The organism is Streptomyces sp. NPDC087901 (assembly GCF_044742205.1).
In the GTDB taxonomy this organism is placed as follows: domain Bacteria; phylum Actinomycetota; class Actinomycetes; order Streptomycetales; family Streptomycetaceae; genus Streptomyces.
In genome coordinates, this window is the sequence record NZ_JBIUUC010000013.1 from 57,672 (window position 1) to 170,379 (window position 112,708).

A 112,708-nucleotide genomic window follows, 5' to 3' on the forward strand; every position below is an offset into this window, starting at 1 on the left:
AGGTGCGCCCGCTGACCCACCCGGTCTCAGTCACGCGCCCGGGCCACCAGCAGGGCCACGTCGTCGTGGCCCTGGGGGTCGCGCAGCTCGCGCAGCAAGCGGTCGCAGGACTCCTCCAACGACGGATCCGGATCACGCAGCAGCCCGAGCAGAGTCTCCAGCCGGCTGTCGATGTCGTCGTCCCGGGTCTCCACCAGCCCGTCCGTGTACAGCACGAGCCGGTCGCCGGGCCCGAGAGGGAAGTCGACGTCGCTGAACGGCACACCGCCCACACCGAGCGGCGCGCCCGCCGGTAGATCGAGCAGTCTCGGCGCACCGCCCCTCGGGATCAGCACCGGCGGGAGATGACCGGCGGTACTCACCCGGCACCGGCCGGCGGCCGGGTCGTACACCGCGTACACACAGGTGGCGAACGGCGGGTCCAGATCGGCGGTGATCTCGTCGAGGTGCCCCAGCACCTCGGCGGGCTGAAGGCCGAGCCTGGACAGGGTCTGGGTGGCGGTACGCAGCCGCCCCATCGTGGTGGCCGCGTTGATGCCGCTTCCCATCACATCGCCCACCACCAGCGCGGTCCGCCCGTGCCGCAGCCCGATGACGTCGAACCAGTCCCCACCGACCTCGTACCGCGAAGCGGCCGGCTGGTAGCGGGACACGACCTCCAGACCCTCCGGATCGTGATGGTCGCGCGGCAGCATGCTGCGCTGCAGCGTGAGTGCGGTCTCCCGCTGCTGCCGGTACAGCCGAGCGTTGTCGATACCGATGGCCGCGCGGGCGGCCAGTTCGCACGCCAGCACCTCGTCGTCCTCGGTGAACGGCAGCGGATTGTCCGTCCGGATGAGGTCGATCGCGCCCAGGACCTCGCCTCGCGCGATCAGCGGCACCGCCAGGTAGGAGTGCGCACCCGCCTGAGCGAGCAGTGCCGCCGAACGGCTGTCACGGGCGATGCGCGCGAGTAGCGCCGCGTCGAGGTACGGCTCCCGGACCGGCCGTGCCGTCCGCACACAGCGGGTGATCAGCCGGTCGGCGCCGTACTGGGCGGCGTGGCCCGGCGGATCCGCCGCCTCCACGACGGGGTTCGGCCGCGCGGCGACGACGGCCAGGGCCTGGATGAGGAGTGGTCCCTCGGTCACGCCGGGGCGCCCCTGCAGAACACTGTCCAGGATGTCGACCGCGGCCACGTCGGCGAGCTCCGGGACGGTGACCTCGGCCAGCTCCAGGGCCGTCTGCTCCAGATCCAGCGTGGTCCCGATGCGTACCGATGCGTCGGCGATCAGTGCCAGTCGGTGCCGGGCGCGCTCCGCCTCGGCTGCCGCCCGGTAGCGGTCGGTCACCTCGATCAGCGAGACGGCGATCCCGAGCACCCGGCCGCCGGAGTCGTCCAGCCGGTACAGCGACACCCGCCAGGCACGGTCGGTGTCCGGTTCGGCCGGCGTGCGGCCCGCCACCTCGTGAGACACCTGCGGCACACCGCTCCCGAGAACCTCGCGCATCGCCGCCTCGATGGTGTCGGAGTCCAGGAACGGCAGGGCCTCTTCCACCCGGCGGCCCAGGTGCTCGGCGGCACTCAGCCCGTCCATCCGCTCCAGCGCGGGATTGGCGGCCAGATAGCGCAGATTGCCGTCCAGGACCGCCAGACCGATCGGCGACTGGTCGACCAGTCGCACGGAAAGGGCGAGGTCGCGTTCGACCTCTCGCAGTGTCGCCCCGTCCGCGGCCAGCCCCAGCGCGTAGAAGTCGCCGCGGTCGTCCTGCAGTCGCATGTTGCGGAACTCCAGCAGCCTGGAGGTGCCGTTCTTGTGCCGTACGGGAAAAACGCCCGCCCACACCTCTCCGCTGCTCATCACCTCGGTGAACAGCCTCAGCACCAGCTCGAAGTGCTGCTCGTCGACCAGCACCTGGGCGGCGAACCGGCCCAGCGCCTCGTCGGGCTTGTACCCGAGCAGCTGCTCCGCCTGGGGGCTCCACAGCACGATGCGTCCTTCGGTGTCCAGCACCATCGCGGCCACCCCGAGGACGTCCAGCAGGCCCCCCTCGGGGGAGCGGTGCACGCCCTCCCGGCGGGCATCGCCCCAGCCGGTCCGCATGTCATCAGTGCCGCCCACGGACGATCCTTCCCATGCCGTCATCGCGCCCGGACGCAGGCCCGCTGTCTCCCATGGTCGCCCCGGATCCACCACCCCCGCAGCTTCGAGGACTGCGGCGAGGGTGCCGCAGGGGGTTTCGGAAGCCCGAGGGCGGTCACCCGCAGCATAGGGAGCCGAACGGACCAACACGACCGTCAGGAGAGTGAGACCCATGGAGAACTGGCGCACACTCGCGGCCTGCCGCGACGAGGACCCCGATCTGTTCTTCCCCATCGGGAGCACCGGCCCCGCGGTGGTGCAGACCGAGGACGCCAAGGCGGTGTGCCGAGGCTGTCCCGTACGGGAGGAGTGCCTGCGTTGGGCCCTGGACAACGGCCAGGATGCCGGTGTGTGGGGTGGTCTGGACGAGGCGGAGCGACGCGCACTGAAGCGGCGCTCGCGCAGGCAGGCCAAGGACCTCGGGTAGCGACGAGGGCATCGTCACACCGCCGGCCACCGCCCTCGCCTGGTGTTTCCCGGCACAACGGGTACACGATGAGGTATGGACACCACGGCTTGGATCGTCATCGGCGCGGCTCTCGTGCTGCTCACCGTGGGCGTCGCCGGCGTCCTCCTGCTGCGGGTCCTGCGCGCCAGGAAGCTGCTGGCCGACGCAGGAATCCCGCTGCGCGACAAGGCACTGCTCTGGGCCGCGGTGATCTACACGGTGTCGCCCGTCGACCTGCTGCCGGACCCCGTCTACCTCGACGACATCGGCTTCCTGCTGCTGGCCCTGCGCTCGCTGCACGCCGCCGCGCGGGCAGCCGGAGCAGGCGGCCGCGCGGAGCGGCCGGTGGAGGCCGGGAGCCTCGCACCGTAGAGCGGTCCGTACCGCGGGTGGGGGAGCGGCGTCCGTATTCCGGCGTCCGCGGTGCTCGGTGGAACCGGACCCGTCACGCTCGTTGACAGCTGAGCGGGTACACGTCACTCTCCTGGGAGAGCGCTCTCCCATTCGGTAACGGGACACCGATCCCTCACTCTTCTGCCAGGAGAGAATGTGCACAGAGCTTGCGCAGCCCTGCCCGCGAGACCACGTCCGGGCACGCTGCTGATCACTCTTCTCGCCCTTTTGGCGTCGTCGCTCGTGATGCTGACAGCGCCCCCCGCCCGAGCCGCCGAGTCCCTTCTCTCGCAGGGCAGGAGCGCCACCGCCTCATCCCACGAGGGTGACGCCTACGCCGCCTCCGCCGCCCTGGACGGAAACCTGACCGGCACCCGCTGGGCCAGCGAATGGCGCGACCCGCAGTGGATCCAGGTGGACCTGGGAGCCACCGCCGACCTCAGCAGGGTCGTACTGACCTGGGAGTCGGCTTACGGCAAGGCCTACGAGATCCAGGCCTCCGACAACGGATCCGACTGGCGCACCCTCAAGACCGTCGCCGACGGCGACGGCGGCACGGACGAGCTGACCGTCTCCGGCGCCGGACGGTACGTCCGGATGTACGGCACCGCCCGCGCCGGCGGGTACGGCTACTCCCTGTGGGAGTTCCAGGTCTACGGCACCACCGGCCCGCCCCCGGCCACCGGCGGCGCCGTCCGGGTCACCGGTTCGCAGGGCGACTGGCAGCTGACCGTCGACGGCAAGCCGTACCAGGTCAAGGGCCTGACCTGGGGCCCGTCCGTCGCCGACGCGGCACGATACCTGCCCGACCTGAGGTCGATGGGCGTCAACACCATCCGCACCTGGGGGACCGACGGTTCCTCCAAGCCGCTGCTGGACGCCGCCGCGGCCAACGGTATCCGGGTCGTGAGCGGTTTCTGGCTCCAGCCGGGCGGCGGTCCGGGCAGCGGCGGCTGCGTCAACTACCTGACCGACGACGCGTACAAGTCGTCGTCGCTCACCGAGTTCGCCAAGTGGGTCGACACATACAGAAACCACCCGGGCGTCCTCATGTGGAACGTAGGCAACGAGTCGGTGCTCGGCCTCCAGAACTGCTACAGCGGTGACGAACTGGAGAGGCAGCGCAACGCGTACACCGCCTTCATCAACGATGTGGCGAAGAAGATCCACACCATCGACCCGAACCACCCGGTGACCTCGACCGACGCCTGGACGGGCGCCTGGCCCTACTACAAGCGCAACACCCCCGACCTCGACCTGTACTCGGTCAACTCCTACGGCGACATCTGCGGGGTCCGCGGCGCCTGGGAGGCCGGCGGCTACACCAAGCCCTACATCATCACCGAGGGCGGCCCGGCCGGTGAGTGGGAGGTGCCCGACGACGCCAACGGCGTCCCGGACGAGCCCACCGACGTACAGAAGGCCGAGGGCTACACCAAGGCCTGGAACTGCATCACCGCCCACCGGGGCGTCGCCCTGGGCGCCACGCTCTTCCACTACGGAACGGAGCACGACTTCGGCGGCGTCTGGTTCAACGTGGTGCCCGACGGCAAGAAGCGGCTCTCCTACTACGCGCTGAAGAAGGCGTACACGGGCTCGACCTCAGGCGACAACACTCCGCCGGTCATCGGCAACATGACCGTGCAGAACGCCAACGGCGCACCCGCCGGACAGGAGTTCACCGTCCGTGCCGACGTCCGCGACCCGGACAACGACCCGCTGACGTACAAGATCTATCTCAGCGGGAACTACGCCACCGGTGACAAGGCCCTGGTCGAGGCCGCCTGGCGGTCCACGGGCAACGGCTCCTTCGCGGTGAAGGCGCCGGAGCGGCTCGGGGTGTGGAAGGTCTACATCCAGGCCGAGGACGGACACGGCAACGCCGGCATCGAGACCAAGTCGGTGAAGGTCGTGGTGCCCCCGGTCACGGGCACCAACCTGGCCCTGGGCCGGCCCGCCACCGCCACCTCCGCGCAGACCGGCAGCACCGGCTGCCCCTGCACCGCGGCGATGGCGATCGACGGCCGGATGGACACCCGCTGGGCCAGCGACTGGAGCGACCCCCAGTCGATCCAGGTCGACCTCGGCGAGCGGAAGTCCTTCCGCCACCTCCAGCTGGTGTGGGACCCGGCCTACGCCAAGGCGTACGAGGTACTGGTCTCGGACGACGGCGGCAACTGGCGGTCCGTGTACTCCACGACCAGCGGCAACGGCGACGCCGACGACGTCGACCTCGCGCAGACCGCCCGCTATGTGAAGCTCAACCTCACTCAGCGGGGCACCGGTTGGGGCTACTCCCTCTGGGAGTTCGGAATCTACGCCTGACCGAGGGGCGGCGCCGGTGAGGGGCGGGTCGACGGCCCCCGCACCGGCGCCGCCTGCCGCGGGGCGTGTCGATGGCGGGACGCGGGCGGGGGAGCGGTCAAGGTGAGGGCATGAACGTCGCAGACATGCTGACCGATGGATACACCCGCATCAGGGAGACCGTGCACGCGGCCGTCGACGGCCTCGAACCCGAGGACCTCCACACCCGCCTGGACGACGGGGCAAACTCGATCGCCTGGCTGGTCTGGCACCTGACCCGCGTCCAGGACGACCACATCGCGGACGCTGCGGGCACCGAACAGGTGTGGTTCACCGAGGGCTGGGACGCGCGTTTCGATCTGCCTCTCGCCAAGGCCTCCACCGGCTACGGACACAGCGACAAGCAGGTCGGGGCCGTCCGGGTGGGCTCGGCGGAGCTGCTTCTCGGGTACTACGACGCCGTGCACGAACGGTCGGCGGACTTCATCAGGGGACTCGACGGCAAGGCGCTCGACCGAATCGTCGACGAGGCCTGGTCGCCACCCGTCACCCTGGGCGTCCGGCTGATCAGCGTCCTGTCGGACGACCTCCAGCACGCCGGTCAGGCGGCCTTCGTGCGCGGCTGCCTGGAGCGCCGCTGAAGGCTGTCCCGTGATCCCTGGCGGGACGACAGATCCTGCCTGTCAGTGCGAGCGCGGGCCCCGGCGCCGGAGCGGGTACGTCCGCCGGCCGAGCCGTCGACGCGGAGCCTCGGCCCTCCGACGGCCTCGGCCCTCCGAGGGCCGACGCCCCGGCGTGGCCGATCAGGCGGGTACCGCTTTCCCGGGGCGGGCCGGTGCCATGTCCCGTGCGATCTCGTGTGCCAGGCGACCGAAGAGCTCGATCGCCCGGTTGCCATCGTCGGACCGCCACATCAGGCTGTATCCGAGGGGGCTGTCTCCCTCCACCGGGATGTAGGAGATACCGGGGCGGCCGTGGTAGCGAGCGATGTGGGCTCCTGACAACAGGGCGCCCTTGCCGCCGGCGACGAGTGTCAGTGCCTCCTGGAAGTTGGTGACGGACGGCCCCGGCCCGATCGGCCTGCCACTGGGTGTGTGCGTCGGCAGTTGATGTTCCAGCCAGTACTCCGGGATGTGTCCCGCGATCGTCAGCAACGGCACACCGGCCAGGTCCTCAAGTGTCACCGTGCTCCGTCCGGCGAGCGGGTGCCCGGCCGCGACAGCCAGCACCCTGTCCTCGACGAGGAGTGTGGGGCCGCGGGTCAAGTCGTCCTCGTGCACGGGGAAGTCCGCCAGCTGAAGGTCGAAGTCGCCGTCCCTCAGCATCCCGTACGGGTCGGAGAGCGGCACCTCGCATACCTCGACGGCGAGTTCAGGGTTGCTGGTGCGCAGCTTCTCGATGGTCTTCATCACCATCTCTCCGGCCAACGACGTGGAGAAGCCGACGTGCAGGACTCCTTCGATTCCGCGTGCCGAGCCGACGGCACGCGCGAGGGCGTTCTCGATGCCGCGGTAGTGAGGTTCGAGGTCCTCACGGAAGCGGCTGCCCAGGCGGGTGAGGGCCACACGCCGGCTCGTGCGTGTGAACAGAGGCGCTCCCACGTGGCGCTCCAGCTTCTGGATGAGCTGGCTCACCCGGGCGCGGGAGAGATGCAGGCGGGTGGCGGTGCGGCCGAAGTGCAGTTCTTCGGCGAGTACGAGAAAGCATTCGAGTTCGTTCTGGTCCACGTACATCTCCGGGATCGCGTGGGACAGCTATCGGTAAGCCTGGCTGTCCGAACGTTGCGATCATCGCTGTTGTTCCCCTCCGGGGCGTGGCGAAGGCTTGAGGCACCACCAGAACTCACCACTCCGGAAGGAGTTCATCGTCATGAGTGCCTTGAGTACTTCGAGCGGACTGAGCGCACACAAGTGGGGCGTCCTGCTCGTGCTGTGCGGCGCGATCTTCCTCGAAGGCATCGATGTCGCCATGCTCAATGTGGCGCTACCGTCGATCCGCGCCGACCTCGGACTCTCCACCGGTGAACTGCAGTGGGTCATGAGCGCCTACGTCCTCGGTTACGGCGGCTTCATGCTCCTCGGCGGACGGGCGGCGGACCTGTTCGGGCGCCGTCAGATGTTCGTCCTCTGGCTCACCGTCTTCCTGCTGTTCTCCGGGCTCGGCGGATTCGCCACCGAGGGGTGGATGCTGATCGTCGCGCGGTTCATCACGGGTGTCGCCGCAGCCTTCATGACCCCGGCGGGGCTGTCCATCATCACCACGGGCTTCGCCGAGGGACCGGAGCGGAACAAAGCCCTGCTCATCTACTCGGGCACGGCCGCGGGAGGCTTCACGATCGGCCTGGTCGCCGGTGGACTGCTCACCGCCGTCGGCTGGCGGTGGGTCTTCTTCGCCCCGGTCGTGCTCTCCTCCCTCATCCTCGTCGCGGCCCTCGTGTTCGTCCCCAGGTCGGCACGCCCGGACAGATCCGGAAAGCCCGTCGACGCCGCCGGCGCGCTCACCGTCACCGCTGCCCTCGTGCTGATCGTGCTGGGCGTCGAGCGTGCGGCCCACGCCGGAATCGCCGCCAGCGCCGGAACGTTGCTGGCCGGGCTTGCGTTCTTCGCGGTCTTCCTCGTGATCGAACGGCGCTCCGCCGAGCCCCTGGTACGCATGGGTATCTTCCGCAACGGCTCCCTGGTGCGGGCGAACCTTTCGGCGATGCTGTTCGCCGCCGGGTTCTTCGGTTTCCAGTTCCTCGTCGTGCTGTATCTCCAGGAACTGCGCGACTGGTCGACGCTGCAGACAAGCCTCGCGATGCTGGTCATCGGGATCGACGCGATCCTCTCGCCGACCCTCACCCCACGGCTGGTCAACCGCTTCGGCACCGCCAAGGTGATCTTCGGCGGGCTTCTGCTCGCGGCGCTCTCCTACGGGCTGTTCCTCCCGCTGGGTGCGGACTGGAGCTACGCGTCGATGTTCCCGAGCCTGCTCGTCCTCGGCCTCGCGTTCTCCCTGGCGTACGGGCCGCTCACCATCGTGGCCACGGAAGGGATCGCGGAGGAGGAACAGGGGCTGGCAGGCGGACTTCTCTACACCGCCTTCCAGTTCGGTGCCGCCCTCGGGCTCTCCGCGGTCACCGCCGTCAGCGTGGCGGCGACGCGCTCGGGGACGCCTGCCGCACTGCTGGACGGATACCGGGCGGGTCTGCTCGTCCCGTTCGTGGCGGCGGTCGTCGCCGCTGCCATCAGCGCCTTCGGCCTGCGCTCCCGTCCGGGCGGCGATTCACCCCCAGCGGTGGCCGCTGCCGGCGAGCCGGCCGACGTCCCCGTCTCCCGCTGATCCCGGACTCGGCAGGACAGGCTCACCGCCGACGCCGTGTTGCGTACGACAACACCGACCGGCACGGGCAGGGACGGCCCGTGCCGGTCGGTGTTGTCGGTGTCTGATGCGAGTGCCCCGTGGGCTCACATCAACCGAGTCCCGCCTTCCGGGGGCGGGTCCGGACCAGGAGCGTAGTTCGGCTGTCGGAGCGGACCGTTTCCTGGATGGGCAGTGGGAATCCTCGCGAAATACACTGACTGGGTACTGCGGTTACCTCCGACCATGATGCCCAGTCCCGTACCCGCTTTGCTGCCCAGCGCGACGAGCATTGCACCCGAATCCCCCGGTGCGGCAGCCCCGCCAAAAGTAGGATCTACGCGTATGAGGTCCCTGAAGCAATAGAAGAATCGGCGATCGTCTCCCCATGTCTTTACGATCGAATGGACACTCCTGACGCGCCCTTCATGCAATCCGGTCATTACTCCTGCGAAAGCCACGTGGAGTCCATAGGCGGGCCCTCCGTGTGTTCCCAAATCTGTCGCCTGCGGTATGCTGTCAATGTTGGAAATTCTAATGCTTTGTTTTGGCTGAGGCCAGATAGGGGACAGTGATCCAGGTCCGATCGCGTAGCTTGTCGTGCCGGTTCGCGGAATTGCCCACGCGAGATCGTAGGTGTTGAAGTAGTAAGGTCCGAGTTGATTTGCCGGGTAGCGGAAGAGGGGGTAACCGTTCTCCATCACTCCGATCTGCATCTTCTGGCTTCTCCACTTGCCGGGTGGATCCAGCTGAAGACCTGCGGGGGGCTGGTATATGGGCGCCGCCGGATTCACCTTGTTTCTGTCAGGCATTCCAGCGGTCACGTATTTGGTATTAAAGACGTGGCCTGCGGAAAATATCCTGGCGACGCCGCCCCAATCTGCGACGGTCATCGTCCCCATCAGCATTTGTTTACCGTTGTCGGAGCGAATGCCTATTCCGAGTCCACCCCAGGCCGGACGGTCATACATGCCCTCAAAACCTTGATGCAGGAGTGGTGCTTCGACTTCTATCACATCTGTCGGTGTGAGCCCTCTTGCCGCTGAGGATCCCGGGCCGGCCGTCAAGGTCTCGACAGTGGGTGGGATGTGCAGCTCTCGCTCAGTAAGAGCGGATATCGGCTTCTTTTCCAATACCTGTACGCAGATGGCCCATTCGCGCGTTTCCCGACCGCCGACGACCTTGTATCTCATGTCGAGCCCGACGACATTCGGATCGTAAATCCAATGCGCTACGGACTCGTGCAAGCGCCATTTCGGGAATGCTTTCATGGCGTCCGTCCTTCCAGGCTGAGCCGAATGGCAATGGCGCCTTGGTCGAAATGGGGCCTTCATCGAATGGCAAGGGGGGCTTCTCGGTGAGGCGACTGCGGGAGACGGTGTGCCTGCCGCCATGCTGCGGCCCCGACCGGCTCTGCCGGCTGATCGGTCGACAAGGGTCCGGGCCCTCCATCCATCTACCCACCATGCCCGGTCTCCTGCATCTTGAGGCGGGAGTGCCGCCGTCGGGGCGTGCGTTCACCGCGGGCGCGTCAACTTCCCATGCTGAACGGCCAATCCGTCGGCCCTTCCACGTGCGACGGCTGCCTCAAGGGTGCAACGTGGAAGAGAGGGCAGCGATGGGTCACCGGACCGAACTCCGCTGGTTGGCGCAGGAATTAGGGAGTGGCCGGTGCATCGGGGGCCGCTGCCGTGGCCGTGCCCGACGGATGGAAGGAACGGGGGCGCGAGACGTATGGCCGAGAAGGTCTTCAGCATCATCGAGGTGGCGGAGCAGGACGGGAAGTGGGGGTATTCGGATATCAATTTCGCCGAGAGGCGGACATCTGATCCCCCGGACTCGGTCGGTGGGCCGGTGTGGCGGCAGGTCAGTCCGGTGGCGGTCGCGGGAAGCGGGTTGGCGGCCGTGGGATCGGTCGAGGACGATCGGCGGGTGTTCTACCAGGACCGCGGCAGAAGCGTGGTCGAGACGGTGTACGAGCCGTCGCTGCCGGACGGCGGGTGGACCGGGTACCGAGTGTTCACCACCGACATCGGTGCTCCCAGCGCCGATGTGGGAAGTGCGGTGGCGGTGACAGGAGAGATCAAGGGCCTGCGGGTCTACTACCTCGACGACGGCCGGTTCGACGGCGGCCGACGTCTGGTACGGCTTGAGGAGAGGTCGGGGGAGTGGACGTACACCGTGTGTGCCGATGCTCCGCGGGGTTCGCCGATCAGTCCGCTGGCCGCTGTCACCACCGGGCAGGGTGAGTACGTCTATTACCTGGATGTGCGGGGCCACATCATCGAGGCCTCGTGGCTCGGGGCGGAAGGCTGGCCGTTCGGCGACCTGACGTCCGGTATCGCGGGGTGCCCGACGCCTTCCCCGCTCAGCCTGCTGACCGCTGTCGGTCGCGGCGCCGATTCCCGGCTCGTGTACTTCCTGGACGAGAACGACAGACCCGTGCAGCTGGAACGCACGATCATCCCGGGTACGAAGAAGGACCCGGAGGGCAGCGTGGTGTGGCGGGTACAGAGCCTGTCCGCCTACGGTGCCCCGGCCGCGGCGGCCGGCAGCCGGCCGGCGGTCCTGCTCACCGCCGAGGGGCATCCGCGGCTCTACTACCTGGACGCCGACCGGATGGTGGTCGAGGTGGGGTTCAACGGTCATGGCTGGGACGTCAGCCATGCAGGCATGGACGCCGACGAAGGCGCGGGCGCCCCCGCAGCCGCTGACGGCAGTTCACTGGCCGCCGTGGCCCCTGCCGACCGCGCGGCGGCCCAGGTCTACTACCTGGGTGTCGCCGACGCGGGCGACGGACCGCGAGATGGTGACAGCAATCTGATCGAACTGCAGGGGTCCGGGGCCGACTGGACCTCCCGCAGTCTGGGTGCCGAGCTGGACCTGCCCGATGTCGCCACCGGCGTTCCCAGCCCGATCTCCGCCATCTACACCACCGGCCCGCGCGTCTACTACACGAGCGAGGAGTAGACGGCTCGGCCGGGCCGCCGTTACGCCCGGCCGATGGACGAAGGAGAGCACCCCGATGCGCATGAACGACACCTACCGGGACGCCGTGAGCGGAACTCTCAAGTCCGCGGACAACGGAAGCCGGACGAACATGACGGTCACCAATCGCACGCCGGTGCACCTGCTGGTCTACTGGGTGGGGCTCGACGGCCTGCTGTACGGCCGCAACAGGCGGACCCGCAAACTGGCCCCCGGTTACCCGGGCCAGGTCCTGGACCCCGGGGCGACCATCACCTGGAACAACATCGACCGCACCTACTACTTCGTTGCCAAGGTCGGGTACTCGGGTGCCTTCGCCGCGGTCTGGCGAGCCGACCGGGACAACGCCGCCGTGACCATCACCGGCCGTGACCTGCTCGACCCGGACGACATCGGAGAAGTCCCCGTACCCACCGGCTCCATGATCATTCCGGCGAACGGGCCGAGGATCCTGGTGGGGGCGGGAGTGCTGATGAAGGACCGGTTCGTCACCCGCGAGCAGTTCTGGCAGCGCCTGCCGAACTCCTACAGCCTCGCGGCGGGCGAGGAGAAGGTCGTCAACTACACGCAGACGCAGGGGATGCAGGACAGCTCCTCCGACGCCGAGACGGTGACAGGGTCGGTCAGCAGCAGTGCCAGCGCCGGCTGGGGCCCGTTCAGTGCCTCCGTCAACGCTTCTCTCAGCAAGTCCTCGACCAAGACCCAGCAGGTCACCGTCTCCACCCAGACGACGAGCTTCACGTCGAACACGTACTCCAACGAGACGGCCCACGGATGGTTGTGCCTGTACTGGCAACTGACCGACACACTCACCGTGTTCGACGAAACGGGCACTCCTTTGTCATCGGTCGTCTCCGGCGTGGGCCCCGCCGTCGTCTGGGGCCCCGTCAAGATCGACAACTTGGCGAAGGAGGATCAGGACCCGCCTGCTCTGCGTGCCGAGATCCGGGACGAGATGCCCGAGATCGTCTCCGTCCGTCCGGCATCCGAGCAGCTCCGGTCAGCCTGAGGGCTGTCCCCCTCGGCTCACCCCGAGACAGGCCGATCGAACGGCGGCACCCCGGGCAGGGTGCCCCCCGACAGCTGGAGGAGATCATGGTGACAGCGGGCGCCCGCCCCACAGGCGTGATGCCGGGCGGAGGCTACACGGCGGTCATCGAAGTGGCCCTGGAGCCGAATGGCTCGTTCCGATGGACCAACCTCAACATTGCCGCGGCGGGCGAAGTCAGAGGCGGCATCCAGAGACCCGCCCCCTTTCCGGCCCTGACAAGCGGCTTCGTCGCCACCGGATGGGGATCGGACAATCGGTGCGTCTACTACGCCGATACCGACGGTGCCATCATCGAACTGAGGACCGACGGAAGCACCTGGGCCTACAAGAACCTCACCAGTCGCATCGGCGTTCCCGTGGCCGCGTGGAACAGTCCGTTCGCCATTGCCGGGACACGATCCAAGACGATGATGCTGTACTACGTGGAAGAGGACCGTCAGCTCGTCGTCATGAAGGCCAGGGGCACCTGGTCGTTCATGATAAAACGCCGCATTCCCAAGGTCCCGGCGGAAAGCCCGCTGGCCGCACTGCAGAACGCCAGAGGCCGTTTCGTCTACTTCTTCAACAAGAACCACCACGTCATCGAGGTGGAGGGCTTCGGGCAGCCCGCAACCAGGATCACCGATCTCACCAACTTCGCGCGCCTCCCCCCGCCCTCCCCGCTCAGCGGGCTGGCCGCAGTGGGGTGGTACAACGACCACCGGCGCGTCTATTACGCGGACACCGACGACAGCCTCATCGAGCTGGGGGGCTTCGCGGACGAGCGGGACACATGGTGGGCGCAGAACCTCGCCGGTCAGGGTGTCAGGCAGCTCAAGGACGGAAGCCCTCTTGCGGTCGCACCGGCGGACCGCGGTCTGCAGGGGGTCGCCATGTGCGGCCAGGGATCCGAACCGCTCTGGGCGAGTTTCGAGTCCGGGTGGGATACCCAGGAGATCTACACGACCCGGAAGGGAACCCGCCCGGTGGCGGCCGCCAACAGCTCCGTGGCCTGCGCGGTGGGTGCCGACGGCCGCCCCTGGGTGTCCTACGTGGGCGAGGACAATCACCTCGCGCTGTGGACGGGATCGGAGTCGGACTGGAACTGGTGGGATCTGACCGCCGAACTGGACCTGCCGGCCGCTGCCGGGGAGGCCCCCCAGGGGCCGCTGGCCCTCGTCCACACCGAGCGCGGACCGCGCGTCTACTACCTCACCGACGAGCCCGAATTCTGAGTGGCTCTGCCTCGCGCGCGGATGCGCGGCAGGTGATCGGAGCTCACCATGCGAATGAACGACAACTATCTGGCGGCCCTGAACGGGACCCTCGCCTCACCTCCCAAGGAGGCCAGGGCCACGATCCTGGTCATCAACGACCTCTCGATCCCCCTCGACATCTTCTACGTCGACCAGTCGGGCGACCTGTGCGGGCCCGACGGCGACGGGAACTGGAGCGCGGGTCTGCCCGGACTCGTCATGCGGCCCAACGGCGACAACGCCGTGATCACCGGCGACTGCTGGGCCGAGAGCTACTGGCTGGCCAAGTCCCACTACTCGGGCGCCTTCGCCGCCGTCCTGCAGAACCTCGGGGGCAAGAGCACCCTCACCTTCTCGGGATTCGACCTCCTGGACCCCAACGACATCGGACCGATCCCCGAGCCCAGCGCGGACATGCTCATCCCGCAGGACGGACCGAGTGTCCTGCTGGCCACCGGTCTCGTCCAGCACGGCACCACGGTCCGCACCCCGGTGAGCATGTTCGCGGACGACCAGGCCGGGCTCGGCGTGGCCGTCACCCGTGAACAGTTCTGGCACTGCACGGGGGAGTCCTACAGCCTCGCGCCGGGCGAGACCCGGACGGTCAACTACACCGTCACCCAGGGCATGCAGGAAAGCAGTTCGGAGGCCGAGACGACCAACGCGTCCGTCGGCGTGAGTGCCGGCGCCGGATGGGGTCCGTTCAGCGCATCCGTTTCGGCCTCCCTGAGCGAGTCGTCCACCACCAGCCAACAACTCACCGTGTCCACACAGACGACGTCCTTCGTCTCCAGCACCTACCAGAACCTCGGCGAGCACTCCGAGCTCAACTTCTTCTGGCAGCTGACGGACGTCGCGACCGTCTACGACGAGGACGGCCGGCCACTGTCCTCCGTGATCTCCGGTGAGGTTCCATCGGTCGTCTCCGGCCCCTGGAACGTCAAGGAGATCGAAGGGGACAGGAAGGAACGTGAGGTGGAGAGGAAGGCCGGTCATGACCGGCCGGGCAAGGGCTGAGCGCGTCGGTCCTCGCTTCTGCCCCGCTGCCGAGGGGGTGCGCAAGGGCGCGGACCGGGCACCGACTGTCCGGAAAATGACCTTTGGTCGGTTCTATCCATGCCATTGGGCTGTGGGCCCCGGGCCTGACCGCATGTTCTGCCGGAGCGGCCGGCCGGACCCGCGAGCCCGGCGTGATCCAGCTAACGGGCTCCGGTCACCCGGCCGACAGAAACGGACGTGCCGCGCATACGGGCGTAGTGCCCCGGACCGGTCCCCACGACCCGCTTGAAGTGGCGCGTCAGATGGGACTGGTCGTAGAAGCCCACGGCGCCGGCCACCTCCGACGCCGGCAGACCCTGGAGCAGCAGCCGGCGGGCGAGATCGACGCGGCGCCCCGTCACGTACTGGTGCGGTGCCATTCCGAACTCCCGGCTGAAGGCCCGCACCAGGTGTGCGTGATGGGCGTGCAGCCGCAGCGCCGCCTCCTGGAGCGCGATGCCCTCCACGAACCGTTCGTCGAGCAGGTCCCGCAGCCGGTGCGCGATCCTGCGGTCGTGGATGTACCGCACGGGCTCCGGACGGCTGCGCAGATGCTGGTCGAGGCGATCGGCGACGAGAGCGAGACGGCTCGCCGCCTCCAGTTCGTCACCAGGGCCGGCGAGCGTCGCGTGGAGGCGGTCGATCCGGCGGCGCAGGCCCGGATCGTGCAGGACGGGCCGGTCCACGGCCATGCCCACGAGTGATTCGTCGACCTGCGCGACGTCGAGGTACAGGACGCGCTTGCGGAACCCCGCGGCGGTGGCGGCGCCGCCGTTGTGCGGAACGTGCGGGGGCAGCAGCGTCACCACATCGGTGAGGACGCCGTGCTCGTGGTGGTCGAGGTCGTAGCGGACCATTCCCTCGTCGACGATGAGCAGCGTCCAGGCGTCGTGCGTGTGCATCGGGTAGGTGTGGTCGGTGAAGTGGGCGTGGAAGACCTCTTCGATTCCCGCCACGGACGGACGCCACGCGGTGATGTCCGGTCGTGCAGCCATGATCCGATCGTACGCCCGGCGGCCGCGTCGCCGATCCGGCAGGGGCGCCCGGGAGGCCGCCGTGCAAAGTTCGTACAAGACGGGGCGGCGGACGGCCCGGCAGGCTCGGTCCCATGACAGATGAACTCGCCCCCGTCCGCTTCGACACCAAGATCGCCGTACTGCTCAGGAACGACCTGGAGACCTGGCAGCGGCTGAACGTGACTGCCTTCCTCGTCAGTGGGCTCGGCACGGCCGTGCCCGAGGTGATCGGCGAGCCGTACGCCGACGCCGACGACACCCCGTACCTGCCGATGTTCCGGCAGCCGGTCATGGTCTTCGAAGGCCCGAAGGAACTGCTGACGACGGCCCACACCAGGGCGGTCGGCCGCGGCGTCACCCTGTCGGTGTTCACCTCGGACCTCTTCGCGACGGGCAACGACCGGGACAACCGGGCCGCCGTCCGCGCGGTGCGGCGGGACGGGATGGACCTGGTCGGGCTGGCCGTGCACGGACCCCGCAACGCCGTGGACAAGATCCTCAAGGGCGCGTCCATGCACCCCTGAGCACGGCATCCGTGTGCGTGCGTGGAACACGTGGCGGCCGGCCGGCGGAGCCCTGGCCGGCCGCGCGGAGCGTTTCACACGGTGCGTTCGACGAAGTACGGCAGCAGGGAAAGCAGGTCCGCCAGGGGATCCGGGGACAGGGCCGCGCTCTCCAGGCAGGCGCGGGCGCTCTCCAGATGCCGGTCCGCCTCGGCGAGGGCCGCCGCGCGGCCGCCGGCCTCCTCGATCAGCTCGGCCGCCCGTTGGACAGTGCGGTCGTCCAACGCCTCGCCGGTGCGCAGCAGCGCGCCCAGACGCAGAGCGGCCGTGCCACCGGAGGCGAGGGCGGCGAGGACGGGGTACGTCTTCTTCCGGCGGCGCAGATCGCTGTGCACCGGCTTGCCGGTGACCGCCGGATCGCCCCAGATGCCGAGCACGTCGTCCACGGCCTGGAACGCCACACCGAGATGGCGCCCCGCCGTCGTGAGTGCATCGGTCTCCGAGCGTCCGGCGCCGCCGAGGACGGCGCCCAGGCCGGCCGCGCAGCCCAGCAGCGCGCCTGTCTTCTGCTCGCTCATCCGCCGGTACTCGTGCGGTTCCACCGCATCGGGCCCGCTCCAGGGCCGCGACTCGAAGAGCAGGTCGTCGGCCTGTCCCCGCACCAGGTCGTTGAGCGTCCCCGCCAGCAGCCGGACCGCCGGGACGCACGCGCCGCCGGGAGCCCCGGCCAGTGTCTGTACGGCCAGTGCGAAGAGTGCGTCCCCGGCGAGGACCGCGGGCCCGGTCCCGTAGGCCTTCCAGGCGGTGGCCCGCTGCCTGCGGGTCTCGTCGCCGTCCATGATGTCGTCGTGGAGCAGGGAGAACGTATGGATCAGTTCGACGGCGACCGCGCCGAGCACCGCGCTCTCCGCCTTCGCGCCGACGGCCTCCGCACCCAGGACGGCCAGGGCCTGCCGGACCCCCTTGCCCTGCGCACCGGGGGCGGCACGGCCGTCGGGCCCGTCCCAGCCGAGGGAGAACGCGGTGATCTCGGCATGCCACGGATGGAGCTGCCGGACCGCCCGGCCGAGCGCCGGACGGACGAGGTCGCGGCATCGGGCCAGTATCCGGGGCGCGTCGGTCTGCTGGGCCAGGGGCGGTGTCACCGGCGGCCGCCCGCCGCGGCCGCCGCACCCTCGGCCGGTGCCGCACCCTCGGCCGGTGTCACGCCCAGCTCCGCGTACGCCTTGTCGACCATGGCGCGGGCGTTGAGCAGCCCGATCCGGTCGAGCGTGCCACGCAGTACGTCCAGCTCCGCCGCGGTCTCGGCACGGTCGCGGCCGAGCCGGGCCAGCGACTTGACCAGCCCGAGCCGGGCCAGCGCCTCGCCCCGGGGCTCCGTCATCTCGCGGAACTCCGCCAGCGCCTCCTCGTAGACCACCCGGGCCTCCTCGTACCGCCGGGCACGGTAGAGCACGTTGGCGCGCATCTTGTGGTTGTAGGCGAGGGCGCTGGACAACTTCATCGCGCGGCAGGTCAGTTCGGCCTCGGCGAGGAGGCCGAGTGCGCGCTCCGGGTCGTTGTCCCGTACGGAGATGATGTCGGCCATCCCGCGCAGCGCCCAGGCCCGCCCACGGCGGTCGTCCGCGTCCCCGGCGAGTTGGGCCGCCTCCTCGAACATCTCCAGGGCGGTGTCGAAGGACCCGGTGTTGCGGTGGATCTGGGCGATGCCCTCCAGGGCCCAGACGGTGTGGCGCGCCTCGCCGCGGGCTCGTGCCTCGGCGAGGAGCTGCTCGTGCAGGGCGGCGACGGTCCGGTAGTCGCCCTGGATGCGTCCGGTCTCGGCGAGGCCGGCCAGTGAGTAGCCGCGTGCGACCACATCCCCGCCCGCCTTCCCCAGGTCTGCGGCCAGCCTCAACAGGCGGAAGGCGAGACGTAGTCCGCCGCGCTGCCGGGCGAGTGTCCCGCCGCTCCACAGCGCCCAGGCCATGGCTCCCGTGTCACCGGCCGACCGGGCGGCCCGGTAGCTGGCCTTCCAGGCCCGGTCGGCCTCCTGTACGTGGCCCAGCCTGCGGTGTGCTTCGGCCACTGCGAGCCCGGTGCGGGCCACTTCCTGCGGGGAGCCGGCGAGTTCGGCCTCCTTCAAGTGGCGTTCGCCCTCGGCCAGCACGTCCGTGAGGGATGCGTTCACGGACATCTTGGTGAGGGCGCCCTGGTACTCGGGCGCCAGTGCCTTGCTGTGCATGGGAGCCTTTCGCGCGCGAACGGGACGGCCCGGACACTTCTATGCACCCTGTGTATACATCATGCGTATAGGTGCGCGGTGCTCGGACCCCTGCGCTCGTGGGGGGTGGGAGGAAGTCGGTCCTGTGTGCGGCATGCCGCCTTGTTGTGGATCAAGACGGCAGATGCGCGCGGAGGGTTGCTTCGTGGTCGGGGAAACCCTGCGGAAGTGATTCCGACCGCCTGCGCCCTCGCCGTTGAGTGCCGAAGGGCGGCCGTTCGGTTCCGCGTCAGCCGGATCGGGCGACCAGGTGGCCGGTGAACCATTCCCGGGCCAGTTCGGCGACCTCGTCCAGCGCGCCCGGCTCCTCGAAGAGGTGCGTGGCACCGGCGACGACGTCGAGCCGGTTCTCGCAGCGCAGTTGGGCCTGTGCCTGCCGGTTCAGCTCCAGCACGCGGGTGTCGTCGCCGCCCACGATGAGCAGGGTCGGGGCCCGTACGTCGCCGAGGCCGTCGCCCGCGAGGTCGGGACGGCCGCCACGGGAGACGACGGCGCCGATCCCCTCGCCGGGCTGCGTGCCGATGGCCGCGGCGGCCCGCAGCGCCGCCGCGGCGCCGGTGCTGGCCCCGAACAGGCCGACGGGGACGGGGGTACGGCGCCGCACCCAGTCGGTGACGTCGACCAGCCGTCCGGCCAGAGTGGTGATGTCGAAGACGTTGGTGCGGTCGGCCTCCTCGGCGGGGGTGAGGAGGTCGAAGAGGAGAGTGCCGAGGCCTGCCTGGTTGAGGGCGGCCGCCACTGAACGGTTACGAGGGCTGTGCCGGCTGCTGCCGGAGCCGTGCGCGAACACGACGACCGCCCCGGCGTCCCCGGCCTCGGTGAGCTCGCCGGGCAGGATCACGCCACCCGCCTCCACCGCCACCTCGACGGGCGTCCGCGGGGCCTCCGCGGCCGCTGCCCGGGCAGCCAGCAGCGAGACGACTTCCTCGTCCGGGGTCTGACCGAAGTCCCGGTACCACTCACCCACGGCGGAGAATCCGTACGGTGTCGACAGGCACACCAGCTCGTCGACCTGGCCGCGCAACCGTTCGGCGGCGTCCGGCGACGCCACGGGAACGGCCAGCACCACACGTGCCGCTCCCTGGGCTCGAGCCACCGCGCACGCGGCCAGCGCGGTCGCACCGGTCGCGACCCCGTCGTCGACGACGATCACCGTGCGCCCCGCCAGCGGGATACGGGGCCGGTCGCCCCGGAACGTCCGTGCCCGCCGCAGCAGTTCGGCCTTCTCCGTGCGTTCGACCGCGGCGATGTCCGCCTCCGACACGTGGCCGCGCCGCACGATGTCCTCGCTGATGACCCGTACCCCGCCCTCACCGATGGCGCCGAAGCCCAGCTCCGGGTGGTACGGGACGCCGAGCTTGCGCACCACGATCACATCGAGCGAGGAGCCCAGTTCCCCGGCGACCCGGAAGGCCACCGGTACGCCGCCACGCGGCAGCCCCAGCACGACAGGATCACTTGCCGCCAGCGGGCGAAGGGCCTCGGCCAGCCGTTGTCCCGCGTCGGCGCGGTCGGCGAACAGCACAGGGGCTCACCCCCGGATCGGAGAAGCGGGCGGCCGCCCGGACACCTACTTCGAATCAACACCGTGCCCCGCCGGCACGCAACCGCCGGGAGCCGCCCCGCCGCCGTGAACCGAGCCGGGTCGACGCGCGGCGGGGATCCACACGTGCAATCTGCCCTTCTCGCGATTGGCCCAGGCGTATCGGCGGCACCTCGGTGTCCCGGACGAAGTCGTCCAGGACGCCGCCGTCCGGACCGGTCTGCTCCGGGCAGAAAACGAGCGGCCCGCGCTCGACGGCTACCGCACCATGCACCGCGTCGGCCCGGGGCGGCCGCGCGCTCCAGGTACGGATCGAGCACCCGCCGGCCGACCCACACAGATGGGAGGCGGCTCAGCTCGGACCCGAGCGTGCGACACGGAAGCCCGTGTCGTCGATCCGGAACGTCGGGTGGCTGCGGCGCCGCACCGAGGCCCGGCAGCTCCAGCGCTCGTCGAACCAGCCACCACCGCGCAGTACCCGGTAGGTGCCGTACACCTCGGCGTCGTAGACGTCCCAGCACCACTCCCACACATTGCCCAACGTGTCGTACAGACCCCAGGGGTTGGGCTGCCTGCTACCCACCTCGTGCGGCCGCTCCTGCGAGTTGCCGCGGTGCCAGGCGATGTCGTCGAGCCGCCCGTAGCGTGCCGCCGTCGTGCCGGCCCGGCACGCGTGCTCCCACTCGGCCTCGGCCGGAAGCCGGTACCCGCCGGAGGCCGTGTCCCACTCGACCTGCGCGGCATCGGTGTGGAGGCGGTAGGCGGGCGCCAGTCCCTCGCGCTGGGACAGGGTGTTGCAGAAACGGACGGCGTCCAGCCAGGAAACCCCCTCGACGGGCAGCAGTTCGCCCTGCGCGGTACTCGGCCGCTCGCCGGTGACCTGCGTGTACTGGGCCTGGGTGACGGGGAACGTCCCGAGCCGGTACGGCGCGAGATCGACCGTCCAGCTGTGCTGCGTGCGACGGTCGGACAGAGTCACCCGACCCGGTGGAACGTCGACCAATTGGATCTCGGTGCTGGTGTCCATAGGACGGTGACCCTATCAACGACGTTTGCAGCGGAAAGTACGCGAACCGGGTCAACCAGCCTCTCTGCCCGAGGGGTTGTGGAGCGTGGTCAGCCTGCCGAGGCCTCACGGCTGATCTGCTCGAACCGGGCACCCATGGCCGCGGCCAGTGCCTGCGCGGCCGAAAGGGGCCGGACCATGACCATCAGGTCGTCGATCTCGCCCGCCTCGTTCATGTGCAGGAAGTCGCACCCGTTGATCTCCCGGTCGCCGACCTTCGCCACGAACACGAGTGCGTGATCGCGGCCGTCGTCGCTCGCCATCTCCCGCACGTACCGGAACTCCGTGAAGACCTCGGTGACCGCCCGCAGGATCGCAGCGGTGAGGGGCCTCCCGGGGTAGGGCTTGAATGCCACCGGGCTGGTGAAGACGACGTCCTCGGCCAGCATCGCCTCGACCGCGCCGAGGTCGTGCGCCTCGACGGCTTTACGGAAGGGATGCATTCCACTCTCCATAGTCAATTTGTTGAATAGGTGTGAATGAGAATAATCGCATCGGTGTTAACCTGTCCAGATGTCTCTCAAGTACGCGGTCCTGGCGGCGCTGCTCGAAGGCGAGGCCTCCGGCTACGACCTGGCCAAGGTCTTCGACGTCTCGGTGGCGAACTTCTGGTCCGCCACCCCGCAGCAGCTCTACCGCGAGCTGGACCGTCTGGCGGAGAGCGGCCTGATCGAGGCCCGAGTGGTCGAACAGCAGCGCAGGCCGAACAAGCGGGTGTTCACCCTCACGGAGACCGGTCGCGGCGCGCTCGCCGGATTCACCGCGGAAGCGCCCCGTCCCACGGCCATCCGCGACGAACTCCTGGTCATGACCCAGGCCGTGGACGACGGCGACCGGGACGCCGTGCGCGCTTCGGTCGAGGAGCGCATGGAGTGGGCGCGCGCCAAGCTCGCCCGCTACGAGCGGCTGCGGAACCGGATGCTGGACGGCCGCGACGAGGACACTTTCGTCCGTGAGACGGAGCGCATCGGCCCGTACCTGACGCTGATGCGCGGACGGACCTTCGAGGAGGAGAACGTGCGCTGGGGGGAGCGGGTCCTGGAAATCCTGGAGTGCCGTGCCGATTCGCACGCCGCTCGCCACGAGGCTTCCTCCGGCGGGCGACAGGGCTGAGCCACGAGGGGCGTTGGTAAATGACGGCCGGATCGAGGCCGTTGTCATACCCCTCGAATACTATTTCCCGCAGGGCACGGAGCGCACGCGCTGACCTCGTCCGGCGTCGGCGACAAGCAGGACGGACCGGTCGGCAGGCAGGCCCATGTGGCCGACATCGTCGACGCGGTGGAACGCCTCGGTCTGCGCGACGTCGTTCTGGTCGGACACAGCTATGCGGGCATTCCCGTCGGCCAGGCGGCCGGGCGGATCGGCGACCTCCTGGCCCGCGTCGTCTTCGTGGACGCCTGCGTCCCGGCCGACGGTGAGTCGTTCGTCTCCGCCTGGTGGCAGGGCGCGGCCGCGCTGGAGGCCGAGATCGCGGGGAACGGCGGCTTCTGGGCCCCGCCGACGGCGGCCGACTTCGAGGGCCAGGGCCTCACCGACGCACAGACCGCTCGCATCGTGAGCAGCTCTACGCCGACCCCGGCGCCTTCCTGAGCGATACCGCGGTGCTGAGCGGCTCGCTCGGCGACGTACATCAAGTGCCTTCTCGACGGCGCCGAACCGGCCGATGACGTGGCCGCGTTGCTGACCGGTGAGAGGTGGGAGCTGGTGACGATGGACACGGGACACTGGCCGATGTTCTCCAGGCCGGACGAGCTGGTCGGCATTCTGAATGGGGTGGCAGCACCCTGACTCTGACCGGCCGTCGGCCCGCCCGGCATCAGCCCTTCCCTCTCCGGTGCAGACGGGCGGCCCGCGCGGTGAGATAGCGCTGCTCGGGGAGGCTGGTGGTGCCGGCCGCCGCGGCGCGGTACTGGACGAGGGCGGCGGGGATGTCGTCGGCCAGCTCCAGCAGATGAGCGCGTACGGCGAATACGCGGTGGTGTCCCGCCAGTGGACCGGTGCCGGGGCCTGGCCCGACGAGAGCGTCCAGGAGAGCGAGGCCGGCGGCCGGCCCCTCCGCCATCCCCACGGCGACCGCGCGGTTGAGTGAGACCACGGGATTGCCCGTCAGCTGGTCGAGCAGTCCGTACAGGGCCGAGATCTGCGGCCAGTCCGTGTCGTCGGCCCGGGCCGCGTCGTCATGGAGCGCGGCGATGGCAGCCTGCACCCGGTATTCCCCCGGGCCACCGCCCGCTGCCCCGCCATGAAGGGTGCCCGCAAGCAGCCTGACCCCCTCCCCGATCAGGTCACGGTCCCAGAGCGTGCGGTTCTGTTCGCCGAGCGGCACCAGCTCGCCGTCCGCGTCGGTACGGGCGGCGCGGCGGGCCTCGGTCAACAGCATCAGGGCCAGCAGCCCGCTCACCTCGGCCTCCTCGGGAAGGGCTCGGTGCACCTCCCTGGCCAGCCGGACGGCCTCGTCGGACAGGTCGGCCCGGCGCAGTGCGCTGCCCCGGGTTGCGGCGTACCCCTCGTTGAACATCAGGTACAGCACATGGAGCGCGGCGCGCAGCCTCGGCGCCCACTCCTTCGTACCGGGACCGGGCAGGTCGAACCCGCTGTCCGCTGCCTTCACCCGCTGTTTGGCCCGGCTGATGCGCTGCGCCATGGTCGCCTCCGGCACGAGGTAGGCACGCGCGATCTCGGCCGTGCTCAGTCCACCGACCGCACGCAGGGTCAGCGCGACGGCCGACGGAGGGGTGAGCACCGGATGGCAGCACATGAAGAGCAGCATGAGCGAGTCGTCGGACGAGGGCGTGGCGCCGGCGGCGGGTTCCCGGGCGACCTTCTCCTCGCGTCGCCGGCGGGCCTGCTCGCTGCGTATCAGATCGAGATACCGCCGCGTCGCGGTCTGCAACAGCCAGCCGCGCGGTTGCTCGGGCACCCCCTCGGCGGGCCAGTGCAGGGCTGCGGCGATCAGTGCCTCCTGGACCGCGTCCTCACAGGCGGCGAAGTCGCCCATGCGCCGCACGAGCACCCCGAGGACCTGCGGGGCCAGCGTGCGCAGCCGCTCCTCGATGGCGGGCGGGTCAGCAGCCGGGTGCCCGGCGGATGGCCCGTGACCGGCGGGCGTGGACATCGGCACTCCTTGGTCGTCGGTGTGCGCCAGTGTGACGCACCCACCCCGCGGGCGGGACGGGCGAGCCGATCTCCGCACCGGAGGCGGAGGAAACCTCCGCAACGATCCACCCCGCCCACGGGAGCGCCACCTTGCGTGCCCCTCGAACAGGGGAACAGGATGCGCGCCCCGCCCAGCTCAGGGCCGGCACCTCCTCCCTACTGTTCCCCCGTGCTGAAGAAGACGTACGGCATCGACATCACCGGCATCGACCCCAAGGACGGCGGGACTTCGTGCACACGTGAGGCGCAGTCCCGTGCGGGGCTCGGACTGTGTGACGTTCGAGCCCCGCACGGGACGGGAGCATCAGCGCTTCATGAGGGCGAAGACTCCCCAGCCGAGATACTCACGCGTGGAGCGCGCGTAGCGGGCGGGCTCGGTGGTGAGCTCCTCCCGTACCTCGGGGGCCAGTTCGTCGTCAGGGTTCCGGTCGAGCCAGCGGCGCATGCTGAGCCACTGGGCCGCGACGTACCGGTCCCAGCTGTCCTGGTCGGCCAGCATCATCTCCACGACGTCGTACCCAAGGTCCTGGAACTGCTCGATCAGGTCCGGGAGTCGCAGGAAATCTGCGATGCCCGTGGCGTGGCATGCCGTGGCGGTCTCCTCGTCCGGAGGGGTCCGCAGCCAGTACGGCTCTCCGACCAGCATCACGCCTCCGGGGCGGAGGCTGCGACCGAGCAGCTCGGTCGTTCCGGCGACGCCGTTCCCGATCCACGTGGCGCCGACACAGGCGGCCAGATCGACCGGCTGGTCCGCGACATGGCCGGAGGCGTCACCGTGGACGAACTCGACCCGGCCGGCGACGCCGAGTTCGACGGCGCGGGCTCGGGCGTGCTCGGTGAAGACCGTGCTGATGTCCACCCCGGTGCCCGTGATCCCGTGGTCACGCGCCCAGGTGCACAGCATCTCGCCCGAGCCGCTGGCCAGGTCGAGTACCCGTGTCCCTGGGGTGAGGCGGAGCGCTTCGCCCAGGGCGGCGAACTTGGCCGCGGTCAGCGGGTTGTGGATCCGGTGGCTGCTTTCGCGGATGGTGAAGATGCGGGGAAGGTCCATGACCACATTCCTTTCCGTCATGCCCCGTGGTGGGAGGAGCGGTTGATGGCGCATCGAAGGCGCGCGACGTGCATGCGTGGATTGTCGTTTGCGTGGCAGGTCCGGCGACAATCGACCCGGTGACTTCTCCGTCACAGAGCTGGGCACGTGCTGAGCGGCCCGACGCCGCCCGGACGGTCGACGCCCTTCACGCCCGGACCGGTGTCCGCCTGGCCCTGGACGGACCGTGCCCGGGCGGACAGGTCGGTGCCGCCTATGGGCGCCGGCCCGACCATCACCGCTCCGTCCTCAAGTGGCGACCACACAGCCTGGCGGCGGATATGGAAGCAGGCCCACTCGCCGTCACCGAAGTGCTGCGACTGGGCGGATATCCGGCGCCGGCAACTGAGTTGATCGCCCAGGTCGGTCACGGGGTGGTCCTTGTCCAGGAGCTCCTGCCGGGCACGAAGACCGACCGGCTTGACCACCGCAGCCCGGTCGGTCCGGGCGCTCGCAGGCCGCACGGGATCACCAGGTCAGCTGTGCGAGCCGGGCCTCGATCCGCTCGCGGTCCCATGCCCCGTCCGCGACCACCACCCGGTAGCGCCGGGTCAGCGTGGCCCCGGGCTCCAGCACGAGCTCCTCATGGAAGGCGAAGGACGGGGCGACCGCGGCGAAGGGGTCGTTGCGGACGAACCAGTGTGCGGGATGCTCACCGCCTGCCCCCGTGTGGTCGTTCTCCGGAGCGTGGGCGAAGACGAGCGTCGCATGCCCGTCCGCCCCGTCGTGCTCGCCGCTGTACGCCAGCCAGGGTGCCTGCCGCCCCATCACCTCGGGCCCCTCGCCGTCCGGGGTGAGGATCCGGCCGTCACGGAAGGCGCGAGGGCCGCGCCAGAACAGCCCCGTGTAGCCCGCGCCGTCGCGCCCGTGTGTGGTGGGACTGCCGAACCGCAGCGGTTCGTCCCGGCGGTTGGTGACGGCGGACGACCACGTCAGCACCCAGCTGCCGGACACCGGATCGACGTCGTGCACCTCGACCGTGCGCACCTCGTCGGCCCAGAGCTCGCCGCTGTACGGATGCCAGCTGAGCCGCTCGCTGACGGTGGCCCCGTCCTCCCGCACCGACACCTCGTCGAACCCGCGGTGCGCCATGGAACCCACCCGCTCGGGCAACGGCTGATAGCCCTCGCCCGGCACGTAGGTGTTGCCGCCCCACAGGTTCTGCCCCGACAGATGGGAGGCGGTCAGCTGCAGCCCCTTGTGCCAGCGGTGGTCGTTGGGACGGTAGCCCGTCACCACCCGGTCGAGAAGGGTGCGCAGCGGATGGATGTACGGCTTCGGCGCCTCCCAGGGCGCCTCGGGCCGGTACACGTACCGCAGCAGTTCGACCCCGCTGTCCGCCACCGAGACGGAGATGTGGTCGCCGTGCCGGTGCACCAGGTTCAGTCGGCCGGTCACGTGCCCGCCTCCGCCGGCTCGGGCGCCCAGCCGGGGGCATTGCCGTGCAGGGCGCTGTAGTACGGATCGCCGGGGCCGATCTCGCCGGCCCGGACGGTGTTCCCGGTGAAGGCCGCCTTGTACAGCGCGGCGACCAGTTCCAGGCTGGTACGGCCGTCGGCGCCGCTGCTGCGCGGACGGCGGCCGGCCCGCAGATCGCGGAGCAGACCGCGCAGCTGCGCCTCGTGGGAGCTCGGCACATCGGGGCCGAAGTCCCGCCAGCCGGCCACCTGTTCAGTGGTTACCCCGGGAGCGGGGGTGATCCGCCAGTCCGCGTTGCGATGGCCGTACAGATGCGTGAGCTCGACCGTGGCCCGCTCGCAGTCGATCCGGATCCGGCTGACCTCGTCCGGGCTGAGGACGCTGTTGACGATCGTGGCCATGGTGCCGTTCTCGAAGCGGACGAGCGCGGTGGAGACGTCCTCCGTCTCCACGTCGTGCACCAGCCGTCCGGCCATCGCGCGGATCTCCGACCACGGGCCCAGCAGATCGAGCAGCAGATCCATCTGATGGATGCCGTGGCCCATGGCGGGGCCTCCGCCCTCCGTGTTCCAACGCCCGCGCCAGGGCACGGAGTAGTAGGCCTCGTCCCGGTACCAGGTGGTCTGGCAGTGGGCGACCAGGGGCCGCCCCATCGCCTGTTCGGCCAGCAGCGCCCGGACATGGTCCGAGCCGGAACCGAATCGGTGCTGGAACACGATCGCGGCGTACGGGCCGCCCCTGTCCGGGCCCTCCGCCGCCTCGATGGCGTCGAAGTCCTCCAGTGACGGGCACGGAGGCTTCTCGCACCACACCCAGGCCCCGGACCGCAGCGCGGCGATGGTCTGATCGCGGTGGAAGCGGGGCGGGGTGCCCAGGGTGACAAGATCGGGACGCTCCTCGGCGAGCATCCGGTCGAGGTCCGTGTACGGGCGGCCGGCGCCCGCTTCGGCGCAGAACGCCTCCGCGGACGCGGCGTCGACGTCGACCGCCGCGACGATCTCCAGGGGCTGTTCGACGGCCAGCGCACGCAGGGCCGGCAGATGGCTGACGCGCGCGATCGCGCCGGTGCCGACGATCGCGACCCGGATCGGCCTGCTGGGGGAAGCCTGGCTGGGCGTGACAAACACCTCCACGGTGCGGAGGCGCCCACCGGATAGCAAGCGCTTTCTCCGAGCGGAAACCTAGGCTTTGTGCAGGGTGTGGGTCAAGAGAGACATCTCCTGGACCGCTGTTCGCCGGCGCCGACGAAAAAAGGAGTTGTCCAGCTGCCTGCGTAGGTTGCAGCATCTGCCCATGACCACGGACTTCGCCCACCTGCTGCCGATTCCCACCGACCGACCGGTGTCGAGCGGCCGACAGCAGCCGGGCCACCCGAGGAAGTCGCCACGCCGACGCGGATGACCGCCGTCCTGGTCGCCGGACTGCTCGCCGGGTACGGCATCGCCATGCCGGTCGGAGCCGTCGCGACCTACCTCGCCACCCTCACCACACGTACCTCGCTGAGGACCGGAGCCTTGGCCGCGCTCGGTGTGGCGACCGCGGACGGGCTCTACGCACTGATCGCCGTCGTCGGGGGCTCGACGCTCACCCCACTCATCGAACCCGTCATGCTTCCCTTCCGGTGGGCCTCTGCCGCTGTCCTTGTCGCTCTCGCCGTCCGCGGTGGCGTCAGCGCGCTCGGCGCGTACCGCGGCGGCTCCGCGGCCGGCCGAGCCGACCACGCCCCGCTCACCCCCGCACGGGCCTACGTCACACTGCTGGCGATCACCCTGATGAACCCGATGACCGTCGTCTACTTCGCGGCCCTGGTCCTGGGCAGCGAGGCGGTCGCTGCCGCGGCCCCCGCGCACCGGGCCGTCTTCGTCCTCGCCGCCTTCGCCGCGTCCGCCAGCTGGCAGTTGCTCGTCGCGGGCGGCGGGGCTCTGCTGGGCCGGGCACTGACCGGCAGCCGGGGGAGACTCGTCACCGCGCTCGCCTCCAGCACCCTCATCACGGTGCTCGCCGTCCGCCTCCTCCTCCCGTCGACCTGAACCGGACGACGGTCCGCCGTCCGCATCGCCGGGACGGGGGCGGCGGACCGCCCGGCGCGGTGCGATGAGTTCGCACCGGTCCGGGAGTCAGCATGGTGACCCCCATGCGAGAAGGCGGAGCGATGAGCACCCTGCGCGAAGTACTCGAGACGCACGTACGCGACGGATCGGTGCCGGGAGCCGTGGGCCTGGTCGCCCGTGGAGGCCGGGCGGACGTGCAGGCGGTCGGCAGGGCCGACACCGGCGGTGGCGCGCCGATGGCCCCTGACTCCATCTTCCGGATCGCCTCCCTCACCAAACCGATCACCGCGGCGGCGGCCATGATGCTGATCGAGGACGGCCGGATCGGGCTGGACGCCCCGGTCGCGCCATGGCTCCCCGAACTGGCCTCACCCGTGGCCGTGCGCACCCCCGAGAGCCCGGTCGACGACGTGGTCCCGGCCACCCGGCCCATCACCGTGCTGGACCTGTTGACCTTCCGGGCCGGATACGGATTCCCGTCCGACTTCTCGCTGCCCGCTGTCGCGCCCCTGTTCCTCGAGCTGAAGCAGGCCCCGCCGCAGCCGCAGGCCGTCGCCGCCCCCGACGCCTGGATGGCTGCGCTGTCGCGGATCCCACTGCTGCACCAGCCGGGGGAGGCGTGGCTGTACAACACCTGCTCGGACATCCTGGGCGTCCTGATCGCCCGGGTCTCGGGGCAGTCGTTGCCGGAGTTCCTGGCCGAGCGGCTGTTCGAACCGCTCGGTATGGCCGACACCGGGTTCGAGGTACCCGCGCAGAAGCTGGACCGGTTCACCAGCTACTACCGGGCCGGTGAGGCGGGGGTTCTCGAACTCGTCGACGCCCCCGACGGACAGTGGAGCAGCATGCCGGACTTCCCGTCCGCCGCCGGCGGCCTGGTGTCGACCGTCGGGGACTGGCACGCCTTCGGCCGGATGCTGCTCGCCGACGGCACCGTGGGCGACCGCCCTCTGCTGACATCCGAATTGGTGCGGCAGATGACGACCGACCATCTGACACCCGCACAGCGCAAGGCGAGTGGACTGTTCACCGAGGGACAGGGCTGGGGGTTCGGCGGCTCGGTGGACGTCGAGAGGACCGACCCCTGGAACGTACCGGGCCGCTACGGCTGGGTCGGCGGCACGGGCACCACGGCGCACATCGTCCCGGCCACCGGCACAATCGCGATCATGCTCAGCCAGGTGGAGATGGCCGGCCCTCAACATCCCATGACCATGCGGGACTTCTGGCGTCACGTCGCAGGCGAGTGAGTCCCGTACGCCCGGGAGCCCCCGGCAGGCATCCGCCACCGAGTCGAACCGCACCTCGTCGCGTCCCACGCCCTGCGTGTCCGCGTCCACCGAACGCCGCAGGGCCTCATGGAGTCCGGCCGGAGTCAGCGCACCGAGGAAGCGCGCCCCGTTCAGTACCGCCACCCACCCTCCTGATGGTCGTCCATGACATCGAGGAGGCGGTGCGGATCTTGCCGCAGCCCGAGGGGCCGACCGGCGTGACCAGTTCCCCCTCGGTGACCTCGAAGGACAGTTCGGCGACGGCGATCGTCCCGTCCGGGTAGACCTTGCCGACCTGCTCGAACCGGATCATGACTGCATGTGACGAGCCGGACGGGTCCGTCGCGCACGGGCCGGGACCGGCCGGGGCGCGGCTATGTGCTGAACTGTCCGTGAACCATCGATCCAGGAGCCCCCTTGAACAGCTATCGCCTGCCCGGACTCGTCCTCACCGACCGTCACTTCACGGTACCTCTCGATCACACCGACCCGGGTGGTGAGCAGATCGAGGTCTTCGGCCGTGAGGTGGTGGCCGGCTCCAGGGCCGGTGAGGAGCTGCCTTGGCTGGTGTACCTGGAGGGCGGCCCGGGCTTCGGCGCCCGGCGCTTCACCGGTGCGGAGGCGTGGCTGGGACGGGCGGTGAAGGAGTTCCGGGTGCTGCTTCTGGACCAGCGCGGCACCGGACTGTCCACCCCCGCCAACCGGCAGACCCTGCCGCTCCGAGGCGGTCCGCGCGAGCAGGCCGACTACCTCGCGCACTTCCGTTCCGACAGCATCGTGCGCGACTGCGAACTGATCCGCCCGCAGCTGACCGGGGGTGCGCCCTGGACCGTTCTGGGCCAGTCCTTCGGCGGCTTCTGCGCGGTCCGCTATCTGTCGGCCGCACCGGAAGGCCTCAGCGCCGTTCTGATCACCGGCGGTCTGCCTTCCCTCGACGCCCACGCGGACGACGTCTACCGGGCCGCGTACCCGCGGATCGAGCGCAAGGTCGCCGCCCACTACCTCCGCTACCCGCAGGACGTCGAGCGCGCCCGCGCGATCACCGCTCACCTTGCGGAGCACCGCCCGGAGAGCGCCGGGCACCGGCTCACTCCCGAGGGATTCCAGTCCCTCGGCATCATGCTCGGCGGGGGCACCGGCAGCCACCAACTGCACTACCTGCTGGAGAACGCCTTCGTCTCCACCCCGCACGGCACCGAGCTCTCCGACACCTTCCAGGAGGCCATGCGCACGGCCAACTCCTTCGCGGGACACCCGCTGTACGCCCTCCTGCACGAGGCCATCTACGGCCAGGACGAGCGTCCCACCGGCTGGGCGGCCGAGCGGGTCCGTGCGGAGTTCCCGCAGTTCGACGCGGCGACCGCCCTCAAGGGCGACGGCCCGGTCCTGTTCACGGGCGAGAGCATTCACCCCTGGCACTTCGACGTCGACCCCGCGCTGCGCCCCCTGCGCGAGACCGCCGAACTGCTCGCCACCCGCGGTGACTGGGAACCGCTGTACGACATCGAGCGCCTCGCGGCCAACGAGGTGCCGGTGGCCGCCGCCGTCTACCACGACGACATGTACGTGGACACCGCGCACGCGCTGAGCACCGCCGCCGCGATCCGCGGGCTGCGCACCTGGGTGACCGACGAGTTCGAGCACGACGGACTGCGCGCGGGCGGGCCCCGCGTGCTGGACCGGCTGCTCGCCCTGGTCCGCGACGAGGCCTGAGTCCCGGTAGGGCGACAGCCGGCCGGAACGGGCGGGAGTCCCCCGCGGGAACAGGCGGGAGTTACCCGGGCCGGAACGGGCGGGAGTCACCTGGGCCGGAACAGGCGGGAGTTACCCGGGCCGGAACGGGCGGAAGTCACCCGGGCCGGAACAGGCGGGAGCCGGTCGCACCTCGGGGTGCGACCGGCTCCCGCCTGCTTGTGGGCTCAGCCCTGGAGCGCGTCCAGCGTCGCGTCCAGGTTCGCGGCCGAGCGCGGGGCACGATTGTGCGGGAGCTTCGACAGCACCGCCGCCATGCCGCACGTGTTCGTCACGGCCGAGAAGACGAGACCGGCACCGACGCCGGCGGACAGCCAGCGCGCGGCCGGATGGCGCACACCCGCCAGCAGACCGGTCACCACGAGCGAACCGGCGGCGAGCCGCACCTGGCGCTCCATCGGCCAGGTGGTACGGCCGCCCTCCGGACGGTCGAGACCATGGCCCTCGCCCTCCCAGGCGGAGGTGCCGCCGGAGAGAGTCGCGGCGTCGATGTCGGCCGCCGAGAGGATGTCGCAGGCCCGCGTGGAGCGGACGCCGGAGGCGCACACCACGAGCAGGGCGCCGCGGGCGGAGGCGGACTTGAGGGCGGCCACCGCCTCGGAGAGACGGTCGAGGGGGATGTTCAGGGCGCCGGGGACGTGCCCCGAGGCGTACTCGCCGGGGGCGCGTACGTCGATCACGGTGAACTCCGCGAGGCGGGCGGCGGCCTGGGCGGGGGAGAGGGATACGGGGCTGGTCACGAGCAGTGTTTCCTTTCGTTCACCGGGTGTGAGGCAGAGACTGGGTCTCTCCTGCCCCGGACGGGCTAGAATACCCCTTGGGGTATCAAGAGGAGGATGTGTGGAACTCGACATGGCGGCCGATGAACTCAAATCGGTGCTCAATCGCCTGCGCCGCGCACAGGGCCAGCTCACCGGAATCATCAGGATGATCGAGGAAGGGCGAGACTGCGAGGACGTCATCACGCAGATGGCGGCCGTTTCGCGGGCACTCGACCGGGCCGGCTTCGCGATCATCGCGACGGGGCTTCAGCACTGCATGGCCGACGGCGGCAGCGAACCCGCGGACCGGGACCAGATGCGTGCCCGGCTGGAGAAGCTCTTTCTCTCGCTGGCCTGAGAACGAATGGCGCGCGCCGCTCTGATTCACGCGACGGAGTCGACGAGCATGAACGCGGCGACGGCCAGCAGTACCGCGCCGAAGATCCGTTGCAGCGAGTCCGTGGAGACCTTGGCAGCCAGCCGTTTACCGTCCCAGGCCCCGAGTACCGCCGTCGCCGTGAACGGGGCGATGAGCGCCCAGTCCAGCGTCGTGGGCGTGGCGAGCCGGGCGGCCAGCGCGGCCGTGGAGTTCACCGTGATGACCAGCAGACTGGTCCCGACGGCCGCCGACATAGGCACGGCCAGGACGGTGACCAGCGCGGGAACGGCGAGGAAGCCACCACCCACCCCGAGCAGACCCGTCACCGCGCCGAGCCCGGCCCCTGCCCCGGCGGCCCTCCTGACCGGCACGGCGTCCGGCTGTCCCCCGTCCGCCTGCGGGGTTTTGTCGGTGCGGAGCATCCGCACCCCGGCGACCACGGCGAGGACCGCGAAGGCCGCGGTCAGGGCCCCGGAGGGGAGCCGCACCGACAGCGCTCCGGTGAGCGCCGCCGGTATGACACCCGCCGCTGCGAAGAGCCCCCCGGTCCGCCAGCGCACCAGGCCGTCCCGGGCGTGGGCGAGCAGGCCGGTGAGTGACGTCGCGATGACGATGAGCAGGCCGGCAGTGGTGGCCGCGGCCGGGCCGAAGCCGAGCAGATAGATCAGTGCGGGCACGGCGATCACGCTGCCGCCGCCGCCCAGTCCGCCGAGCGCGAGCCCGACCACCGCGCCGGCGATCAGCGCCAGTATGAGCGGGGTCATGCGATGGTGCCCGCGTCTCCGCGCCGGTCCCGTACCGGGAAGCCCGCGGCGGCCCAGGCGGTCATGCCACCGGTGACATCGACGACGGGCACCCCGCGGTCCGCGAGGATGCGTGCGGCCCGGCGGGACCGGTTGCCGGAGCGGCAGATCACCACCACCGGCTCGTCCGCAGGTGCGGGCAGCGGAGCCCCGTCGACGAGCGCGGACAGCGGCAGATGGACGGCACCGGGCGCGTGCCCGGCGTGCCACTCGGACGGTTCGCGCACGTCCAGCAGCACGGCAGCGCCGTCGGCGGTCCGTCGCCGGGCCTCGGTGGCGCTGACCCGGCCGGGGCCGCGACGGAAGAGGGACTTCAGGGAAGACATGGAAACACTCCGAGAGGTGCGGGAGACGCGTACCGGCCGGCGGCCGGCGCCTGCGTACGGGGCCGTCAGGCGGCGGACCGGGGCGCGGTCAAGGTCAGGCCGGCCGCGGCCGCGGCGTCGAACCCGTCGTCCACCGCCACCACCTCCCGGCCTGCCGCGTCCAGCAGCGAAGCGGCGATCGCCGCCCGCATGCCGCCCGCGCAATGCACCCACACAACTCCCGGCGGCACCTCCGCCAGGCGTCCGGGCAACTCGTGCACCGGAATGTGCACCGAACCGGAGAGCGCGCCGTTCTCGCGCTCGGCGGTGCGCCGCACGTCGAGGACCACCGGTTCCTCGCCGCGCTTGCGCGCCGCCGCCAGACCGGCGAAGTCCGCGCGGCGGAACGACCGGAGCTCCTCCGGCGCGCTCACCCAGGACTCCGGCCCGCCGGTCGCCGCCGCCGCGGGCCGGCCGACGCCGACCCGGGCCAGCTCGCGCTGTGCATGGGCCAGCTCGTCGGCCGAGCCCGCGAGCAGCGTGACCGGCCTGCCCCAGGGGATCAGCCAGGCCAGATAGGTGGCGAGCTGCCCCTCGCCCTCGAAGTTGAACGATCCGGCCACATGTCCCTGGGCGAAGGTCACCCGGCTGCGCAGATCGACGACCCACTCGCCGGCCGCGAGCCGCCGGGCGATGTCCCGCGCACCGGCCCGAGCCGGTGGTGTCAGGTCCACAGGGGACGGGCCCGCCGCGTTCGCGGGTCCCATGTGCGCGTAGTACGCGGGCACGTCGTCCAGGCCGGCGAGGAGGTCGGCGACGAAGGAGTCCACGTCCTTCACCAGCGCGGCGTTGCGTTCCCGCTCGGCGCCGATGGTCGACGAGGTCCCCTCGGCGCGGGAGGAGGAACAGAAGCTGCCGAAACCGTGCGTCGGCAGCACCTCGACCGTGTGGTCCAGCTCGCCGGCGAGCCGGTGCACGGAGGCGTACTGGGCCCGCGCCAGCGTGCCGGTCAGCCGGGGCTCCACCAGATCGGGCCGGCCCACGCCGCCGATCAGCAGCGAGCCGCCGGTGAACGCGGCGACGGCGCGGCCGTTCTCCTCCAGGACGTACGCCATGTGGTGCGGGGTGTGTCCCGGGGTGGCCAGTGCGCGCAGCGTGAGACCGGCGTCGACCGGCGCGGTGTCGCCGTCGGCCACGGGGGTCCGGGCGAAGGACACCGCTGCGGCGGCGGGTACCAGATACGAGGCGCCGGTGATGCGAGCCAGTTCCAGTCCGCCGGTCACGTAGTCGTTGTGCAGGTGCGTTTCGGCCACCGCGACGATCCGTACCCCGCGCACAGCGGCTGCCGCGATGACGCGGTCGATGTCGCGCGGCGGGTCCACCACCACGGCGGACCGCGGACCTCCCGCCAGATAGCTGCGGTTGCCGAGGCCCGGTGTCTCGATGGTGTCGACGAAGAACACGACACGCTCCTTTCCAAGCGATGTACCCCCGGGGGTATTTCTTACGAGACTAGCACTCATACCCCGGGGGGTATTTTTGAGCCCGGTGAGGCGTGCGCGGCGCGGCGCCTCACCGGGCCGGGGCGGTTAGCCTGCCGACATGACGGAGCAGCTGGAATCCATGCCCACGGACTGGCAGCGCGCCCTCGCTGTCGTCGCCCACCCCGACGATCTGGAGTACGGCTGCGCGGCGGCCGTCGCCGGGTGGACCGACGACGGCCGTGACGTCACCTACCTCCTGGCCAGCCGGGGCGAGGCGGGGATCGATACGCTGGAACCGGAGAGGTGCGCGCCGCTGCGCGAGCAGGAGCAGCGTGCGAGTGCCGCGATCGTCGGGGTCTCCGGCGTCGAGTTCCTCGATCACCGTGACGGAGTGATCGAGTACGGCATCGGCCTGCGCCGCGACATCGCGGCGGCCATTCGCCGGTTCCGGCCGGAGCTGGTGATCACCCTCAATCACCGCGACACCTGGGGCAGTGTCGCGTGGAACACCCCGGACCACCGTGCGGTCGGCCGGGCCACGCTGGACGCGGCCGCCGACGCCGGTAACCGCTGGATCTTCCCGGAGCTGGCCGAGCAGGGCCTTGAGCCGTGGGGCGGCGTGCGCTGGGTGGCTGTGGCCGGATCCTCGACGCCCACACACGCCGTCGACGCGACGGCCGGCCTCGAACGGTCCGTGCAGTCGCTCCTCGCGCACCGCACGTACATCGAAGTCCTCACGGACGAGGACCCCGAGGCGTACTGCCGTACCTTCCTCACCGGTTACGCCCAGGCGGCCGCCGAGCGTTTCGGGGGCCGCCCGGCGGTCACCTTCGAACTCTTCGCGCGCTGAGCCCGGACCGCGCCCTGGCTCCATGCGGGCGCGCCGTCGTACGCTGGGCCGCGCACCCAGATCTGACGGTGTGTCAGTCAATGGGGAGGGGCTTCCGTGCTCGACATCCTGGACCACGACATCCCGCACGGCCAGGAGCGGATGTCGCTTCGGATCGAGAACGGCGTCGGCCTGCTGACGCTCTGCAGGCCGGAGCAGCTCAACGGCTGGAGCTGGGAGTCCAGCAGACAGCTCGGCGTCATGGCCGACCGGCTCCGGTTCGACAACTCGGTCCGGGCGGTCCTGCTGCGGGGCGAGGGCCGGGCCTTCTGCGCCGGGATCGATGTCACCGCGCCCGGTGGTGACATCACGGGCCGTTCGCCCGCCGAGCGTACCCAGCGCTACTACGAGGGCATCCGCTGGGTGCACGAGCGGTTCGCCGCGTTCGCCGGGCTTCCACAGCCGGTGATCGCCGCAGTGCAGGGCTACTGCCTGGGCTTCGGCTTCGAACTCGCTCTCATGGCGGACATCAGGATCGCCGCCGACAACGCCGTGTTCGCGCTGCCGGAGGCGGGGATCGGAGTGGCGGTCGACGCCGGCGGCGACATGCGGATCGCGCGCGAAGCGGGGGCGGGCTGGGCGAAGTACCTCGCGCTCACCGGGCGCCGGATCGGCGCGGCGACGGCCGAGCGGATCGGGTTGCTCCAGGCCGTCACTCCCCTCGGCGAACTGGAGGGCGCCGCGCGATCGGTCGCCGAGGCCGTGGCGGCGAACGCGCCCCTGGCCGTGCGGCACATCAAGCGGTCCGTCGATGCCTATGCCGATGCCGGAATGGGCGAGGCGCTGGACCGTACGGCCCTGGCCGCGGCCCTCACCCTCACCTCGCAGGACGCCGCCGAGGGCTACGCCGCGAAGGCGGCCCGCCGCCCGCCGCACTTCGACGGGATCTGATCCGCCGACCCAGGGCGTCCCTCCGCAGCCCGGTTCACGGCCCGTCGACGTCGGGCAGGGTGAAGGGCCCGCGGCCCAGCTGTTCGCGTACCGGTACCACGGGCGGCGCGACCAGGGAGCGCCGTTGCCAGTTCGCCCCGTCGACCACGAGCGAATGGCCGGAGATGAACGCGGCGTACGGGGAGGCCAGGAAGGTCGCCGCCCAGCCGAGTTCGCGCGGCAGCCCCACCCGCAGCGCGGGCTGCCGGGCGTCGAGTTGCCTGTCCCCGCTCCCCGTTGCGGCCCCGTCCCGGTCGAGGTGGCCGCGGATGTCGCCGGTCATGTCCTCGTGCGGCATCAGACCGGGCACCAGCCCGTTGACGCGGATTCCGTACGGTCCCCACTCCACGGCAAGGGTCTCGACCAGGTTCTTCACCCCGGCCTTGGCGGCCGCCGAGTGCGCGTATCCGGGGCCGCCCGTCCAGGCGTACGAGGCGCCGACGCACACGATCGAGCCGGCGGTCCCGGCGGCGAGGTGGCGCCGTGCGAACTCCCGGGTCATGAACCAGGTCCCGGTCAGGGTGATGTCGAGGACGGTCCGCCAGGCGTTCGGCGACAGGTCCTCGGCGGGTGACGGGAAGTTGGCCGCCGCGTTGTTGACGAGCACATCGGGCGGCCCCAGCTCCGCCTCGGCAGTGTCGAACACCTCCGTGATCCTGTCCGGGTCCCGGATGTCGCCCGGGACGGCCAGAACCCGGCCGCCGGTCAGCGGCGCCAGCTCCTCCCGGGCGGCGGCCAGCCTCTCGGCCTTCCGGCCGACGAGTACCAGACCGGCTCCCAGCCGGGCGAACTCGGCGGCGACGGCCTTGCCGAGCCCCGAGCCGCCGCCGGTCACCAGCACCACGCTGCCGTCGTACGTGCCTGCCGGCAGGGCGCTCGCGCCCAGCGGGGGAGGCGCGGCGATTCCGGGAGTGTGCATGCTCTCCGTCATGGACGCATGAGTACCGCTTCCGCCGGCACAAGGCCAGGCCCACGAGGCGAAAGGCCGGTCTTCTGCGCGACGAAAATCCAGGTCTGCGAGATGAAAGTCCAGGTACAGGCGCTGATGTTGTCCAGACCATTGACATGCAAGCGACACGATGTTGAATTCGGTGATGTTGTGTTGCGTGACTCTGGTGACTTGAGTGACCGATGGAGGACCTGTGACGCCTCGCCCACCCCGCCTCACCGCGATAGCCGCTGCGGCGGCCCTGCTCGTCGGGGGTCTGCTGACCACCGGGCCCGCCGCCCAGGCGGCCGACAACAGACCGGGCGGCACCCCGGCCAAGGCCCAGGACACTCCGGCCATCACCCCCACTCCGCAGTCCGTCAAGAACCGGTCCGACCGGATCACGATCACTCCAACCGTCACTCTGGTCACAGGGAAGACGACTGACGAGCCGGCACTCGACGTCGTGACGGCAGCCCTGCGCAAGGCCGGTGCGCAGCGGGTCGTCCGTGCCACGCGGCCGGCCGCGAACGGGCTCAACGTCCACGTCGGTGACGTCGGCGCACTGGCCGCCCAGAAGCTCGAAGGGCCGTCGGGCCTGCCCGCCGACGGATACGTCCTCGGGATCGGGGCGGGCCGTATCGTCCTCGCAGGCAAGGACACCACCGGCACGTACTACGCCGCGCAGACCCTGCGCCAGATCCTGCCGCAGCGGGCACACCCGGGAGCCAAGGTCGCCGGACTGGCGGTGCGCGACTGGCCCGGCACCGCACTGCGCGGCGTCATCGAGGGCTTCTACGGCACCCCGTGGTCCCACGAGGCCCGCCTCGACCAGCTGGACTACTACGGCGAGCACAAGATGAACATCTACGTGTACTCGCCCAAGGACGACGCCTACCTCCGCGAGAAGTGGCGCGACCCTTACCCGGCCGACCAGTTGGCGCAGATCAAGGACCTCACCGACCGGGCGGTCCAACGCCATGTGGAGTTCACCTACGCTCTCTCTCCCGGCCTGTCTGTCTGCTACAGCTCCGACGAGGACGCGCAGGCGCTCGTCGACAAGTTCCAGACGATCTGGGACATCGGCGTGCGCACCTTCGCGGTCCCGCTCGACGACATCAGCTACACCGACTGGAACTGTGACGCCGACAAGGCGAAGTGGGGGACCGGGGGCGGTGCGGCGGGCGCCGCTCAGGCGTATCTGCTGAACAAGGTCAAACAGGAGTTCATCGCCACCCACCCCGGTGCCGAGCCGCTCCAGATGGTCCCCACCGAGTACTACAACGTGGCCGAGTCCCCGTACAAGACTGCCCTCTCCGAACAGCTCGACCCGGACGTGCTCGTCGAGTGGACCGGTGTCGGCGTGGTCGCCCCGACCATGACGGTCGCTCAGGCGGACGCGGCCCGGAAGGTTTTCGGACACCCGATCCTGACCTGGGACAACTACCCGGTGAACGACTACGCGACCAACCGGCTGCTGCTCGGCCCGTTCAACGGCCGCGAGAAGGGGCTGCCGGGCCGGCTGGCCGGGATCACCGCCAACCCGATGATCCAGCCGTACGCCTCGAAGCTCTCGCTGTACACCGTCGCGGACTACGCCTGGAACGACGGAGCGTACGACCCGCGCACCTCGTGGGGCCGAGGGCTCAAGGAGTACGCGGGCGGCGACCCGCGCACCGAGCGGGCCCTGCGCGCTTTCGCCGACGTCAACTACAGCTCGGCACTCAACATCGACAAGGCGCCGGAACTGGCCGCGGAGTTCGCGGGCTACTGGAAGTCCGGTGACGCGAAGCGGCTGACCTCGGTGCTCACCGGCCTCGGTGCCGCGCCGGCCCGGCTGCGCGCGGACCTTCCGGACCGCGGCTTCATCGAGGACTCGGGCCCCTGGCTGGACGCCACCGAGTCCTGGGCGACCGCGTCGGGCACCGCCCTGCGGATGGTCGAGGCGGCCCGGGCCGGAAACGGTGACCGGGCCTGGGAGCTCCGGCAGCAGCTGCCCGCACAGGTCGAGCGCGCCAAGTCGTTCACGTACACCGGGCTCGACGGGCGCAAGGTGCCGGTCCTCGTGGGCGACGGGAAGCTGGACGGCTTCATCGAGGCGGCCACCGCCGAGTACGACCGGATCCTCGGCGTGAGCGGCCGGCCGACGGCGTCGACGAGCCTCGGTACGTACCAGAGCAACACCCTCGCCAGGATCCTCGACGGCGACGACTCCACCTACTTCTGGAGCGACGGGGCGCCCGCCGCGGGCGATCAGCTCACCGTCGACCTCGGGGAGGCCAGGGACATCGGCGACGTCACCCTCGCGATGGCCAAGCCCGGCAGCACCGACGACTACCTCCACACCGGAGTGCTGGAGTACTCGACGGACGGGCAGAACTGGACGCAGCTCACCGAGTTCTCCGAGAAGCCGGACGTCACCGCGACCGTCCCCGCCGGCACCGAGGCCCGCTACGTGCGGGTCAGGGCGACCGCCGGCCAGAACAGCTGGCTCGTCGTCCGCGAGTTCAGCGTGGCGACCACGGACGGCGAGATCACGGGCAACCCGCCGGCCGCCGCCGGATCCGCCCTGCGCTCGGCGGCCGACGGAGACCCGGCCAGTGTGTACCGGGCCGCGCGCGAACCCGCGGCCGGCGAATCCCTGGAGGTGGGCCTCGTCGCCGCGCGTGCGGTCGGTGCGGTCACGGTTCTCCAGCCGGCCGGATCCGAGGCCGCGGCCGACATCCAGCTGCGGAACGCGGACGGGAGCTGGCGGACCATCGGCGTGCTCGACGGCCCGTACACGAGGGTCGAGGCGGCGGGCCGGACCGCCGACGCGGTACGTCTCGCCTGGCACGTGGGTTCCGCGGCGCCCAGCATCGCGGAGGTCGTGGTCGGCAAGTAGCGGCCCTGTTCCGCCGTGCGCCCGGCACCGCCGCACCCTTCAGGGGCGGGGCCGGGCGCACGCTCATGCCGCGGCCCGGCCGAACCGGTCACCCGCAGGTTGTTCCCAGAGGGGCAAGCGACCGCTTAGTATGCGCCGGAGCAGTGGAAATGCCGACAGTGTTGTGGAGGCCCCTCATGCAGGCATGGCGAGTGCACCGGAACGGCGAGCCGAGCGAGGTGATGCGGCTCGAAGAGACGGACCGGCCGACGCCCGGCGACGGGCAGGTGCTCATCGAGGTGCTCGCGGCGAACATCAACTTCCCCGATGCGCTGCTCTGCCGCGGCCAGTACCAGGTGCGGCCCCCGCTGCCGTTCACGCCCGGCGTCGAGATCTGTGGCAGGACCGAGGACGGCCGCCGGGTGCTCGCCACCCCCGCCCTGCCGAACGGCGGATTCGCCCAGTACGTCGTCGCGGACGAGACGGCCCTGCTGCCGGCCCCGGACGCCTTGGACGACGCCGAGGCGGCAGCCCTGCACATCGGCTACCAGACCGGCTGGTTCGGACTGCACCGCCGGGCGCACCTCCAGGCCGGCGAGACCCTTCTCGTCCACGCAGCGGCGGGTGGCGTCGGCAGTGCGGCCGTGCAGCTCGGCAAAGCCGCCGGCGCGACCGTCATCGGTGTGGTCGGTGGCCCCGAGAAGGCGAAGACCGCCGCCGAGCTCGGCTGCGACCTGGTCATCGACCGGCGCACCGAGGACATCGTCGCCGCGGTCAAGGAGTTCACCGCCGGCCGTGGCGCCGACGTGGTGTACGACCCGGTCGGCGGCGACGCGTACGCCAAGTCCGTGAAATGTATCGCCTTCGAGGGCCGGGTGATCGTCGTCGGCTTCGCCAGCGGGGTCATCCCCACCCCCGGGCTCAACCACGCCCTGGTGAAGAACTACTCGGTCCTCGGGCTCCACTGGGGCCTGTACAACACGAAGGACCCGCAGGCGGTCCGCGACTGCCACGAGGAGCTCACCCGGCTCGCCGCGCAGGGCGTCATCAAGCCGCTCATCAGCGAACGGGTCCCGATGGACGGGGCAGCGGCCGCCGTCCAGCGCGTCGCCGACGGCACCAGCACCGGCCGCATCGTCGTCCTCCCGTCAGGAGCCGCCCGATGACCGCCCCCGACGCCGCCGAACTGCGCCGCCGCACCCGCGAACTCCTCGCCGCGCACCCCTCGGCCACCACCGCTCGCGCCGACTTCCTCAGGGCGCGCTTCGACGCCGGACTCGCCTGGGTGCACTACCCGACCGGACTCGGCGGCCTCGACGCACCGCGCTCCCTCCAGCCCGTCGTCGACGCCGAGCTCGCCGCCGCGAACGCCCCGGACAACGACCCGCGCCGCATCGGCATCGGCCTCGGCATGGCCGCCCCGACCGTTCTCGGCTTCGGCACCGAGGAGCAGAAGCAGCGATTCCTGCGCCCCCTGTGGGTCGGCGAGGAGGTGTGGTGCCAGCTCTTCAGTGAACCGGGCGCCGGCTCGGACCTGGCAGCCCTCGGCACGCGCGCCGTGCGCGACGGCGAGGACTGGGTGGTCGACGGACAGAAGGTCTGGACGTCCAGTGCCCATGTGGCGCGCTGGGCGATCCTCATCGCCCGCACCGACCCGGACGTGCCCAAGCACCGCGGCATCAGCTATTTCATCTGCGACATGACCGACCCGGGTGTCGAGGTACGGCCGCTGCGCCAGATCACCGGTGAGGCCGAGTTCAACGAGGTCTTCCTCACCGGGGTGCGCATCCCCGACAGCCGCAGGCTAGGAGCGGTCGGTGAGGGCTGGAAGGTCGCGCAGACGACGCTCATGAACGAGCGCGTCTCCATCGGCGGATCCCGGATCCCGCGCGAGGGCGGCATGATCGGCCCCGTCGCCAGGACCTGGCGCGAACGTCCCGAACTGCGCACCCACGACCTGCACCGGCGCCTGCTGACCCTATGGGTCGAGGCCGAGGTCGCCCGTCTCGCCGGCGAGCGGCTGCGCCAGCAGCTCGTCGCGGGACAGCCGGGGCCCGAGGGGTCCGGCATGAAGCTCGCCTTCGCCCGTCTCAACCAGGAGATCAGCGGCCTCGAGGTCGAACTCCTCGGCGACGACGGACTGCTGTACAGCGACTGGACCATGCGACGCCCGGACCATGTCGACTTCACCGGACGTGACGCCGGCTACCGCTACCTCCGCTCCAAGGGCAACTCCATCGAGGGCGGCACGAGCGAGGTACTGCTCAACATCGTCGCCGAACGCGTGCTCGGTCTGCCCGTGGAGCCGCGCAACGACAAGGACGTCGCCTGGAAGGATCTCTCCCGATGAGCGCACAGACCGAACCGAGCCAGGCGCCCGACCTGCTGTACTCGGAGGCCGAGGAGGACCTGCGGGCCGCGGTCCGCTCCCTGCTCGCCGACCGGTGCGACGCGCCGTCGGTGATCGCCCGCACCGAGTCCGACACGCCGTACGACCCGCAGCTCTGGAAGGGCCTCGCCACCGACATCGGCGCCGCCGGCCTGCTGGTGCCCGAGAAGCTCGGCGGACAGGGCGCCACCCACCGGGAGGCCGCCGTCGTCATCGAGGAACTCGGGCGCAGCGTCGCCCCCGCGCCGTACCTGACCAGCTCCGTCGTCGCCACCGAAACGCTCTTGGCGTTCGGCGGCGAGGACGGACCTGTGGGCGGACTGCTCGCCGATCTGGCCGCGGGCCGCAAGGTCGCGGTGCTCGCCGTGCCCTTCTCCGCCGCGGCGTCCGGCACGCCGGTGGTGACCGGAACCCTCGACGGAACACTCGGTCCGGTCGCCGACGCGGCAGCCGCCGACGTGCTGCTGGTGCCCACCACCGACGGTCTCTACGCGGTCGCCACGGACGCGCCCGGTGTCGTCGTCCAGCCGCTCGTCCCGCTCGACCTCACCCGCCCGCTTGCCACCGTCACCCTCACCGGTGCCACCGGAACCCGCCTCGCGGATGCCGCGGCGACGCGGGCCGCGGTGGACCGGGGGCTGCTGGCCGGTGCCGGGCTCCTCGCCTCCGAACAGCTCGGACTCGCCGAATGGTGCCTGACCGAGACGGTCCGGCACACCCGGGAGCGCCACCAGTTCAACCGCCCGGTCGGCTCCTTCCAGTCGCTCAAGCACCGCATGGCGCAGCTCTGGCTGGAAGTCGTGTCGGCCCGGGCGGCGGCACGGAACGCCGCCGACGCGCTGGCGACGGGCAGCCCCGACGCGCCGTTGGCAGTGGCCGTGGCGCAGGCGTACTGCTCCGGGGTCGCCGTCCACGCGGCGGAGGAGTGCGTCCAGCTGCACGGCGGCATCGGGATGACCTGGGAGCACCCGGCACACCTGTATCTGAAGCGGGCCAAGGCCGACGCGACCGCCTTCGGCACGGCGGGCCGCCATCGTGAAGCCGTCGCCGCCCTGATGGAGCTGCCGGCGCCGTAGCGAATCGGCCGGATCCGGAGCGGGGGTGCGTGCTTACGCACCCCCGCTCCGCCGTGCGCGGCGTACCGATGCGGGCGGCACGGCCGTTTCGCACGGATCCGGCCAAGGCGCGCGGAACGCAGGCCGACGGACGGGCGGCGAACGAGACAACTCTCCTCGTCCACGCCCCTGTTGAGGCGCGACGCTTCCATACTCGGTCGCGTCCGCCCGTCCGGCACGCCTCGCACCCGGGAGATTCCATGGCGTTCCCCACCCGCCGCCGCGTCGTCACCACCGCACTGGCCACCGCGGCCGCAGGTACCTTCGCACCCCTTCGAACGGCCACCGCGAGCGAAGCCCCGCCCGCCAGGGTTCCCCGGCCTCTGTTCCGGGCCCACGCGCACAACGACTATCTGCACCCGCGCCCGCTCCATGACGCACTGGCGCAGGGATTCACCAGCGTCGAGGCCGACATCTTCCTCGCGGACGGCGAACTCCTCGTCGCCCACGAGGCCACCGATCTCGACCCCGCCCGAACCCTCTCCGCGCTCTACCTCGATCCACTCCTCGCCAGGGTCCGTGCCAACCACGGGACCGTGTTCCGCGGCGACCCGACACCGGTGCAGCTGTTGATCGACATCAAGACGGACGGCGAGGCCGCCTACGCGGAACTCGACCGCCAACTCCGCCGCCACCGGCAGATGCTGACCTCCTTCCAGCACGGCAGGGTGCGGCCGGGAGCCGTCACCCCCGTCATCTCCGGCGACCGGGCCGCCCGCGCCCCGATGGAGGCCCAGCGCACCCGGTACGCCTTCTACGACGGCAGGCTCGACGACCTCGGCACCGCGGCCACGGCCTCGTTCATCCCCCTCATCAGCAGCAGTTGGACCGGGACGTTCGGCTGGCTGGGCACCGGCCCCATCCCGCCCGCCGAACGGGACGCCCTGCGCGCGATCACTGCCGCCGCGCACCGCGAGGGGCAGCGCGTGCGCTTCTGGGCCACGCCCGATGTGCCGGGCCCCGAGCGCGAAGCGGTCTGGGCCGAGCTGCTGGCGGCCGGGGTGGACCATCTCAACACCGACGACCTCGCGGGACTCGCCCGCTTCCTCCGTACCCATGACCGGGGCGCGCGGTGAGCCTGCCCGCGCCCCACGGGGCGACCTGAGGCGTCGCGACCCGTCGGGGCCGCTTCAGCCGTACCCGTTTGGCGGACACGCCAGTGCGCCGGATGGCTCCTCCGCTACGCCAAACTGACGGCGAATGCCGCAATTCCGGCGCGGCGGAGGAGGTTGGCCATGGCCATTTCGATCTCACTGGTGCTGCTTCTGCTGATTCTCGCGGTGATCTTCCTCCGCAACGGCGGACTGAAGGTCTCGCACGCCCTGGTCTGCGCCCTCCTCGGGTTCTTCCTCGCGGGCACGAGCATGGCCCCCACCATCCAGGAAGGCCTCACGGCCACCGCCGATGTCGTCAGCAGCATCAAGCCCTGATCGCACCGCCGGGCCGGTGGCTCCGTCCTGAGGGGCCGGGCCGCCGGACAGGGTCCGCAGCGCCGTGGCCAGCCGGTCCCTCGCCGCGGTCTGGGCGGCGATCCGCGCTTCGAGGACGGCCAGCCGCTCGCGGGCGATCCGCAGTCCCCGCTCGGAGTGCGGGGCAGCGACAACGTCGCCGTCCAGACAGGGCAGGAACAGCCGCACGTCGTCCAGCGTGAGCCCGGCGGCCAGCAGATGGCGGATGTTGCGGACCCGGACCACGGCCCGGTTCTCGTACACGCGGTATCCGTTGGCCGCCCGCTGCGAGGTGATCAGCCCGGTTTGCTCGTAGTGGCGCAACGCACGCGCGGTCGTGCCGGTGGCCTCGGCGAGTTCACCGATCAGCACCCCCATCACCTCCCCGTTCAGTCCTATCACGCCACTACCGCGCCACCGTCGACCGCGAGAATCGCCCCGGTGATGAACGAGGAGTCCGGTGAGGCGAGATGGACGATCGAGCGGGCCACCTCCTCGGGCCTGCCGACTCTGCCCAGTGGCGTGTGTGCCAGTTGCCACTCCCGGAGTGCTGTCAGCTGTTCCGGGGTCAGTCCCTGGTGCTTCCCGCTCGGTGTCGCGATCGCGCCGGGTGCGACCGCCACGACGCGGATGCCGCGTGGTGCGAGCTCGACCGCCCAGCTGCGCGTGAGCAGTTCCAGGGCCGTCTTGGTCGCCGCGTAGACGGAACTGCCGGGCCAGGCCCGCTGGCCGATCGACGTACTGACATTCACGATGACACCGCGAGAAGCCTCCAGCAGGGGCAGCGCGGCCTGGGAGAGCAGCATGGGTGCGACCAGGTTGGTGGCGATCTGCGGCTCGATCATGCCGGTGGAGAGGGTGCCGAGTGCGCCGCTGCGGACCACGGCGGCGTTGTTGACCAGTACATCGAGCCGGCCGTACGTCTCCTGGGCGGCCCGGATGATGCGCTCGGGCTCACCGGGGCCGGTGATGTCGGCCACCAGCGGCACGATCCGGTCGTTGCCGGCGGCGGTCTCATCGAGCGGTCCGCGGCGCCGGCCGACGGCGAGCACGGAGGCCCCGTCGGCGGCGAAGGCGTGAGCGGTGGCGCGGCCGATGCCGGTTCCGGCTCCGGTGATGGCGACGATCCGGCTGAGAGGAGCTGCTGGGCTGCTGTTCATGCCGTGATCGTGCAACCCTGCCCCCAGTGGCAAGGTCAAGCAGTGGCGTGGAAATGCGCACGAACGGTCCCGGTGGGTGCCGGAACCTGATTGTTACGGTCAAATCATCACATAGCGCCGCCCATCGAGGTCCCCGGGCGCCCGGATGTGAAACGGTCCGGTGGGGCGCGGGGCGGGTCGGACCGCGGCCTCGCCCGGCGCGGCAACGGCCGCCGGGCGCCGCACCGAGCCGGGACCCGGAGAGCGCAGTCATGTCATTCCCTCCTCCCTTCGGACGCGATCCGGGCGCCGTCCGTCACGAGCACTGCAGGAGCAGCAACTGCTGCCGGTGTCAGCAGCGGCCCTGGGCGACGGCCGTCGGCAGTGAGCGCCTCTGCGGACTCTGCGCCTCCTGCTGCCGGGAGTGCGGCCGGGCGCCGGCCCCGCACCTGGACGGTCTCGACCACGGGCTCTGCGGTGACTGCCGCGGACTGTGCGGTCGCTGCGGTACGCCGCTCGCGGCCGACGGCGAATGCCAGTGTCCGCGATGGCAGCGGCCGGGGGCCGATCCGATCGGCTACCTCCTCCATGCACTGCCGCCGCCCCTCATACGGGAGTTCTGCGGCCGCTATCCGAACGAACTCGTGGTGCTGATCCGGCGGGAGCTCGGCCGGCGCACCCCCGACCAGCTCCTGGACCGGGTCGAGCGCCGGTGGAACGCTCGCTGGTCCCACACCCTTCAGGAGAAGGACGAGGAAGGGCGCCGCCGACAGCCCTGGGAGATCGCCGAACAGCTGCTGCGGCCGGGACTCTGCGCCGAGCCGAGTTGCGAGGACGGCAGGCTGATCACCACCGACTCCCCGTGCCCGCGCTGCGTGAATCCACTGCACCGTTTCGTGCCGGCCCAGGCCGACCGCGGCGCCGCCTCGGACCGGGCCAGGACCTCGGCGGCCGCGATCAGGCGCGAGATGCTCGACCGCCGTACCGGCGGGCGGCGCTGACTCCCCGGGGCGTGGGGCTGTCCGGCGGCATTGCACCTTCGTGAAGTGTCCATGAAACGCAGTGCATTTCCATGGACACCTCAAGGGCCTCGCCCTAGCGTCGGGCGGCGGCGCGACCCCCGCCCCCGACCGAGGAGTCCGATGTCCCCGCAGCCCAGAAGTGGACCCTTCCGAGCGCTTGCTCTGGTACTTGCCCTCTGCGCCTCGGTGTTCATGGTGTCCGGAACGCCGGCCGTCGCGGCCGACATACCCAGGGCCCCCGGGCACCGGCTGGTCAGTGACTACACGGGCGGGGCGGCCACTGCCGCGCCCGTGCCGGGGCAGGCCCCGCCGCAGCACCCCTTCCTCGCCCCGAACGGCCGCAGCGGCATGCACGCCGACGCCGCGGGCAGTGGCACCTATCCGTACGCGGGGCCGCTCGGCCGGAGCCCGGAGGTCAGCAGCGAACAGATCGCGCCGCTGGGCGGCGAATGCGCCACCGCCACCTTCGACGCGGCGGGCCGGCTGATCACGGTGTGCGGCACGTTCAGCGGATTCCTGCTCAAACTCCTGGACCCGCACACCCTCGGCACCCTCGCCGAGTACGCGCTGCCGCAGCGCTCCTCGACCGTCGAGGCCATCACGCAGCTCGACTTCTCGAAGATCTTCAAGGACACCTCGGGCGGCGCCTACTTCTACCTCGACAACCAGGACCGGGTGGTCCTCGCCGACTCCCGCCAGCACATCCAACGGATCGCGCACGAACAGGCAGCCGACGGGAGCTGGCGGTTCACCGTCGTCGACGACTGGGACCTCACCGGCCAGGTGCCGCACGACTGCGTCAGCTGGACGAACCTCCACCCGAGCGGCACCTGCGATCCTGTCACCTCTGTCATGCCCGACTGGCAGGGCCGCATCTGGTGGGTGACCCGGCTCGGCCGGGTCGGCACGGTCGACCCGCAGACCTCGGCCATCCGGTCCGTGCAACTCACCGGCGAGGAGATCCAGAACTCGTTCTCCGTCGCCGAGGACGGCGTCTCGATCGTCACCGACCACGCCCTCTACAGCTTCGGGGCCACGTCCGACGGCACCCCGCGCGTCCAGTGGCGGCAGACGTACGACCGGGGGACCGGCACCAAACCCGGCTCGGTGAACCAGGGTTCGGGCACCACCCCCGACCTCTTCGGCGACGGTGACGACTATGTCGCGATCACCGACAACGCCGACGACAGGATGAACGTGCTCGTCTACCGGCGTGCCCCGGGCGTCTCCGAAGACCGCCGTCTCGTCTGCAAGGTGCCGGTCTTCGGCTCCGGAGCCTCCACCACCGACAACTCCATGATCAGCTGGGGCAACAGCCTTGTCGTCGAGAACAACTACGGCTACGAGAACGTGAGCACGCTCCTCCTCGGCCGCAGCGTCGTCGGCGGAGTCGCCCGCATCGACGTACGCCCCGACGGCAGCGGCTGCGACACGGTGTGGGAAAGCGCCGTCCGCTCGCCCTCCACCGTGCCCAAACTGTCCACCGCCAACGGCCTTCTCTACTTCTACGAGAAGCAGCCCAACGCACTCGGCATCGACGCCTGGTACCTCACCGCCGTCGACTACCGCACCGGGCAACGCCGTTGGTCGAAGCTCACCGGCACGGGACTCTCGTACGACAACAACTGGGCGCCGGTCACCATCGGCCCCGACGGAACGGCGTACGTAGGCGTCTTCAACGGCATCGTGGCGGTCCGCGACACCCGGTGACCGGGCCCAGGCGGAAGGCGGCGTTCAGCCGGCCGCGGCCCAGGCATAGCGGTGCTCGGGCCGGCCGGTGTCGCCGTACTTCAGGGTGAGGCTGATCCGGCCCGCTCCCTCCAGGTACTTGAGATACCGATGGGCGGTGGAGCGGCTCAGCCCCGCCCGGGCCGCCACCTCGTGCGCGGACAGCGGCTCACCGGCCGAGGAAAGCACCTGGCGGATCACGTCGGCGGTGGGTGCCGAATGCCCCTTCGGCAGACCCGCCGCCGGCACCGACTCCGTGGTGCGCAGGGCTCCGAAGATCTGGTCGACCTGCTCCTGCCCGGCCTCGCCCCGGCCGCTCTCCACACCCTCCAGGGTGCGGCGCAGCGTCGCGTAGCTCTCCAGCTTCGACCGGAGACCGCCGAAGCTGAACGGCTTGACCAGATACTGCAGCGCGCCGTACCGCATCGCCGTCCGCACGGTCACCACGTCGCGGGCGGCCGTCACCATGATCACGTCGGCCGGATGGCCGAGCCGGCGCAGCTGGGCCACGAGCGTCAGCCCCGTCCGGTCCGGCAGATAGTGATCGAGCAGGACCAGATCCACGTGCTCGCGTTCGAGAACGGACCAGGCCTGCGCCGCCGTGTGCGCGCGGGAGACGACACGGAACCCGGGCACCCTGGCCACGTACGCCGCGTTGATCTCCGCCACGCGGAAGTCGTCGTCCACCACCAGAACGTCGATCACTTCGCCCCTCCCGCTTCGCTCAACTGCCGTACGGCGAGCGCCTCCGGGAGCACGACGGTGAAGACCGCGCCGCCGCCCGCCCTTGCCGTGACCCGGGCCGAGCCGCCGTACCGCTCGGCGAGACGGCGTACCAGCGCCAGTCCGATGCCGCGCTCCCGGTGGGACGGGGACTGCTTGGTGGACCAGCCCTCCATGAAGATCCGCTCCCGCATCGCGACCGGGACCCCGGGGCCGTTGTCACTGACGCGCAGCACGGCTCCGGCGCCCTCGGCCAGCAGCTCCACCTCGACCAGCGTGGCGACGTCCAGGGCGTTGTCGATGAGGTTGCCCAGCACGGTCACCAGGTCGCGCGGGTCCACCACCACATCGGGCAGCCGGGTGGCGGGGGAGACGCGCAGCGCCGCACCGCGTTCGGCGGCGACGGCCGCCTTGCCCACCAGCAGAGCCGACAGCAGCGGATCGCTGACCCGCTCGGCGACCTGCTCGGCCGAGGCCCGGTGCCCGTCCGTCACCTCGGTGACGAACTCCACCGCGGCCTCGTGGCGGCCGAGCTCCAGGAGGCCCAGCAGTGTGTGCAGCCGGTTGGCGTGCTCGTGGTCCTGGGCGCGCAGCGCGTCGAGCAGGCCGTGTGTGGAGTCCAGTTCACGGCCCAGCAGTTCGAGCTCGGTGCGGTCGCGCAGCGTCACGACCGCACCGCCGTCACCGGTCGGCATCCGATTGGCGATCAGCACCCGCCCCCGGCACACGGTGAGCAGATTCGCGCCGTCCACCCGCCCCGCCAGCACCTCCGCGGTCCGGCCCGGCGCCAGCACGTCGCCCAGCGGACGGCCCACCGCCTCCGGCGTCAGATCGAGCAGCCGCTGCGCCTCGTCGTTGAGCAGCCGGATCCGGCCGCGGGCGTCGAGCGCCAGTACGGCCTCACGGATGCTGTGCAGCATGGCCTCGCGCTCGTCCAGCAGCGCGGAGATGTCGGCGAAGGCGAGACCGTGGGTGCTGCGCTGCAGCCGCCGTGACACGGCCAGGGCAGCGACCACCCCGGCGGCCAGTGCGGCACCCGCGTACTGCAGGAGGGCCGGAATGGTGCCCAGCAGCCCCTGCCGGACGCTCTTGTAGGCGATGCCCACCGATACGGCGCCGACTACCGTGCCGTGCCGGTCGCGCAGCGGGACCTTCGCCCGGGCCGAGCGGCCCAGGGTGCCGATGTCGATCTGCATGATCTCGCGGCCGGACAGCGCCGTGCTCGGATCGGTCGACACATGCTTGCTGATCCGGTCGGTCTCGGTGTGCGACCAGCGCACACCCCGGGTGTCCATCACCACGATGTACAGCGCCCCGGTGGCCCGCCGGATCCGCTCCGCCTCGGCCTGTACGGGCCCGGTGGGGCTGGGCTCCGTGTTCAGCAGCTGGTCGACCAGGCCGGGTTCGGCGGCGGTGGTCTGGGCGATGGACAGGGCGCGGCGCATCGTCTGGTTGTCGAGCTCGTGGCTGAGAGGGGCGAGGAAGAGGCCGGTGACGAGCATGACCACGCCAGCGGTGATGGCGACCTGGGTGAGCAGGACCTGCGCGAAGACACGACGGGGCCAGTGGATCCGCATGCCCTCGCCCCTCTGTCCTTTCGCCGCCTCCGGGTCTGCGTCGAGTCGCCCCGTCGCGTCGCTGCGCTGCGCTGGGCAACTCGACGCGGGCCCCAGAATCCGGTGCTCCGATTCGTTCCGTGTGCACGCAACGTAAACGCCGCCGACCGCGCTGCCTAGCCCTCGTCCCCTCTTCGTTGTCCGGGCGTGAGCACAATGGGCAGAACCTCGGCTTACGGGCACAACCCGCGCTTGTGGGCGCAAGGCTCCCGCCCGGGCCGGACCGCCCCTAACGTCCCGCCCCATGAACAGTGAATCGAGCCCCGCCATCGAGCTGCGGGGGGCGAGCAAGGCGTTCCGGACTCCTTCAGGGGCACTCCACACTGCCGTACGGGATCTGGATCTGACGATCGGCCGGGGCGAGTTCGTCGCCGTCGTCGGTCCGACGGGATGCGGCAAGTCGACCACTCTGACCCTGATCAGCGGGCTGGAGGAGCCCACCGAGGGCGAGGTGCTGGTCACCGGCGAGCCGGTGCGCGGCATCGGTGACAAGGTCGGCTTCGTCTTCCAGCAGGACGCGGTCTTCCCCTGGCGGACCGTCCTGTCCAACGTGATGGCCGGGCCCCGGTTCCGGGGCGTGCCGAAGACGGAGGCGAGGGAACGGGCCCGGGCCTGGCTGGCGAGGGTCGGCCTGTCCTCGTTCGAGGACCGCTACCCGCACCAGCTCTCCGGCGGACAGCGCAAGCGGGTCGCCCTCGCGGCCACGTTCGTCAACGACCCGGAGATCCTGCTGATGGACGAGCCGTTCTCCGCGCTCGACGTGCAGACCCGGGCCCTGATGTCCGACGAACTGCTGGAGCTCTGGGCGGGAACGGGTGCCTCCGTCGTCTTCGTCACCCATGACCTGGAGGAATCCATCGCCCTGGCCGACAAGGTCGTCGTGATGACAGCGGGCCCGGCCACGGTCAAGGAGGTCTTCGAGATCGGGCTGCCACGTCCCCGCAAGGTCGAGGAGGTGCGCCTGGAGCCCAGGTTCCTGGAGATCTACCGGGAGATCTGGTCCTCACTCGGCGAAGAGGTCCGGATCACCCGCGAGAGGGGTGCCGCGGATGCCGCCTGAGACCGTCACCGTGAAGGCCGCCGCCCCCGGGACCGGACGGACCGAGGCCAGGGCGCGTGCCGCCCGCAACCGCAGAATGCTGGTGCTGGGCAGCCGGATCGCCGTGCTCGTCGCGGTCGTCGGGCTGTGGGAGTGGCTGGCCAGGACCGCCGTCATCGATCCGTTCAACTTCTCCATGCCGTCGAAGATCTGGGACCAGATACGAATCTGGGTGACCGACGGCACCGCCCAGGGCTCCCTGTGGGAACAGATCTGGTACACCCTCTACGAGGCGCTGCTCGGCTGGGTGATCGGGGTGATCGCCGGTGTGCTGCTCGGCATCGCCCTGGGACGGGTCCGCTTCGCGGCCGATGTGCTCGGACCGTACATCAAGGTGCTGAACGCGCTGCCGCGGATCGTGCTCGCCCCCATCTTCCTGATCTGGTTCGGCCTCGGCCCCGCGTCGAAGGTCGCCTCGGCCGTGGTCCTGGTGTTCTTCCCTGTCTTCTTCAACGCCTTCCAGGGGGCCAGGGAGGTCGACCGCGACCTCGTGGCCAACTCCCGCATCCTGGGCGCCAGCAACCGCCAGGTCACCCTTCAGGTGGTCATTCCCTCCGCCACCTCCTGGATCTTCACCAGCCTGCACGTGAGCTTCGGGTTCGCCTTGATCGGCGCCATCGTCGGCGAGTACATCGGCGCGACCAAGGGACTCGGCCTGCTGGTCGCCGCCTCGCAGGGCACCTTCAACTCGGCCGGTGTCTACGCGGCGATGGTCATCCTCGCGATCGTCGCGCTGCTCGCCGAAGGGCTGCTGACCTTCCTGGAGAAGCAGCTCTTCCGCTGGAAGCCCGCCGACGCCGACACCGCGCGCTGAACTCCGGCGCCGCCTTTCCCAGCCGCCTTCCCCTCGCCGCCTTCCTCTCCCCGCGAACCCAGTTTCCGGGGAACCTTCTTCACAAGGACGTGAACCAGATGCGTATCTCCCCCCGGATCCCGGTGCTCGCCGTCGCCGGTGTGCTCGCCGCGACGAGCCTGACCGCCTGCGGAGGCGACTCCACCTCCGCGTCCGGAGACAAGAACGACCGGGTCAAGATCATGGTGGGCGGCCTGGACAAGGTCATCTATCTGCCCGCGATGCTCACCGAGCGCCTCGGCTACTTCAAGGACGAGGAGGTGTCGGTCCAACTGCTGACCGAGCCCGCCGGTGTACAGGCGGAGACCGCACTGGTCTCCGGTGACGTGCAGGGCACCGTGGGCTTCTACGACCACACCCTCGACCTCCAGGTGAAGGGCAAGCACGTCGAGTCCGTCGTCCAGTTCTCCCAGGCGCCGGGAGAGGTCGAGATCGTCTCGAACCGGGCGGCGGGCGACATCAGGTCGGCCAAGGACTTCAAGGGCAGGAAGCTCGGCGTGACGGGCCTCGGCTCGTCCACCGACTTCCTGACGAAGTACCTCGCGGTGAACAACGACGTGAAGACCAGCGAGTTCACCCCCGTCGCTGTGGGCGCCGGCCAGACGTTCATCTCCGCACTCCAGCAGGGCTCCATCCAGGGCGGCATGACCACGGATCCCACCGTGGCCACCATCCTGGACAAGAAGCTGGGCAGCATCCTCATCGACATGCGGACCCCGGAGGGCTCCAGGGAAGCGCTCGGCGGGCTCTATCCGTCCTCCAGCCTCTACATGCAGACCGAATGGGTCGACAGCCACAAGGCGACGGTGCAGAAGCTGGCCAACGCCTTCGTGAAGACCCTGAAGTGGATGTCCACCCACAGCGCGCAGGAGATCGCGGCCAGGATGCCGGCCGACTACGCGCAGGGCGGCGGCGCGGCGCTCTACGCACAGTCCATCAAGAACACCCTGCCCATGTTCACTACGGACGGTGTGATGCCCCCGGACGGGCCGGCCACCGTCGAGCGGGTCCTGAAAGCCTTCAACCCCAACCTGAAGAACGCCGACGTGGACCTCGCCAAGACCTACACCACGGAGTTCGTGAAGAAGGCGGGCTGACCCCAGCGCCCCCTCCCGCTCCGAGTGCCCGTACGCAGCCGCGTACGGGCACTCGGGCGTGAAGGGGCGGACTACTCCGCCGCGGGCTCCGGTCCGGGCTGCACGGCGTCCGGGACCGTGGCCTGCGAGCCCTGCCGGACGGCTTCCACCGCCGCCTCGTGCAGCGTACGGCTGGCTTCCTCCGACGGGCACGGCACCGGGCTGCCCGCCATCGTGAACCAGTCGGCCGCATCGGTGTACTGCACGGTGATCTGCGCCGTGCCCTCGGCCCATGTGGTGTGGACGGTGAGGTCGCCGGACAGCGGCCCGACCTCCTCGGTGAGCACTCCGCCGTGCCCCGAGTAAACTCCGCGTGTCGTCCAGGACGCCCAGGTCATGCATCCAGGCTCGCACCAAAGCCCGCGTCACGCGACCCACGGGCGACAAGTCCCGGAACGGCATGGTTCGCAGGCCGTGCCGGTGGGGCCCGTCGGCGAACCGCGGGTGGATTTGAATGAAATTTTCCGAGCGCCCGCGCTGCGGTTCCCGCAGCGGCCGATCCCCTTTCCCCTGACGCGATCTTGACGGCAAACCGTTGATCGGCGATCTCCTGGCGACGAATTCCGAAGGAAAACTGCTATTGACCTGCGGAACGCGTCGGTATTGCATGACGCGCTGGGAGCACCGGAACCATCCATCACACCTCGTCCGGAGGCGATACCGCTCCCACGCTCAGACATCGCACCTGTTGATCGGAACCCGACTCGATGACCGACACGCTCAGCGCTCCACAGGCGCTCGCCCCCGCGACCGGCCCCACCCCGCAGAAGCTCAAGCGTTCCATCGGCGTCGTCGGGGGGACCCTGCTCACGCTCTCCTGCGTGACTCCCGCCTCCACCCTCTTCGTGGTGGTGCCGGACCTGTTCTCCAGCCTCGGCACGTACACCGCCCTCACCATCGCCATCGGCTCGCTGCTCTGTATCGCGGTGGCTTTCTGTTACTCGGAGCTGGGTACCCTCATCCCCAGCGCCGGTGGCGAGTACGCCATGGTGTCGACGATGGCGGGCCGGCTCGCCGGCTGGCTCGTGTTCGTGCTCTCCCTGCTCGTCGTCATGATCGTGCCCCCGGTCATCGCCATGGGGACCGCCGACTACCTCGCACCCCTCGTCCACATCCCCGCCTCGCTCGCCGGGGCGGGCGTCATGCTGCTGGCCACCCTCGCGGGCCTTCTCGACCTGCGTGCGAACGCGTGGATCACCGGCATCTTCCTGGTACTGGAAGTGATCGCCGCCGGTGTCGTCGCCGTGCTCGGGTTCGCCCACTCCGAGCGGGGCGCCTCCGCGCTCGTGCACGGGTCCGTCGCCGCGCCGGGCGGCACGAGCTCGAACGTCACCGCCATGATGGTCGTCTCCGGGCTGGCCATCGCGCTCTTCATCACGCAGGGCTTCTCCACCGCCGTCTACCTCTCGGAGGAACTGGAGAACCCGCGGCGCAACGTGGCCCGCACCGTCCTCGCCACGCTCGCGATCTCGACGGCCGTCATCCTCGTGCCCGTCATCGCCATCACCATGGGCGCACCCGACCTCGCGGCCCTGACCTCCGGCGACCTCAGCGGCATGGTCGAGGCGTGGTCCAACTCGGCCGTGGGCACGTTCGTCAGCCTCTGCGTCGCCCTCGCCATCATCAACGCCGGCATCGTCATGGTCATCCAGAACTCCCGGGTGCTGTTCGCCTCCGCCCGCGACAAGGCCTGGCCCGCCCCGGTCAACGGGGCCCTGTCCCGGCTCGGCCGGTTCGGCTCGCCGTGGGTGGCGACGCTCGTCGTCGGCATTCCGGGTGCGGCTCTCTGCTTCGTCAACCTCGACACCCTGTACGGCGTCACTGGCGTCTCCGTCACCGCCATGTACCTGCTGGTGGCCATCGCGGCGCTGCTCTGCCGGCGCGGCTCGCACCGTGGCGCACCCGCCTGGCGCATGCCGCTCTGGCCCGCGATCCCGGTGCTGCTCATCCTCGTCCTCGCGTACATCCTGACTCGGCAGGAGACCGAGTACCTGCTCTGGACCGGTGGGATCACCGCTGTCGCCACGCTCTACTGGGCCCTGTACCTGAGGCCCCGCCGCTCGACCCGGTGGCTGGTGAGCATCCCCGAGGACGAGCAGGCCTGAGACGGGTTCTCCGGTGATCGGGTGACACCGGGCAGTGGCACGTCATGCCGGACCTGCGGCGCGGTTAGGTATGCGGGCATGACATGTGACTCCCCACCGAAGAACACGGGTTTCCTGCGCACCCAGCGCCTCCGCGCCGCCGGCGCCGCCGGCGTCCTCCTGGCCGCGGCCCTGCTCACGGGCTGCGGCCAGGACAGCGGTGACACCTCGACCGGCACGGCCACCTCGGAAGCCGCGCGCGCCGTCCCGGAGCGGACCACGACCCCCTCGTACAGCGCGAGCAAGAGCGCGTCGCCGAGCGCCGCGCTGACCAAGGACCAGAAGGACCGCAAGACACTCCTCGGCTCCACCAAGATCACCTTCGACAAGGCCGTCACGACGGCCGAGGGCGCCGTCAGCGGCGGAAAGGTGGTCGAACTCGACCTGCGGGGTCCGGGGGAGTCGGACGACGACACCGACCGGGAGAGCGCGTCGCCTACCGCGACCGCCTCGCCGTCGGGCAACAGCGCCTCGCCGACGGGGAGCGCGAGCCCCTCCCCGACCGGCACCGCTGCCTCCCCGACCGGCACCGCCGCCTCGCCCAGCGGCGCGAGTGCCTCGCCCGCCGCCACCGGCCCGGAATGGGTCGCGACGGTCGCGGCGAAGGACGGAACCGAGCACACCGTGCGCATCGACGCCGTCACGGGCAAGGTGATCAAGTCCACCGAGGACTCCGAACAGGACGCCGAGGAGAAGAGCCGTACGGCCGACTGGATCGCCAAGGCCAAGCAGACCCCGCAGCAGGCGGCCAAGGCGGCCACGGAAAAGAAGAAGGGCACGGTCACGTCCCTGGACCTGGACGAGAACGACAAGAACGTCCTCGTCTGGTCGGTGGACGTCGTCGACAAGAACTGGAACGAGACCACGGTCGACATCGACGCCGCCACCGGCTCCGTCACCGGCGAGGAGACCGGCACCGACTGACCCGGGCACGCCCGGCCCGCCGTACGCACGCATGCCCCCGGTTCGCACGGACCGGGGGCAGTCTCATGTCACCCGTCGGAGGCGGGTTCGCCACCGGCTACCGGGCGACCGTGCTGCGTGAAGACGCAGGACGCCCGGTCCGGCCGGTCGGCGGCATCCTTCTCCGGGGGACCCTCGGGTTGTCCCTTGAACTCACTGTGTGGGTGACGTACTTCTGAGTTGTCGCCGAACCCGCGTCCGGGGTGCGTTCCGGCAGGGAAAGAGGAGCAGTCCACCGGCGGGCCAGGGGTGTCCGGCGACCTCCCGCATCGGCGGAGCCGTCGCACTCGGCTGGATGGAGCAGAGCCGCGCGCACGTTGCGGACCGGCGGGCGAAGCTGGACCTTCCACGTGCTCACGTCTCAGGAGTCCTTCCGTGCTGATTCCCGGCTTCCCGCAGGTCCGCCTGCCCCTCGTCGCCCTGCTGGCCGCCGCCTGCATGGCCGGGTCGGTACTCGCCCCGGCCCACGCCGTGGACGCCCCTGCCGACCACGACCGCGCACTGCGAAGGCAGTTGCAGGAACTGACCACCGCGCCCGGCGGGCCACCCGGAGCGATTGCCGTCCTCGAGCGAGGCTCCCGCACCGAAGTCTTCCGGGCCGGAGTGGCCGAGACAGGCACCGGCCGCGCGATCGCGGCCACCGACCACATGCGCATCGCCAGCACGGCCAAGGCGTACAGCGGCGCGGTCTCCCTCCAGCTCGTCGACCGCGGGAAGCTGCGCCTGAACGACACCATCGGCCACGTGCTTCCCCGGCTGCCGCGCGCCTGGCACCGGGTCACGCTGCGTCAGCTCCTGAACCACACCAGCGGACTGCCGGACTACACCGCAGACCCGGAGTTCCTGGACCTGCTGGCCGCGAACCCCCGCCGTCACTTCGACTCCCGCCGGCTCCTGGACTTCGTCGCCGCCGAGCCGCTCGCGTTCCGCCCGGGGTCCCGGTACGCCTACTCCAACTCCGACAACATCGCCGTGGCACTGATGGCTGAGGCGGTGACAGGCCGTCGATACGAGGAGCTGCTCGCCCGGCTCGTGTACCGTCCGCTGGGCCTGCGGAGCACCACCTTGCCGCAGGGCTACCGGATGCCCGAGCCGTACATGCACGGATACGACGTCACCCCGCCGGAGCCGCCCGAGGACATCAGTGAGGCACTGAGCGCGTCAGGCGTGTGGGCGTCGGGCGGGATCATCTCGACGCCGAAGGACATGACGGCCTTCATCCGCGGCTACGGCGGCGGGAGTCTGATCTCCGACAGGACACGCCGACAGCAGCTGAACTGGGTGGACGGTGCATCCGAACCCGCAGGCCCGGGCAAGAACAAGGCCGGTCTGGCGATCTTCCGGTACACCACCCGCTGCGGTGTGGTGTACGGCCACACGGGCAACTTCCCCGGCTACACACAACTGATCGCGGCCACCCCGGACGGCAAGCGGTCGCTGACTTTCTCCCTGACCACCCAGGTCAACAAGACGAACAAGCCCGAACTGCTGGAGCGAGTACGGGCCGTGGAGGAGAACTTCGTCTGCGCGCTGTTGCGTAAGCAGTAGCCCGGATGCGGGCGGGACCCCATGTCCGGCCCCGTCCCTCATCCCCACTTCTGCCAGGGAATCGATTCTCGCGGCGCCACGGGACCCGCCGTGATCCCGCGTCCTTCGTGCACCGCTTGGCCCGATCGAGTCGTTCACGGGGACCCGTGGCACCTCTGGGCGCGCGGGGTACAACCATCCTCGCCGCCCGTGGGTCACATCAAGTGGGAGTATTCCGCTCTCAAAGACACAAGGGGGATAAATGGGAAGCATGCGTAATATCGCGGTCGCCGGTGCGCTGAGCACACTGGTCGTGGGCGCCACGGTCGTGTGCAGCACGGCCGCCTCCGCCGCACCCAACGTCACGCCGCAGGGCGTCTGCGGCAAGGCCTACAAGACAGTGAACTCGGTGCCCGTCGGTTCGCTGGGCACCGTCTACCTGACGTACAACTCCTCGAACGGGAAGAACTGCGTCGCGACCATCCGCGCCAACCCGGGCACGGCCAAGGAGGTGTCCACGTACATCTACGTGCCGGACACCGACGAGTGGGCCGGGGACTCCGGGAACTACACGTCGTATGCGGGGCCGGCCTACGTGTACGGAAAGGGCCACTGCGTGAGTTGGGGTGGCAGCATCGCCAACGTGTACGTGTCGGTGGACAACTCCAACTGCGCGGCGCGCGTCGAACACCGGGTCACCGAAGTCCGCTGATCCGGGCGTCCCGAGGCGGTCCGCCGGCCCTGTGGGAGGTGGGAGGACGCCGGCCTTCCAGGAGGGCCGGCGGGCCGCCGTAGCCGGTCACAGTGGCGCCGCCGGATCTCTCCGGAGTGACGAGGTGCGGCAGCAGTGACGATGTGCGTGGCCCGGCGGCCGTTCCTCGGAGACTGTCCGCTACAACTCATCACCGAAGGCCTCGGCCAGAGCACGCCATTCGGCTCGCGGAAGGCCGGCGCCGCCCTCGTCGGCGGTGAGCACCTGCAGCGCGACATGATCGGCGCCGGCGTCGAGGTACTGCCGAGTCCGGGCCTTCACCTGCTCGGCGTCGCCCAGGGCGAAGAGGGCGTCGAGGAGGCGGATGCTGCCGCCGGCCTCGAAGTCGCTCTCCGCGAATCCCAGGCGCAGCAGGTTGTCGGTGTAGTTGGGCAGCCGGAGGTACATCGCCAGCATGTTCCGCGCGGTGGTGCGGGCCCGGTCGAGGTCGGTGTCGAGCACGACGGACAGCTCCGGGGCGAGCAGCGCTTCCGGGCCGAGCGCCTCGCGGGCTTCCGCCGTGTGCTGGGCGGTGACGAGGTAGGGGTGGGCGCCGAGCGCCCGACCGGTCGCGAGCTTCAGCATCTTCGGACCGAGCGCCGCCAGTACACGATGCCCGGAGTCCACGGGCGGGGTGGCGGAGTCCAGCGCGTCGAGGTAGGCGACCATCGCGCTGTACGGCTTCGCGTACTGCGGCACCATCGGGCCGTGGCTGACCCCCAGGCCGAGGACGAAGCGCCCGCGGGCGCTCGCGTCGAGCGCCGCGATCCGGGCCGCCACCTCCACAGCGGTGTGGTCCCAGATGCTCAGGATGCCCGTGGCCACCGTGACCGAACGGGTGGCGGCGACGACAGCGGCCGCATCGTCGGGCGAGGGGCTGCCCCCGATCCAGAGCGTGCCGTATCCCAGGTCTTCGAGCTCGGTGACCGCCTCCGCGATCGCCGCCCTCCCCGCGTCGTCCGCCCGTGACCAGTGCAGGGCGCTGCTCCAGATGCCGACCTGTCCGAACGTCTCACGTGTCTCAGAAGTCATAGTGTGATCAACAGCGACGCGCGCCCACTATTCCTCCGCGTCGCGCTGAGCGCACGCGTTCGTGCGTTCGGTCAGGCAGCTCCTGCCGGGGCTTTGCGGGCGAGCAGCTGCACCTCCTGAAACTGCCGTCGGTCGGTGGGCCGAGGCTCGCGAACCATCCGGCCCACCTCGGTCAATCCGCACGTGCGCAGCATCGCGGCGAGGTGATCGGGCCACCACCGGTAGGCGGGCGCGACTGTGTGATCGAAGACCTGTGCCGGGTGAGACGGATCGTCGCTTGCCGAGAAGCCGATCAGGAGGTGGCCGCCAGGTGCCAGTACGCGATGGAACTCAGCCAGGATGAGGGGGAGTTCCTGGGGCGGAGTGTGGATGACGGACCAGCGTGCGAGTACGCCGCCCAGTGCGCCGTCAGCGATGTTCAGCGCGGACATCGAGCCTACGTCGAACCGCAGGCCGGGATAGGCCTGTCGAGCCAACTCGATCATCGCGGGAGAGGCGTCGACGCCGAATGCCGGCAGGCTCAACTCGTGCAGATAGGCAGTGATATGACCAGGCCCACACCCCAGGTCCGCAACCTGATCACCCCCGCTCACACTGACGAGCTCGGCGAAGGCGCCCAGGATCGCACGGTCCAGGGGGCTGTCGTGCAGCGAGTCGCGGAACAACTGCGCATAGGTGAGGGCGACAGCGTCGTAGGCCTCGCGGGTGGCGCTGAGGGCATTGTGTTCGACCATGCACGCGAGAGTAGTTCCTGGCCCGGAGACGAAGCGGAGTGAACCGCGATCCCCGCTCCTGCCTTGTCGGCCCGCCATCTTCGCTCCTGCCTGCCGGACCGGGCTTCGGTCAGTGTGCGGGAGCTGCGCCGGGCGAATCGTGTTCCTGCATGCCCCCGACAGATTCCGGAGCCGGTGACACTGCGCGCGAGCGGAGTCTTTTGCCCGTATTCCAAGGCGAGAAACACTCGAAAACAAGTGCATGACAGGCGCCGGTCAGGGCACACGATGTTCTGGAGGTTGATAACTATGGTTCCCCTGCTTCTCGTTCTACTACTCGCTCTCGTCCTTTTCGGTGCCGGATTCGCTCTGAAGGCATTGTGGATCGTGGCGGTGATCGTGCTGGCAGTCTGGCTGCTCGGCTTCGTCATGCGTTCTGCCGGAGTGGGTGGCCGCCGTGGCCGTTGGTACCGCTGGTAGGTGCCGGCGACCGGTCAGCAGGCGGGGTGGCCCCGACATTCAGTCGGGGCCACCCCGCCTGTGGGTGCCGGAGGGCGCTTGTATCCGGTCCGGCCTGCACTGGCGTGGGATTGACAGCGGACGTCCCGACGCAGGAGTCGAAAGTCCGCACAGGAATTACCGCCAAGGCAAACACGTAGATGCGCTGTCGCCCGGTCGGCATCAGCAGAGCTGACCATGCGAATGCAATTTCCGCTGGAGGTATTCAGGACGTTGACCGTCTCATCCGAATCCACGCTCAGATTCGGTGGTCATCGGTGTGGCGACCGAGGCTTCGGCCGAAGCGTTCGGAAATGGCCGGCATCAGGCTCTCGCCGTCGGCAGGGCGGTCCAGGCCGAAGACGTGTCCGGGGAAGTCCAGGTCCTTCTGGACCGCCCAGATCTCCTCGTGGTCCGCGGGCGAAAGGATGCGCGCCGTGTCGCCGACGGCGACCCAGCCGATGGGCACCATCGAGTCGGCGGGCAGCACTGTGCGCAGATGCACGATGCCGTTGATCCGCACCTCGGAGCGGGCCCCGATCAGCGCTCCGTTGAAGACGCGGCTGCCGGTGGCCAGGAAGACCTCGTCCTCGACCCGGCAGCCGGTCAGGTAGGCCGTGGGGCCCACCAGTACCTGGCGTCCCAGGATCAGCGGATCCCGCCGGGTTCCACGCAGAACCGCGTTCTCCATCACGATGCAGCCCTCGTCCAGCACCACGGGGCCGCCCTCGGCGGTGAGCACCGCACCGAACAGCACCCGGCAGCCTGCCCCCACGCGCACGTCACCGCACAACGTGGCGGTCGGAGCGACATAGGCCGTGGGATGGACCGTCGGAGAACGGCCCTCATGAGCGATCAGCATGACCGCGATCATGCCGGGTCCTGGGGAGCCGGCGCACGCCATTTCACCAGGCAGGACCGGCGCCTCTTCCGGTGGGCACCGGTGCGGGACTGCGCGAGCCGGCCCATGACAACCGGGCCAGGGCCGGACATCCGGCTCGTGAGCCAGATGTCCGGGCTTCGTCTCGCCCGAACGGCGGACGAGCACGTCCAGGAGCGGGAGGAGCGGGGGCTGTCTCCCGCCGTCGCCGCTCCACCTCAGCGGCGATGCGCCGACGGCGCTCCCCTTGGGGTCCGGTTGGGGTCCGCCCCTCCGCCCCGCTCCGGCCCGAGTATGTCGGCTGATTCGGGACAAGCGGGGACTGTACGGGCGGCGTGCCGTGTGCAGAGGAGTCGGGCAGAATGGCGAAATGTTCCTTTCACCCAGGTTTAGCATCATTCAAACCGGGCTAATCGAGCTAGCGCGACACCGTTCCGCCCCTCTGGTGTGACCGGTTATGCACTCACAGCAACACGACGGAGGGCAGCCTCATGACCGACGCTTCACGTGAGCCGACCACCACCGATTCCGGGGCCCCGGTGGAGAGCGACGAACACTCGCTCACCCTCGGTCCAGGCGGCCCGATCCTGATGCAGGACGCCTACCTGATTGAGCAGATGGCACAGTTCAATCGCGAACGGATCCCTGAACGCCAGCCCCACGCCAAGGGCAGCGGGGCCTTCGGGCACTTCGCGGTCACCGGTGACGTCAGCGCCTTCACCAAGGCGGCCGTGTTCCAGCCCGGAACCACGACCGAGCTGGTGACCCGGTTCTCCACGGTCGCCGGCGAGCGGGGCAGCCCGGACACCTGGCGTGACCCCCGGGGCTTCGCGGTGAAGTTCTACACCAGCGAGGGCAACTACGACATGGTGGGCAACAACACCCCCGTGTTCTTCGTCAAGGATCCGATGAAGTTCCAGCACTTCATCCGGTCCCAGAAGCGGCGCGCGGACAACAACCTGCGCGACCACGACATGCAGTGGGACTTCTGGACCCTCTCGCCCGAGTCGGCCCACCAGGTCACGTGGCTGATGGGCGATCGAGGGATCCCCCGCAGCTGGCGCCACATGAACGGCTACACGTCCCACACCTACATGTGGATCAATGCGCAGGGCGAGCGCTTCTGGGTCAAGTACCACTTCAAGACCGACCAGGGCATCGAGTTCTTCACCCAGCACGAGGCCGATCAGATGGCCTCGGCGGACACGGACTACCACACCCGTGATCTGTTCGAGCACATCCGCGACGGCGACTTCCCGAGCTGGACCCTGCACGTACAGGTCATGCCTTACGAGGACGCCGCGGAGTACCGGTTCAACCCGTTCGACCTGACCAAGGTGTGGCCGCACGGCGACTATCCGCTGATCGAGGTCGGCCGGATGACCCTGGACCGCAACCCCACCGACAACCACGCCGAGATCGAGCAGGCGGCGTTCCAGCCGAACAACCTGGTTCCCGGCATCGGCCCCAGCCCGGACCGAATGCTGCTGGCTCGGCTGTTCTCGTACGCGGACGCCCACCGCTACCGGATCGGAGCCAACTATCAGCAGCTTCCCGTCAACGCGCCCGTCGTCCCCGTGAACACGTACTCGAAGGACGGGGCGATGGCGTACCGCAAAACGACCGATCCCGTCTATGCGCCGAACTCCAAGGGCGGGCCCGCGGCCGACACCGCCCGTTACGGCAGCCCGCCCAGTTGGTACGCCGACGGAGACATCACCCGGGCCGCCTACGTATCCCACGCCGAGGACGACGACTGGGGCCAGGCCGGCACCATGGTGCGTGAGGTCTGCGACGACGCGGCCCGGGAACGTCTGGTGGACAACGTCGTGGGCCACCTCCTCAACGGGGTGACAGAGCCCGTTCTGCGACGAGCCTTCGAGTACTGGTCCAACGTCGACAAGTCGATCGGCGAGCGGATCGAAAAAGGGGTGCGCGCCAAGGCGGACGAGAAGGACCCGAAGGCGGCGCAGCAGAGCAACCCCGCACGACGGGACATGCAGGCCAAAGCCTGATGGCAGGTGTGCGGAGCCGCTGCGCGGCCATCACCGGCACTCCCTGCTCTGTTCGCGGAGACAGCGGAGCCAGCGGAGACAACGGAGACGGCGGAGACAGGTGACAGCGATCACCGCCGGGTGATCGTGAATGAGTGAGGGCCTTCCGGGGCCGGGCTCGTGCGGACGGAGACACGTCCACCGACCGGCGGAAGGCCCTCAGGCCCGTCATCGATCGTCCTTGGCCGAGACCGGCCGTCCGGGGCGGACGCCCCTGTGGCGTACCGGGCCGGAACCGCCGCCTGCCGTCGCGGCAGGAGCCTGGGCGCCTGCAGCCCGGATCGAGAAGCGCCTCGACTCATCGGTAGCCTGCGTCATCATGATGCGCTCGTGGATTCTGCCGATGCTGTTTGTGCTCTGCGGCTCACTGGTTGCGACCGGGCTGACCCTCAGGGGAAGCGCCGGGGAAGGCGCAGCAATCCTGCTTGCGTTCGTGCTGATCGCAGGCGTGCACTCGCCTCTGATGTTCCCGAGGTCCATCGGTGCGACGGAGGCACAGCGCCGCAGTGCGGCCGACGGGAGGCCGGTCGTGTTCTGGCGGTCGGGCTGCAAGTTCTGCCTGCGACTGCGTATGCGGTTGGGTCGCGACGCCCATCGATTGCACTGGGTCGACATCTGGCGTGACCCGGCCGGAGCGGCGGCGGTGAGGGAAGTATGCGACGGCAACGAGACCGTGCCGACGGTCTTCGTGGCGGGCCGGCCGCACATCAATCCCGACCCTGGATGGGTGCGTGAACAGCTCTGCTCCTCAGAGTGATCGGGCACCCTGCTCCGGCCGCAGGATGGCGGCGACAGCGACTCGATGCGCCTGTCAGGACGTCGCGGGACCGCTCGCCCCGCCGGGGCGTGTAGGTGGCACCCCGGCGAGACATGTCACCGTGCGTCGCGTAGCTGTAGAAGGTAGGCCGCGGTCAGTGCAACGGCCCGGTCCTCGTCATGCGACAGCTCTACGAGGGCACGTGACGCTGTTGCCCCGGGGACGGCGGCCAGCGCCTGGGTCAGCCGTCCACGTGCAGGCGCCTTTGCGGTGTCCTGGGCGAGGCGCTCGACGAGTCCGGCCGCGATCTGATCCGCCGTCGCCGCTTCGCCCGCCAGGAGACTCAGCGCATCGGCCGCATCGGTGTCGTTCTCTCCTTCCGCGATCATGTCGATGAGCGTCGGGACCGCATCGGCTGTTCCACGTGACCCGAGCGCCAGAGCCGCATACCTGCGAACCACGATGTCGGGGTTCGCGAGGGCCTGCCGCAGCTGCGCACCGGCCTCGTCGCCGGGCATCTCGGCGAGGGACCGAACCGCACGTTCCCGCACCGCGGCCACCGGTGCGGCGAGGCCCTGCGCCAGCAGCGCCGAGGCGCCGTCCCCCGATTGCGCGAGGGCCCATCTGAGGGCACCGGCAACGTTCGGCTCCGTCTCGCGCAGTGCCGCCTCCACCAGGGCCTCGACGGGCGCCGGAGTCTCGTACCCCGAGGAAAGGGCCGCGCGTTGGCGCACGCCGGCGCTCTTCGAGCCCAGTGCCTGGAGGAGCGCGACGACCTGGAGGACGTCCTCCCAGCGGGCGGGGTCCGCCGCGTCGATCCGCCGCAGCCGCGTGAGCAGCTCGGTTTCGGCCTCAATGCGTTCGCGTGTCTGACGGACGAGGTCGCCGACGAGCGCCGAGGGGGTGAAGCCGGGATCATCGAGCGCGCGCCCGATCTCACGCAGTGACAGCCCCAGCGACCGCAGACTCTCGATATGGAAGATCCGCCGGATGTCCTCGCCGGAGTACTCCCGATATCCGGAGCCCGTACGACCTGAAGGCCGTACCAGGCCGAGCGACTCGTAGTGCCGGAGCATGCGGGCACTCACCCCGGACCGTCGCGCCACCTCACCGATCAACACGTCCTATCGTCCCTCCTGGCCGGCACCGCCGAGAGCCACGACGCGTTTCGCCTCCTCGATCGCGAACTCGAATCCGGCGTCCGGGTCCCGCAGCAGTCGCTGTGTGGCAAGGGCGTGTACCCGCACGTGCGGGTCGGAGTCCGCCGTCGCAGCACGCAGAGTCGGCACGATCACCTCACCCAAGGTGATCAGCGCGCGGCTGAGACTCAGCTGCGTCTCCCGCCCACCCCGCCCGAGCTGCGTCGCCAGCACCGCGGCCAACGCGCCCTCCTCACCGTCCGGCACGAGCACGACCGCGGCCCGCCAGGCGCTGCGCGCCACCTCGGGGTCGGCGTCGGACAGCAGCGACCGTGTGATCGCCGGCCACGCCTGCCGGTCCCCGACCTTGGACAGCGTATGCAGCGCCTGGCTCCGTGCCTGCGCACGTTCCGAGCGGACTTCGCGAACCAGCCGGGGGAGTGTGACGGACACCGGGTGGCGAGTGAGCGCCCAGGTCAGCATGTCGCGGACGAAGAACTCGGGCTCGATCGCGCAACGCGCGATGAGCGTGTCGACAAAACGAGGGTCGGGCGTCGTGCCGAGCTCCAGCGCAGCCCGCAGTCGCACGGACGAACGGCCGCTCTCCAACCCCTGGAGCGCTCGGCCCGAATCCGTGTCCCGTCTCGTGGTCGTCATCTGAACCACCTCCTTGGCGAGCAGTGAACGCCTTGTCATCGTGTCAAGGTCAAGGCGGGCCTGCCGCGTGACCACGCAACAGACGTCGCCAACTCCGGCACCTGCGCCGGGCTGACGGTCTTCGACGCGTACGAACTGAGCGGCCGGCTGCTCTGGCGGGTCAACCTCGGCACCAACGTCCGCAGCGGCAGCCACTACGACTCGTTCCAGGTGTTCGACCACGACCGCCACGGCAAGGCGGAGATGGCGCCCGGACCTCCGACGGACCGAAGGACGCGGCCGGCACCGTCATCGGCGACGGGAACGCCTCGCATCTCGAAGGCAACTGCGCGGTCATCAGCGGTGCCGAGTACCTGTCCGTGTGCGGTCCCCCCGGCGCGGTTCAGGTACCGCGGCACCTGAACCGTGCCGGACAGCCACCTGTCGCTTCGCCCGGTCTTCCGCCAGTACGGCGGGTCGGGTGCCGGTGCGGCTCCGCACCGAGCTGCCGGCGGGGGTGGGGTGCCGGCGACAGGCCGCCACCCGCTCTATGCGGGGTCTGTCGTCTCGCCGTCGGCGAGGATGCCCAGTTGGCCGGCCACGGCGGTGAGTGCCGTTCCCAGCGGGAGTGCGATACGGGTGACGGCGTGCCGGTCGCCCCGGGTCAGGTCCCGGTTGATGATCAGCACCGCCTTGCCGGCCTGGGCCGCCTGACGGACAAACCGGAGCCCGGACATCACCGTCAGTGAGGAGCCCAGGACCAACAGCGAGGCTGCTTCGTGGACCAGCTCGCGGCAGTGCTCGACCCGTGGCGGGGGCACGGCTTCGCCGAAGAACACCACGTCCGGTTTCAGGACGCCGCCGCAGACGGTGCAGGACACTACGCGGAAGTCCCCGACCTGCTCGTCGGTGAGGTCGGCGTCGCCGTCCGGGTTGATCGCGGCGGCCACCGGCTCGAAGCCCGTGTTCGCCGTCTCCAGCCGCCGGGCGAGTTCGTGGCGCGAGCTGAACGCGTGGCAGGAAAGACAGACGACCCGGTCCAGGCTGCCGTGGAGTTCCACGATGTCCTTGCTGCCGGCGGCCTGGTGCAGACCGTCGACGTTCTGGGTGATCACACCCGAGAGCAGGCCGTGTCGCTCGAACGCGGCCACGGCCCGGTGCCCGGCGTTGGGGCGGGCACGGCCGAAGGTACGCCAGCCGAGGTGGCTGCGCGCCCAGTACCTGCGACGGGCCTGGGCGCTGCCGGTGAAGTCCTGGTAGGTCATCGGAGTGTGCCGGCTCAGGCTCCCGCCCTCGCCCCGGTAGTCGGGGATGCCCGACTCCGTGGAGATGCCCGCCCCGCTGAGCACCAGGACACTACCGGTGCTCAGCGCATCAGCGACCGGCTCCAGGTCCGTGGTGGCAGGGGGCAGGTCTTCGGTGGGGGACCAGCTCAGAGTGGGGCGCATGCGCATGTCTTCAGGGTACGGAACAAGGCGGCCGTCACCTGCTCGCGCCGTCGATGGCCCGCTCGGGTTGTGCGAGGAAGCCAGTCAAGGACGGGCCTCGGCCTCTGCCGGTCCTTCACCGACCGTGGCATCGGGCAGCGGCAGCTTTCGGGAAGACTTCTGGCGACAGGGTCTTTCTGCAGGACGAGTGCTCCGCGCGCTCGGACGTCAGTTTCGGCTGCTCTCGATCGCCGGGATGAGCAGCCGGAGCAGCTTCGTGCCGATGTCGCCCTGCCTGTACCTCGGGTAGTCCCCGTCGCGCGCCGGGATCACCTCCAGGTGGTAGGACCGGTCACCCGTGGTGAAGGCGAATCTCATGGGCTTGTCGTCGTCCGCCGGGTAGACGGCGAAGGAGTCTCCAGTGCCGATGTTCTGGGGGACGAGAAGCACTCCGGGGGCTTTGATCCCTGCACGGTAGTCTTCGTGGCTCACTTCTCCGACGCTCGCGTAGGAGCTACGGCTGCCCCACGTGCAGCCCCACGGCCGCTTGCCGCCAACGGGATCGGGCTGTGTTCCGGTGAAGGATTCCGTTGCACCGAAGGCTTGCCGGACGTCGTCGGCGTTCAGCAACGAGCACGCACTCGCTTTCGCGGCAGGACTCGCAGCCTTCTCACCGCTGGCGGCCGGCTCGGCTGTCGAGCAACCTGCCACGGCGAGAACTCCTGCCAGGACCAGCACATGCCCGAGACCGTGCCTGAGCCCCCACGCCGTCGCAGCCGCAGCCACCGCACCCTCCCCGTGTACGTCCCCATGAAGAAGCCCCAGCGACCGTCGGCCGCCGGGGTCAGATCGTATCCGGAGCCGACCGCGCTTGCGGGTGGTTCCGGCCGACGTCCTTCGGTGGCTGCGGCCTCCTCAGCTTGCGGTGGGTCCGACCGCTTTTCGTGCGGGGTGCCCCGGCCGGCCTGCTGCCGGCCGGGGCGGAGGTGTCCTGCGGTGTCAGGAGAGGGTGCAGCTGACTGTCGGAACGCCGCCCGAGCCCGGCGTTCCCTGGAAGCCGAAACTCGTGTGCGCACCGGGCGCGAGGCTGCCGTTGTAGGGGGTGTTCGTGACGCTGACTGCGGATCCGGTCTGGGAGTAGGCCGCGTTCCACATGTTTGTGACCTGCTGGCTTCCCGCCCAGGCCCAGCTCACCCTCCAAGCAGCGGCGCTCGTGGTGCCCGTGTTGGTCACGGTCACGTCCACGCCGAAGCCGTTCCCCCAGTCTCCGCTGACGGTGTAGGTGGCTGTGCATCCGCCGTTGCCGCCGGAGGCGCCGGACGTGGTGGCCGTCACGGGGGCGGAAGCCGCGGAGGTGTTGCCCGCCGCGTCGCGTGCCCGGACTGAATACACGTACGACGTCGCGGCCGTCAGACCGGAGTCCGTGTAACTGGTGCCGGTGGCCGTGCCGATCTTGGTGGAGCCGCGGTAGACGTCGTAGCCCGTGACCCCGGTGTCGTCGGACGCTGCCGTCCACGACAGCGAGACCGAACCGCCCGTGGTTCCGGTGACAGTGAGGCCGGCCGGAACCGAGGGGGCCTGGGTCTCGCCTCCGTCACCTCCGCCGCCGAAGCCCGGCGCCTTGATGCTCGCCAGGTAGCCGTCCTTCACGGTGTCGACGGTGGCCCAGTCGTCCTTGAGGATGCCGCCGGTGTCACCGGAGTTGGGGTTCCAGGACCAGAAAGTCCAGGAGAAGCTGTCGCCGCCGTACTGGCCCGTCGGGCGCAGGTAGTCGGCCAGTGCCTTCAGCCACTTCTGGTCGGTGGCGGACTGGAGCGTCGTGCCGAACTCGCCCACCCATACCGGCGCGATGTTCTGCTTGAAGATGTAGCCCCAGTACTTGTCCCAGACGCCGGGCATGTTGTCAGGGAAGGCCGCGTCGCTGAACCAGGGCTGCTGGGCGACACTGGTCGCGTAGTCGTGCGCCGAGTAGACGACCCGGTGCGCCACACTGAGCTCCACCGGATACTGGCCGACTCCCATGAGGTTCCCGCCCCACCAGCCGGACACCCCGTTGAAGGTCTGAACGCCCTCGACGAAGACCAGCAGGTCGGGGTTGACGGACAGTACGGCGTCGCCGCCGCGCTGTGCTGCCAGCCGCCAGTCCTTCGTGGTGTCGCCGCAGCCCCAGCAGGCGGGATCGTGCGGTTCGTTGTGCAGGTCGATGCCGATCATCGCGTCGTTGCCGGCGTAGCGGCCGGCCAGCGCCTTGAGGTTGGCCAGCCAGGTTGATTCGGGGACGGACGCCGTGTACCAGAGTGCCGACTGGCCGGCGGCGTCGGGCCGGTGCCGGTCCAGGATGACCTTCATGCCGACGCTGCCCGCATGCTCCACGATCCGGTCCATCACGTGGAGCGAGTCGAGGCCCTGCAGATCGCTGTTCATGCCCGCGGAGTAGTTGATGCTCGTGGGTGCCGTGCCGGTGAAGATGTCGTCGCTGTAAGGCAGCCGGATGGTGTTGTAGCCCAGCGACTGCATCTGGTCGATCATGCTCTTGTAGTCGCGGGACCACAGGCCGTGGGGCACGTAGTTGGACGTCTCGAAGCCGAACCAGTTGATTCCGGCGATGCGGACCGGCTGGTTGGCGGAGTCCAGGAGTTGACGGCCGCTGGTGTGCCAGTACCCGGTGCCCGGTGCGACGTCGGCAGCGGCTGCCACCTGAGAACCCGCGAGGGGCAGGAGCAGAGCGACCGCGGTGACGGTTGCCGTTCTGACCGCTCGTCGGAGGAGGCGGAGAAGGGGGAGAGGGTGAAGCACGGTGCTGGTTCCTCTCTCGTGGGCAAGGTCCGGCGACGTGATCATGGGAGCGCTCCCATTCTGTCGCGCACCGTGCCGTTGATGGCATGGGGGATGGTGATGTCGCGGGCGATCGCCGTTCCCGGCCCCGGGCTGAACTTTCGTTCTCTCCAGGGGTGGGAGCCGATGGCTCGTGACCCGGCGCCATAAAAGCGATTGAGTAATGGGCATGTCAATGGGGTGCGCAGTGTTCATCACTTGAAGGCGCGTCGCCGGACCTGGCGCCGCCCCTGACGGCGGTCCGCCGCGGCAGCCGAGCGAGGTGATCACGGGCCTGAGTCCCGCCCTCGCCGCCGAAGAGTTGCCCCGCCCGCGCTCGAAGGCGGTGTGGTCCCGTCCCTCGCGCCGTCTTCACCCCGCCCGGGTTGGATGCCGGCGCCGGTACGTCGACCTTTGCCGGGCGTGGAGCGATCGCGTCGTGTCCGTGCCCTCGGGCATCGGCCCACAGCTGTCTTTCCGGTTCCGATCCCTAACGGATGAAACGCCGCCGGATACCCGTGTGGCGGCGGAGACGATTCCCCACGCTGCTGCTGTGCACAGGATGATCAAGAATCAGGGCCGGCGCCGGAGCGTGGACGGCGCCCGCGTGGGGAAGCAGAGACAGCCGCGGAGCACACCGGCCCAAGTGCCGCGCCCGGTACGGGGTACACCTCCACGGGCTCCGTCGTACCAGCGCGCCCGGTACTGGTTCGACAACACGCTGGCGAGGGGGGTGACCGTTCTCATCGGATGGCTTGCCGTCGCCTGCCTGGCTGTTGTGATCCCGGTGAGCGCACTGCTGGTGTGGACGGACGACCGGGCCCCGGACACGGCATGGGCGAAGACGGCGGCGGTGTGGCGGAGCGTCGGACAGACCCTCAGGCTGGGAGGAGAGGTCGGCTCACCCCTGCGCGTCGCTCTGTCGGTCCTGCTGGCGTTGATGGCGCTCTTCTACGTCTCCACCATCGTAGGTCTCATCACCACGGCGATCACCGAGGAACTCATCGCCCTGCGGCGTGGCCACTCCACGGTGCTGGAGAGTGGTCACACCGTCGTGCTCGGCTGGTCGGACCAGATCTTCACCGTCGTGACCGAGCTCGTCGCAGCCAACGCCAACCAGCGCCGAGGCGCCGTAGCGGTCCTGGCCGACCGGGATGTGACCGAGATGGAGGAGGAACTGCGCAGCGGAGTGGGGGACACCGGCCGGACAAGGATCGTCTGCCGTAACGGACGCCCCACCGATCCGGCCGCGCTCGCACGAGTCAGCCCGGCCACGGCGGACGTCGTTCTGGTCCTGCCCCGTGATCACCCGGACGAGGACGCGGAGATCGTCAAGAATTTGCTGGCCCTGCGGACCGCAGTCGACCAGGACAGCCGGGTGCGGACCGTGGCGGTGGTGCGAGACACCCGGTATCGCCTCGCCGCAGAACTCGCGGCCGGCCCCGACGCAGTCGTGCTCGAGATCGACGACGTCACCGCCCGGCTTGTGGCCCAGTGCGCCAGGCAGCCCGGACTGTCCCTCGTCTACCAGGAGTTGCTCGACTTCGCCGGTGACGAGTTCTACGTCGTCGACGCACCGACCCAGACCGGCCGTGTCTTCGCCGAGGTGCTGAGGGTGTGCCCCACGTCCAGTGTGGTCGGGGTCGTACGCATGGACGGGGCCCTCCACCTGAACCCGCCGGCCACCTCGGTCCTGCGCCCGGGCGACCGGCTTGTCGTGATCGCCCAGGACGACGACACCACGGTCACCACCGGTGAACCCGCCGCGTTCGACGAGTCGGTGATGGTGAACCGGACACCGGCGGCAGCGCGCCCCGAACGGGTGCTTCTCCTGGGATGGAACCGCCGCGCCCGGCACATCGTCCGTCACCTCTCCGGCCATGTCGCTGCCCGTTCCGTCGTCCACGTCGTGGCCCACGGCGGCGAGAGCCTGGCGACAGAGGTACGAGAGGCCGCCGCGGAAGCCGCTCCCACGCTGACCGTCACCTTCGGTCCGGGCGACCCGACCCTTCCGGGGACGGTGAACGGCCTGGACCTCTCCGACTACGACGGTGTCATCGTGCTCGGCCCCGACCACGGGCCCGGCCTCGACTCACCGGACGACCGGACGCTGGTTACGCTGCTGCTCCTGCGTGACCGTGAGCGCACGTCGGGGGTCCCGGTCCGGGTGGTCACCGAGATGACCGACGACCGCAACAGGGTCCTCGCCCCCGCCGGCGTCGGCGCCGACTTCATCGTGAGCGGAAAACTGGTCGGCCTGCTGATGGCTCAGATCTCCCAGAACTGGCATCTCGCCGGCCTGTTCGGGGAGCTGCTGGCTCCGCAGGGCAACACGATCCACCTCAAGCCCGTCGGCGACTACGTCCGGGCAGGACAGCGGGCATCCTTCGCCACGGTCGTCGAGGCCGCCTCGCGCCGCGGGGAGTGCGCCATCGGATACCGCAGTCGCGGCCCTGCACGGGTGGGGACCGACCACGAGGTGCGCATCAACCCGGCCAAGGCCGAGGTCCGGTGCTGGAGCGCGGATGACGAGGTGATCGTGATGGCCGGTTCCTGACGTGACGGCGAGTCAATGTCAGGGAGCCGAACCCTGCTCCCTCGCCCCCGCCGCCCTCTCCATCCCGAGAGCCGCCGTGGGAAGTGCCCGAGCAGGCGGCTGCCGGCCTTACGTGGCCGGCCGGCCCGCCTGCTCGGCTTGTGCACGCAGAGCGCGACCTCGCTCGGCGGGGTCGTAGTTCGGTCCGACGCCTTCGATCAGCAGCAAGTCGCCCTCGATGTGGTCGGCCCGCAGGCGCAGGATGGCCCGGTAGGCGGGGGAGTCGTACCAGGCACGGGCTTCGGCCAGGTCCGGGAACTCGATCAGCACCATGCTGCCGGGCCACGTGCCCTCGACGACTTCCGCCGGCGGACCGTGGATGACGAAGCGGCCGTCGAAGGGGTCGAGAGTTGCCTGGATGCGATTCAGATACTCGATGACGTCGGAGTGATTTCGGCGGCTGCGGAGATGAGCGAAACCGTAAGCGGGCACTACGGGGTTCCTTCCCGTCCAGGGGCGCGAGCGATAACCGGAACGTAGTTGAGGATGACGGGTGGCGCGATTACCTCAGAGGTCATGGGCGGCGCACATCGGACCGACCACGCCAGCTGCCTGGCTCGAATTCCGGCCCGAACGAGGGCCACCACCAGCACATGGGACGACCTGGACGTGACCCGTACGGTCACCGATCCGGCGCCGCGGGTTCCCCGGGCACTGACCGTGGTGCGTACCACCGGGAACGCCGACCGAACGAATCCCGCTGACATGCGCTGCCGTCACAAACGGCCTACGGCCTACGGCTTCGGCGTCGACAGCCGTCCGCCGCGACCAGGCAACCGCAAGAGTGCCGCAGCGAGGGCCAACCACTCAGCGGCCCAGCGCTGCCGGCCAGGAGCCGGTCCACGGGCCGTCGCCCGACTCAGCGGCGAGCGCGGCAGGGTCCCCGTCAGTGCTCGCTGCGACGATCCAGCAACTGCTCGACGCGGTCGAACCTCTGGTGCAGCATCCGCAACTCCGTGCTGACGGCATCCTCGCCCTCGTGGGCGTAGCGCCGTACGGCCGTTCTGACCTCATGAGCCTCCTTCTGGGCACGGCCGACGAACCAGGTGGCGATGGCCGCGGTGACCATGCCGAAGGTGGTGATCCCGGCCAGCATCGTCACGGAGGCGATGACCCTGCCCCAAGCGGTCACCGGATACAGATCGCCGTACCCGACCGTCGTAGCTGTCTCGATGGACCACCAGATGGCCTTGGGATACGACGTGATGTTGGCGCCTGCCGCGCCTTTCTCGGCCGGCACGACCAGCGCTGAGCCCGCCAGCAGAACTGCGGCGGCCGCCGACGTGACGCCCAGCGCGGCGCGGAAATGAAGGGCGCGCCAACGCGGGTCGCTCAGGATATGGGTGACCCATTGGAAGAACGATTGCTGCACCGGCAAATCCCCCGGGCCGAAGTACGAGAAGGGTTCCATCGACGCTACCTGCGCGATCGTGCGGTGGCGGATCGACACACGCCGGAAAGCACTGAGAACCGCCGGCTTCCGGAACTGGCAGGCCGCCTTGCCACGACAGGAGCATCGGCTCGCGAGTCGACTCAGCGAGCAGTACGCCACCTTCCACCGAGTCGGCAAGGAGCCTGTCGGTTCTGCTCCGCACCGCAGGAGGACGGGGTGATCGACTCCGGATCGGACCAATGCGCCTTCTCGGCCCACCCGCCGATCGGTTGGCATGAGCGGCCGTCGTGGAGCGCCGAAGATGCTCGATCCCATGGGCCCGGGCAGGTCGGTTCGAGTGGTCTCGTCATCCTTCCGAGGCCGAGCTGAAGAAGCCGGCTGACACCGAGGTGAGGCGGAACGGCCGGACGGCACAGGGGGGTTCGGCCGATACCGGTCACCGGACACCGCTCCTGGGACGCCGGTGGTTTCGCCGATGGCAGCGCGTCGTCGTCCGTCGAGACTGCGGTCTCAGCTCATTGGGACACGCATTCACGGAGGCACTCCATGCGCATGCTCGCACGGTTATCCCGGCGGTCCGTCACCGCCACCGCGCTGGGGGCGCTGCTCTGCGGCGCCCTCCTCGCCACCCCGCTCGCCGCTCCGGCCACCGCTTCCTCCGTCGCGACTGCGAGTCCAACGGTCACCGTCCCGCCCGCAGGCAGTCACGGCTTCCCGTTCCTCGCCGCGGCGGAGGACCTCGGCTCGTACGGCTACACAGAGAGCGAGTACTTCATTTCGGGCACCGCCACGTCATACGCCAAGTCCGGCCTGTGGACGTCGGACGGCCGGTGGAACGTACGTGCGTCCGGCACCGCCGCCTACAAGAGCCGCCTGCTGGTACGCCGCCCCGCCGATCCGGCGAAGTTCAACGGCACGGTGGTCGTGGAGTGGCTCAACGTCAGCGGCCAGCTCGACCTCTCGCCGGACTACTGGTTCGAGCGGGACGAGCTGCTGCGTGAGGGCTACGCCTGGGTCGGAGTCTCGGCGCAGGCAGTCGGGGTCAACGGCGGGCTGGGCGAGATCAAGGGCCTCACGGGCTGGGATCCGGCCCGGTACGGCAGCCTGGTCCACCCCGGTGATGCCTTCGCCTACGACATCTTCTCCCAGGCGGGCCAGGCGCTGCGCACCCCGAACGGGCCGAACCCGCTGGGCGGGCTCCCGGTCCGGACGCTGCTCGCCGACGGCGAGTCGCAGTCGGCGGGCTTCATGACGACGTACGTCAACGCTGTCCAGCCGGTGTCCAAGGTCTACGACGGCTTCATGGTGCACAGCAACAGCGCGATCGCCTCGCCGATCAGCGGGGTGCTCGCCGACACCCTGCTGATGCCGAACCCGTCCCGGATCAGGACCGACCTGGCGGTGCCGACGTTCGTCGTGCTCACGGAGACCGACGTGCCGGGCGCCGCGACCGCACGGCAGCCGGACACCAGCAGCGTCGTGCACTGGGAGCTTGCGGGAACCGCGCACGGTGACCAGTGGGCCTTCGACGTCGGCAGCCAGACCGTCCAGAAGTCTGCGGGCTCGGCCGCGCCGTCGCCCGACTGCGCCGCCGGTTCGGCTCCCTTCAACGACGGGCCCGGTCACTGGGCGATGAACGCGGCGCTGCGCCACCTGACCGTATGGGCGCGGGGCGGTGCGCGGCCGTCGAGCGGTCAGCCGCTGAGCACCGTCCTGCGTGACCCGGCCACCGGCCTGGCCACCGGCGGTGTCCGCTTGCCGGACGTCACGGTGCCCACCCGTACGCTCACGGGTTCGCGCGACACCACGGGCAGCGGCGTCTTCTGCGGCCTCTACGGTGCCCGCGACCCTTGGAACGGGGACGCCGACGCCTGGGACCGGCACGACGACGGCGATCCGTCCGACCCGCTCTTCCCGGCCACCGCGGAACCCGTGCTCAGCCGCCTCTACCCGACCCACGCCGACTACGTGAGCAAGGTGCGCACGGCCGCGCAGATGTCCGTCAACGCTGGATACCTGTTGCCGGAGGACGCGGCGGCGATCATTGCCGCCGCGCAGGACTCGGGAATCGGAGGCTGACCCACCGGCCGTCCGCTGACCCACCCCCCGGCATCACCGCGGCGCGGGGCAGCGGTCGGCGGACAGTGGGCCGTCGGGCGGCGCTCGCTGTACAGGTCCTTGCCGAGGCCGCGGCGCCGGTGGTCGTCCTCGGCCACGCGTGATGCCACCAGTTGGCGTTCGCTCGTCCGTCTCACCCCGGCGCCGAGTCCCGACGGTCGGGGGCGTGGCGAAGAGCGGGCGGATCACGCAGGAGCGAGAAGGCCAGCCTCGCGCCCCGTCGAGCCGATGCCGGCCTGCTCCGTGACCGCGCTGCCACGCCCCGGATCGAGGTCGGCGCTGTTCGCGCGGAAGGCGGGCGGCTGCCGCCACCCTGCCCCGCCCGCCCGATGCCACGCACCCGGTCCAGGCACGGAGCGGACGTCGGGCCGGCGCTTTCGCGCGGGCGTCCGGGCCAGTCCCTGGTGCTGTGACCGCATAGGTTCACCGGGTTTGGAAGGTGTGTCCGTGAACTAATACGACTGATCAGCAGTCGAGAGCGGTTCGGTACGATAAGTCGCTTCTGCTGCGCATCAGATGGCGCATGGCCTGCGTCATTTCGAGGGGGGACACGCTGTGTCACCTGCTGTCGTCCATCAAGGACGTGTACGACGGGCGTTGTGAAAGACACTCTTCTTCCGAGATCACGGCGACCGCGAAACCGGGTACGCGCGCGCATTGCGACCTTGGTGCTCGCGCTCAGCCTGTCCGCTCTGACCGCGCCTCTGGCCGCAGCACAAACGGCTGAGGGCAGTGAGGTCCTGGCGTGGGGCCGTAACACCTTTGGGCAGTTGGGCAACGGGACTACCGCTCCCAGTACCACGCCGGGCAGTACCGTGCCCATCTCGGCCTCGCTGCCGCAAGGCACCCGCGTCACGGCGGTGTCCGGGGGCTACGGCCATTCCGTGGCTCTGACCTCAGCGGGCCAGGTCCTGGCGTGGGGGCAGAACACCGAGGGGCAGTTGGGCGACGGGACGTTCGCCAACAGCACTGTGCCGGTGGAGGTGCACCTGCCCGCAGGCGTCACGGTCACGGCGATCGACAGCGGCGACGACTTTGTCCTGGCGCTGACCTCCACGGGGAACGTTCTGGCCTGGGGTTACAACGAGTGGGGACAACTGGGTAACGGCACCACGGGCCTTGACCCCTGATGTTGGACACACGAGACACTGGATCCTGCGGATCTGAGGACGGACATCTCGTGGTCATGAAGAACTACCCGCCGGGGTTCAAGGCGGACGCGGTCGCGCTGTACGGGTCGCGGCCGGAAGCGACGATCAGGTCGGTCGCCGCCGATCTGGGGATCAATCCGGAGACGCTGCGGAACTGGGTGAGGGCAGCACCAACTACGCTGGCACAAGCCGCATAACCCGTGTTCAGGATTCGGGGTCAAGGCCCCCCATAGAACTCACCCCGGAAGGCTGACGCTTCCGCGATCGCTTCCCTCCGGACAGCAACAGGCAGCAGACTCACCCTCACGGCCTTCGTCTTGGTCACGTGCACCTTGGTCGGAGCACATGATCAGACGAAGGCCGTTCCTGCGTCCGGTGCTTGTCGGGCTTACGATCAAGTTCGACGGCCGTTCGAGGCCCACATGGGGGCGCAATGTCAGAGATCGCTCAGTGGCTCAAGGACTGGCATGCCGCACATGAACACGAGCTTCGTTCTCGGGGGATCAGCTCTGCGGTGAAGCGGCCCGTTCCAGGAACCCCGTCCCGAGGGCGGCCGAAGGCCACGGCAGTGAGCCTCACACTGGAATCAGACGAGCGCACGGGGATGGTGTTCCTCTGGGAATCGGGTGCCACTTCACTACTCTTCATCGACTCCGGAACCGAACACACCTGGCAGGACCAACCGGTGCTCACCTCCGAGAACGACCTGCCACAGATCCTGGCGCCCCTCGTGAAGCTAGTCGAAGCAGCTACCGACGGTAGTTAAAGAAAAAGTTTAGGGCGTGTATCGAAAGCGCTCGTAGTACGGTGACCATGGGCGGCCACACCAGTCCGCCGTCATCTACCTGGAGAAACGACGTCTTCCAGTGTCCGGGGCAGTGGGTAGGCGCGCTCTGTAGGAATCAGCCGCTGAGCCTTGGTGGCACGCCCGGTTTGTAGCAGTGCCGAGACCTTGCGGACCTGGGGGGTGAGGTCGGTGAGACTGACGATCCAGTCGTCGGTGAACGTGCGGATCAGGTGGCGGCCGATGCCGACCTGGATGCTGTAGTGATTCAGTGCCGCTCCGCGCGGCGAGCGCTCCGGGTCCCACTGGACATGTACGGCTGCCTGGGCCACGGCCGCCGGGTCGGCGGTCGTCAGCACGGCCTGGGACAGGGCCTCCTCCCAGCCCTCCCGAGTAAGCCGCACCGCGAGAACGCGTTCCTGACCGGGCTTGCGGGCCCAGTTGCTACGGTGCATCAGCCACATGAACGACGGCTTGATCCACGTCATCCGGTGGAACGAGAACGGCGCAACGAAGCGGCCCGCCCGCAGTGCCGCGTCAGCGATGGCAGGCGAGTACGCCTGATAGACCACGATCGTGCGAGCGTCGTAGTCGGCACGAATCTCATATTGGGGCGCCATGCGCCGCACCCTGCCATCTGGTCCGCTGGCACGGCGAGCCAATTTTTCCTTACCGCCCCCCCCAGTCGGGCCGGTTCGAATGTGCTGCTCAAAGCCACTCGTTGATGGCTGCGACGAGGACGGTCGCCTCGTAGCGGACCGCGAGTTTGTCGTAGCGTGTGGCCACGGCCCGGTGTCTTTTGAGGCGGTTGATGCCGCACTCGACCGCGTGCCGAGCCTTGTAATCCTGCGGGTCGAACTTCGGCGGTCGGCCGCCGCGCGAGCCGCGTTTCTTGCGGGTGCGGGCCTGGTCGGCCTTGTCCGGGATGGTGCAGTGGATCCCGCGCCGCCGCAGGTAGGCGCGGTTGCGACGGGAGGCGTACGCCTTGTCGGCCCGCACCTGGTCTGGCCTGGTGCGCGGCCTGCCCGGCCCGAGCCTCGGAACACGGACCTTGTTCAGGACAGGCTCGAACTGCGGAGAATCGCCCCGCTGCCCGGCCGTGATCACGATGGACACGGGCTTCTGGCCCTGTTCGACGGCCAAGTGCAGCTTGGTGGTCAGGCCACCTCGCGAGCGGCCGAGCCCGTGGTCGTCCGGCTCGACGGTGACGCCGCCCGGCGGCTCCTTCTGCAGCTCCCCTTTTTCCTCGCCCCGGCGGCATGCTGGTGGGCCCGGCACACCGTGGAGTCGACGTTGAGGTCCCAGGTAATCAGCTCTTTCGCGTCGGCCTGGGCCTGGAGCGCGGTGAAGATCCGATGCCAGGTGCCGCCCCGCTGCCACCTGCGGAACAGGTCGTACACCCGGCCCCACGGCCCGTACTCGGCGGGAAGGTCCCGCCACGGGATGCCGGTGCGGACCCGGAACCGTATGCCGTCGACCAGCTGGCGCCTGGCCCACGTCGGCGGCCGTCCGGGCTTCTTGCCCTTCGGCAACAGCGGTTCCAGCACCGTCCATTGCGCGTCCGTCAGATCTCCACGTGTCAGGAATCAAGATCATCTCATGCTCAAGATTCACTTTCGATACACGCCCTAGCTTGATCTTTAACCTGTGCGGCGGGGTCGTGGGGTCGTTGACTTCTTCTGTCTCGTGCTTGATCTGCCGACGGTGTGCACGTCGTAGCGTGGGGTGGGCCGGGTGTTTTTGCGGCCCGGTGGCCTTCCTGGTCCGGGGCGGGAGGGTTTCGGTGCGTCGGCGGGACAGGCGGCTTGCGGGCGGAGGTGCCGAAAAACGCGACGGACCCGGGCGGGAGTGAGCCTGTCGGGCGGGCTCGGTTTCTCCCAGGGGCGTCGGAGGTCGGCTGCCAGCGGGCGGGCGAGCCTGAGCTGGGTGAATACGGCAAGGATCAGCCAGGTCCAGCGGTCGGCCGCTTCCGGATGGCGGATCTTCGGACAGGTCCAGCCCAGCGTCTGTTTGAACAGGCGGAAGGTGTGCTCGATATCGAAGCGCCGCAGGAATGTCTGCCAGAGCAGGTCGACCTCGGCTGTGGTGGCGTCGGTGCCCGACCACCACAGCCAGACCGGCTTCGGTGTCGCACCGCCGGGCAGGTGGTCGACCTGCAAGCGGATCACGGTGCCCTCGATGACCGGCAGGGCACCGAGCTGAGCCGTCCAGGCCGATCGGTGCGTCAGTCTCGGGTGGAGCCGGTCCCAGGCCCGTGCGGTCGCGGTGCCGTGGAGGCGGGTCTCGCTCACTGTGTGTGCGTCCGGGGTGTTCCAGGTGGCCGGGTCACCGAAGACGAACTCGCCGCCGTGGCGGGGTGGGCGGCCCCGGACACCAGGTTCGCGTGGCGGTGCGGCCCTGCGCAGGACACGGTCCGAGCGCATCCGGCCCAGCACCTGGACCGGGAGTTCTTTCAGCAGGAAGGCCAGGCGGGGCACGTCGTAGCCGGCATCCACCACGATCCAGATGTCCGGGTCGCCGTCGTTCCATTGGCCGGCGGTGACCAGCCGCTCGACCAGGTCCCGCATCTGTCCGGCGGTGACGGTCGCGGCGTCGTCTCCGGGAGCCAGACGCAGCGCGTCCAGTGGTGCGGTCCAAGAACTGCGACCCGATTCCAGCGCGCAGATCACTGAGTACGGCCAGCCGGGAACGGGGATGTGCTGGTCCTTGCCCCGTCCGTAGGTGTGGCACAGGATCCGCTGCGGCGAGGTGTGCGCGCTGGGCCGCAGCCAGCAGGTGAGGTCGGCGGCCAGGACCAGCCGGCCGTCCGCTGCCCGTGGCAACGGGACCGAGGCCAGTGCTCGCCGCAGTCGGCTCACATCCACCCGCCCTGCGGACAGTGCGTCGTAGAGCCCACCGTGCCCACGACGGTGTTCCCCCACCAGCGACAGCTCCACCAACGACCGGACCGGCCCGTCCGCACACAGCACAGCGTCCGCCAGTTCGAACAGCGCATCCGCACGCCTGGTCAGACAGGAGTAGAACGCACCCCGGAAGCGTGACAGTTCCGCAAATGGATCCTGCCGGACAACGTGATGCAGGAGACTCATCTTCACGGCCTTCGTGCTGAGCGTTGTGTGTTCCTTGGTCGGATCACATGCTCAGCCGAAGGCCGCCTGCGTGTAGCGCAGTTACCAGTCCGAGTGATCAAGTACGAGAGATCGTTCGGACCCCGAGGTTAAAGATCAAGCTAGAAGGGCTCGGCGGCCTGGAGGAGGGCCTGCGGAAGGTAGGGGGATTCGACGCGGATGTTCCAGCCGCGGCGGCGAGCATGGCAGGCCAGTGCCAGGATGTCGAGGTTGACGGAGGCGTCCGGATCGTCGGCGCGGTCGGCGACCTGGTAGTAGGCGCGGTGGGCTTCGAGCGCGTCGGCGAGAGCCAGGTTGAAGCTCTCCTCGTCGCCCTCCACCAGTTGCGACAGCAGTACGGCCGGGGGCATGGCGAAGCCCCAGTCCTTGGCCCGCTCGGCCTGCTGCAGGGCCCGCTGCGCGGCTGCTTCGGTATCGGCGCCCTTCAGGTAGGCGTGGAGGGCTTCGCGATACGCGGTGAAGGCGGAGCCGTCCGGGCGGGCGAAGGCAGGGCCGGCAAGGACCAAGGGGGCGAGGTCCTCTCGCTCGCCGGTGATCAGGGCGAAGGCGGTTGCCTTCTGCCAGTTGCCGGCGCCGGTCTCCTCGCCCCGCACGGCCGGATAGCGCAGCGTGCGGCCGTCGATGGTCACCTCAACCTCGGTGCCCGGCTCCGCCAAGGCGATGCGGAACAGGGTGGCCCCCATCTGCGAGGCCAGCCGAAGGCTTGCGGGGCGGGCGTCCGTGGAGCCGCCGGGGATTCCCGCGCGCCACTTGAAGAGGCGCTCCTGATCAGCCATGACGCTGCCGAGCCGCCGGACGGCGAGAGGTTGTCCGTCGACGGGGGTGAGCGCCTTCCGAGCATGTTCCTGATAGATGGCCTCGATCTGCGGGCTCACCGTCCAGTCGAAGGCCGGCCGCTCCACCACCAGCGGGCCTGCGGCGAGCGCGGCCACCGCGTCCGGCCGCCGGTCCCGGCCGAACTCCGCGACCCGTGGGCCCCGGGTCTCGAAACCGGTGATCAGCGCGTGCGGGAGGTAGCCGGTACGAACGGTAGGTGCCCAGCCCAGGGTCCGGTACGCGAGCCCGGCGAGGGCCATGGGGACGAGCGGGAGAAGGGTACTCGGGGAGGCCGCCGGTCCGTGCAGGGTTGTGTGCCTGACCAGGAGGTCGGCCAGCGCGGCATCGAAGGCCTCCCGGTCCTCGGCCACCAGCGCGCGCAGCGTATGCAGCGCTACGCTGTCCGGCCGGTCCAGGAGAGGCTTGCCCGTCTCCCCGGCGCGGATACGGATGCGGCCCAGAGCCGCGTCAAGGGCGGCGAGCTTGGCCTGCGCGCTCGGCGGGTACTCCTCGTCGTCGCCGATGTCGTCCAGAACCACGGCCATCAGACCTGTGGCGAGCTCGCCGGCGGGCGTTCCCTGCACCTGAGCGGCGAACTTCGTCCGGGCGAAATGGAAGGCCTCGCCGTGCCACTTGGCCTTGTCCCTGAGGACCGACAGGCAGAGCGCGTCGATCCACGTCCCGGGTGTGACGCGCTCCTCGGGGGCGTCCTCACCAGGGTCGTAGCTCATGCCGAAGTTCACGTACTCCAGGAAGACATGGAAGCTGCAGTGCGGGTGGTACGCCGCGTAGGCGACGGCGCCGGCCGCGGCCTCGGAGGCGTCCTTGAGGGCTGCCCTGGCCTCCGCAGTGTCGAGGTCAGGTGTCTCGACGGAGAGGGCGCCCAGGTAGTCGAGGAACTCCTCGGCGATCAGCTGCCACTCGTAGGTGGTCATCCGGCCGGCCCGCGACATGGACCGCACCTGGCCCCCGATGCGGTTCGTGAAGTCCTCGCGTGCTGCCGACACGACGGGCCCGCCCACCTGGTGACGCTCTATTCGCACTGCCCTGCTCCTTGATCGGATCTCTGCGGACAGCCTAGGCGCGGGATCTGACAGGCCCGCCGCTGCCGGGCGCAGGGCTGTAGCCGCGCCGAGACCCCAGGTCGACGAGCTCCTTGTTCCGGGCCCGGTGACATCAACATCCGCTCCGGCGACGATCAGGATGACGGCCGCGAGGTGCTGACCGCCGCCCACCCGCACATGCGAGGGCGCAGACACCGTTCTGGCAGACCTCAAGGTCATGCCGTGACAGCGGGGCGTAAGTGAGATGATTCTCATGCCGTCAGTGGGCTCGCGACCGCTGACAACGCCCGAGGCGGCCGAGCAACGCCCGTCCGGTTCCTGCCGTGGGCGGGCGGCGACCACCGGCGGGTGCTGGTGGTGCTCAGATTCCCGGAGGGAAACGGCTGCCCCCGGGCGCTCGCCGAAGGCCCGGCCGACGCCGGGACGGCGAAAAGGTTGGCGCGCGGGACCGACGGAACCGGGTAACGTCTTTGTCATGTTCTTCTAGGCGCCGATTTACGAGTGAGAGCGTGACGGGCCCCTGCTGACGTCCTTCGGCGTGGCCGTCCGTCCTCTGCCGATGAATCCGTAGATCACTTCACATCATTACCGGGAGAACCCGTGACCGTGAGCAAGAACATCAACAACCCCGTGGGCATGGGCGGCGGCCAGCGCAAGAGGCTGTCCCGCGCCGAACGGCAGAACAACGGTCCGCACCGCAACCTCGACCGCCAGGGTGCGGCCGACCAGAAGGCGGAGCTGGTGCGCAAGATGCGCGAGAAGGCGGGCGCAGCTGAGGGCGCCGAGCAGGCGGGCGACGACACCGCGCAGAGCTGACGCACTTCCATCGCAGGGCGGCACCGCACGGGGCAGGGCCCCGGCCGCGACGTGCGGACGCCGTGGGGTGACACTCCAGCTGCAGATCGTGATCGTCATGTCCGGGTTGCGGTAGGTCAGCGGTAACGACTGGCCCGTGATCGTGCCTGGTGGCAGCGTGGCCAGTCGGACCCGCCGAGTCGGTGGGCGACGCTGTGCGGCGCCTGGAGGGCGACGGCGAAGAGCAGGCGCTGGATCTTGTGGCCGGTCAGCGGGATCAGGTCGTCCGGGCTCGATTCCGCCGATGTCGATGGTTGCGGCGGATCAGTAGCCGGCGGTGGCCCGGCGTCGGGTCGGTGAGGCCGATGACGGCGCAGCCGTGGGACCGACGGCCTTTCGCGCCGCGTCCGGCGGACGGTTCTGCCAGGCCCGCCTCGGGAGCTTCCTGGCCGGCGCGTCGGCGCGGTACTTGCCCGCACCGGTGGCCGGTTCGGCCGAGCAGGCCACCGCGAGGACATAGCCCAGGCCGCGTCGTTCTGGGGCCGGGCCGCCCTCAGTTTCGGGTTGCCTCGTAGACCTCGTTGCCGGTCACCCAGCCGATGTGGTGCCAGGCGTCCAGGAATCGTTCGATCATTGTGCGGGCCAGTTCCGGGCTTGGTCGCGAAAACGGTGTCCTCGCCGAGCCCCGCCGCCCTGCAACGCTCAGGGTCCGGGAGCCCGGGTCCACAAGCGTGGGACGTACACCTCCCGTCCATCGCCGCGTGCCCGCGCTCGCCCGCGTATACGAGGTGGACGGCGACCTGCGAGTTCTCGATCCGGCCGGCGGTGCCGCTGTACTGGCGCTGGACCCGAGGGCGAGGGACCACTTCACATCGCCGGTCCCGTCAAAGACCAGCACGGCATCGGCGTACCAGGACGCCCGGCACAGCAGATGCTGCATGCCGTGCGGGGTCTTCTCCCCGGCCCATGCCGTGATAGTCCAGCAGTGCTTGCGCGGCAGTTCCGACAGCAGGCCCTGCACCGACTGCCCGGCCCGCAGACGGGGTTCAACCCGGCCGAACCGGCCCGCGATGCGGCCCACGGCCACCTCGCGATGATCAACGGTGGCCGCACCCGTCTCCTCGTCGGCCCGGGCTACGGCGAACCGGCCATCGCATACGGTCTGTTGCATGACGGCGGAGAATTCGAAGGACCCAGAACCCCGGGTGCAGTTGGTCATTGGCATCATCCGCCAAGGCAACGAGATCCTGCTCGTGCAAGAGAGCCTCGGCATCGACGGAGAGATCCTCTGGTCCCTCCCCGGTGGAGGAGTGGAGGACGGCGAGCTCATGAACGAAGCCCTCCGGCGCGAACTGCGGGAGGAGACCGGGCTGCTGGTGGGTAACCCTGTACGGACCGCATTCCTCATGCACATCGACTCAGAGCAGCACCCTTCTGCGTTGGCCGTCGCCTTCGAGATCGACACGTGGTCGGGGGACGTCGCGCCCACGGACGACGACATCAAACGGGCCGCCTTCTTCCCCCTGCCCGACGCACTGAAGCTGCTCGGCGAGCTGGACAGCGCAACGCAGCGGGACCCCATCGTCGGCTATCTGACCGGGGCCATCGCGCCGGGGACCACATGGCTGTATCGCAACCGGGGTATGGAAGAGACGCTCGTCGCCCGCTGGTGACGCCGGACAACGGGCGACGAGTGAAGATCGCGATCTGCGGCCGGAGTAATGATCCGTGTCCGGTTGCTTCGCCCCGTCGGATCTGTCCGGCGGGGCGAAGTGCTGCGAAGTGGCTGGTGCCGCGCAGCGCATTCAGGAACGGCAGTTGGCCGCCGGGCAGGGTGGAGGCGGTGGCGTATCTGACGTCAGTGACGGGGAGAGCGAAGCGGCTGTCCCTCTCGCAGCAGGCGCCCACGCGACGCCGCACGCTGTTCTGCGGCGACGTACCGGTCGAGGAGGTTGCGTCTCCGTGTACAGGTCAGCCGCGTACGGGAGGTCTCGGTGGCTTTGACCGTCCCGCAGGACCCGTAGAAGGCAAGCTGCTTGACTGTTCGTCAGGTTTTTCCCTTGATGCCGGACATGTGGCAGCCGGAACGCGGAATTCCAGCCGTGTCCGTATCAAGGGAGGTGCTCGGTCGCGTGGCAGGGCGGGGGATGGGCTTTGGGCCTGAGGCCGCACCCCTGAACAACTGGCTGGAGAGCTCGGACGCAGTGAAAACTCCGTCCGCTGGAGACTCTTCGCCCTCGCACTCGCGCCCCGCCCCACACCCGCACAACCCGCCGCTCCCCGGCCTGCCGTGGCGGAGCCCCTCAAGGCCTATACGGTCCTCGAGAAGCGGCAGGCTCACCGCAACGCCTACCAGCGGTGGACCCCCGACGAGGAGGAGGACCTGCTCAACCGGTGTGCCCAGGGAGTCTCACTGTCCGCTCTGGCGGAAATGTTCGGGCGCGGTGAAGGAGCGATCGCGAGCCGTCTGATGAAGGTGGACGCCGTGGGCCCGGCTGCGGACGAAGCCGTGGAGTTCGGCGGCTGAGGGCATTAGACACAGGTGAAGGCCGGCCGCCCCGGCGTGTCTGGTTGCTGCCCCATCCTGCTGCTGTCCGGGCCTCCCCGTACGCGCACAGTTGAGGCCACGATGCTGACATCGGTGGGGCCCACGCTCAAGGCATCCGCGCGGGTCACCGTGCGAACGCCGAGCAGCTCCGTGCAGGCGAGACGCGGTACCGGCAGCTGTTCCTCGGCCTGTTAGCGGCCTGAGAGGCTGCATTTGAGCAAGGTTCTACCTCGGCCTCGGCTTCAAGGCGCCCGACAGCCAAGTCTCGGCCTGGTGGACCGAGCTGGGGGACTGCGTGGTGACGAGCAAGCCGGGGCGGACCTGCTGGGCTGTCGGCACCGCATCACTGCATCACCGGTCCGGGTGAGGTTCAATACGCTGCACGGTTCGTGAGCCTGGTCCGTCTCTCCGCCTGCGCCTGCTTGTCTCTCATGTCCGGCACGAGGGTGGCAGAAGGGCGCTGACGGCGAGTGAGGTGCCCTGGCGGACTGCGCCGGGGGTGAGAGGACCGGCCGATTCGCAATGGAACAACAAATCGTTGTTTCATTGCCAGTGCGGGGTAGAGTGACGGATATGGCACGTGATGTTCATGAGCAGGCCCGCGACCTCCTGTCCGCGCTAGGGGGAGCAGGGGAGCAGCCGACGGCGGCACAGGAGCTGCAGCGGGATGTCCTGCTGGTGGCGGGGCTGCTCACTGCAGCTGCTACCGACCGGGGTGGCAGCGGGCAGGAACCGGCGGTCACGGACAACGAGGTCGGTGCGGCCCTGGGCCTGTTCGACACGATGCGTGAGCAACTCGACCGGCTGGAGACCGAGGTCGTTTTCGAGGCGCGCCGCCGCACCATGGACTGGCGTCAGATCGCCGCCCAGCAGGGCCTGAACTCCTCCCAGGCGGCCTCCCAGCGGTATCAGCGGCTGGTGACTCGCCTGGAAGAGATTCGCCAGGGCGTCCGGTAACGGGAGATCACACACATGACGAACCAGCCCGAAGAACTGTTCACGGCCATCGACTCGCTTCTCGCCGCCGTGGACGATGGCACCGTTCTGCCCGCCCCGGCCGAACGGGTGCGCTTGCGCGAGGCGGCCGGGCTGACACCGGCTGCCGTCGCCCAGGCACTGGGCGTGCGCGTGCCGAGCATCGCTGCCTGGGAAGCCGGCCGCGCCGAACCCAAGGGCGAGCGCCTCCAGGCCTACCGGCGCCTCCTCGAGGGCCTCGCCCACCGCTACCCGGCCACCACCCCGCCGCCCGCCGCCCAAACGCCTCCCGCGCAAGCCGCCCAGACCACCACGGCTGCGCCCGCTGCACGCACAGAACCAGCTGTACCCACCGACCCAGCTGTACCCACCGACCCAACTGTACCCACCGACCCAGCGGCACCCACGGAACCCGCTGCCCCCGGTGTCCCGGCTCGGCAGGGCCCTGCGGGCCCCTCTGCCGCCCCTCCCCGCCCCGCCACCCGCGCCGCAGCGCCGCCGCACCATGCCTCAGCGACGAAGAGCGCTACGGCCGCGGCACCCGCCCTGGATCCGCGTTTCCCCCATGGCCCGCTCGCCGTTGTGGATGGCGACGGATCCGCCTACGGCACCGATGGCATCGTCCTGGACTGTCCGGCGACCACGATCCCGGACCTCGTCCAATGGACACTCACCGAGTCGGGGCTCGGCGCACCGCGTCTGCACCGCAGCGGGAGGGACTCCGACCCGCTGATCGTGCTCACCGCCACGGCTGCCGTGAAGTTCGGACTGCCCGAGCGTCTGGAGGGTCATGAGCAGCGCCGCTCCCTGCGTCTGCCCGCCGACCACCCCGTGATCAAGCAGGTCACCAAAGAGAAGTGGCAGCTCACCCAGCGCGGATTCGGCCCCTGGGCCCGCATCTACCGCCAAGCCACCGCCGGCCAGCGGCAGTGCGTCCAGCTCGCCGTCCTGTCCTGGGACGCCCTGGACGAACGCTCCTGGCCCGGCGTCACCGACATGCATCCGGCCGACATCGCCCGCGTCCTCGGTATCTATGCCCGACGCGTCATCACCCCTCGTGGTTCTACCGCCGTCTGCGGCCTGGAACTGATGACCGCGCTGCGCCCGCCCACCCGGGCAGTGCAGGACAAGGAAACCGGCAACTGGGTATCCGGCTACAACCCCGGCTCGCTGGGCTCGGAGGCGGTGGACCCGGCACCGCCGGAGGCCACCGCAGAGCATCCCGTAGTCGTGAACTCCGGCTGGGACGGCGGGTTCCTGGACGAGGAGGCCTATCAGTGGGTCCGCGACGTCGACCTGCTGACCGACGAGGAGTGCACCCTGCCGTACGCGGTCGGCCTGGACCTGAACACCGCCTTCCTCGCCGCCTCCGCCCGCCTCGTGGTGGGCCTGTCCGCCCCGGACCACTTCCACCACCCGGCCTTCAACCCGAAGATCCCCGGCTCCTGGCTGGCCGACCTCTCTCACATCGAGCTGGATCCCCGCCTGCCGTCGCCGTTCACCCCGGACGGCACCCGCCCGACCGGACCGGCCTGGTACCAGACGCACACCCTCGCCTACGCCCAGGAGCTCGGCCACCACATCACCCCGACCCGAGCGTTCCTGCGCCGCGAGACCGGTGCGTACCTGGACCCGTGGCACGACCGCCTCAAGAACGCCTACGTCGACACCCTCGCCGACCTCGGCGTCACCAAAGACCTCACCGACACCGAGTTCCTGACAGCGATGGAACACCACAAGGACACCGACCCGGCCCTGGCCGCCGTCCTCACCGCGATCAAAGCCACGGTCAAAGGCGGCGTCGGCAAACTACGCGAGCGCCCACAAGGCAAGAACTACAAACAAGGCGACCCATGGCCGGCCCTTCAGCGCCCCACCTGGCGCCCCGACATCCGAGCCGCCGTCATCTCCAAAGCGCGCGTCAACATGCACCGCAAACTAAGCAACATGGTCAAGATGACCGGCCTGTACCCACTCGCCGTGCTCTCCGACTGTGTTGTCTACCCCAGCCCGGGCGACAGCCCCCTCGACTTGCTGCCCTACGACACCACCACCGGCAAGCCCCAGCTCGGAGGCTTCCGCCTCGGCCCAGGCCCGGGCCTGGCCAAACTGGAAGGTGTCCAGACGATGCTCTGGACGGTCGACCTCATGGAGAAGAGCCTCAACCCCGCCCGCCACATCAAGGGCGGCGACGCCGTCCTGGACGAAGGAGAATGACCGTGGGGGAGATCCAGGACGCCATCGAGCGCGCCGACCGCGAAGCGTTCACCCGCCAGCCACCCATTACCCTCAAAGGCCGGATCAGCTATCTGCTGAGGCAACTGGGCAGCGCGAGGGCCGTCGCGGCGGAGCTCGGCGTCACCGCCGATTCCGTCAACCGCTACCGCCGAGGCGCCCGCAAGAACCCGCCCCAGGACATCGCCGCGAAGATCGACGACGCCGTCCGCACCCGCTGGCAGCCCCAGGTACGCAAACGCCGGCGTAAACGGGCCGCCACCACTGGCATCACCGTGGAGACCCGAGCCCGTTTCGGCTACACCGCACCCATCGGCACCACCGACGACGGACGCTTCCGCCGCCTCACCGTGCACCTCCCCCCGGCCTATGCACAACGACTCTTCGACGCCGGCAACGCCGGAGCCGACGACCAGCAGATGCGCGGCATCATCGCCGAAGGATTCAAGGAGGTGTACTTCCAAGACGGCGGCAGCCGCGCCACGGGAATCTCGGACGTCGCCATCAACGACATCGACTACCTCGACCTGGACTACTGATTCAGGGCGTATCGCGCGGCACTCGCCGGAGGCGAGCGAGCGTTGCCTTTGGCGAGTTGAGTGCTGGCGGTCGAGAGAGCCGGCGAGCCGGTCGGCTCGGGCGCCGAGCAGCTCCTTGAGTAACACGTAGCCTTCTCGGTACTGCTCGTCCTCGCTTCTCAAGGCGCAGCGTACGGGTCGAGAAACCCAGAGAAGTTGCCGTTCACGTCGAACCGTGCCCCGCGTTCGTCCGGCATCCGGATGTCGATGACGTCCTGATACCTGCCGTTGATGTTCCCGCGACCAGGGGCCACGCGGGCGCCCGGGTGGGTCAGTATCTTGACGAGCATGTCCTGCCCGACGGCGTTCCACGCAGCGGGGTCCTTCTTGCCCGACGGGGTGGGCCACCCGTGCGGGTTCCCGCCCCCCTTCTTGTTGACGTGCTTCTCCAGAGCACGTCCCGCCACCGTATGGCGACCGCCCTTGGCGTGAGGGTCAATCCTCGCGCCGGAGCTCGAGGCGGCATCCATTCCGAACGGACAGTTGTTGTTGTGCACCAGCACGGGTGTGGTGCCGGCCAGCACGTAGTACGTGTGGATGCCCTCAACCGTCAGGTCGTACGTGGGCCGCGTGCCCTGAACGTCGACTGCCGCGGCCACCTCGGGCGAGGCGCCGACACCTGTCAGCTTCTCCCCGGCCCTCAGTTCCGACGCGTTCCTCCAGCGATTCGCGGTCCGTGACCAGAAGGGGTGGTTGTCGGTCACCGTGAGAGCCGCTGGGCCGTCAGCGGTGGCGAGTTCGAGCCTGGTGAAGTTCTTGTCGGTGCTGGTGACGATCTGCCGGGTTACCCGCTGCGCACCACGGAGATCACGTACCGGATCGGTGGACAGGACACGGTCGCCCGAGCGGACTTCCTCAATGGGGCGCCGGGAGCCATTCGCGAGCAGCACCGGGGTGCCTGCCGGGAAACTGTGCGAGGTTGAGCACGGGGGCCGCTTGCGCTCCTTGCGCACCTGCGCGACCAGCTTCTTCACCTCGACGGTGGCCAGTGCGCGGGCGCTGATCAGTGAGTTGGCACGCAGCGGGATCGAATACTGCACGGCCCGTCCGCCGCTGGCCCGGGAGCGGGCCCGGGCCTCGGCCTTCTTGCGGGATTCAACGGAGGAAAAGGTGGCTCCGGCGCCGGGGTTGGAGCAGGTGAGGCTGCCGGAGACACCGGATCCGCTGAGAGAGAAGGTGCCGGGCGGGCTGGTGCAACTGCCGCCGGACTGACCGTCGATGCTGAACGTGGAGGTCATCACGGCCGTGACTTGGCCGCCCACCAGCCGGGACTTGGCGTCGCTGGCGACCTGTCCGGAGAAGCTGCTCGCGGCGGTGCAGCCGCCGGAGCTGCAGCGGACGGTCCCGGAGCCGTTCAGCGAGAGGGAGATGCCGCTGTCGCTCGCCTTGCCGAGTTCCCTGGTCTGCTTCTCGAGGGTGTCGTACATGGCGGGGGCGTCGGCTTCGGCGACCGGCTCCACGTCCAGGGCCAGGGTGTCGGCGCCGTCGAAGGGGCCTGTGTCATCGGGATCGGCCGCCGTACGCACGGTCGTGTACGACGCCGAACCCGTAGACCGGGACGGTGCCGCACCTGGCACGAATCCGCTCGGCGGCTCCAGCCTCAGCACCCGGAAGGGCTCCTTGCGGGTGATGACGAGCTGTCCGGCGGAGGTGTCGAGCGCCTGCGCCTCGGTGGAGCCCACGGTGCGAGAACCGGAGCTGTAGCCGCCGACGGGGGGATTCTGCTCAAGTTCGGCCAGGGCCTCGAAGAACTGGTTCGCCAGCTCCGGTGGCGAGGGCCTGTGCTTGGTCAGCTCGTCGCTGAGTCCGGAGTCCAGACTCTCTCCGGCGTCCCACACGCTCGGCTTCCGGGCGCCGTTCTTGGCAGCGGGGTCCACACGCCAGCGGGTGAAGGTCTTGCCTCCGACACTGAGGAACTCACGGTCGAGTTCCTTTCGCCCGAAGCCACTGCTTCCGAAGCGGCTGCCCACCGAGGTGACGGTGGCCTCGCGCTTCATCATGCCGCCGGGCGACTCGTCCTTGTAACGCAGTCCGGGAGCGACGGCGAGGCCGGCAAGGGCGAGGCGGTAGGGCTGGAGCACCCGAGGATCGGCCTTCGCGGACTCCTTGCCGTCGGCGACCGGGCCCTCGCTGTCATCGTCGCCCACGAAGAGAAGCCAGGCGAGCAGGGCCAGGACGAGTACCCCCGCGCCTGCGCTGAGCAGCGGCAGCCGGCTGCGCCCCCGTACGGGCCCCGGTGCGTGGGCGGGCACCGGCGGGTACGGCGGTGGCGGGACGAACTGTCCGCCCGGGAAGGGCGGTCGGCCCGACGGTGCCGGCGCTCCCGGCCACGGACCCCCCGGCGGCGGTCCGTACGCCCCGTGTATGTGCGGACCGTTGCCCGGCTGCTGGGCCCCCTGTCCACCCTGACCGCTGTCCTGCCCCGGCGCTGTCATGTGCCCCCCGAACTCGGCAGTCGCGGGTTCGTGACGGCGCAGGCCCCTTCCGGGCACGCCGACAGCTCCAGCTCCCGCCGCGACCTGGAGAGCGATACTCTCCACCGCAAGTCAGGGAAGGGGCAACCTCCTTTCACGCCAAGTGCTTCGGCACCTCAAGACCGAGGTCGGTCTGGCCTCGGTCTCGGAATGCCCTCCGTCGTCACGACGCTCGCAGCCGCTGTCGCCGGGGCGGCTGCCGCCGCAGCACTGGTGCCGTACCAAGGGTCTCGCTCGAAGCCGGGAGCGGGGGCAATGAGCGCCTTGGGCGGCTATTTGCTCTGCACGTTCATCCGTACGCACCTCTGCACACACGCACGCGAGTACGCCGGCAGAAGACATGACCCGACACACACCGACTCGTCAGAAACCGAAGGAGTTGTGCGGTTCTGCGTCGGTCCAGAACATCCGAGCCAGCTGCCCGATCGCACCGTCGGCGTGCGGAGTGATGTGGCCCGCATACGCCAGGTGGCGTGCCGACATGCCCCCGAAGTAGAGCGAGCTGAGCGCTGAGAGCGTGATGGTCAGGTCTGGCGCCTCGTCGGTGGGAACGCACGTCACCATGGGGCCGTCTGCATTCAAACGCCACGTTCGGTTGTTCGCCCGGCACATCCGGTCGTCGCCGATCGCGAACCGCAGCACGCCGGGCGTCAGGTACGAGCGTTGCGTCAGGGCTCGAGGGACATCGAGAAGGCGCGCCCAAAGATTGTCCGTCTGCCGGGTGATGCGCATCGCCCGCGGGTTCGTGAGCATCCACCGCAGGGGTTCATCGCGCGGCCGGCCGGCCGCCACGACGGTCTTGGTGAGATCGAAGTCGATCAGTAGTCCCCACAGCGCGCGGTAGGCCACCGGGTTCGTCGCCTCCAGGGATTCCACCACGAGTATCCCGGCATGGTCCGTGGTCGGTGACCACGGCAGCCGGAAATTGGCGATTCCGTCCACATTGCCGTGCTGGTCGCGGTGGGTGAGATAACGCAGCGGCCCGTTCGTGCCGTCTGCTTCGTCGGTCAGCCCGTCCCAGCGTCCGGGGAGAGGGCTGAGTTCCCCGACGCGGTGGGCACACACATCCGCCTGCACCAGGGGCCAGGCCTTCCTCGCCTGCGTGGCGTCGACGAGCTCCAGCGTCCCGGGATCGGGCTCTGCCGGAAGGAGGGTGGCTTCGTGACGAGCCAGCTCCCACCGGGTGCGGTAGGTCGCGGGCGAGAATCCGAACCGCCCGTAGATGCTGCCTTCGCTCGCGCTGAGCATCGCCAACGGCTCGCCTCGCTCCAGGGCCGCGTCGAACATGGCCTGCATCATTCGCCTCAGGTACCCGCGCCGGCGGTGCGTCGCCATCACCCCGGTGGCGGTGACGCCGGCCATCATCCCCGTTCTCCCGCCCGGAACCGTCACCTCGAAGGAAATGGTTGCCGAAGCGCCGACACACCTGCCGTCGACGAACGTCGCGATCGGGTGGAAGGACTCATCCTTGGTGTCGGCTGCGGCCATCCTCTCGAGCTGCTCCACACTCGCAGGCGTGCGCTGTGGGGGCCACGGCTCCGGGCCGCCGTGCCACGCCGCGTCCTCGGGCTCCCAGCTCGGCAACCCGTTCGCGAACGGCAATGCCCGGTAGTACGCAGCCATCTCGTCGTGTCGCGGGGGGCGAACTTCAGTCACCATGCCGGACATTGCAGCCGTCACCCCGCAGGCGAGCAACCGAATATCTGTCTGGGCCCGCCGACGGGCGGCCCGGGTCCTGCGGTAGCGGGCCAGCCACCGCATGTTCGCCATCAGCACCGGGTTGGGCGCTCCCACCCCTACGAACTCCCAGCCCACCGCCAGGCAGTCCCGCTCCGTCGCTGCGGACGCCTACGCGGCCGCCTCTTCGATCTGGTCACCGGCCCGGACATCGGCCACACGGGCACGTCCGTTCGCAAGATGTACGAAGCGGTCCGGCGGGGACGCTCTCCGTCGTGCCAGCGCAGCCAGAACGCGTGCGAGGCGATTCCGGCGAACGCTCGGATCCCGGTCCAGCAGGATCAGCCGGTCCCGCTCCAGCCAGGAATCGTAAAGTCCTGGCTCAAAGGCCTAGAACGCTTCGTCCCGTACACACGCGCAGGTGCTCCCACCACACCCCGGGACCATCACTCGCCCCGAGTGCTCAAGCTTCGGTGGCAGGGAACTACGGTCCGTCAGACTTCAGTGGCAATTGAACAAGATTCGTTGCAAGAGAGCATCCCAGCATCCCGTAGGGCTTTATGCGCTCCACCACTCCTCCGTGCCGCAGCCGATTTCGTGGTGCCACCATCCTTCCTCCTCCCCCTGCTTCAGCAGCCTCTTGATCCCGCCGAAGTCGGCGCCGGCAGGTGCCGTGAAGGCCACCATGGGGAACTCCGCGCTGAAGACCTCACCGCCCAGACCGAATACCGATAGGCGTTGGTGTACGGCCCGCGCGCTGCGGCCCAGCGGACCGGACGGAACGGGCACCACCCGAATCGTGCAGTTACCTGAGGAGCTGACCCGCCCGGCAGCCCAGTGGAGCCCGTCGAGGCCCGTTTCGAACCGCACGATGTCGCCCTCGGCCACACCGTCCTGAAGAAACGGAGCATTCTCCACGCGGGCCGTGTCTTCTCCAAGCCTCGTCGCCCAAAGTCCTTCGGTGTCCTGCGGGAACCAGCCCTCGCGCGGGACGAACCGAAACCAGACCTTGATCTTCTCGACCGTATTCTCCATGAAGTCATCATGAGCGGTCCGCCTTCAGGACCCAGCACGGAGCCTGACCTGCGTGATCAAACTTCGTTGTCATCAGACTGGAGTGGCAGGCTTCGATGGCAGACGAGCAAGATTCGATCTCGGAGGACAACCTCCAAACTCCAGGAAACGGGCACAACGGGCATGTTCGGAGGGGAGCGTGACGGTTTCGAGGGGAGCGGGGCATCTGTGTCACGCTCACGATCCGTCAGCGTGACCCGGATCGCGCGCGGTCGTGCCCGAGACATGCGGCCAGGGCGTGCGCGAGCCAGCCGTCGACGTCGGCACAGCTCGTGCAGCGCCTGAAGCTCGTGGGCGCGGGCCGCGATCCGGGGGCTTCGTACAGCTTGCCTTCCTGGGGCGGCAGCGGACGCGGCCGCGGCTTCGGCGGGCGCACTCGGCTTGGACGAGTGGCCGATGCATCGTGCGCCGGGGCTGGCAGGACGGCAGCGGCGCGGCCATCTTTGGCCTCGCTTTCGGGGTGAGGAATCAGGGCGGACGGAGCGCGCGCATGACGACCGAGGCGAGGAAGACCCACCAGCGCGGGTGGGATGCGCTACTCGAACCGGTGGCTGCAGGCCCTGCGTGGGCTCAGGACTGGATGGCGCTGCCGTCTTCATGGTCGCCGGAGTCGGGGAGTTCGGTGCAGAGCAGGTGTTCGGCGCCGCCTTCCAGGATTCTGGCGGTCTCGGTGGAGCGGGGGAGCATGGTCTGCTCGTAGGTGCGGATGGCGTCGTCGACGGTCGGGGAGTCGGCGAGAGCGAGGGCGAGTTCGCTGGCATCGAGCATGGCGAGGTTGACGCCAACGCCCAGCGGTGGCATGAGATGGGCGGCATCGCCCAGCAAGGCCACGGTCGGGTTGTGCTCCCAGGTATGCGGGACCGGCAGAGCCAGGATCGGGCGGTGGATGTAAGGGCCGTCGTTGTCGGTGATCAGCTGGCGCAGGCGGGGCGACCAGTGGCCGTACCGGTCCAGGAGCAGGGCGCGGATGGCGTCGGTGTCGCCGGCGGTCAAGCTGCTCTGGTTGATCCAGTCGACCGGGACGCGCTGGATGAGGTAGACGCGGATGTGGTTTCCAGCGTTGCGCTGGGCGAACATGCCGCGTTCGCCGTCGGCTGCGTGGGCGCCGCCCTGACCGACCAGTTCGGCGATGTCGGGGTGGCTGTTCTGGACGTCGTTGAACCATGCCTCCAGAAAGCTCACCCCGGAGTACTGCGGGGCGGCGGGGGACACGGCGGGGCGCACCCGTGAGAAGGCGCCGTCGGCCCCGATGACCAGATCGGTCTCGACGGTGGTGCCATCGGTGAAGTGCAGCCGACGGGGACCGTCGGCGGGACCGCTGACCTTCTCCAGAGCGCGGCCCCACTGGACGGTTCCCGGCTGCAGGGAGTCCAACAGCAGGTCTCGCAGCTGACCACGGTCTATCTCCGGCTTGAAGAGCTCGTCGGCCTCCGGCACCCGGTGGGAGGTGATGTTGCCGCTCGGGTCCATCTGACGCATTTCCTGCCCCTCGGGGCGGGCCAGCTTGAAGAAGTCCTCCAGGAGGCCGGCCTCGCGCAGGGCGATCTGGCCGTTGTCGGCATGCAGGTCCAGGGTGCCGCCCTGGTTGCGGGCGTCGGGGCCTGCGTCGCTGTCGAAGACGGTGACCGTGATGCCGCGCCGCTGCAGGATGCGGGCGCAGGTCAGCCCGCCCGGTCCGGCGCCGACGATGCTGATCCTGGCCTGGGCGGGTGCTACGGAGTTCATGGGGCCCTTCTCTGGTGCAGGAGCGCGGCCCGGTGCCGCGCAGGTGGCCAGCACTGCTGGCATAGTTCCAACAGCTACAAACATACAACAGTTCCAAATATCGTCCAGTTCGAATATTCGGGATATGGTTCGCGGCATGGATGAGACGATCGACCGCGCAGCATCGGGCGGGCGGCGCGCACGCAAGAAGGCAGCCACCCGACAGGCGCTGGCCGACACAGCGCTGCGGCTGTTCCTGGAACGCGGCTATGAGCAGGTGGGCGTGCGCGAGATCGCCGAAGTCGCCGACGTGTCGGTCTCAACCCTGTTCAACTACTTCCCCCAAGGCAAAGAGGCCCTGGTCTTCGACGAGGACGCCGATAATGAGGACGCCCTGATCCGCGCGGTCACCGACCGCCCCCCGGGCCAGACGATCCCCGGAGCCCTGCGGGCGCACCTCACCAGGTTCGTCACCTCGCCTCACACCCACGACCCGCGCTTCGCCGGACTCCAGCAGCTCGTCCAGCAGACCCCGGCCCTGCGCGAGTACGCCCGTGCGATGGCGCTGCGTCACGAGAATGCCCTGGCCCTGGCCCTGGCCGACCAGACCGGCCGACCGGACGACGACCTCCTCTGCGCCGCCTACGCGCGATTCACCCTGGAGACCCTCGCCTTCGCCGGCTCCCGCCCCGACCCCGCCGCCGCCATCGACCAGGCGTGTCTCCTGCTCGACCAGGGCTGGACGACCACCGTCGCCGCCGCGCACGACCCCGAACCCGCTTGAGCCGCAGCCGCCCCTGCCCATCGGCACAGGGCTGCTCCGCCGGCCACTCAGCCCGATCCCGGCAGTCAGCCGACACGACAGCCGGATGCCAGTCGGCGGATCACCAAGCACGAGGCAGCGCCCCGGCGACGCGCTGTCCACCCATGTGCTGGTGACGCGGCAGGGCAGCGCTTGCGGGTCCGACCCGAGCCGGACTCGACGGCACCTGATGCCGCTCGAGATGACCGCCAGTGGCAGTGAGCTGTTTCCAGCCTGGCTGCGTAGGCGCGATCAAGCGCCGGATGTACGGAGGCACTGGCTTCAAGCTCCTGCTCAAGCAGGTACTGCTTGCCTCCTGGCCTCGCTGTCCGTGGCCAGCGCGACGATCCGGAGACGGCCAAGCGAGAGATAGGGGCGCGTGGGACATTGGCCCCTTCGGCAACGACACCGCCGCCGACTTCGGGGATGACCTGCCTGACGGCGAGCCGGCGTGTTCGATCTACGGTCCGTCGGAACCGATGCCGGAGTTCCGTGCAGACCTTCGCCGACTCGCTGCCGACGCCATGGATCAAGTGATCTCTGGGTCGTCTGAACTTGCCGAGCTGTGGGGCGAAGCCGTGGACGGCTCGAAAGGGCGCACAGACGTCATCCGCCTCCGCGACGCCTTGACCAGCCGATCCAGCCACAAGGCGGGATCGCAGCGGGCCTCGGCGTTGCTGGTCCGGCAGTGCATGGCGGAGCGCGGCCACTCGAACATCCCGCTCGACCCCCGTTCCCCCAGCGCCCCCTTCGTCGACACCGTGGCGAGCTTTGCGGGCCTGGTAGCCGCTCCGTACGGGGCCGGGGAGCTGAGTTTCGGTGCTGGGAGATGTGCTGGCGGACCGGGTCGGCCGCCGTCCCACACTGCTGCGGGGCATCGCGCTCAGCGTGCCGTGGATGGCGGAGCCCGTCGGCGAGCGGCGTGAGGCGCAACGTCGCGTCGTCCCGCAGTGCGGGGCGTTCCGTTCCGGGGGACTCTGAAACCCGGCGGAAGGGAGGCGCTCCCATGGGTGACAGAGTGGTTCTGGCGGGTGTGGACGGCTCCACGTCCAGCCTTGAAGCCGTGGCGGAGGCAGCACGTGAGGCATGGCTGCGCGGCCTCGAACTGCGGGTAGTGCACGCGTTCATCTGGCCGTTGACGAAGGTGCCGCTGGGCCTCTCATCCGTGGGCCCGAACGACAGGGTGCTTCGCGACCAGGCCGAACGGATCGTGGCCGAGGGCGTCGAGCATGCCCTGGCCGAGCAGCCGGGCGTACGAGCCGTCGGCGAGGTCATCACTGGTGAGCCGCTGGCCGTGCTCGCCGCCCGTTCTCCGGGCGCCGACCTCGTGGTCGTCGGCAGTCGGGGCCTCGGCGGGATCAGCGGCCTGCTGCTCGGCTCCGTCGCCGTCCATCTCGCCGCCCACGCGCGCTGCCCGGTGCTGGTCGTGCGCGGCGTCCTGGACGCCGGTAACCCGGTCGTCGTGGGCGTCGACGGATCCGAGGACTCGGACCTGGCCCTCCAGCACGCGTCCGGCCTGCTCTCATCAAGGCCAGCGAGGAGGCCCAGTTGGTCGTCGCGGGTTCGCGGGGCCTCGGCGGGTTCGCGGGGCTACTGCTGGGATCGGTCAGCCAGGCACTGCTGCACCACGCGCACTGCCCGGTGCTGCTGGTGCGCCAGGACCTGTCGGCTGTCTCATGACCGGCGGCGTGCGGCCCGAACTGTTGACCTTCCTCGGCGGGGTCGGCACGGTCACCGGCGGCAAGTTCCTGGTGGAGGGCGATCACAGCCGGATCGGTCGACTGCGGGCTCTTTCAGGGCATCGCTGACCTGCGCCGCCGCAACTGGCGCCGCCTGCCGGCCGACGCCGACGCGGTACACGCTGTCGTCCTCACCCACGCGCACCTCGATCACTGCGGGTTCCTGCCCCGCCTCGTACGGCACGGCTTCCGCGGCCCCGTCCTGTGCACCGCGGACACGGCCCGACTCGCCGAAATCGTGCTGCGCGACAGCTCCCGCCTCCAGGTCGAACAGGCCGGGCACGCCAACCGCACCGGCTGGTCGAAGCACAGGCCCGCGCTGCCGCTCTACGATGAGGACGACGTGGAAGGCGCGGTGAGGCTCTTCACGCCGGTCGGCTTCGACACCGACACGAAGGTGGCGAAGGGTACGACCCTGCTCCTGCACCGGGCCGGCCACATCCTCGGCTCGGCCTGGGTGCACCTCACGCTGGAGAGCGGGCACACTCTCGCCGTCAGTGGCGACCTGGGCAGGCCCGGACATCCCTTCCTGCGTCCGGCGGAACCGTTCACCGGCGCTGATGTGCTGCTCATGGAATCCACCTACGGTGACCGCCGCCACGACGACGAGCCGCGGACGTGTCCTGCACCATCTGCGCCGACTGCTGCCCGACCCGCGCAACTGTGTGGTCGTGGTGGGATTCGCCGCTCAAGGCACACGGGCGAGGGACCTGATCGAGGGGGCAACGGCCGTGAAGATGTTCGGAGAGTACGTCAAGGTCCGGGCGACTGTGGCGCACGTGCCGTTCTTCTCCGCTCACGCGGACGCCGCCCAGATCGTCGAATGGTTGCGGCACGCTCCGCCCCCGAATACCACCTACATCGTCCACGGCGAACCGCACGCCGCTGAAGCGCTGCGCGGGCGCATTGACGAGCAACTCGATTGGCATGCCGTGGTGCCGCGCGCCGGGGAACACGTTCTCGTGCGGTGACGGCCTGCGTGCGTCGGTGCTCACCGGCGATGCTCCGTACTGCGCCCGGATCCGGCTGCGGTTGGTGTTGGCGTGCACGAGGCCTCGATGAACAGTGAGCCCGATGGCGCCCGCACCGTCGCGTCAGGCGAGAGGCGACATCGGCCGGCGCGTTGCCCAGCCCCGGTTTGTCCGAAGTGGCACTGCGGGCAGCTGCCGTACGTGGCTCTATCGAAGTGCATGGAGGAGCGGCCGGCGGCGTCGCCCGGCATCGGCTTTCTGCTCAGGCTGGCCAATGCTCTCGAAACAAGCGTCGAGGAACCGACCGGCGGGACTGGGAATCTGCGACCGGGCTTGCCAGAGCGCGTCTCAGCAACCCCGGATGGTGGAACTGGACGAAACCGAGTGCTGAGCCATGCTCGGTGACCACGGTGTGGGGCCGGCGGAGATGGGCCGGTCGTGCTGCCGCTGAACTATCAGGTACAGGGCGGCGAGGTCATGTTCAGCACCGCGGAGCAGTCCTCCCTCGCCACAGTCGACGGCACGGCGATCGCCTTCGAGGCCGATCGCGTCGACGACGCCTTCAGTAAGGGCTGGAGTGTGCTCCTCGTCGGAATGGGAATCGTCCGTGTCTTGGCGGACGTGGATACCGCGCGACGGCTCAGGGAGGCGGCGTACTCGACACCGTGTGCGGGGGAGGTGTGCGAGCGCGTCATGGTGCTCTCACTCCGCCATGTCACCGGCGCAAGATCATCTCCCGGCGCGCCGGGAGATCTTGGCTGAATCCGGGTTCGAGCACGTGCATCGGTCCTGGACGATCTATTCAAAGGGGTTCAGTGGTTCGTGCGCCGAGCGTGGATACCTCTCGCCCACGGTCAGGCGCTGTCAGGTGCTGCGGATGTCAGTCGTGCCGCTGGTGGTAGCGGTGCGTGCTGGGGGCAGGCTTTGAACGCCTGGATCGCCAACCCTGCGAAGCGTCGGGAGGCCATGACCTGGGCGTCGGTCGTTCTGGCATGGATCCCCTTGTTGGCCATGAGGATGAGAATGACGTCGTCCAGGACGAAGTCGGGCCGCAGGTGCCCTGCGTCCTTGGCCCGCTGGGCCAGTCCGGCGACCGCTTTCACCGTGTACTCACGGCCCGCGACATCCGGCGCCCCTGGAAAGGCCGACATGAAGGCTTCGCTGAAACCCCGGTCCCGCGCGTGCAGCTCACAGATCTTCTCGATGACCAGGCAGAGGCCACGCCATGGATCGGGATCGGCGCACCCGTCGTCGACGATGGTGCGACATGCGCGCAACTGGTCCGCGAAGGCTTCGGTGGCCAGCATCTGCTTGGTCGGGAAGTGACGGTACAAGGTGGCAGGTCCGACCCTCGCGCGTCGCGCGATCTCCCGCATCGGCGCGTCCAGGCCGTCGGCGGAAAACAGTGCTCGGGCCGCGTCGAGGATGCGCTCGCGGTTGTCCAGCGCGTCGGAACGCAGGGTGTGAGGCAAACGGTCGACCATGCTCTCACTTTACCTAAACGGACAGGGGTGTCCGTTTAGCGTTCAAGACGTAGCAGCTCGCCGTGATCATCGGGGAGCACAGCACCGGGACCGAACCTCCGGCGCTCCGTGAACCCCCTCCCGTCGCCGGTGGCGATCGGTGGCGGGCACTGAGCGCGACGGCGTTCAGCCGGTCCGAGAACATGGGAGACGACGTTGAAGGCAATTCAGATCCAGACGTACGGAGGTCCTGAAGGTCTGGCTGTTGTCGACCTGCCGGTTCCCGCACCTGCTGCCGGCCAGGTGGTGATCGCCACCGAGGCCGTGGGTGTCGGTGGCGTCGACACCGTGATCCGAAGCGGGGCCCTGGCCGCCTACGGCTTCAAGGAGGGCCACATCCCGGGCAGCGAGGTGGCGGGCACCGTGGCCGCGGTCGGTGACGGCGTCGATGCCTCGTGGATCGGCGGGCGGGTGTGGGCCTTCACCGGCACCGGGGGAGGATACGTTGAACAGGCCCTCGTGCCGGTTGAGGAGATCGTTCCCCTGCCCGTGAACCTGTCCGCAGCCGATGCGGTGACACTCGGCGGTTCCGGCGTGGTGGCCCACTTCGGGCTCCGCCACGCCCACTTCGCTCCCGGGGAGACGGTCCTGGTGCGTGGTGCGGCCGGCAGCATCGGGATCATGGCAGTGCAACTCGCCGCTCGCGGCGCCGCCGCCGCGGTGGCGGTTACCACCTCATCGGCCGAGCGTGGCGAGCAGCTGCGACGTCTCGGCGCGACCCATGTGCTGGACCGCTCCGGCGAAGGAGGGGAACAAGCTCCCGCCGGCTATGACGTCATCATCGACGTGGTGGCCGGCAAGGACATGCCGTCGTTCTTCGACCGGCTCAACCCGAACGGCCGCATGGTGGCCGTGGGCGCCGTCGCAGGCCAGCCACCGGCAGACTTCGGCACGAAGATCATGGCGGCGTTCCAGAAGTCGATGTCCTTCGCCGCTTTCAGCGCAGCCACCATTCCCGGAGCAGAGCGGCGTGCCGTGCGGAGCGAGCAGTTCGCCGCAGCGAGCCGGGGCGAGATCGAAACAGTGGTGCACGAGGTGCTGCCTCTGGACGCAGCCGTGCTGGCGCACCAGAAGATGGACGCGGGCGAGGTCTTCGGCAGGATTGTGCTGACACCGTAGTCGAAGGTATCCATGCCGGGCTGGTCCCCTGAGCAGTCGCGGCGAGGGAGTCCAATGCCGGTGCGTGAAGACAGATTTGGACTCCCTCGCGACCGCGCTCTACGTGAAGACCGATGATCTGCCGAAGGGTTCGCCGCCGAGGTCGGCGTGCGGGTCACGTGGCGGACGGGCTCGACTCCGCCTCCTTGCACGCCGCCGCATGGTTTGGGTACGCCGCGGTTCGTGGACTTCAGATCTGCCACGGCAGTGTCGTCGAGCGGCGCGTCGACCGGATCGGGCAGCACATCCGGCCCACAGGAGGTGCTCGGCGGGCACCTTGGGCCCGAGATGCCCGCGGCGTGGGCCGTGTCGCGGTGGTGAGCTTGAACCAGGCGTGGGTAAAGGTGTCGGCGGATTGTCCGGGCGGTCGGGGAAATTGAGTGGCGAGGGCCGCGCCGGCCTGGGACCCGAAGGACCGGCACCGGTCTTGGCGAACACCATGACCCGCACAATCCAGGTATCTGCGAGTTGTTCGCACGATCTGTTCCACCCCGTCCGGCCTGCGTCATAACCCTGCTTACTCAGCCGCTTCGGGACCGCCCCCACCGGAGGGGTTGTCCTCGGGCCCCGCCCGCAGCCGGACGATGCCCTGCTGGAACGGATCGTCACCGGCGGGCAGCGGACCGAGCGTCCGCGCGGGGCTTTCGTCCAGCGGCAGCGTCCAGTACGTGTCCTCGGTGGCGGAGAACCGCAGCGCGAAGATCGTCGTGTCGTCGTGGAGCCGTCCCCGTGAGTGTCGCAGCAGGCCGTCCGAGACCAGCGCGGCGACCTGGCTTGCGGACGCCACCGCGGCGGGATCGCGGACGACGGCGTCCTCCAGGAACGATCGAAGCGGGAAGAACTTACCCGCCGAGTCGCGCGCCTCGGTGACCCCGTCGGTGGTCAGCACGATGACATCGTCCTCGGCCAGCGTGAAGCGGTGGGGGACTGCGGAAGCCACTCCCGCCGGATCCAGGTCGCTGAGACCGAGCGGCAGCCGGTTGGCCACCTGCAGCACCCTGACCCCGCGCGGACTCACGACCAGCGGCGGCTCGTGGCCGAAATCGACGACGTCCACCCATGACTCGCCGCAGCCAGGGTTGGGGAATCCCATCAGCACGGCGGTCGCGAACCGGTCGGGCTGCGCGTCTCCCATGGCAACGCCGAGACGGCGCTGGCGTTCCATCCGTACTTCCAGGCGTCCGGCGACGATGCTGAGGCTCGGCACGTGGTACCCGGCCTCGCGGAATGATCCGAGGATCGCGGCGGCCGCGGCCAGGGCGCCCAGCCCCTTTCCCTGGACGTCGCCGATGAGGGCCCGAGTTCCCCAGCGGCACGGCTGGAGGTCGTAGAAGTCGCCGCCCAGCCGGGCCACCGCGTCGGCGGGGAGATAGACGTGGGCATTCTCGACGCCGTGAATGTGCGGCGGCAAGTCGCGCAGCACGGTGGCTCGGGTCGCGTCCGCGACATTGCGGATGTGCAGGATTCTGCCTTCCCGGCGCAGCCGGAGCCAGCAGGCAGCGACCGCGAGCACGCTGGCCGCGGCGACCAGGATGAAGTCGGGCAGACCGGCCCTGTATTCGTGCGACCAGGCGGCGTCGAGCCCCAGGTACGCCATGACGGAGACGAGCCCGAAGACCGCGGTCACCCAGACCGGACAGAGCGCGGCGGCGAGGCCCGGGACCATCACGATCCAGGAGAGCGCCCGGAAGTCGCCGGAGGTGTTCCAGTCGGTGAAGGCGACCGCGAGCAGCGTCGCCAGCGGCAGCAGCCATCCCACCCGGCGCCGCCTCAGCCAGGCAGGCAGGACGTACACGACCCGATCCAGTCTGCGCTCCAAGGCCTGGCGCCACCGGCCCGAGGGGCCGGGCGGCGGGCCCGGCAAGCGGATCTGCGGTGGGCGGAAGGGCGACACCTTCGTATCGGATCACGCACTGGCGCACGGCGCATCCCGTGGCCCCGCGTGCCTCACGGCCGGGGCGGCGGCGCATGGAAGTCGGGTCCGGGGCGCGTGGGCCACGTCGCGGTACAGCCCCGCCAGCAGGGCGAAAACGTCGTACATGGCGGAGTGCGAGTCATACGTGCCCTCGGGCCAGAGGTCCGCGGTGGTCGTCCCGGTGCGCCGGCACGACCACCGCGGACGACCAGGGTGCGGGTGCGCAGGTCGACCAGTCGCATAGAGCGTCTGCGGGCCAGCGGGTCATCGACGGCCAGGGCGACCCGGCACTTCTCGTGGCCGACGAGGGCGCGGTACCGGTGTCCGTCTACGGCCTTGCTTCGGCGAGACCGCCGGTGGCGGTTTGGTGTCGGATGAGTCGGAGCACGACCCAGGGGACGCCGCGGGTGGGATCGACTGGACATCTCGGTCGACTTGACTGTCGTACGCGCGCGTCAACACGCGGCCGGTGCATGCACCGACCCGCCGCCGGCCCCGCCTCAAAGGGGGTCGAAGTGGCCGAACACCCGGACGAACCCGCATGGCAGAGCCTTCTCGTCCGCCTGGTGGAGGCGGTGCACCAGGCGAGGGCGGGGGCCGCTCGCGGGGCGGGTTCACCAGCAAAGTCCACCGAGCGCGGACAGCCGCTGCCGTCCGTTGTCCCTGCTCGTCATGCCGGGACAGCGGGCGGACTGCACGCAGTCCGAGCCAGTGCTGAAAAGATCCGCATCCCACCGGCTTCGTCGAGGAACGGTACAAGAAGCGCAGCACCGTTGAGCGGGCGATCAACGGGTCCAAGCAGCACCGAGTCGTGGCAGCCGGTTATGACGGACGCGGCTACGTCTTCCTCGGGACGGCCACCGCAGCGGCCCTCACCATCTGGCTCCGCACATGATCGGCAGGACAAGTCCTGACCGACCCCGCGGTGCTCGAAGCGGCCCTGGAAGCCGGGGTCCGTCACGAGGCACCGCGTGTGCCCCGCTGCAGGCCGGGTGCGGCAACAGGCCCGGTGCCGTGCTCAGTTCGAGCGCCGCAGGGCGGGCAGGTCGGCGCACAGGGCGGTCGGGAAGGCGGGCTCGATGCGGTGCACGTCGGCGCAGCCCGCCTTCGTGCCGCGTGCGAGGGGCACCCAGCCCGACTTCTCGGCCCGGAAGAACCACCGGTCGCCGAGGCCGGCCCCACAGCCCGGTGCCTCGCCCTCGGCGCAGGCCGGGCCCATGCGTGAGGACACGTCGAACACCAGCCACTTCCCGTCGCAGTGCTCCTTGCCGCGGGAGGTGTGGTTCGGCACGTCGAGCGCTGCCACCGCCTGGTCGTAGGAGGCGGGGGTGCAGCCGGTGGGTGCCGGGTGGCAGCCGCGGTCGCCGCACAGGCGCAGGTCGGGCAGGTCGGCGTCGTCCGCGGTGAACGTCGTGTAGTTGTCCACGGCCAGTTCGCGGTGGCCGAGCGCGGACGGCAGCCGCACCTTCGCCGTGCCGGTCGCGGTCTTCGAGCAGTCGGAGTGCGGGTCGCCGGTCAGGGCGGAGAAGGTGACCTGCACCCACACGGTGCGCTCCGACGTGGAGGTCACGACCGCCTTCAGCTCGCGCGCGCAGGTCTTCCCCTTGCCGGGCACCTCTGCGTCGACGCTGAGCGCCCGCCCGCCGTCGGAGAGCCGGGCGGCGGTCACGCGGAACGGCGCGAACGTCTGCCAGTGCGGCGCTTCCGTCGTCGTCGGCGTACCGGCCCCGGCCCGCTGGGTCCCGCAGGCGCCGAGCAGCAGCACGGCGACGGCGCTCAGCAGGACGCCGGCCAGTGATCTCCTGGACTGCATGTGTTCCGGACCCCCCTGGAAACGTTCGACCCGGGCGACTATAGAACGCCGCGTACACGCGACGTGCTCTGGCGGCTCGGCAAGGCTGCCTCCGAGCGAGAGCGGCCCCGGACCCGCCCTGTGGGTCGACCGACTGGGGCCCCGTGGACTACGACAGTGCAGCGGTCGTGTCCCACTCCGCATCCGGCCGGATCGGTGCGGAGATGTACCGCCTCACCAACTCGCAAGCGTCTCGCGTGGACCGGGTCTTCGAAGCGGCCGCCCGCCTCGGGCATGACCTGCGAACCGTTCGCGCGGCGCGGTGGCAGGCTCGTGTGGCGGAGCAACACGACAGCGCGGCGCAGCTGTTCCTGGGTGATGAGGGGCAGGCCTGGCACGAGGCGACGGACCGGCACCGCTTCGACCCCCAGCGGACAGCCGCCGCGGCAGCGGCCGTGGGCGCCACTGGAGGACACTCTGGCCGTGATCAGGGAAGCAGCCCGGGATGTCGACGCCAGGATCACCACATCGTCACCTCCGGTTGGACGCCGCTCTGGGCCTGCGCTCAGGACGCGCCGAGAAGGCCGGGAGGGCAGGTGGCGGTGGTGAATGCGGGGTCTCCCGGGGGCGTCCGGGGGTGTCTCGGGGAGTGGCGGGACGGCCGCAACTCGACTGATATGTCTGTATTTTCGTCATGTGCAACCGGGGGTTGACCGTTCCTGCAAGTGGCTCTACGTTTCTCGCAGCCCACTGGTACATCGATTAACCACATGGTTAACGTCCTGGTTGGAGACATCCCGCTGTGCGCTCATCCCTGAGCCGGCGCGGTTTCCTCGCAGCAGGCTCCGGCCTTGCCGCCGCTACCGCTCTGTCCGGCTGCTCCACACTCGCCTCGGCCGATTCCGACCCCGGCACCCTGCTCGTGCACACCCAGCTCGGCACCACCGCGCCCGGTTCTCCCACCTATAAGGCCGTCGTCAAGACGTTCCGCGAGGAGAATCCGGACATCCGGATCAAGAACCTCGTCAACGGGGACGACCTTCCCCAGGTGTACGAGACCTCCCGACTGGCCCGCAAGGAGCCGGACGTGGTCATGGTCAACCTCTACGACAAGACCCTGGCCTGGACCGATGTCGGGGCCACCGTCGACGTGAAGGGCTATCTCGACGACTGGGGCCTCCGCGAGCGCGTCCTGCCCGCCGCCCTCGAGGAATGGACCGACGCCAAGGGCAGGCTCCGCGCCTTCCCGTACTTCGCCACCAACTGGCCCGTCGCGTTCAACACCGCCCTGCTCGGGCGGGCCGGCGTCGACTCCGTACCCACCACCGGTGACCAGTTGATCGGGGCCGCGCGCAGACTGCGCGCCAAGGGAATCGCCCCGGTCACCGTCGGCGGCAACGACTGGACCGGTCAGAAGCTGCTGGCCCAGATCATCCAGACCTTCCTCACGCCCGACGAGGCGAGGAAGGTCTACACGAGCGGCGACTTCAGCGGCAGCAGGGGAGCCCGCGAGGGCATCGACTACTTCGTCCAGCTGCGCGACGCCGGCGTCTTCGCCGACAAGGCGCAGGGGCTGACCTCGGACATCATGACCACGCAGTACAACACCGAGGCGGCGGCCATCCAGTCCGCGATGTCCTCAGCGCTGGCGAAGGTCTCACCGAAGGCGGCCGGACACACGGAGATCGGTGGCTGGCCACTGGCCCCCGGCGCCTCGCACAGCAAGCCGACCATCCTGCGCTCGCACACCCTCATCGGTTTCTGGATCAGCCCCAACGGCGTCAAGAAGCTGTCCTCGGTCGAGAAGTTCCTGCGCTTCATGTACCGCCCCGAGACGGTCTCGCGCTTCATCACCGAGAGCGGCCGGGACATGGCGCTCGTCACCGACACCGTCAGCAAGGACTTCCCGCTGGTGGCCAAGGCCCAGCAGCTCGGCGACGGCGTCGGCCAGGTCCTCCTGCCCGACCTGTACGTCCCCCCGACGGCCACCCAGCCGCTGATCACGGCGACCAGCACCGCCTTCACCCGGGGGACGAGCGCGGCCGCCGTGCGCTCCGCCCTCGAATCCGCCTACCGCACGGCCTGATCCGCGCGCCCGAGCCCTCTGCGAGTCCCTTCATGACGTTGCTCTCGTCCGCCCCGGGCGGCGCCTCGGTCCGCCGGCCGGCCCCGCCCTCGCCCCCTCCCGCCCGGCCCGCCCGCCGAAAGCAGGCCGGGGTCGTCCTCGCCGTGCCGGCACTGGTCTGGTACCTCGTCTTCATGGTCGGCCCCCTGGTCGCCATCTTCGTCATCGCCGCCCTGCACTGGCCGGGCATGCTCCAGCCGGTCTCCTTCGCAGGCCTCGGCAATGTCCGGACGGTTCTGGACGACCCGGTCTTCTGGGACTCGGTCGGCAACACCGCCACCCAGCTGGTCGTCGCCCTGCCCGTGATGATCGTGTGCGCGTACATGCTCGGGTACTACGTCGCGCAGAAGCCGCCGGGCCACCGTGTCCTTCGCTACCTGCTCTTCATCCCGGGACTGATCTCCACCCCGGCCAAGGCGATGGTCTTCTACGCCGTCCTCTCGCCGGACGGACTGCTCAACGGAGCACTGGACAAGGCCGGTCTGGGATCGCTCACCGATGCCTGGCTCGCCTCCCCGTCCACCGCCCTGTACTGCCTCATCGTCCTCGACGTGTGGAGCGGCATCGGCTTCACGG

The 112,708-nt window shown here is 69.9% G+C and carries 98 protein-coding genes and 10 pseudogenes (2 of these 108 only partly in view); 59 read left to right on the forward strand and 49 right to left on the reverse strand.

Features of this window, described 5'->3' with window-relative positions; translation table 11 throughout:
- Window positions 1–15: the 3' end of a hypothetical protein gene (locus tag ACIOEW_RS31245; RefSeq protein ID WP_401968116.1), read on the forward strand. 450 nt of this gene lie to the left of the window's left edge; only the last 15 of its 465 coding nucleotides appear in the window; the start codon falls outside the window, past its left edge; its stop codon occupies window positions 13–15.
- 11 nt (window positions 16–26) lie between these two features.
- Here ACIOEW_RS31245 and ACIOEW_RS31250 read toward each other — a convergent pair whose 3' ends face one another.
- Complete coding sequence (locus ACIOEW_RS31250; protein ID WP_401968119.1) at window positions 27–2,084, reverse strand: SpoIIE family protein phosphatase; 2,058 nt, start codon at window positions 2,082–2,084, stop codon at window positions 27–29.
- A 211-nt stretch (window positions 2,085–2,295) separates the two neighbouring features.
- Between ACIOEW_RS31250 and ACIOEW_RS31255 the strand changes: the two genes are divergently transcribed.
- From ACIOEW_RS31255 to ACIOEW_RS31270, 4 genes are all read left to right on the forward strand, one after another.
- Window positions 2,296–2,550 (forward strand): WhiB family transcriptional regulator, encoded by a 255-nt coding sequence (locus tag ACIOEW_RS31255; RefSeq protein WP_362544683.1) that lies wholly within the window; start codon window positions 2,296–2,298, stop codon window positions 2,548–2,550.
- Between the two features lie 75 nt (window positions 2,551–2,625).
- Window positions 2,626–2,943 carry a DUF1232 domain-containing protein gene (locus ACIOEW_RS31260; protein WP_362544686.1) on the forward strand — a complete coding sequence of 106 codons (318 nt, stop codon included), beginning with the start codon at window positions 2,626–2,628 and terminating at the stop codon, window positions 2,941–2,943.
- 177 nt (window positions 2,944–3,120) lie between these two features.
- Complete coding sequence (locus ACIOEW_RS31265) at window positions 3,121–5,289, forward strand: discoidin domain-containing protein (RefSeq protein ID WP_401967859.1); 2,169 nt, start codon at window positions 3,121–3,123, stop codon at window positions 5,287–5,289.
- 110 nt (window positions 5,290–5,399) lie between these two features.
- Entirely contained in the window at window positions 5,400–5,909 is a 510-nt protein-coding gene (locus tag ACIOEW_RS31270) for a DUF664 domain-containing protein (protein WP_362544692.1), read from the forward strand.
- A gap of 162 nt (window positions 5,910–6,071) precedes the next feature.
- Here ACIOEW_RS31270 and ACIOEW_RS31275 read toward each other — a convergent pair whose 3' ends face one another.
- Window positions 6,072–6,995 carry a LysR family transcriptional regulator gene (locus ACIOEW_RS31275; RefSeq protein ID WP_401967863.1) on the reverse strand — a complete coding sequence of 308 codons (924 nt, stop codon included), beginning with the start codon at window positions 6,993–6,995 and terminating at the stop codon, window positions 6,072–6,074.
- 142 nt (window positions 6,996–7,137) lie between these two features.
- Here ACIOEW_RS31275 and ACIOEW_RS31280 point away from each other — a divergent pair, with 142 nt between their 5' ends.
- Complete coding sequence (locus ACIOEW_RS31280) at window positions 7,138–8,589, forward strand: MFS transporter (RefSeq protein ID WP_401967865.1); 1,452 nt, start codon at window positions 7,138–7,140, stop codon at window positions 8,587–8,589.
- A gap of 125 nt (window positions 8,590–8,714) precedes the next feature.
- On the opposite strand, the gene ACIOEW_RS31285 is transcribed toward ACIOEW_RS31280, so the two are convergent.
- Window positions 8,715–9,878 (reverse strand): hypothetical protein, encoded by a 1,164-nt coding sequence (locus ACIOEW_RS31285; RefSeq protein ID WP_401967867.1) that lies wholly within the window; start codon window positions 9,876–9,878, stop codon window positions 8,715–8,717.
- A 463-nt stretch (window positions 9,879–10,341) separates the two neighbouring features.
- Here ACIOEW_RS31285 and ACIOEW_RS31290 point away from each other — a divergent pair, with 463 nt between their 5' ends.
- From ACIOEW_RS31290 to ACIOEW_RS31305, 4 genes are all read left to right on the forward strand, one after another.
- Window positions 10,342–11,577: a hypothetical protein gene (locus ACIOEW_RS31290; RefSeq protein WP_401967870.1), complete on the forward strand. Its 1,236-nt coding sequence runs from the start codon at window positions 10,342–10,344 to the stop codon at window positions 11,575–11,577.
- A 55-nt stretch (window positions 11,578–11,632) separates the two neighbouring features.
- Entirely contained in the window at window positions 11,633–12,604 is a 972-nt protein-coding gene (locus ACIOEW_RS31295) for a hypothetical protein (RefSeq protein ID WP_362544707.1), read from the forward strand.
- Between the two features lie 86 nt (window positions 12,605–12,690).
- Window positions 12,691–13,860: a hypothetical protein gene (locus ACIOEW_RS31300; RefSeq protein ID WP_401967873.1), complete on the forward strand. Its 1,170-nt coding sequence runs from the start codon at window positions 12,691–12,693 to the stop codon at window positions 13,858–13,860.
- A 48-nt stretch (window positions 13,861–13,908) separates the two neighbouring features.
- Entirely contained in the window at window positions 13,909–14,898 is a 990-nt protein-coding gene (locus ACIOEW_RS31305; RefSeq protein WP_401967875.1) for a hypothetical protein, read from the forward strand.
- A gap of 182 nt (window positions 14,899–15,080) precedes the next feature.
- On the opposite strand, the gene ACIOEW_RS31310 is transcribed toward ACIOEW_RS31305, so the two are convergent.
- Entirely contained in the window at window positions 15,081–15,914 is an 834-nt protein-coding gene (locus ACIOEW_RS31310; RefSeq protein WP_401967877.1) for an AraC family ligand binding domain-containing protein, read from the reverse strand.
- Window positions 15,915–16,027: 113 nt separating this feature from the next.
- Between ACIOEW_RS31310 and ACIOEW_RS31315 the strand changes: the two genes are divergently transcribed.
- Window positions 16,028–16,459, forward strand: a complete 432-nt coding sequence (locus ACIOEW_RS31315; protein WP_362544719.1) for a DUF2000 domain-containing protein — start codon at window positions 16,028–16,030, stop codon at window positions 16,457–16,459.
- A 74-nt stretch (window positions 16,460–16,533) separates the two neighbouring features.
- On the opposite strand, the gene ACIOEW_RS31320 is transcribed toward ACIOEW_RS31315, so the two are convergent.
- The 6 genes from ACIOEW_RS31320 to ACIOEW_RS31345 all read right to left on the reverse strand — a co-directional run bounded on the left by ACIOEW_RS31320 (window position 16,534) and on the right by ACIOEW_RS31345 (window position 21,753).
- Window positions 16,534–17,583, reverse strand: coding sequence for a polyprenyl synthetase family protein (locus tag ACIOEW_RS31320; protein WP_362544722.1), 1,050 nt, complete (start codon window positions 17,581–17,583; stop codon window positions 16,534–16,536).
- Window positions 17,580–18,662, reverse strand: coding sequence for a tetratricopeptide repeat protein (locus ACIOEW_RS31325; protein WP_401967879.1), 1,083 nt, complete (start codon window positions 18,660–18,662; stop codon window positions 17,580–17,582). The genes ACIOEW_RS31320 and ACIOEW_RS31325 overlap by 4 nt, the downstream gene beginning before the upstream one ends.
- Before the next feature lie 268 nt (window positions 18,663–18,930).
- Complete coding sequence (locus ACIOEW_RS31330; RefSeq protein WP_401967881.1) at window positions 18,931–20,226, reverse strand: phosphoribosyltransferase family protein; 1,296 nt, start codon at window positions 20,224–20,226, stop codon at window positions 18,931–18,933.
- 55 nt (window positions 20,227–20,281) lie between these two features.
- On the reverse strand, window positions 20,282–20,584 hold the full coding sequence (locus tag ACIOEW_RS31335) for a hypothetical protein (protein ID WP_401968122.1): 303 nt from the start codon (window positions 20,582–20,584) through the stop codon (window positions 20,282–20,284).
- 12 nt (window positions 20,585–20,596) lie between these two features.
- Window positions 20,597–21,271: a formylglycine-generating enzyme family protein gene (locus ACIOEW_RS31340; protein ID WP_401967882.1), complete on the reverse strand. Its 675-nt coding sequence runs from the start codon at window positions 21,269–21,271 to the stop codon at window positions 20,597–20,599.
- A gap of 89 nt (window positions 21,272–21,360) precedes the next feature.
- Window positions 21,361–21,753 carry a nuclear transport factor 2 family protein gene (locus ACIOEW_RS31345; RefSeq protein WP_401967883.1) on the reverse strand — a complete coding sequence of 131 codons (393 nt, stop codon included), beginning with the start codon at window positions 21,751–21,753 and terminating at the stop codon, window positions 21,361–21,363.
- A gap of 70 nt (window positions 21,754–21,823) precedes the next feature.
- Here ACIOEW_RS31345 and ACIOEW_RS31350 point away from each other — a divergent pair, with 70 nt between their 5' ends.
- Both ACIOEW_RS31350 and ACIOEW_RS31355 read left to right on the forward strand, forming a co-directional pair.
- On the forward strand, window positions 21,824–22,423 hold the full coding sequence (locus ACIOEW_RS31350; protein ID WP_401967884.1) for a PadR family transcriptional regulator: 600 nt from the start codon (window positions 21,824–21,826) through the stop codon (window positions 22,421–22,423).
- A gap of 57 nt (window positions 22,424–22,480) precedes the next feature.
- Window positions 22,481–23,101, forward strand: a pseudogene (locus ACIOEW_RS31355) (alpha/beta fold hydrolase).
- Window positions 23,102–23,129: 28 nt separating this feature from the next.
- Here ACIOEW_RS31355 and ACIOEW_RS31360 read toward each other — a convergent pair.
- On the reverse strand, window positions 23,130–24,428 hold the full coding sequence (locus tag ACIOEW_RS31360) for an RNA polymerase sigma factor (RefSeq protein WP_401967886.1): 1,299 nt from the start codon (window positions 24,426–24,428) through the stop codon (window positions 23,130–23,132).
- A gap of 195 nt (window positions 24,429–24,623) precedes the next feature.
- Here ACIOEW_RS31360 and ACIOEW_RS31365 point away from each other — a divergent pair.
- Window positions 24,624–24,716, forward strand: a pseudogene (locus tag ACIOEW_RS31365) (ABC transporter substrate-binding protein); the annotation flags it as partial.
- A gap of 57 nt (window positions 24,717–24,773) precedes the next feature.
- Here the strand turns inward: ACIOEW_RS31365 and ACIOEW_RS31370 are convergent.
- The 4 genes from ACIOEW_RS31370 to ACIOEW_RS31385 all read right to left on the reverse strand — a co-directional run bounded on the left by ACIOEW_RS31370 (window position 24,774) and on the right by ACIOEW_RS31385 (window position 28,105).
- A complete protein-coding gene (locus ACIOEW_RS31370) occupies window positions 24,774–25,520 on the reverse strand; it encodes a methyltransferase domain-containing protein (protein WP_401967889.1) in 747 nt (248 codons plus the stop codon).
- A 131-nt stretch (window positions 25,521–25,651) separates the two neighbouring features.
- Window positions 25,652–26,023 carry a hypothetical protein gene (locus ACIOEW_RS31375; protein ID WP_401967892.1) on the reverse strand — a complete coding sequence of 124 codons (372 nt, stop codon included), beginning with the start codon at window positions 26,021–26,023 and terminating at the stop codon, window positions 25,652–25,654.
- A 4-nt stretch (window positions 26,024–26,027) separates the two neighbouring features.
- The gene (locus ACIOEW_RS31380; protein WP_401967895.1) at window positions 26,028–26,957 is read right to left on the reverse strand and encodes a PmoA family protein; all 930 of its coding nucleotides are present in this window, start codon (window positions 26,955–26,957) and stop codon (window positions 26,028–26,030) included.
- On the reverse strand, window positions 26,954–28,105 hold the full coding sequence (locus tag ACIOEW_RS31385) for a Gfo/Idh/MocA family protein (RefSeq protein ID WP_401968124.1): 1,152 nt from the start codon (window positions 28,103–28,105) through the stop codon (window positions 26,954–26,956). Before ACIOEW_RS31385 ends, ACIOEW_RS31380 begins: the two co-directional genes overlap by 4 nt.
- Window positions 28,106–28,375: 270 nt before the next feature.
- Between ACIOEW_RS31385 and ACIOEW_RS31390 the strand changes: the two genes are divergently transcribed.
- Window positions 28,376–29,008, forward strand: coding sequence for a LysE family transporter (locus ACIOEW_RS31390; protein WP_362544749.1), 633 nt, complete (start codon window positions 28,376–28,378; stop codon window positions 29,006–29,008).
- 122 nt (window positions 29,009–29,130) lie between these two features.
- On the forward strand, window positions 29,131–30,279 hold the full coding sequence (locus tag ACIOEW_RS31395; RefSeq protein WP_401967898.1) for a serine hydrolase domain-containing protein: 1,149 nt from the start codon (window positions 29,131–29,133) through the stop codon (window positions 30,277–30,279).
- A 27-nt stretch (window positions 30,280–30,306) separates the two neighbouring features.
- Here the strand turns inward: ACIOEW_RS31395 and ACIOEW_RS31400 are convergent.
- Both ACIOEW_RS31400 and ACIOEW_RS31405 read right to left on the reverse strand, forming a co-directional pair.
- A pseudogene (locus ACIOEW_RS31400) lies at window positions 30,307–30,450 on the reverse strand (ABC transporter ATP-binding protein); the annotation flags it as partial.
- Window positions 30,451–30,481: 31 nt separating this feature from the next.
- Window positions 30,482–30,613: pseudogene (locus ACIOEW_RS31405) on the reverse strand (ABC transporter ATP-binding protein); the annotation flags it as partial.
- Between the two features lie 104 nt (window positions 30,614–30,717).
- On the opposite strand from ACIOEW_RS31405, the gene ACIOEW_RS31410 reads away from it, so the two are divergent.
- On the forward strand, window positions 30,718–32,013 hold the full coding sequence (locus ACIOEW_RS31410; protein WP_362544755.1) for an alpha/beta fold hydrolase: 1,296 nt from the start codon (window positions 30,718–30,720) through the stop codon (window positions 32,011–32,013).
- Window positions 32,014–32,219: 206 nt separating this feature from the next.
- Here ACIOEW_RS31410 and ACIOEW_RS31415 read toward each other — a convergent pair whose 3' ends face one another.
- Window positions 32,220–32,792 (reverse strand): rhodanese-like domain-containing protein, encoded by a 573-nt coding sequence (locus ACIOEW_RS31415; protein WP_350998299.1) that lies wholly within the window; start codon window positions 32,790–32,792, stop codon window positions 32,220–32,222.
- A 100-nt stretch (window positions 32,793–32,892) separates the two neighbouring features.
- Between ACIOEW_RS31415 and ACIOEW_RS31420 the strand changes: the two genes are divergently transcribed.
- Entirely contained in the window at window positions 32,893–33,171 is a 279-nt protein-coding gene (locus ACIOEW_RS31420) for a metal-sensitive transcriptional regulator (protein ID WP_148015298.1), read from the forward strand.
- A 26-nt stretch (window positions 33,172–33,197) separates the two neighbouring features.
- Here ACIOEW_RS31420 and ACIOEW_RS31425 read toward each other — a convergent pair whose 3' ends face one another.
- The 3 genes from ACIOEW_RS31425 to ACIOEW_RS31435 form a co-directional block, all read right to left on the reverse strand.
- A complete protein-coding gene (locus ACIOEW_RS31425) occupies window positions 33,198–33,956 on the reverse strand; it encodes a sulfite exporter TauE/SafE family protein (protein WP_401967901.1) in 759 nt (252 codons plus the stop codon).
- Window positions 33,953–34,321, reverse strand: a complete 369-nt coding sequence (locus ACIOEW_RS31430; protein ID WP_362544761.1) for a rhodanese-like domain-containing protein — start codon at window positions 34,319–34,321, stop codon at window positions 33,953–33,955. The genes ACIOEW_RS31425 and ACIOEW_RS31430 overlap by 4 nt, the downstream gene beginning before the upstream one ends.
- Before the next feature lie 65 nt (window positions 34,322–34,386).
- Window positions 34,387–35,763 (reverse strand): rhodanese-like domain-containing protein, encoded by a 1,377-nt coding sequence (locus tag ACIOEW_RS31435; protein ID WP_401967903.1) that lies wholly within the window; start codon window positions 35,761–35,763, stop codon window positions 34,387–34,389.
- 139 nt (window positions 35,764–35,902) lie between these two features.
- On the opposite strand from ACIOEW_RS31435, the gene ACIOEW_RS31440 reads away from it, so the two are divergent.
- Window positions 35,903–36,634: a PIG-L deacetylase family protein gene (locus ACIOEW_RS31440; RefSeq protein ID WP_401967905.1), complete on the forward strand. Its 732-nt coding sequence runs from the start codon at window positions 35,903–35,905 to the stop codon at window positions 36,632–36,634.
- A gap of 96 nt (window positions 36,635–36,730) precedes the next feature.
- A complete protein-coding gene (locus ACIOEW_RS31445) occupies window positions 36,731–37,564 on the forward strand; it encodes an enoyl-CoA hydratase/isomerase family protein (protein WP_401967907.1) in 834 nt (277 codons plus the stop codon).
- A gap of 34 nt (window positions 37,565–37,598) precedes the next feature.
- Here ACIOEW_RS31445 and ACIOEW_RS31450 read toward each other — a convergent pair whose 3' ends face one another.
- On the reverse strand, window positions 37,599–38,534 hold the full coding sequence (locus tag ACIOEW_RS31450) for an SDR family oxidoreductase (protein ID WP_401967909.1): 936 nt from the start codon (window positions 38,532–38,534) through the stop codon (window positions 37,599–37,601).
- Between the two features lie 211 nt (window positions 38,535–38,745).
- Between ACIOEW_RS31450 and ACIOEW_RS31455 the strand changes: the two genes are divergently transcribed.
- From ACIOEW_RS31455 to ACIOEW_RS31480, 6 genes are all read left to right on the forward strand, one after another.
- Window positions 38,746–41,415, forward strand: a complete 2,670-nt coding sequence (locus ACIOEW_RS31455; protein ID WP_401967911.1) for a beta-N-acetylglucosaminidase domain-containing protein — start codon at window positions 38,746–38,748, stop codon at window positions 41,413–41,415.
- A gap of 176 nt (window positions 41,416–41,591) precedes the next feature.
- Complete coding sequence (locus ACIOEW_RS31460) at window positions 41,592–42,560, forward strand: NADPH:quinone oxidoreductase family protein (RefSeq protein WP_362544779.1); 969 nt, start codon at window positions 41,592–41,594, stop codon at window positions 42,558–42,560.
- Window positions 42,557–43,744, forward strand: coding sequence for an acyl-CoA dehydrogenase family protein (locus tag ACIOEW_RS31465; RefSeq protein ID WP_401967913.1), 1,188 nt, complete (start codon window positions 42,557–42,559; stop codon window positions 43,742–43,744). The genes ACIOEW_RS31460 and ACIOEW_RS31465 overlap by 4 nt, the downstream gene beginning before the upstream one ends.
- The gene (locus ACIOEW_RS31470; RefSeq protein ID WP_401967915.1) at window positions 43,741–44,859 is read left to right on the forward strand and encodes an acyl-CoA dehydrogenase family protein; all 1,119 of its coding nucleotides are present in this window, start codon (window positions 43,741–43,743) and stop codon (window positions 44,857–44,859) included. Before ACIOEW_RS31465 ends, ACIOEW_RS31470 begins: the two co-directional genes overlap by 4 nt.
- 239 nt (window positions 44,860–45,098) lie before the next feature.
- On the forward strand, window positions 45,099–45,974 hold the full coding sequence (locus tag ACIOEW_RS31475; protein WP_401967917.1) for a phosphatidylinositol-specific phospholipase C/glycerophosphodiester phosphodiesterase family protein: 876 nt from the start codon (window positions 45,099–45,101) through the stop codon (window positions 45,972–45,974).
- A 159-nt stretch (window positions 45,975–46,133) separates the two neighbouring features.
- Entirely contained in the window at window positions 46,134–46,328 is a 195-nt protein-coding gene (locus tag ACIOEW_RS31480; protein ID WP_362544789.1) for a hypothetical protein, read from the forward strand.
- A 42-nt stretch (window positions 46,329–46,370) separates the two neighbouring features.
- Here the strand turns inward: ACIOEW_RS31480 and ACIOEW_RS31485 are convergent.
- Both ACIOEW_RS31485 and ACIOEW_RS31490 read right to left on the reverse strand, forming a co-directional pair.
- A pseudogene (locus ACIOEW_RS31485) lies at window positions 46,371–46,718 on the reverse strand (MerR family transcriptional regulator); the annotation flags it as partial.
- A gap of 26 nt (window positions 46,719–46,744) precedes the next feature.
- On the reverse strand, window positions 46,745–47,506 hold the full coding sequence (locus tag ACIOEW_RS31490) for an SDR family oxidoreductase (protein WP_362544792.1): 762 nt from the start codon (window positions 47,504–47,506) through the stop codon (window positions 46,745–46,747).
- 251 nt (window positions 47,507–47,757) lie between these two features.
- Here ACIOEW_RS31490 and ACIOEW_RS31495 point away from each other — a divergent pair, with 251 nt between their 5' ends.
- Together ACIOEW_RS31495 and ACIOEW_RS31500 are read left to right on the forward strand one after the other, a co-directional pair.
- Window positions 47,758–48,486, forward strand: a complete 729-nt coding sequence (locus ACIOEW_RS31495; protein ID WP_401967921.1) for a hypothetical protein — start codon at window positions 47,758–47,760, stop codon at window positions 48,484–48,486.
- Between the two features lie 141 nt (window positions 48,487–48,627).
- On the forward strand, window positions 48,628–50,217 hold the full coding sequence (locus ACIOEW_RS31500; protein WP_401967922.1) for a hypothetical protein: 1,590 nt from the start codon (window positions 48,628–48,630) through the stop codon (window positions 50,215–50,217).
- Between the two features lie 24 nt (window positions 50,218–50,241).
- Here the strand turns inward: ACIOEW_RS31500 and ACIOEW_RS31505 are convergent, their stop codons facing one another.
- Both ACIOEW_RS31505 and ACIOEW_RS31510 read right to left on the reverse strand, forming a co-directional pair.
- Window positions 50,242–50,940, reverse strand: a complete 699-nt coding sequence (locus ACIOEW_RS31505; RefSeq protein WP_362544801.1) for a response regulator — start codon at window positions 50,938–50,940, stop codon at window positions 50,242–50,244.
- The gene (locus ACIOEW_RS31510; RefSeq protein WP_401967924.1) at window positions 50,937–52,535 is read right to left on the reverse strand and encodes an ATP-binding protein; all 1,599 of its coding nucleotides are present in this window, start codon (window positions 52,533–52,535) and stop codon (window positions 50,937–50,939) included. Before ACIOEW_RS31510 ends, ACIOEW_RS31505 begins: the two co-directional genes overlap by 4 nt.
- 283 nt (window positions 52,536–52,818) lie before the next feature.
- Here ACIOEW_RS31510 and ACIOEW_RS31515 point away from each other — a divergent pair, with 283 nt between their 5' ends.
- From ACIOEW_RS31515 to ACIOEW_RS31525, 3 genes are all read left to right on the forward strand, one after another.
- Window positions 52,819–53,634, forward strand: a complete 816-nt coding sequence (locus ACIOEW_RS31515; protein ID WP_362544807.1) for an ABC transporter ATP-binding protein — start codon at window positions 52,819–52,821, stop codon at window positions 53,632–53,634.
- Window positions 53,624–54,487, forward strand: coding sequence for an ABC transporter permease (locus tag ACIOEW_RS31520; protein ID WP_362544810.1), 864 nt, complete (start codon window positions 53,624–53,626; stop codon window positions 54,485–54,487). The genes ACIOEW_RS31515 and ACIOEW_RS31520 overlap by 11 nt, the downstream gene beginning before the upstream one ends.
- Window positions 54,488–54,585: 98 nt before the next feature.
- The gene (locus ACIOEW_RS31525) at window positions 54,586–55,623 is read left to right on the forward strand and encodes an ABC transporter substrate-binding protein (protein ID WP_401967926.1); all 1,038 of its coding nucleotides are present in this window, start codon (window positions 54,586–54,588) and stop codon (window positions 55,621–55,623) included.
- 71 nt (window positions 55,624–55,694) lie between these two features.
- Here ACIOEW_RS31525 and ACIOEW_RS31530 read toward each other — a convergent pair whose 3' ends face one another.
- On the reverse strand, window positions 55,695–56,000 hold the full coding sequence (locus tag ACIOEW_RS31530; protein WP_362544816.1) for a hypothetical protein: 306 nt from the start codon (window positions 55,998–56,000) through the stop codon (window positions 55,695–55,697).
- A gap of 369 nt (window positions 56,001–56,369) precedes the next feature.
- Between ACIOEW_RS31530 and ACIOEW_RS31535 the strand changes: the two genes are divergently transcribed.
- From ACIOEW_RS31535 to ACIOEW_RS31550, 4 genes are all read left to right on the forward strand, one after another.
- Window positions 56,370–57,767 (forward strand): APC family permease, encoded by a 1,398-nt coding sequence (locus tag ACIOEW_RS31535; protein WP_401967928.1) that lies wholly within the window; start codon window positions 56,370–56,372, stop codon window positions 57,765–57,767.
- Window positions 57,768–57,845: 78 nt separating this feature from the next.
- Window positions 57,846–58,730, forward strand: a complete 885-nt coding sequence (locus ACIOEW_RS31540) for a PepSY domain-containing protein (RefSeq protein ID WP_401967930.1) — start codon at window positions 57,846–57,848, stop codon at window positions 58,728–58,730.
- Between the two features lie 477 nt (window positions 58,731–59,207).
- On the forward strand, window positions 59,208–60,317 hold the full coding sequence (locus ACIOEW_RS31545; RefSeq protein WP_401968126.1) for a serine hydrolase domain-containing protein: 1,110 nt from the start codon (window positions 59,208–59,210) through the stop codon (window positions 60,315–60,317).
- Between the two features lie 241 nt (window positions 60,318–60,558).
- Window positions 60,559–61,008: a spore-associated protein gene (locus ACIOEW_RS31550; protein WP_401967934.1), complete on the forward strand. Its 450-nt coding sequence runs from the start codon at window positions 60,559–60,561 to the stop codon at window positions 61,006–61,008.
- Between the two features lie 180 nt (window positions 61,009–61,188).
- On the opposite strand, the gene ACIOEW_RS31555 is transcribed toward ACIOEW_RS31550, so the two are convergent.
- Together ACIOEW_RS31555 and ACIOEW_RS31560 are read right to left on the reverse strand one after the other, a co-directional pair.
- Window positions 61,189–62,079, reverse strand: coding sequence for an LLM class F420-dependent oxidoreductase (locus ACIOEW_RS31555; protein ID WP_401967937.1), 891 nt, complete (start codon window positions 62,077–62,079; stop codon window positions 61,189–61,191).
- Window positions 62,080–62,150: 71 nt separating this feature from the next.
- Window positions 62,151–62,813: a class I SAM-dependent methyltransferase gene (locus tag ACIOEW_RS31560; RefSeq protein WP_401967940.1), complete on the reverse strand. Its 663-nt coding sequence runs from the start codon at window positions 62,811–62,813 to the stop codon at window positions 62,151–62,153.
- A gap of 288 nt (window positions 62,814–63,101) precedes the next feature.
- Here ACIOEW_RS31560 and ACIOEW_RS31565 point away from each other — a divergent pair, with 288 nt between their 5' ends.
- Complete coding sequence (locus tag ACIOEW_RS31565) at window positions 63,102–63,272, forward strand: hydrophobic protein (protein WP_326734156.1); 171 nt, start codon at window positions 63,102–63,104, stop codon at window positions 63,270–63,272.
- 277 nt (window positions 63,273–63,549) lie between these two features.
- Here ACIOEW_RS31565 and ACIOEW_RS31570 read toward each other — a convergent pair whose 3' ends face one another.
- Window positions 63,550–64,152, reverse strand: coding sequence for a gamma carbonic anhydrase family protein (locus ACIOEW_RS31570; RefSeq protein ID WP_401967943.1), 603 nt, complete (start codon window positions 64,150–64,152; stop codon window positions 63,550–63,552).
- A gap of 509 nt (window positions 64,153–64,661) precedes the next feature.
- Here ACIOEW_RS31570 and ACIOEW_RS31575 point away from each other — a divergent pair.
- Together ACIOEW_RS31575 and ACIOEW_RS31580 are read left to right on the forward strand one after the other, a co-directional pair.
- Window positions 64,662–66,185, forward strand: coding sequence for a catalase (locus ACIOEW_RS31575; RefSeq protein ID WP_362544836.1), 1,524 nt, complete (start codon window positions 64,662–64,664; stop codon window positions 66,183–66,185).
- Between the two features lie 358 nt (window positions 66,186–66,543).
- Window positions 66,544–66,981 carry a glutaredoxin domain-containing protein gene (locus ACIOEW_RS31580; RefSeq protein ID WP_401968128.1) on the forward strand — a complete coding sequence of 146 codons (438 nt, stop codon included), beginning with the start codon at window positions 66,544–66,546 and terminating at the stop codon, window positions 66,979–66,981.
- A gap of 116 nt (window positions 66,982–67,097) precedes the next feature.
- On the opposite strand, the gene ACIOEW_RS31585 is transcribed toward ACIOEW_RS31580, so the two are convergent.
- Window positions 67,098–68,102 (reverse strand): MerR family transcriptional regulator, encoded by a 1,005-nt coding sequence (locus ACIOEW_RS31585; RefSeq protein ID WP_401967945.1) that lies wholly within the window; start codon window positions 68,100–68,102, stop codon window positions 67,098–67,100.
- A gap of 3 nt (window positions 68,103–68,105) precedes the next feature.
- Window positions 68,106–68,777, reverse strand: a complete 672-nt coding sequence (locus ACIOEW_RS31590; protein WP_401967948.1) for a HEAT repeat domain-containing protein — start codon at window positions 68,775–68,777, stop codon at window positions 68,106–68,108.
- Window positions 68,778–68,912: 135 nt separating this feature from the next.
- On the opposite strand from ACIOEW_RS31590, the gene ACIOEW_RS31595 reads away from it, so the two are divergent.
- The gene (locus ACIOEW_RS31595; RefSeq protein ID WP_401968131.1) at window positions 68,913–69,179 is read left to right on the forward strand and encodes a hypothetical protein; all 267 of its coding nucleotides are present in this window, start codon (window positions 68,913–68,915) and stop codon (window positions 69,177–69,179) included.
- Window positions 69,180–69,304: 125 nt separating this feature from the next.
- On the opposite strand, the gene ACIOEW_RS31600 is transcribed toward ACIOEW_RS31595, so the two are convergent.
- The 3 genes from ACIOEW_RS31600 to ACIOEW_RS31610 form a co-directional block, all read right to left on the reverse strand.
- Window positions 69,305–70,210: an NAD-dependent protein deacetylase gene (locus ACIOEW_RS31600; protein WP_401967950.1), complete on the reverse strand. Its 906-nt coding sequence runs from the start codon at window positions 70,208–70,210 to the stop codon at window positions 69,305–69,307.
- 201 nt (window positions 70,211–70,411) lie between these two features.
- Window positions 70,412–70,675, reverse strand: coding sequence for a hypothetical protein (locus ACIOEW_RS31605; protein WP_401967953.1), 264 nt, complete (start codon window positions 70,673–70,675; stop codon window positions 70,412–70,414).
- Window positions 70,676–71,182: 507 nt separating this feature from the next.
- On the reverse strand, window positions 71,183–72,979 hold the full coding sequence (locus ACIOEW_RS31610) for a cellulase family glycosylhydrolase (RefSeq protein WP_401967955.1): 1,797 nt from the start codon (window positions 72,977–72,979) through the stop codon (window positions 71,183–71,185).
- Between the two features lie 751 nt (window positions 72,980–73,730).
- Between ACIOEW_RS31610 and ACIOEW_RS31615 the strand changes: the two genes are divergently transcribed.
- Window positions 73,731–75,554: an NAD-binding lipoprotein gene (locus tag ACIOEW_RS31615; RefSeq protein ID WP_401967958.1), complete on the forward strand. Its 1,824-nt coding sequence runs from the start codon at window positions 73,731–73,733 to the stop codon at window positions 75,552–75,554.
- 108 nt (window positions 75,555–75,662) lie between these two features.
- On the opposite strand, the gene ACIOEW_RS31620 is transcribed toward ACIOEW_RS31615, so the two are convergent.
- Window positions 75,663–76,025 (reverse strand): DUF1330 domain-containing protein, encoded by a 363-nt coding sequence (locus tag ACIOEW_RS31620; RefSeq protein ID WP_401967959.1) that lies wholly within the window; start codon window positions 76,023–76,025, stop codon window positions 75,663–75,665.
- A 454-nt stretch (window positions 76,026–76,479) separates the two neighbouring features.
- On the reverse strand, window positions 76,480–77,043 hold the full coding sequence (locus ACIOEW_RS31625) for a potassium channel family protein (protein ID WP_401967960.1): 564 nt from the start codon (window positions 77,041–77,043) through the stop codon (window positions 76,480–76,482).
- Window positions 77,044–77,532: 489 nt separating this feature from the next.
- On the opposite strand from ACIOEW_RS31625, the gene ACIOEW_RS31630 reads away from it, so the two are divergent.
- The 3 genes and pseudogenes from ACIOEW_RS31630 to ACIOEW_RS31640 all read left to right on the forward strand — a co-directional run.
- Complete coding sequence (locus ACIOEW_RS31630) at window positions 77,533–79,065, forward strand: alpha/beta hydrolase domain-containing protein (protein WP_401967962.1); 1,533 nt, start codon at window positions 77,533–77,535, stop codon at window positions 79,063–79,065.
- A gap of 707 nt (window positions 79,066–79,772) precedes the next feature.
- Complete coding sequence (locus tag ACIOEW_RS31635; protein ID WP_362544905.1) at window positions 79,773–80,234, forward strand: hypothetical protein; 462 nt, start codon at window positions 79,773–79,775, stop codon at window positions 80,232–80,234.
- 50 nt (window positions 80,235–80,284) lie between these two features.
- A pseudogene (locus ACIOEW_RS31640) lies at window positions 80,285–80,422 on the forward strand (transposase); the annotation flags it as partial.
- A gap of 670 nt (window positions 80,423–81,092) precedes the next feature.
- Here the strand turns inward: ACIOEW_RS31640 and ACIOEW_RS31645 are convergent.
- From ACIOEW_RS31645 to ACIOEW_RS31660, 4 genes are all read right to left on the reverse strand, one after another.
- Window positions 81,093–81,659: a DUF4291 domain-containing protein gene (locus ACIOEW_RS31645; RefSeq protein ID WP_401967964.1), complete on the reverse strand. Its 567-nt coding sequence runs from the start codon at window positions 81,657–81,659 to the stop codon at window positions 81,093–81,095.
- 88 nt (window positions 81,660–81,747) lie between these two features.
- A protein-coding gene (locus ACIOEW_RS31650) for an IS5 family transposase (RefSeq protein WP_362556754.1) occupies window positions 81,748–82,622 on the reverse strand; the annotation gives its coding sequence in 2 pieces (ribosomal slippage) (window positions 81,748–82,232 and window positions 82,232–82,622; 876 coding nt in all).
- Between the two features lie 57 nt (window positions 82,623–82,679).
- The gene (locus ACIOEW_RS31655; protein ID WP_401967967.1) at window positions 82,680–84,128 is read right to left on the reverse strand and encodes an NF041680 family putative transposase; all 1,449 of its coding nucleotides are present in this window, start codon (window positions 84,126–84,128) and stop codon (window positions 82,680–82,682) included.
- Window positions 84,129–84,268: 140 nt separating this feature from the next.
- Window positions 84,269–86,005: an immunity 49 family protein gene (locus ACIOEW_RS31660; RefSeq protein WP_401968134.1), complete on the reverse strand. Its 1,737-nt coding sequence runs from the start codon at window positions 86,003–86,005 to the stop codon at window positions 84,269–84,271.
- Between the two features lie 642 nt (window positions 86,006–86,647).
- Here ACIOEW_RS31660 and ACIOEW_RS31665 point away from each other — a divergent pair.
- On the forward strand, window positions 86,648–86,863 hold the full coding sequence (locus ACIOEW_RS31665) for a DUF6243 family protein (RefSeq protein ID WP_362556740.1): 216 nt from the start codon (window positions 86,648–86,650) through the stop codon (window positions 86,861–86,863).
- Window positions 86,864–86,979: 116 nt separating this feature from the next.
- Here the strand turns inward: ACIOEW_RS31665 and ACIOEW_RS31670 are convergent.
- Window positions 86,980–87,923: pseudogene (locus ACIOEW_RS31670) on the reverse strand (IS701 family transposase).
- 88 nt (window positions 87,924–88,011) lie between these two features.
- Between ACIOEW_RS31670 and ACIOEW_RS31675 the strand changes: the two are divergent.
- The 5 genes from ACIOEW_RS31675 (at window position 88,012) to tpg (ending at window position 93,139) form a co-directional block, all read left to right on the forward strand.
- Window positions 88,012–88,515, forward strand: coding sequence for an NUDIX hydrolase (locus ACIOEW_RS31675; RefSeq protein ID WP_362556737.1), 504 nt, complete (start codon window positions 88,012–88,014; stop codon window positions 88,513–88,515).
- 617 nt (window positions 88,516–89,132) lie between these two features.
- On the forward strand, window positions 89,133–89,369 hold the full coding sequence (locus tag ACIOEW_RS31680) for a hypothetical protein (RefSeq protein WP_401967970.1): 237 nt from the start codon (window positions 89,133–89,135) through the stop codon (window positions 89,367–89,369).
- Window positions 89,370–89,963: 594 nt separating this feature from the next.
- Entirely contained in the window at window positions 89,964–90,347 is a 384-nt protein-coding gene (locus tag ACIOEW_RS31685; RefSeq protein WP_401967972.1) for a hypothetical protein, read from the forward strand.
- A 15-nt stretch (window positions 90,348–90,362) separates the two neighbouring features.
- Window positions 90,363–92,582 (forward strand): telomere-associated protein Tap, encoded by a 2,220-nt coding sequence (gene tap / locus ACIOEW_RS31690; protein ID WP_401967975.1) that lies wholly within the window; start codon window positions 90,363–90,365, stop codon window positions 92,580–92,582.
- 2 nt (window positions 92,583–92,584) lie between these two features.
- The gene (gene tpg, locus ACIOEW_RS31695) at window positions 92,585–93,139 is read left to right on the forward strand and encodes a telomere-protecting terminal protein Tpg (RefSeq protein WP_362556730.1); all 555 of its coding nucleotides are present in this window, start codon (window positions 92,585–92,587) and stop codon (window positions 93,137–93,139) included.
- Window positions 93,140–93,297: 158 nt separating this feature from the next.
- On the opposite strand, the gene ACIOEW_RS31700 is transcribed toward tpg, so the two are convergent.
- The 4 genes from ACIOEW_RS31700 to ACIOEW_RS31715 form a co-directional block, all read right to left on the reverse strand.
- Window positions 93,298–95,430: a Hint domain-containing protein gene (locus tag ACIOEW_RS31700; protein WP_401967977.1), complete on the reverse strand. Its 2,133-nt coding sequence runs from the start codon at window positions 95,428–95,430 to the stop codon at window positions 93,298–93,300.
- 585 nt (window positions 95,431–96,015) lie between these two features.
- A complete protein-coding gene (locus ACIOEW_RS31705; RefSeq protein ID WP_401968137.1) occupies window positions 96,016–97,422 on the reverse strand; it encodes a GNAT family N-acetyltransferase in 1,407 nt (468 codons plus the stop codon).
- A 465-nt stretch (window positions 97,423–97,887) separates the two neighbouring features.
- On the reverse strand, window positions 97,888–98,364 hold the full coding sequence (locus ACIOEW_RS31710) for a DUF4265 domain-containing protein (RefSeq protein WP_401967979.1): 477 nt from the start codon (window positions 98,362–98,364) through the stop codon (window positions 97,888–97,890).
- 609 nt (window positions 98,365–98,973) lie between these two features.
- Window positions 98,974–100,128, reverse strand: coding sequence for an FAD-dependent oxidoreductase (locus ACIOEW_RS31715; RefSeq protein ID WP_401967980.1), 1,155 nt, complete (start codon window positions 100,126–100,128; stop codon window positions 98,974–98,976).
- A gap of 136 nt (window positions 100,129–100,264) precedes the next feature.
- Here ACIOEW_RS31715 and ACIOEW_RS31720 point away from each other — a divergent pair, with 136 nt between their 5' ends.
- From ACIOEW_RS31720 to ACIOEW_RS31750, 7 genes and pseudogenes are all read left to right on the forward strand, one after another.
- Window positions 100,265–100,891, forward strand: a complete 627-nt coding sequence (locus tag ACIOEW_RS31720; RefSeq protein WP_401967982.1) for a TetR/AcrR family transcriptional regulator — start codon at window positions 100,265–100,267, stop codon at window positions 100,889–100,891.
- Window positions 100,892–101,172: 281 nt separating this feature from the next.
- Window positions 101,173–101,349 (forward strand): annotated as a pseudogene (locus ACIOEW_RS31725) (DUF4259 domain-containing protein); the annotation flags it as partial.
- Window positions 101,350–101,728: 379 nt separating this feature from the next.
- A complete protein-coding gene (locus tag ACIOEW_RS31730) occupies window positions 101,729–101,890 on the forward strand; it encodes a hypothetical protein (RefSeq protein WP_401968143.1) in 162 nt (53 codons plus the stop codon).
- Window positions 101,891–101,915: 25 nt separating this feature from the next.
- Window positions 101,916–102,589 (forward strand): annotated as a pseudogene (locus ACIOEW_RS31735) (universal stress protein).
- A gap of 153 nt (window positions 102,590–102,742) precedes the next feature.
- Window positions 102,743–103,183 (forward strand): annotated as a pseudogene (locus ACIOEW_RS31740) (MBL fold metallo-hydrolase); the annotation flags it as partial.
- Between the two features lie 52 nt (window positions 103,184–103,235).
- Window positions 103,236–103,619: an MBL fold metallo-hydrolase RNA specificity domain-containing protein gene (locus ACIOEW_RS31745; protein ID WP_401967984.1), complete on the forward strand. Its 384-nt coding sequence runs from the start codon at window positions 103,236–103,238 to the stop codon at window positions 103,617–103,619.
- A gap of 438 nt (window positions 103,620–104,057) precedes the next feature.
- Window positions 104,058–104,381: a pyridoxamine 5'-phosphate oxidase family protein gene (locus ACIOEW_RS31750; RefSeq protein WP_401967986.1), complete on the forward strand. Its 324-nt coding sequence runs from the start codon at window positions 104,058–104,060 to the stop codon at window positions 104,379–104,381.
- A 92-nt stretch (window positions 104,382–104,473) separates the two neighbouring features.
- On the opposite strand, the gene ACIOEW_RS31755 is transcribed toward ACIOEW_RS31750, so the two are convergent.
- A complete protein-coding gene (locus ACIOEW_RS31755) occupies window positions 104,474–105,103 on the reverse strand; it encodes a TetR/AcrR family transcriptional regulator (RefSeq protein ID WP_401967988.1) in 630 nt (209 codons plus the stop codon).
- 195 nt (window positions 105,104–105,298) lie between these two features.
- On the opposite strand from ACIOEW_RS31755, the gene ACIOEW_RS31760 reads away from it, so the two are divergent.
- Complete coding sequence (locus ACIOEW_RS31760; protein WP_401967990.1) at window positions 105,299–106,261, forward strand: zinc-binding dehydrogenase; 963 nt, start codon at window positions 105,299–105,301, stop codon at window positions 106,259–106,261.
- Between the two features lie 556 nt (window positions 106,262–106,817).
- On the opposite strand, the gene ACIOEW_RS31765 is transcribed toward ACIOEW_RS31760, so the two are convergent.
- Both ACIOEW_RS31765 and ACIOEW_RS31770 read right to left on the reverse strand, forming a co-directional pair.
- Entirely contained in the window at window positions 106,818–108,095 is a 1,278-nt protein-coding gene (locus tag ACIOEW_RS31765; protein WP_401967992.1) for a PP2C family protein-serine/threonine phosphatase, read from the reverse strand.
- Between the two features lie 1,138 nt (window positions 108,096–109,233).
- Complete coding sequence (locus ACIOEW_RS31770) at window positions 109,234–110,028, reverse strand: hypothetical protein (RefSeq protein ID WP_401967994.1); 795 nt, start codon at window positions 110,026–110,028, stop codon at window positions 109,234–109,236.
- A 781-nt stretch (window positions 110,029–110,809) separates the two neighbouring features.
- Here ACIOEW_RS31770 and ACIOEW_RS31775 point away from each other — a divergent pair.
- The gene (locus tag ACIOEW_RS31775) at window positions 110,810–112,093 is read left to right on the forward strand and encodes an ABC transporter substrate-binding protein (protein WP_362556710.1); all 1,284 of its coding nucleotides are present in this window, start codon (window positions 110,810–110,812) and stop codon (window positions 112,091–112,093) included.
- A 32-nt stretch (window positions 112,094–112,125) separates the two neighbouring features.
- Window positions 112,126–112,708: the 5' portion of a carbohydrate ABC transporter permease gene (locus tag ACIOEW_RS31780; RefSeq protein ID WP_401967997.1), read on the forward strand. 359 nt of this gene lie beyond the right edge of the window; only the first 583 of its 942 coding nucleotides appear in the window; the start codon lies at window positions 112,126–112,128; its stop codon lies off the right edge, out of view.

What these genes read in the sequence shown, in the direction of transcription:
- ACIOEW_RS31325 (WP_401967879.1), bottom strand. Translation starts at nt 18,662, where the DNA reads ATGCACAGCAAGGCACTGGCGCCCGAGTACCAGGGCGCCCTCACCAAG.
- ACIOEW_RS31425 (WP_401967901.1), bottom strand. Translation starts at nt 33,956, where the DNA reads ATGACCCCGCTCATACTGGCGCTGATCGCCGGCGCGGTGGTCGGGCTC.
- ACIOEW_RS31580 (WP_401968128.1), top strand. Translation starts at nt 66,544, where the DNA reads ATGATGCGCTCGTGGATTCTGCCGATGCTGTTTGTGCTCTGCGGCTCA.
- ACIOEW_RS31480 (WP_362544789.1), top strand. Translation starts at nt 46,134, where the DNA reads ATGGCCATTTCGATCTCACTGGTGCTGCTTCTGCTGATTCTCGCGGTG.
- ACIOEW_RS31390 (WP_362544749.1), top strand. Translation starts at nt 28,376, where the DNA reads ATGACCGCCGTCCTGGTCGCCGGACTGCTCGCCGGGTACGGCATCGCC.
- ACIOEW_RS31655 (WP_401967967.1), bottom strand. Translation starts at nt 84,128, where the DNA reads ATGAGTCTCCTGCATCACGTTGTCCGGCAGGATCCATTTGCGGAACTG.
- ACIOEW_RS31490 (WP_362544792.1), bottom strand. Translation starts at nt 47,506, where the DNA reads ATGAACAGCAGCCCAGCAGCTCCTCTCAGCCGGATCGTCGCCATCACC.
- ACIOEW_RS31270 (WP_362544692.1), top strand. Translation starts at nt 5,400, where the DNA reads ATGAACGTCGCAGACATGCTGACCGATGGATACACCCGCATCAGGGAG.
- ACIOEW_RS31705 (WP_401968137.1), bottom strand. Translation starts at nt 97,422, where the DNA reads ATGGCGAACATGCGGTGGCTGGCCCGCTACCGCAGGACCCGGGCCGCC.
- ACIOEW_RS31720 (WP_401967982.1), top strand. Translation starts at nt 100,265, where the DNA reads ATGGATGAGACGATCGACCGCGCAGCATCGGGCGGGCGGCGCGCACGC.
- ACIOEW_RS31570 (WP_401967943.1), bottom strand. Translation starts at nt 64,152, where the DNA reads ATGCTGATCGCTCATGAGGGCCGTTCTCCGACGGTCCATCCCACGGCC.
- ACIOEW_RS31530 (WP_362544816.1), bottom strand. Translation starts at nt 56,000, where the DNA reads ATGACCTGGGCGTCCTGGACGACACGCGGAGTTTACTCGGGGCACGGC.
- ACIOEW_RS31645 (WP_401967964.1), bottom strand. Translation starts at nt 81,659, where the DNA reads ATGGCGCCCCAATATGAGATTCGTGCCGACTACGACGCTCGCACGATC.
- ACIOEW_RS31510 (WP_401967924.1), bottom strand. Translation starts at nt 52,535, where the DNA reads ATGCGGATCCACTGGCCCCGTCGTGTCTTCGCGCAGGTCCTGCTCACC.
- ACIOEW_RS31520 (WP_362544810.1), top strand. Translation starts at nt 53,624, where the DNA reads ATGCCGCCTGAGACCGTCACCGTGAAGGCCGCCGCCCCCGGGACCGGA.
- ACIOEW_RS31450 (WP_401967909.1), bottom strand. Translation starts at nt 38,534, where the DNA reads ATGACGGAGAGCATGCACACTCCCGGAATCGCCGCGCCTCCCCCGCTG.
- ACIOEW_RS31300 (WP_401967873.1), top strand. Translation starts at nt 12,691, where the DNA reads ATGGTGACAGCGGGCGCCCGCCCCACAGGCGTGATGCCGGGCGGAGGC.
- ACIOEW_RS31495 (WP_401967921.1), top strand. Translation starts at nt 47,758, where the DNA reads ATGTCATTCCCTCCTCCCTTCGGACGCGATCCGGGCGCCGTCCGTCAC.
- ACIOEW_RS31310 (WP_401967877.1), bottom strand. Translation starts at nt 15,914, where the DNA reads ATGGCTGCACGACCGGACATCACCGCGTGGCGTCCGTCCGTGGCGGGA.
- ACIOEW_RS31340 (WP_401967882.1), bottom strand. Translation starts at nt 21,271, where the DNA reads ATGGACACCAGCACCGAGATCCAATTGGTCGACGTTCCACCGGGTCGG.
- ACIOEW_RS31475 (WP_401967917.1), top strand. Translation starts at nt 45,099, where the DNA reads ATGGCGTTCCCCACCCGCCGCCGCGTCGTCACCACCGCACTGGCCACC.
- ACIOEW_RS31345 (WP_401967883.1), bottom strand. Translation starts at nt 21,753, where the DNA reads ATGCATCCCTTCCGTAAAGCCGTCGAGGCGCACGACCTCGGCGCGGTC.
- ACIOEW_RS31350 (WP_401967884.1), top strand. Translation starts at nt 21,824, where the DNA reads ATGTCTCTCAAGTACGCGGTCCTGGCGGCGCTGCTCGAAGGCGAGGCC.
- tap (WP_401967975.1), top strand. Translation starts at nt 90,363, where the DNA reads ATGACGAACCAGCCCGAAGAACTGTTCACGGCCATCGACTCGCTTCTC.
- ACIOEW_RS31555 (WP_401967937.1), bottom strand. Translation starts at nt 62,079, where the DNA reads ATGACTTCTGAGACACGTGAGACGTTCGGACAGGTCGGCATCTGGAGC.
- ACIOEW_RS31285 (WP_401967867.1), bottom strand. Translation starts at nt 9,878, where the DNA reads ATGAAAGCATTCCCGAAATGGCGCTTGCACGAGTCCGTAGCGCATTGG.
- ACIOEW_RS31290 (WP_401967870.1), top strand. Translation starts at nt 10,342, where the DNA reads ATGGCCGAGAAGGTCTTCAGCATCATCGAGGTGGCGGAGCAGGACGGG.
- ACIOEW_RS31305 (WP_401967875.1), top strand. Translation starts at nt 13,909, where the DNA reads ATGCGAATGAACGACAACTATCTGGCGGCCCTGAACGGGACCCTCGCC.
- ACIOEW_RS31315 (WP_362544719.1), top strand. Translation starts at nt 16,028, where the DNA reads ATGACAGATGAACTCGCCCCCGTCCGCTTCGACACCAAGATCGCCGTA.
- ACIOEW_RS31360 (WP_401967886.1), bottom strand. Translation starts at nt 24,428, where the DNA reads ATGTCCACGCCCGCCGGTCACGGGCCATCCGCCGGGCACCCGGCTGCT.
- ACIOEW_RS31565 (WP_326734156.1), top strand. Translation starts at nt 63,102, where the DNA reads ATGGTTCCCCTGCTTCTCGTTCTACTACTCGCTCTCGTCCTTTTCGGT.
- ACIOEW_RS31590 (WP_401967948.1), bottom strand. Translation starts at nt 68,777, where the DNA reads ATGACGACCACGAGACGGGACACGGATTCGGGCCGAGCGCTCCAGGGG.
- ACIOEW_RS31370 (WP_401967889.1), bottom strand. Translation starts at nt 25,520, where the DNA reads ATGGACCTTCCCCGCATCTTCACCATCCGCGAAAGCAGCCACCGGATC.
- ACIOEW_RS31395 (WP_401967898.1), top strand. Translation starts at nt 29,131, where the DNA reads ATGAGCACCCTGCGCGAAGTACTCGAGACGCACGTACGCGACGGATCG.
- ACIOEW_RS31710 (WP_401967979.1), bottom strand. Translation starts at nt 98,364, where the DNA reads ATGGAGAATACGGTCGAGAAGATCAAGGTCTGGTTTCGGTTCGTCCCG.
- ACIOEW_RS31600 (WP_401967950.1), bottom strand. Translation starts at nt 70,210, where the DNA reads ATGCGCATGCGCCCCACTCTGAGCTGGTCCCCCACCGAAGACCTGCCC.
- ACIOEW_RS31255 (WP_362544683.1), top strand. Translation starts at nt 2,296, where the DNA reads ATGGAGAACTGGCGCACACTCGCGGCCTGCCGCGACGAGGACCCCGAT.
- ACIOEW_RS31440 (WP_401967905.1), top strand. Translation starts at nt 35,903, where the DNA reads ATGACGGAGCAGCTGGAATCCATGCCCACGGACTGGCAGCGCGCCCTC.
- ACIOEW_RS31515 (WP_362544807.1), top strand. Translation starts at nt 52,819, where the DNA reads ATGAACAGTGAATCGAGCCCCGCCATCGAGCTGCGGGGGGCGAGCAAG.
- ACIOEW_RS31470 (WP_401967915.1), top strand. Translation starts at nt 43,741, where the DNA reads ATGAGCGCACAGACCGAACCGAGCCAGGCGCCCGACCTGCTGTACTCG.
- ACIOEW_RS31630 (WP_401967962.1), top strand. Translation starts at nt 77,533, where the DNA reads ATGCGCATGCTCGCACGGTTATCCCGGCGGTCCGTCACCGCCACCGCG.
- ACIOEW_RS31540 (WP_401967930.1), top strand. Translation starts at nt 57,846, where the DNA reads ATGACATGTGACTCCCCACCGAAGAACACGGGTTTCCTGCGCACCCAG.
- ACIOEW_RS31675 (WP_362556737.1), top strand. Translation starts at nt 88,012, where the DNA reads ATGACGGCGGAGAATTCGAAGGACCCAGAACCCCGGGTGCAGTTGGTC.
- ACIOEW_RS31545 (WP_401968126.1), top strand. Translation starts at nt 59,208, where the DNA reads ATGGCCGGGTCGGTACTCGCCCCGGCCCACGCCGTGGACGCCCCTGCC.
- ACIOEW_RS31260 (WP_362544686.1), top strand. Translation starts at nt 2,626, where the DNA reads ATGGACACCACGGCTTGGATCGTCATCGGCGCGGCTCTCGTGCTGCTC.
- ACIOEW_RS31430 (WP_362544761.1), bottom strand. Translation starts at nt 34,321, where the DNA reads ATGTCTTCCCTGAAGTCCCTCTTCCGTCGCGGCCCCGGCCGGGTCAGC.
- ACIOEW_RS31250 (WP_401968119.1), bottom strand. Translation starts at nt 2,084, where the DNA reads ATGCGGACCGGCTGGGGCGATGCCCGCCGGGAGGGCGTGCACCGCTCC.
- ACIOEW_RS31770 (WP_401967994.1), bottom strand. Translation starts at nt 110,028, where the DNA reads ATGCAGTCCAGGAGATCACTGGCCGGCGTCCTGCTGAGCGCCGTCGCC.
- ACIOEW_RS31550 (WP_401967934.1), top strand. Translation starts at nt 60,559, where the DNA reads ATGGGAAGCATGCGTAATATCGCGGTCGCCGGTGCGCTGAGCACACTG.
- ACIOEW_RS31715 (WP_401967980.1), bottom strand. Translation starts at nt 100,128, where the DNA reads ATGAACTCCGTAGCACCCGCCCAGGCCAGGATCAGCATCGTCGGCGCC.
- ACIOEW_RS31465 (WP_401967913.1), top strand. Translation starts at nt 42,557, where the DNA reads ATGACCGCCCCCGACGCCGCCGAACTGCGCCGCCGCACCCGCGAACTC.
- ACIOEW_RS31525 (WP_401967926.1), top strand. Translation starts at nt 54,586, where the DNA reads ATGCGTATCTCCCCCCGGATCCCGGTGCTCGCCGTCGCCGGTGTGCTC.
- ACIOEW_RS31500 (WP_401967922.1), top strand. Translation starts at nt 48,628, where the DNA reads ATGTCCCCGCAGCCCAGAAGTGGACCCTTCCGAGCGCTTGCTCTGGTA.
- ACIOEW_RS31460 (WP_362544779.1), top strand. Translation starts at nt 41,592, where the DNA reads ATGCAGGCATGGCGAGTGCACCGGAACGGCGAGCCGAGCGAGGTGATG.
- ACIOEW_RS31560 (WP_401967940.1), bottom strand. Translation starts at nt 62,813, where the DNA reads ATGGTCGAACACAATGCCCTCAGCGCCACCCGCGAGGCCTACGACGCT.
- ACIOEW_RS31575 (WP_362544836.1), top strand. Translation starts at nt 64,662, where the DNA reads ATGACCGACGCTTCACGTGAGCCGACCACCACCGATTCCGGGGCCCCG.
- ACIOEW_RS31280 (WP_401967865.1), top strand. Translation starts at nt 7,138, where the DNA reads ATGAGTGCCTTGAGTACTTCGAGCGGACTGAGCGCACACAAGTGGGGC.
- ACIOEW_RS31295 (WP_362544707.1), top strand. Translation starts at nt 11,633, where the DNA reads ATGCGCATGAACGACACCTACCGGGACGCCGTGAGCGGAACTCTCAAG.
- ACIOEW_RS31755 (WP_401967988.1), bottom strand. Translation starts at nt 105,103, where the DNA reads ATGGTCGACCGTTTGCCTCACACCCTGCGTTCCGACGCGCTGGACAAC.
- ACIOEW_RS31535 (WP_401967928.1), top strand. Translation starts at nt 56,370, where the DNA reads ATGACCGACACGCTCAGCGCTCCACAGGCGCTCGCCCCCGCGACCGGC.
- ACIOEW_RS31685 (WP_401967972.1), top strand. Translation starts at nt 89,964, where the DNA reads ATGGCACGTGATGTTCATGAGCAGGCCCGCGACCTCCTGTCCGCGCTA.